This window comes from Pseudomonas sp. GL_139_B, from assembly GCF_057834475.1.
Genome location: NZ_CM174403.1, coordinates 3,170,079 through 3,285,421, shown reverse-complemented (window position 1 = coordinate 3,285,421; position 115,343 = coordinate 3,170,079). Strand labels below are relative to the sequence as shown.

The following is a 115,343-nucleotide window of genomic DNA, read 5'->3' as shown; positions in this document are numbered from 1 at the left end:
CTCGACGCCCAAGGCAGTCAGGCCGCGTTGATGGCGCGGATGCTTGAACTGGGCCACAACACCCCATTGCAACCCAATGCCAAATTGCCACAAGACATCGTGCTGGGACTGAATCGGGAAAACATGTGCGCCACGCCGGCGCAATTCGACGGTTACGCCAGTGCGCATCCCAAAGAGGGCATGCCGCTGGCAGTGACTGGCCTGACCGATCAGCAATACCAGACGCTGCAACGCTGGCTGGCGTCGGGTGCGCCGATTGATGAGCAGGGGCTGGTGCCGAGCGCGAAAGAAGCGTTGCAAGTGGTGCAGTGGGAAAACCTGCTTAACGCGCCCGGCTCCCGGCACAGCCTGGTGGCGCGCTGGCTGTTCGAGCACTGGTTTCTTGCACATATCTACTTCAAGGACGGCGAGCCAGGGCACTTCTTCCAGTGGGTGCGCTCACGTACGCCAACCGGCCAGCCTATTGATCTGATCAGTACACGCCGTCCGAATGACGATCCCGGCACTCAGGTGTATTACCGCCTGTGGCCGGTGCAGGGCGTGATTGTGCAGAAGACCCACATCACCTATCCGCTGAGTGCGGCGAAGATGGCGCGGGTGAATAGCCTGTTCTATACCGGCAACTGGCAGGTCAACGCCTTGCCCGGTTACGGGCCGGAGCGGCGGGCCAATCCGTTTGCGACGTTTGAAGCAATCCCGGCGCAGGCGCGCTACCAGTTCATGCTCGACAACGCCGAGTACTTCGTGCGCACCTTCATTCGCGGCCCGGTGTGCCGTGGCCAGATTGCCACGGACGTGATCCGCGATAACTTCTGGGCGATGTTCCAGGCCCCGGAACATGACCTCTATATCATCGACCCGAACTACCGCGGCCAGGCGACGCCGTTGCTGGCCATGCCGGGGCAGAACGATGACGTCGGCAGCGTCTTGAGCCTGTGGCATGACTATCGCGACAAACGTAACGAGTACGAAGCGCTGCGCCGGGACAGCTACGCTGAAGCACCGGCGCCCAGTTGGTCGACCTTGTGGGCGGGGAATGACAACGCACTGTTGAGCATTTTTCGGCACTTCGACAGTGCCTCGGTGAACAAGGGCCTGATCGGCGATGTGCCGCAAACGATGTGGCTGTTCGACTTTCCGCTGCTGGAGCGCACCTACTATCAACTGGCGGTGAACTTCGACGTGTTCGGCAACGTTTCCCATCAGGCCCAGACCCGTCTGTACTTCGACCTGATCCGTAACGGCGCCGAGCAGAACTTCCTGCGCCTGATGCCGGCCAATTCGCGGGACGGCTATCTCGACGATTGGTACCAGAACAGTGGCAGGCTCAAGATGTGGCTGGACTACGAGGCCATCGATGACGACAAGCCGACCGCGCTGAAACTCGACGAGAAAGACCCCAAGCGCGACTTCGCCATGCAGTTACTGGCCCGTTACGGCGATCTCAATGCCAAACCCGATCCGATCAATCGATGCGAAGGCGCGTATTGCTCGCGGCCGAATATCGACCCGGCGTTGCAGAGCGCCGAACAGGCCTTGAGTCGCCTCACTTCGCGTCCGGCGGCTGGATTGAAGGTCATCGACCAGTTGCCGGAAGCGACGATGTTGCGCATCGAAACCGCAAGCGGCAAACGCGAGGTCTACAGCTTGCTGCGCAACCGTGCCCACAGCAACGTCGCGTTCCTGCTCGGTGAGTCGTTGCGCTATCAGCCGGGGCTCGACACGCTGACCATTTTCCCGGGTGTACTCAGCAGCTACCCGAACTTCATGTTCAACATTCCGGCCGACCAGGTGCCGGCCTTCGTCGATGCAATGGAACGCGCCAACGATACCGACAGCTTCGAGAAAATCGTCGAACGTTGGGGAGTCCGCCGCAGTCATCCACAATTCTGGTTCTATTTCCACGACCTCAGCCGGTACGTCCACGAAACCGACCCGGTGGAAGAGGGCGTGCTGGACATGAATCGCTACGAAAACCTCTGATCCACCGAAATCCCCTGTAGGAGCTGGCAAGCCAGCTCCTACAGGGGGGAATCAATGTTTCTTTCCCGACAAAAATACTAGGACTTTGTGCGGAGCGTTGATTGGCGTAAACTGCGCCCAAGCCTGCGAGGAGTTTCCATGACCGCTATAACCATTACCGACGCCGCCCACGATTATCTGGCTGACCTGCTCTCCAAGCAGAACACCCCGGGTATCGGCATCCGCGTCTTTATCACCCAGCCTGGCACCCAGTACGCCGAAACCTGCATTGCCTACTGCAAGCCGGGCGAAGAAAAACCTGAAGACACGGCGCTGGGGCTGAAAAGCTTCACCGCTTATATCGATCACTTCAGCGAAGCCTTCCTGGACGACGCGGTGGTCGATTACGCCACCGACCGCATGGGCGGCCAACTGACCATCAAGGCGCCAAACGCCAAAGTGCCGATGGTCAACGCCGACAGCCCGGTCAACGAGCGCATCAATTATTACCTGCAAACCGAGATCAACCCGGGGTTGGCGAGCCACGGCGGTCAGGTCAGCCTGATCGATGTGGTCGAAGACGGCATCGCCGTTCTTAAATTCGGCGGTGGTTGCCAAGGCTGCGGCCAGGCGGACGTGACCCTGAAGGAAGGCATCGAGCGCACCCTGCTTGAGCGTATTCCTGAGCTCAAGGGCGTACGTGACGTGACGGACCACACGCAGAAAGAAAACGCCTACTACTAAGGTGTTCGCTGCGAAAATAAAAAACGGCGCCCCGTGAGCGCCGTTTTTTATTGGTGAAGTCCACTGACCCCATCGCGAGCAGGCTCGCTCCCACAGGTGAATGCGATCAACTGTGGGAGTGAGCCTGCTCGCGATGGGGCCTTATTGGCGATAGAGATGCGCATGCCCGGCGCGATACAGCGACGACTCGCTGAACTGGTCACTCCCTAACACCCGTCCCACCAGAATCAACGCCGTCCGCCGAAACCCCTTGGCTTCAACCTTCCCGGCAATATCCTCAAGCGTCCCCACCACCCAATCCTGATCCGGCCACGTCGCGCGGTGAATCACCGCAATCGGACAGTCCGCGCCGTAATGCGGCAGCAGTTCAACAAGAATTTTCTCCAGGTGATTCACGCCCAAATGTATGGCCATGGTCGCCCCGTGTTGCGCCAGACTGCCCAGTTCTTCGCCCGCCGGCATGGCGGTCTTGTCGGCGTAGCGGGTCAGAATCACGCTCTGCGAAATGTCCGGGAGAGTCAGCTCCGCCCCTAAAAGCGCTGCACACGCCGCCGTCGCCGTGACACCTGGAACGATTTCAAAAGGAATATTGAGCTCGCGCAGATAGCGAATCTGCTCGCCAATCGCGCCATACAGACTCGGATCGCCGGAATGAACCCGCGCGACGTCCTGGCCGTTAGCGTGGGCGGTTTTGATTAGTTCGATAATCTGTTCCAAGTGTAATTCCGCGCTGTTGACCACCTGTTCGGCGCGATGGCCTTCCAGCACGGCGGCAGGCACCAGGGAGCCGGCGTAGATGATCACCGGGCAGGTGCGAATCAGCCGTTGGCCTTTGACCGTGATCAGTTCTGGGTCGCCGGGACCTGCGCCAATGAAGTAGACGGTCATCGTCAGTTCCTGTGAAAAGAAGAGGCTGGGCAAGGCTTCAGATGAAGATTGCTCATGATCGAAAGCGTGATTATCGGGGATTTTACGCAGCACCCGCTAATGCCAGCGTCGCTTGGGCAAGTATTTGTCGAGTAATCAGCAGTTTTGCCGGCGCCTGAGTCAGCTGTTCGGCCAATGCCAGGGCGGCACTTTCGGCTACGCCGTAGCAGCCGCTATGTTCGAACGCGATGTTCGAATGATGGCTGAGTTGCGGGTGATAACCGGCCAATTGATCACTGTTGAAATACATCAGCGGCAGCGCGAGTTGTTCCGCGAGCTCAATCAGGCCAGGTTCATCACGCTTCAAGTCGATGCTGGCCAGGGCCGTGATCTCATGAAGTCTGATGTGATGTGTCTGTAATGCCTGATCGAGCAAAGCACGTAGCGTGCTGGCGGGGCAACCACGCTGGCAGCCCAGGCCGACTACGAGCGTCGGCACTGTGCCAGCCTTTGTCATGCGTGGTATTGGCTATCGCTTTTGCGGCGGAACAACCAGGCACTGATCAGGCCCAGGGCCAGCCAGAACGCCACGTTGGTCAACTGCGAAGCGATTTTGAATTGAGCTTCCAGGGCTTCCGGCGCGAGCATCGAATGCACTTCAGGTTGTGGCGCGCCAATCACGTGCGGAACGGCCAGAATCGCCACGCCCAGCACTTTCATCAGCCAGTGACGGCTGAACACGATCAACGCGATCCCGACAGCGGTGGAGGCAGCGGTGCCGATCCACCAGATCTGCCGTTGCGCCAGATCCGCCGCAGCGGTGCCCGGCAATTCAGGCGGCAGGCCCAGGGTCGGTGCGAGGACAAACGTCGCATAACCGGCCAGACCCCACAGCAGACCTTGAGCGGTGCTGTTGGGGGCGCGCAGGGTGTAGAGACCGGCGAGCATCAGGGCGAAACCAACGGCCACCACCAGATTGCCGCCAGTGGTCGACAGCACGCGCTGCCAGCCGTCTTCTGGCTCCCAGGCTTCGGCGTCGTGGGTGTGTGCGGCCATGGCGCCTTCGGCGTGTTCATGGGATTGAACCACCGCCGGCTCGGCTTTCTCATAGGTTTCCGCTTGAAGAATCAGCGGCGCAACCCAGAAGCTTTGCAGCAAGGTCAGCAACAGGGCAGCCAGCAGCCCGGTGAACCCTGCGGTTTGCGCAATACGCTTGATCATGTCGTCAGCTCTCAATGGCACGGGAATGCAGAGCTGTGACGGGTATCGTGCGCGGCGTTGTGCACCGCTTCGATGTGCGAGAAACCGGCGAAGTACACAAGGCTAGCGCCCAGGATTGACGCGCAGACGGCGGCAGTCAGGCGTTGGGTCAGGGTAGAAGTGGTGCTGGCGGTTGTGTGGCCGGTGCTGCTGATAATCGACATGGCGCATCCCTCTGGTCTGTCAGCGGGTGAATAGAGCGCATGGAAAACCCCTGCGAGCGGGCACGCAGACGTTCAAACAGCGCCCGCCCACCGCGGGTTTGTTGTTCAGTGTCCGTAACGGTCACTTTGTGTTGCGGGCCGGTCTCCGGGCTCACGAGGGGCGCAGGCTTTCGCCTTGACCTGCAAGCATCACCTTCCCATGCCGAACTGCTGGCACAGTGGATTTGACGCTTCGCTCGCTTACCGTTGCGGGGGCAGCACCGGACTGACATGGCTTTGAGTAAAGCACATGATTCACCGGTTTCCCGTTTCACCCTGTGAAGGGCACCCGTAACAAAGTGCGTAGGAGAGCATGACGGGGCATTCGCGTCAATTGCCAAAGGTTCTCAACTCGAAATCGAGGTGCCTGCATCGCGGGCAAGCCCGCTCCCACAAGGATTGCGGCGCTCAACGCCTTAACTGATCGGGATTAGGGCTTGCCCGCGATGGCGTCATTCCATCCACCACAGAACGCGGCATGAACATTGACCCGCCCCAGCGGGATGCGTAGCCTTGCGCTTTCGAGGTTCTTCGGCGTTTGCCGAAGCTAAGAAGGGAACGCGGTCAATGCCGCGGCTGCCCCCGCAACTGTGAACGGTTCAGTTTCTGCCATGCCACTGCATGCGCCAGCCATGGCGCGAGCGGGAAGGCGCAGCAACCGCCAGTCAATCGACTGGCCAGCCGTCAGCCAGGAGACCTGCCTCGACACAGATTCTCACTTTCAACCGGGCGGGGTGATCCGGTGGCGAACTCTTCAGGCACGCGCATCCGCGTTGCCGGTCGTCGTCCCGTATGCCCGCCACCTTGCTAAAGGGCATCCGATGAAAACACTGGCCAAACTTCCCGTCACCATCGTTACTGGCTTCCTCGGTTCGGGCAAAACCACGTTGCTGCGCCACATGCTCGACAACGCTCAGGGTCGTCGTATTGCGGTGATCGTCAATGAGTTTGGCGAGCTGGGCATCGATGGCGAAATCCTCAAGCAGTGCTCCATCGGCTGCACCGAAGAAGAAGCCAACGGTCGCGTCTACGAACTGGCAAACGGCTGCCTGTGCTGCACCGTTCAGGAAGAGTTCTTCCCGGTGATGCGCGAACTGGTAGCCCGTCGCGGTGACCTCGACCATATTCTCATCGAAACTTCGGGCCTGGCCCTGCCCAAACCGCTGGTTCAAGCTTTCCAGTGGCCGGAAATCCGCAGCGCCTGCACCGTCGACGCAGTCATCACCGTCGTCGACAGCCCGGCCGTGGCCGCCGGCACCTTCGCCGCGTTCCCTGATCAGGTCGATGCCCAGCGCAAACTCGACCCGAACCTGGACCATGAGTCGCCGCTGCACGAGTTGTTCGCCGATCAGCTGGCCAGTGCCGACCTGGTGATCCTCAACAAGGCCGACCTGATCAGCCCTGAAGACTTGGCCCGCGTGCGCCTTGAAGTCGCCGAAGAATTGCCGCCTGCGGTAAAAGTCATCGAAGCCAGCAGCGGCCGTCTGCCACTGGACGTGTTGATCGGCTTAGGTGCCGGTTCCGAAGAACACATCGACAGGCGTCACAGCCACCACGATCATCACCACGAAGGTGAAGACGATCACGATCACGACGCTTTCGATTCCATTTCCATCGAATTGCCGCAAGCCGACGAAAGCCTGCTGATGGACGCGCTGACGCAATTGGTGGTCAAGCACGGCATCCTGCGCGTCAAAGGTTTCGCCGCGATCCCGAACAAGCCGATGCGATTGCTGATTCAGGGCGTGGGCACACGTTTCGACAAGCATTTCGACCGTCAGTGGGGGGCCGAGGAAGCGCGCACCACGCGCCTGGTGCTGATCGGCCAGGAACTGGACGCCGAACTGCTTGAAGCGCAATTGCGCGCCGCTCTCAGCGTTTAAGCCATGCACCTGCTCAGGACCCAGCCCGGCGGTTTCGTGTCGGATGACAACATCGCCGACCTTGGGCAAACCCCCGCCGAGCTGGTGATCCTGTGCAGCGGCGATTCCAGCCTGGCGCTGCTTGCTGAAGCCGCGCAGCAACTGCCCGACGACTACCCCAGCGTACGCCTGGCCAATCCGATGCAGGTGCAGAATCACGCTTCGGTGGATCTGTACGTCGACGAAGTGTTGCGCCACGCCAAGGTGATTCTGATCTCGCTGCACGGCGGCATCGCCTATTGGCGGTATGGCGTCGAGCGGCTGGTGCAGTTGTCCGAACGGGGCGTGCAACTGATTCTGGTGCCGGGCGATGATCGTCCGGACCCGGAGCTCAGCGACCTGAGCACTGTCGCTGCCGAAGACCGTGACCGGCTCTGGCAGTTTTTGCGTCAGGGCGGCATGGGCAATGCCCTGGACTTTTTCCGCTGCCTGGCCACTCGCTGGCTGGGCCGCGATTACACTTGGGCCGAGCCGCAAGTTCTGCCGCGCACAGCGATTTACCACCCACAAAAAAGTCCCGCTGAACTGAGCGATTGGCAAGCCGACTGGCAAGCCGATCAACCGGTGGCGGCGCTGCTGTTTTACCGCTCGCATTTGCAAGCGGCCAATACCGCTTTCATTGATGTTTTTTGCCAACGTTTGCAAGCGGCCGGGTTAAACCCTTTGCCGATTGCCGTGGCCAGTTTGAAAGAGCCTGGCTGCCTGACGGTGGTTGAGGGTTGGCTGGATGAAGTCGAGGCGGGGGTGATTCTGAACACCACCGGTTTCGCCCAGTCCAGCCCCGAAGCCCCGCACCTGCGACCGTTTCGCCGCGACATCCCGGTGATCCAGGCGATTTGCGCCCAGGACAACGAACCCGGTTGGCGTGCCAGCGAGCAGGGCCTCGGCCCGCGCGACCTGGCGATGCACATCGCGTTGCCGGAGCTGGACGGTCGGATCATCAGCCGCCCCATTAGCTTTAAGGATCTGGCGTGGCGCAGTGAGCGCAGTCAGTCGGATGTGGTGTGTTATCGAGCGCAGCCGGAACGCATGGATTTCGTCGCCGAACTGGCGCGGCGCTGGATCGATCTGGCGCGGGTGCCGAACAGCGAAAAACGCATCGCCCTGATCCTGGCCAATTACCCGACCCGTGATGGGCGCATCGGCAATGGCGTCGGCCTCGACACCCCGGCCGCATCACTGAACATCCTGCGTGCGTTGCGCAGCGAGGGCTATCCATTGCCGGCCGAATTGCCGGACAGCGGCACCGCACTGATTCACCAATTGCTCGGCGGCGTCAGCAACGACCTCGACACCTTGGACCAGCGTCCGTGTCATCAAAGCCTCGCGCTGGACGAATACGAACGGATGTTCGAGGCCTTGCCCGAAGCCAATCGCCAGGCCGTGCTGGAACGCTGGGGCACACCCGACAGTGACCCGATGTACCGTGGCGGGCGAATGATGATCGCCGGCCTGCGCTTGGGCCTGACCTTCGTCGGCATTCAACCGGCGCGCGGCTATCAGGTGGACCCGAGCGCGGTCTATCACGACCCGGACCTGGTGCCGCCCCACGGCTATCTGGCGTTTTACTTCTGGCTACGCAACACCTACGGTGCCCACGGCGTGATCCACGTTGGCAAGCACGGCAACCTCGAATGGCTGCCGGGCAAAGGCGTCGGGTTGTCGGAAAGCTGCTGGCCGGACGCACTGCTCGGGCCGCTGCCAAACATTTATCCGTTTATCGTCAACGATCCGGGCGAGGGCGCGCAGGCCAAGCGCCGCACGCAAGCAGTGATCATCGACCACCTGATGCCGCCGCTGACCCGCGCTGAAACCTACGGGCCATTGCGCAACCTTGAGTTGCTGGCCGACGAATATTACGAAGCGCAACTGCTCGATCCGCGTCGCGCCCGGGAATTGCAACGCGACATCCTGCAACTGGTGCGCGACACGCACATTGATCGCGAACTGCAACTGGACGAAAAACTCGACAGCGATGCCGATGCGGCGATCTGGTTGCCACGCCTGGACACGTACTTGTGCGATTTGAAGGAGTCGCAAATTCGCGATGGCCTGCACATCTTCGGCGAGTCACCGACCGGGCGGTTGCGCATCGATACCTTGCTGGCGTTGCTGCGGATTCCTCGTGGCGATGGGCGTGGCGCGCAATCGAGTTTGCTGCGCGCGTTGGCGAAGGCGTTCGAACTGCGTTTCGATCCGCTGGATTGTGCGTTGGCCAAGCCTTGGATGGGACCGCGTCCAGCTGAGCTGCAATCGCTCAGCGGTGAAGCCTGGCGCACGGCAGGGGACACCCGTGAACGTCTTGAATTGTTCGCCGCTCAACTCATTTCGCAAAACTTGATGACTGAACCCGGACCCTGTAGGAGTGAGCCTGCTCGCGATGCGATTCATCATTCAACATTGATGTTGATTGACCCATCGCTATCGCGAGCAGGCTCACTCCTACAGGAGGCACGCTGGTCCGAGGTGCACGCCATCCTCGACAGCCTGCGCGAAGTCGTGGCACCACGCCTTGACGCCTGCGGCCCAGCCGAAATGCGTGGTCTGCTCGACGCCTTGAACGGTCGCTTCGTCCCCGCCGGCCCCAGCGGCGCACCCAGTCGCGGTCGCCTGGACGTGCTGCCGACCGGGCGCAATTTCTATTCGGTGGACGTTCGCAACCTGCCGACCACCACCGCGTGGCGCATCGGCTTCCAGTCAGCCAACCTGATCCTCGAACGCCATATGCAAGACCATGGCGATCACCTGCGCCAGCTCGGCCTGTCGGTCTGGGGCACCGCAACCATGCGCACCGGCGGCGACGACATCGCCCAAGCCATGGCGCTGATGGGCGTGCGCCCGGTCTGGGCGACGGGCAGTCAGCGAGTCGACGATTTCGAAATTCTGCCGCTGAGCTTGCTCGACCGCCCGCGCGTGGACGTGACTTTGCGCGTCTCCGGGTTCTTCCGTGATGCGTTTGCCAACCTGATCCGCCTGTTCGATGCGGCGGTGCAAGCGGTCGCCGCGCTGGATGAGCCGGATGACCTCAATCCGCTGGCTGCGAAAGTGCGAGCCGAGCGTGAAGCGCTGATGCAATCGGGCCTCGATGAAGAAGCCGCGAATCGTCAGGCCGGTTGGCGAATCTTCGGTGCCAAACCCGGTGCCTATGGCGCCGGGGTGCAGGGCGCTATCGACGGTCGTCTGTGGCAAAACCGTGAAGACCTGGCCGAGGTTTACCTGAATTGGGGCGGCTATGCTTATGGCGGTTCCGACGAAGGCACCGCTGCCCGCGAACAATTCGCCCAACGCCTGAGCCAGGTGCAAGCGGTGCTGCAAAATCAGGACAACCGCGAACACGATTTGCTCGATTCCAACGACTATTACCAGTTCCAGGGCGGCATGCTCGCCGCTGTGGAAAGCCTCAGCGGTGAAGCTGCGGCGAGTTACCACGGCGATCACAGCCAGCCGGATTTGCCGAAGATCCGCACTTTGAAAGAAGAGCTGAATCGGGTGATCCGCTCCCGGGCGGCCAATCCAAAGTGGATCGAGGGGGTTAAGCGTCACGGCTACAAAGGCGCGTTCGAACTGGCGGCGACGGTTGATAATCTGTTTGCGTTCGACGCCACCACGCAGCTGATTGACGATCACCAGTACGCGTTGCTGGCCGACGCTTATTTGCTCGACCCGGCGACGCGCGAGTTTGTTCGCGAGCACAACCCGCACGCCTTGCGCGACATGACCGAACGGATGCTGGAAGCGCAGCAGCGGGGGATGTGGAAGGAGCCGGGTGAGTATCGCGAGGCGCTGGAAAACTTGTTGCTGGATATAGAAGAAGACAGCTAGCGCACTTACACCTGTGGAAGCGAGCCTGCTCGCGATGACATTCCTTCAGCCAACAAAGACGTTGGCTGAAACACCGCTATCGCGAGCAGGCTCACTCCCACAGGTACAAGGTTTACCTGCCACCGACCATGACCGAGTATTGAAGATGACCGACACCCCGCATTTCCCCTTATCCGCCGTGGTCGGCGCCGACGACTTGAAGCTCGCCCTGTGCCTGACCGCCATCGACCCGAAAATCGGCGGCGTGCTGATCGAAGGTCCGCGCGGCATGGCTAAATCCACCTTGGCCCGGGGGCTCGCGGACCTGTTGGCCAGTGGTCAATTCGTCACCTTGCCATTGGGCGCCACCGAAGAGCGCCTGGTCGGCACCCTCGACCTCGACGCCGCCCTGAGTGACGGGCGTGCGCAATTTTCCCCCGGTGTTCTGGCCAAGGCCGACGGCGGCGTGCTCTACGTCGACGAAGTCAACCTGCTGCCGGATCATCTCGTGGACTTGTTGCTCGACGTCGCCGCCAGCGGCACCAACCTGATCGAGCGCGACGGCATTTCCCATCGGCATTCAGCGAAGTTTGTGCTGATCGGCACCATGAACCCGGAAGAGGGCGAACTGCGTCCGCAACTGCTTGACCGCTTTGGGCTGAACGTCGCGCTCAGCGGTCACACTGCACCTACCGAACGTGGCCAGATCATCCGTCGACGTCTGGATTACGACAACGATCCACAACGCTTCTGCGCGCAGTGGGAGCATCAGCAGCAGTCGTTGCGCGAACGGTGCGAGAAGGCGCGCAGCGTCCTGGCGAGTATTCCGCTCGGTGATGAAGCGTTGGCGCACATTACCGAGCGCTGCTTTGCCGCCGGTGTCGATGGTTTGCGCGCTGACCTGGTGTGGCTGCGCGCCGCTCGCGCCCATGCCGCATGGCGCGGTGCAAACGCGATCGGTGAGGCCGATATCGACGCGGTCGCCGAGTTCGCCTTGCGCCATCGCCGCCGTGAGCAATCAACGCCGGCACCGCAACAGCATCAGCCGCCATCTGCGCAAAACTCCGCCCCGAGCGAAGGTCAGGGCCAATGGGGGGAAATGCCCGCCCAGGCGCTGCCGGTCGGCGCACGCCGTGAAGTGCCGAGCTGGCCAAAAAAGCCCTAGGCATTCGCCCTCGATCTGATGCGGGGGCGAATGCCAGGCCCCGCGCAGGACGGCTGGACAACGGCAAACAGGGCAAACGCCATGCCGCACGCAGCGGCTCGATCAACTGGCCCGGCACCTTGCTCAATGGCCGGCCGCGTCAGCGCAGCGATGTGCTGTTTCATCTGCGCACCCGAAGCGCCCATGAATTGTGGCTGGTGATTGTCGATGCCTCGGCCTCGACGCGGCGTCATCAGGCGTTGAGCGATGCCAAAGGCCTGCTGGCGCAAGTGTTCGACGATGCCTACCGCCAGCGTGCGCGGTTGGCGTTGTTGACGGCAAGCGGTCTGGCGCCGAACTGGCAGGTCAAAGGGTTGAAAGCCTCCAGCGGATTGCGCAGCTGGCTTGAGGGCCTGGGCGCGGGCGGCGGCACGCCGTTGCTGGCGGCGCTGGGCGATGCAGGTCGCTGGCTGGCGGCTCGGCAAAAGCGCTTTCCGGCGGAACAGCGGCGGGTGTTACTGGTGACGGATGGGCGATTGAAGGAGTGGTCGAACTTGCCGGTGCTGGACTGTCCGGGGCTGCTGATTGATATCGAGCGCGGGCCGATACGGTTGGGGCGGGCGAAGCAGATGGCGGCGGAGCTGCAAGCGGATTATCGGCATATTGATGAGCTGATTCCCGGCTGAGTTTTCTGCAGTCTCTTCCGGCCCCATCGCGAGCAAGCTCGCTCCCACAGTGGATTTTCAGTGTTAATAAAACCTGTGGGAGCGAGCTTGCTCGCGATGGGGGCGACTCGGTCTGAATCTATTTACTCATCGACTGACGGTACTGCCGAGTCCGTCGTCCGATGTACAACTGGTCGAGTATCAACGCCCACAACGCCGACACCTGTGGCCGGGGCTTGAGTCCGCGACTGAGACGCTTGAGCTGAAACTTCACCACCGCCATGCTCGCCAGTGCGGCCAGCGGTTTGCGTTTCCACAGGATCGGCGGCAGTTGCGGATGGCTATTGCGACCTTCGCGCCAGTGTTTGACCAACTGCGGTTCAACCGCCAGCGCCGTGCCAATACCGGCCATGGCAATGCCGCTCTCGAGCACCTGCTCCACGATAGCCAGGCGTCGAATGCCGCCGGTCACCATCACCGGCATGCTCGCCACGCTGGCCAATTCACCGGCCATTTCCAGGAAGTAGGCTTCGCGGGCCAATGTCCGGCCGTCGCGCGCTTCGCCTTGCATGGCTGGGGCTTCGTAGCTGCCGCCGGAGAGTTCCAGCAAATCGATGTGTTGCTCGTTGAGCCACAGAATTACCTGGCGGGCATCGTCGGCGTCAAAACCACCGCGTTGGAAGTCGGCGGAGTTGAGTTTCACCGCCACGCAAAATTGCGGCGAGACGGCGTTGCGAACGGCGCTGACCACTTCCAGCAGCAAGCGCGCGCGGTTCTCCAGCGATCCACCCCAGCGGTCGGTGCGGTGATTGGTCAATGGTGAGAGGAACTGGCTGATGAGGTACCCGTGCGCAGCATGAATCTGCACGCCGGTGAAGCCAGCCTTTTCGGCGAGGGCTGCGCTGGTGGCGAAGCGCGCGATTATCTCGGCGATATCGCCTTCGGACATCGGTTTGGGCTCGGCAAACATCTTTGAAAACGCTCCCATCTCCAGTGCCACGGCCGATGGCGCAAAGGCTTGCTGGCCGAGGTTGGCCATGGTCTGGCGGCCGGGATGATTGAGCTGCATCCAGAATTGCGCGCCACCGGATCGGCCGATGGTTGCCCACTGACGAAAAAGTTCGAGGTCGCGTTCGTTTTCCAGCACGACGCCCCCTGGGCCGGTCATGGCACGGCGGTCGATCATCACATTGCCGGTCAGCAGCAGGCCCGCTTCGCCTTCGGCCCAGGCCTGATACAGCTGAAACAGCGCGCCTGACGGTGCTTGCCCGGTGTCGGCGAGATTTTCTTCCATGGCGGCTTTGGCAATACGATTGCCGACGGTCTGGCCGTTGGGCAGATTCAACGCTTGGAAGGGCGACATGCTTGACTCCTCATCAGTAAAGAGCAGAGGCTAAGCTTAAAGTTAACTTTAATGTCAAGCAGGTAAATGAGGCCGAGATGAAGATTGGTGAATTGGCGCAGTTGAGCGGGTTGAATGCATCGCGCATTCGGTTTTACGAGTCTCAGGGGTTGATTCGTCAGGTAGAGCGTTCGGCCAACGGCTATCGGCGCTATCCCGCACAAGTCCTGCAAACGCTGATGATCATTCAGTGCGCGCAACAGGCCGGGTTCAGCCTCGAAGAGCTGAAGCAACTGCTACCGGACACTGTGACGGGCGAGTTCAAGCGTGAAGAGCTTGTGGCGGGGTTGGAGCGAAAGATCGGGCAGATCGAAGAAATGCAACTTCACCTGGCCCAGAGCAAGGCGAAGTTGCTGGTGGTTGTCGAAAGCATCCAGGCGCGGCCAGAAGGGATTGCCTGTGAGGCGAATGCCGAGCGGGTGATGGCGTCGCTCAAGCATCAGTTCTGATCGATGCACGAGTCACCGAACGCCTGGTAGCGCAGGACGTGGGTGGTACCCATTGTGTCGACGTAGGTCATCTCCCGTGGGCCGATGCCGCAATAATCACCGTTGGTAATGTTGATGACCCTGGCAATGTTCAGCGGTTTCGAATAGCTGTAGTCCTCGACGCTCGAGGTGCTGGCGGTGGCGGCAGACGCGGCGGCTGCGGTGCCGCTCAGGGCAATCAGAAACAGCGCGGACAGGAGACTTTTCATGGAGGGGCTCTCGTGATGGCTACTGAACGATTTCAGTGGCAGTACGACGAGCCCCGTCAGGGTTTATTCCAGGCCCAGGGAAAAGTTTTTTAGCGCCGGGACCGGATGGCGCATCAGCGTACCCACCACCAGCGCCCCCAGCAAGGCCAGCAAACCTGCGACGCAGAGCAACAGACTGAAACCGCCGACAAAGGCCTGGCGCGCCAATGGCTCGATCAACGGCCATGCGGTTTCCGGGAGCAGGTTCAGCGCCGCTGCCATGTCGCCCGCCACCACCCGCGAAGCGATGTCTTGTGTCTGGCTGAGCCATGCCACGCCCTGTGTCGATAGAGCGCTACGCAACACCAGTTCGGTATGGCTGGAGAGCAACGCACCATAGACCCCGATGGCCAACACGATGGCGCTGAAACGCATGGTGGTGCTCATGCCCGAAGCCATGCCGGTGCGCTCGCGGGGCACGCAGGCCATGATGTTCTTTTGCGTGTCGCCATTGAGCAGTCCGGCACCGGCGCCCGTCACGGCAATCGCCAGGGCGAAGGGCAGGTAACCACCACTGCTGACGGCCCAGGCACTGAGCAAGTTGCCGCTGCCAACGAGGGCCAATCCGCCCGCCATCAGCGCGGCAGGCGAAAATCGGCTGGCGAGTCGCGCACCGATGCGTGGGCAAATCAGCATGGTCAACGCAAACGGCAACATCCCGAGCCCTGACGCGATGGCCGAAAAGCCGAGGCCGTTTTGCAGATAAAACGGCAGCAAAGTCATCATCACTTGGGCGCAACCAGCGTAGGCAAACATGCCGAGCAGCGCGCCAATAAAGCGCGGATGTTTGAACAATTGCAGGTCGACCATCGGCCGCTGCTGCATCCGCTCAATCACCACGAACAACCCCAACAGCGCCGCGCCGCCAACGAGGCGGGCGTAGGTGACCGGGTTGCTCCAGCCAATGCGGTTAGCCTCGATCAGGCCCCAGATCAGGCACAGCAAACTCGCACTGAATGCCAGGCTGCCCCAGGGGTCGAGGCGCGCTGACTGGGCGTCCCGGGATTCCGGCACGGCGCGCCAGACCATGACCATCAACAACAATCCCACCGGCAGGTTGAGGTAAAAAATCCAGCGCCAGCCGATGTACTCGGTGATCAACCCACCGACTGTCGGCGCGCCGATCATCGCCACGCCCATGCACGCGCCCCAGAACGCCCAGGCCTTGGCCCGTTCGACTTCATCGTGAAAGGTGTGGCCGATGGAGGCCAGGGCCGAGGTCAGCAATAACGCCGCTCCCACGCCTTTGATCGCTCGCGCAATGTCGAGGAACAATGCGTTGGGCGCCGCACCGCAACCGAGGGAGGCGAGGATGAATATGCCCAGGCCCCAGAGCAGGGTTTTCTGCCGGCCAAAGCGGTCGGCAATGCTTCCCGCCGGCAGTAGCAGGGCGGCGAACGCCAGCATATAGGCGCTGACCACCCACTCGATGTCGGCAAAGTTGGCGCCCAGGTCCCGTGCGATGGTCGGGAGGGTGACCGCGACGATGTTGGTGTCGAGCACGATCAGCGAGCAGACGCCTGAGGCTGTGAGTAACGTAAGGCGCGGGCTCACCTTGGGTTCGGCGGTCATGACGGCAACTCTTTACGGTGAAGGTCCGTGAAGCTTATCTTCGGGCGGCGCCTGTTTTATTAGGTGCGAGTCGTCATTTCATTACCTTTGAGCTAACGCATAAATGGATATTCGCCATTTCCGCTATTTTCTGGCCGTTGCCCGGCAGCGCAATTTCACCCGGGCCGCCGAGCAACTGGGCATTGCGCCGCCGACCCTGAGCCGGCAGATCCAGGACATGGAAAGTGAACTGGGTACTCGATTGTTCCTGCGCCAACAACGTGATGTGAGCCTGACCGAAGCAGGGGCGGCGCTGCAGATCGAGGCCGAGGCGACTGTGCGCCAATTCGAGTTTGCTCAGCGCAATGCGCAACGGGCGGGGCGTGGCGATATTGGCCATATCGAGTTGGGGTATGTGGCTTCGGCGGTGTTCTGCGGGTTGCTGCAGAAACAGGTGCAAGCCTTCAGCCGCGCATGCCCTGACGTGAGCCTGAATGTGCGGGAAAGTCCCATGGACACCTTGCCGGCCATGGTGCTCGATGGTCGATTCGACCTGGGTTACGTCCGTTCACCGATGACGCTGCCGGAGGGGCTGGACGCCATCCGCCTCGACGCAGAAGGTTTCGTGCTGGCGCTCTCGGCCGAGTCCTGGTTGTGCCGGTTGCCGGACATTGGGCCGCAGCATTTGCAAGACGAGACCTTCATCCTGCCGGAGCAAATCAGCGGCACGTTGCAAGTGGCCGCCGAGGGCGGATTCTCGCCGACGCTGGGGGCACAACCGGGCGGGTTGGTGGCGGTAATTGCCTTGGTGTCGTTGGGGCAGGGCGTGGCAGTCGTGCCGGAATCGGTGGTCGGCCACGTCGGTTTGCCCGGTGTGCTGTATCGCACCATCAAGGGCTGTGCGGCAACGTCGTGGCTGTCACTGATTTATCGCCGCTTCGAAAAGTCGGCGGCGGTGGCGCGGTACATCGAGCAGATCAAAAAAACCTGAGGCCACCACGTTGGATCTTCAGTGCTCAGACGCCTCCTGTGGGAGTGAGCCTGCTCGCGATAGCGTCCTGCCAGAAACCATCACTGCCATGCCCTAACACCCGCTACGACAATTCAACCGCTCAAATGCCCGCGGCACTGTACACAACCCGCGCAACGTCTGGCGCAACCACGCCAGATCGTGACTCGGTTTATGCGCCCTATGTTGCGGCCTGAGCCTGCCAACGTGGCTGGCGAAATCCTGTTCCAGCGTCTCTCGGGTGCCAATGCCCTTGAGCTTCTTCAGCAGTCTCCCGTCCTTGAAGAACAGTACGGTCGGCGTGCCGGTAACGTTCGGGTGTCGGGGCGATTCACCGGTGTTCAACACATAAATATTCGCGTGATGACGATAGCGCTGGGCAACTTCGCGAAAGACCGGTTCTGCCCACTCACAGGCCGGACAATGTTCATTGCCGAAATACAGGATCACCGGACGCCAGGTTTTCAGTGCTTTGCGATAGACCGGGGCGAGCGATGCCAGGTGGTTTGTCGAGCTCATTGAAAATCTCCTTTTCACAACGACCATCGAGGTTTGTCGACGTTAAAGGAGGGAGCGGGGGCGGGTCTACTGTCAGAAATTACAGGTCACCTTCTCCTACGCTGTAAACGATGCGGCCTACTGAATCGCAAGATTGAACTGACAGGAAGTACGGAAATCCTGAAGCGAATTGCGTGTTACTTTTTTATTAATCCGTCAATGTCGACGGTATGGGGCTGAAAAGGGATGGGCTGAAGTCGATGTGCGAAAACCTGGAGCACACAACCAGTGCGAAAAATCATAGGCAGCACGCAGCTCAGGATGAACATGGCCTGTATGCCGAAAGGATTGAGGCGGATACGCTTTGGAGTGCTATTTTTGGCACTTCTAAAAGCACTCTGAGGAACGAGTTCATGACACATATCGTGCTTTCGCAGGTGGTAGCCAGCATCTCTGAGCTGAAGAAAAACCCAATGGGGACTGTCGCTGCCGGCGGAGGCCTGCCCGTGGCAATCCTGAACCGTAACGAGCCGGCCTTCTATTGCGTCCCCGCCAAAGAATATGAAGCGCTGATGAATCGTTTGGATGACCTGGAATTGATTGCCCTTTGTAAAGAGCGGGAAAACGACCCGACGGTAAAGGTTTCGATTGATGACCTATGAGTTGGAGTTCTCCGAAAAAGCCTGGAAGGAATGGAAGAAACTTGGAGCAAGCCTGAGGGATCAGTTCAAAAAGAAACTTCAGGAGCGGCTTTCAAACCCGCACGTCCCCGCAGACAGGCTGAACGGGCTTGGAAATGCTTACAAAATCAAGCTGCAGAGTGCCGGATATCGAATGGTCTATCGCGTGATTGATGAAGTACTGGTAGTAACAGTAATAGCCGTGGGGAAGAGAGAACGCGGTGATGTTTACAGGGACGCCGCCGCACGCTGATGTGATGGGTTTAAGTCAATTCGCCACTATTTCCCCATTGGCGCTCTCGCGCCGATTTAATTCGTTAAATACACCACTGTGAACCACATACCCGCACGCTGTAGCCAACGGTAGCGCTTCCCCTCACGTGCGTTGGGTAACAGATTCACCTGCGTTTTCCCCATCCCGTTGATTCAATTCGATTTTCAATCTCACCCACATTCCCTCCGCAACCAGTGGCATACTTTCTGCTGTCTATTCCGTTGTTACACACCAACGTCCGGTATAGCGGAATAAACATCACCCTGGAGTGCTTGCCATGCATCGCCGACCTTCCTTGTTAAAAGCGTGTGTTTTTGTTCTCGCAGCTACAGCCGCTGCCATGGGCGTGGCCCAGGCGGCGGACAGTAAGCTCGATAGCGTGCTGGCCCGCGGGAAATTGATTGTGGGCACGGGCAGTACCAATGCGCCATGGCACTTCCAGGGAGCGGATGGCAAGTTGCAGGGGTTCGATATCGATATCGGGCGAATGATCGCCAAGGGCTTGTTTAACGATCCGACCAAAGTCGAGTTTGTGGTGCAGTCGTCTGATGCGCGGATTCCCAACTTGCTGACGGATAAGGTCGACATCAGTTGCCAGTTCATTACCGTGACCGCCAGTCGTGCGCAGCAAGTGGCATTCACCCTGCCTTACTACCGCGAAGGCGTCGGCCTGCTGTTGCCGGCCAATAGCAAATACAAGGAAATCGAAGACCTCAAGGCTGCCAACGACAGCGTGACCGTGGCGGTCTTGCAGAACGTTTACGCCGAAGAATTGGTACATCAGGCGCTGCCCAAGGCCAAGGTCGATCAGTACGACAGCGTGGACCTGATGTACCAGGCGGTGAACTCCGGTCGTGCCGACGCCGCGGCCACCGATCAGTCGTCGGTCAAATACCTGATGGTGCAGAACCCTGGCCGTTACCGCAGCCCGACTTACGCCTGGAGCCCACAGACCTACGCTTGCGCAGTTAAACGCGGCGATCAGGACTGGCTGAATTTCGTCAACACCACCCTGCATGAAGCCATGACCGGCGTTGAGTTCCCGACCTACGCGGCCTCCTTCAAGCAGTGGTTCGGTGTCGATCTGCCTACCCCAGCCATCGGTTTTCCCGTCGAATTCAAATGATCCCGTGAGAGCGGGGCGCCTGTAGCGCGCCCCGCTCAAGGTACTGCTGACCATGAACTATCAGTTGAACTTTGCCGCCGTGTGGCGCGATTTCGACACCTTGCTGGCGGGGCTCGGTCTGGGTCTTGAACTGGCGCTGGTGTCGATCGCCATCGGTTGCGTGATCGGCCTGATGATGGCGTTTGCTTTGCTCTCGAAGCATCGTGCATTGCGGGTGCTGGCGTCGGTGTATGTGACGGTGATCCGTAATACGCCGATTCTGGTGTTGATTCTGTTGATCTACTTTGCCTTGCCGAGCCTTGGTATCCGTCTGGACAAGATCCCGTCGTTCATCATCACCCTGTCGCTTTACGCCGGGGCGTATCTGACCGAAGTGTTCCGGGGTGGCTTGTTGAGCATTCCCAAGGGCCAGCGAGAAGCAGGGTTGGCCATCGGTTTGGGCGAGTGGCAGGTCAAGGCGTACGTCACCGTGCCGGTGATGTTGCGCAATGTGTTACCGGCCTTGTCGAACAACTTCATTTCGCTGTTCAAGGACACTTCCCTGGCCGCTGCGATTGCGGTGCCGGAGCTGACCTATTACGCACGCAAGATCAATGTCGAGAGCTACCGGGTGATTGAAACCTGGATGGTGACCACCGCGCTCTATGTGGCGGCCTGTTACCTCATTGCCATGATGCTGCGTTACCTCGAGCAGCGTCTGGCGATCCGCCGATAGGAGCCCCCATGTACGAATCCCCTAGTTGGTTGCATGAGTTATGGGTTGCCCGCGAAGTGTTGTGGCAAGGCTTTTTGACCAGTGTGCAAGTGTCCGCGCTGGCGATTTTGCTGGGCACAATGGTTGGCATTGTCGCCGGTCTGGTGCTGACCTACGGCAAGTTCTGGATGCGCGCGCCGTTTCGCTTCTACGTCGACCTGATTCGCGGCACGCCGGTGTTTGTGTTGGTGCTGGCCTGCTTCTATATGGCGCCGGCATTGGGTTGGCAGATCAGTGCGTTTCAGGCCGGTGCCTTGGGACTGACGCTGTTTTGCGGCTCCCACGTTGCCGAGATCGTGCGCGGTGCGTTGCAAGCATTGCCCAGTGGCCAGATGGAAGCGAGCAAGGCGATTGGCCTGACGTTTTTCCAATCCCTCGGTTACGTACTGTTGCCTCAGGCGCTACGGCAGATTTTGCCGACCTGGGTCAACTCGTCGACCGAGATCGTCAAGGCCTCGACGCTGTTGTCGGTGATCGGCGTGGCGGAGTTGCTGCTCAGTACGCAGCAGATCATCGCCCGGACCTTCATGACCCTGGAGTTTTACCTGTTCGCCGGATTTCTGTTTTTCGTCATCAACTACGGCATCGAGTTACTCGGCCGGCACATTGAAAAGCGGGTGGCCTTGCCATGACACAACTTTCCAACACGCAAAACGGTCAGGCCCTGCTGGACATTCGCGGCTTGCACAAACAATACGGCAAGCTCGAAGTGCTCAAGGGCGTCGACCTGACCATGCAGCGCGGCAACGTCGTCACACTGATCGGTTCCAGCGGCTCGGGTAAGACCACCCTGCTGCGCTGCGTGAACATGCTCGAGGAGTTCCAGGGCGGGCAGATCATGCTCGACGGCGAGTCGATCGGCTATGACGAGGTCAACGGTAAACGCGTGCGCCATGCGGAAAAAGTCATCGCCCGGCATCGTGCAATGACCGGCATGGCGTTCCAGCAGTTCAACCTGTTCCCGCACCTCACGGCGTTGCAGAACGTCACTCTGGGTCTGCTCAAGGTAAAAAAACTGCACAAGGACCAGGCTGTTGCTCTAGCGGAGAAGTGGCTGGAGCGCGTCGGCTTGCTGGAACGCCGTGATCACTATCCCGGTCAGTTGTCCGGCGGTCAGCAACAGCGCGTGGCGATTGCCCGGGCGATTGCGATGAACCCGAGCCTGATGTTGTTCGACGAAGTCACCTCGGCCCTCGATCCGGAACTGGTCGGCGAAGTGCTGAACGTGATCAAGGGCCTCGCCGACGAAGGCATGACCATGTTGCTGGTCACCCATGAAATGCGTTTTGCATTCGAGGTGTCGGACAAGATCGTTTTCATGAATCAGGGGCGCATTGAAGAGCAAGGGCCACCCAAGGAGCTGTTCGAGCGCCCGCAATCACCGCGTCTGGCTGAATTTCTGAAGAACACGCGGTTCTGACTTTTACAAAAGAATACTCACTTTCAATCAGGAGAAACACTCATGAGCATTACTCGTTACGGCACCGGCAGCACCGCCGCTGGCGGTCAGCCTCGCCCTTTCGCCCGCGCCGTTGAGGCCGATGGCTGGCTGCACGTTTCCGGGCAGGTGCCGGCGGTGGATGGCGAGATCATTACAGGCGGTATCGTCGAACAGACCCACCAGACCATGAAGAATCTGATCGCGATTCTGCAAGAGGCCGGTTATGGCCTGGAAGACGTGGTGCGTGCTGGCGTTTGGTTGGAGGATCCGCGGGACTTCACCAGTTTCAACAAGGTCTTCTCCGAGTACTTCAAGCCCGAACACGCTCCGGCCCGTGCCTGCGTGCAGGCGAACATGATGGTCGACTGCAAGGTCGAGATCGACTGCATCGCGTACAAGAAAAAGGCCTGAGCATTGCGATGGCGGCCTAACGGTCAACACAGCACTCTAGGTAAACTCCCGGCACTTTGTTTGGGAACCACAGACATGACCGAAGACACCATCAAGCGCCGGGCTCGCGGTCTGGACCGGGCGTTCGATATCCTCGATTTCCTCAAGGAAGTCGGCAAACCGCTGCGCCCGAACGAAATCGCCAGCGGCATCGGCAGTCCGAAATCCACGGTCTACGAATTGGTCGCATCCCTGCTGGAACGACGGATTCTCGAACCCGTAGGCAAGGAGGGTCACGTCTATCTGGGCCGTCAGTTGTACTTCCTCGGGCAGGCGCATTTGCGTCATTTCGACCTGACCCGCGAGGCCGATCACGCGCTGCAGGAAATCGTCAGCCAGACCCACGAAACCGCCCAGATGTGCCTGCTCAACGGGCGCAAATACACCGTGGCGCTGATGAAGGAGGGCGAGCGACATTTCCGCATTTCCTCGGACATCGGCGAAAACGCGCCGATTCCCTGGACGGCTTCCGGGCGCTTGCTGCTGGGGCACTTGAGTGACCAGGAAATCATCGACCTGATCGACAACGACGACTTCATCCTGCCCAACGGCGAACGTCTGCCGCTGGAACAGTTTCTGGCTGAAATCCGTCAGGCCGGGATTGATGGGTTTTTCTCCTTCGATAGCGTCGCGGACACCTTTACCCATTGCTTCGCCGCCCCGGTCAAAGACCCCAGCGGCGTGGCCATTGCGACCCTGTGCATCGTGGCCCCACGGGCTGATGCCAAGACTCATTACAACGACTATCGTCGGGTGCTGATCGACAATGCCAACCACCTGGCCCGGCGTATCAACGAATAAATGCGGCTGCCTGCGGCCGCGAATGTGAGGAGTTCGACCATGTCTACTGCCAAAAATACTGCTGCCGTGGAAAAGGGCTTTGCCCATATTGGCGCCAACCTGGTCCGTGATGTCAGCCTGCCGGCGCTGGTGCTGCACAGCGAAGCGCTCGAACACAACATTCGCTGGATGCAGGACTTTGTCAGCAACAGCGGCGCCGAGCTGGCGCCTCACGGCAAAACCAGCATGACCCCGGCCCTGTTTCGCCGCCAACTGGACGCCGGCGCCTGGGGCATCACCCTGGCCAGCGCCACGCAAACCCGTGCGGCGTATGCCCATGGCGTACGTCGGGTGCTGATGGCCAACCAATTGGTCGGCACGCCGAACATGGCGCTGATTGCCATTCTGCTGGCAGACCCGACTTTCGATTTTCATTGCATGGTCGATCACCCGGACAATGTCGCTGACCTCGGCGCCTACTTTGCCTCACGCGGCGTGCGGCTGAACGTGATGATCGAGTACGGCGTGGTGGGCGGTCGTTGTGGTTGCCGCACTGAAGACGAAGTCATCGCACTGGCCAAGGCCATCAACGCGCAACCGGCGCTGGCCCTGACCGGTATCGAAGGCTACGAAGGCGTGATCCATGGTGATCATGCGGTCACCGGCATCCGCGTATTCGCCGGGTCATTGGTGCGATTGGCGGTGCAGTTGCAGGACAGCGGCGCGTTTGCGATTGCCAAGCCGATCATCACCGCATCGGGGTCGGCCTGGTATGACTTGATTGCCGAGGAGTTCGAAGCTCAAAACGCGGGCGGGCGTTTCCTCAGTGTATTGCGTCCGGGCAGCTATGTGGCCCACGACCATGGCATCTACAAGGAAGCGCAATGCTGCGTGCTCGACCGCCGCAGCGATCTGAATGAAGGCCTGCGCCCTGCGCTGGAGGTCTGGGCACACGTGCAGTCGATGCCGGAGCCGGGTTTTGCGGTGATTGCCCTGGGCAAGCGTGACGTGGCCTACGATGCGGGTTTGCCGGTGCCTTTGCTGCGTTACAAGGCCGGTGTGGTGCCAGCGAAAGGCGATGACGTCAGCGCCTGCAAGGTGACGGCGGTGATGGATCAGCACGCGTTCATGACCGTGGCGCCGGGGGTTGAATTGCGAGTGGGTGACATCATTTCGTTCGGCACTTCGCACCCGTGCCTGACGTTCGACAAGTGGCGCACGGGGTGTCTGGTGGATGAGCAACTGAACGTCATCGAAACCATGGAGACCTGTTTCTAAGGCTTCAGACCGAGGCGCGGGCATCGCGAGCAGGCTCCCACATTGGATTTTCAGTGTTCACACAATCCCTGTGGGAGCGAGCCTGCTCGCGAAGAGGCCCGCCCAGACAACAAAGAAACACTAGAGATCCCACACAATGAACACCATCAGCCCCCTCGGCCCCAATACCCCGCGCATCGCCCTGATCGGCGAATGCATGATCGAACTGCAACAACGCGCCGACGGCAGCCTGCAACAAAGCTTCGGCGGCGACACGTTGAACACCGCCGTTTATCTGTCCCGTGAATTGGGTACGAGCGGCATCGTCGATTACGTCACAGCCCTGGGCGACGACAGTTTCAGCGACGCCATGTGTCAGAACTGGGCCGGCGAAAACATTGGCTTGGGTATGGTTCAGCGCCTACCGGGACGTTTGCCCGGTTTGTATTGCATCCAGACCGACGCGATGGGCGAGCGCCGGTTCCTCTATTGGCGCAACGAAGCAGCCGTGCGCGATTGCTTTACCACCCCGGCCGCTGCACCGATTCTGGCAGCGCTACCGGATTACGACGTGCTGTATTTCAGCGGCATCACCTTGGCGGTACTGGGTGTGCGAGGTCGGGAGAAGTTATCGGAAACCTTGATCGAAGCTCGTCAGCGAGATGCACGGATCGTCTTCGACAACAATTACCGGCCGCGGTTGTGGGCGTCAGTTGAAGAAGCCCGCGCGGCGTATCGCAGTGTATTGCCCTATGTGGATCTGGCGTTGCTGACGGTTGAAGACGAGCAGGCACTGTTTCATTTTTCCGATTGCGGTGCTGTGTTTGCCGCGTACGAACAGATCGGCACGCCGGAAGTGGTGCTCAAGCGCGGTTCACAGGCGTGCCTGATTCGCTGTGACGGCGAGTCGTTTGAAGTGCCGGCGCAGAAGGTCGAGCGCGTGGTGGACACTACGGCGGCGGGGGATTCGTTCAGTGCGGCGTACCTGGCCAGTCGGCTCAAGGGTGGGAGCGTGATTGAAGCCGCTGAGGCGGGGCATCGGTTGGCGAGTCGGGTGATTCAGGTGCCGGGGGCGCTGATCCCGAGATAAGGGATGAATGGCAGTTTGCTGTGCAATCGGATCGCGAGCAGGATCGCTCCCACAGGGGAGCGCATTCCAATGTGGGAGCGAGCCTGCTCGCGATGAGGCCCTAAAGCCAACCGCTCAATCCCGGTAAAACACCTGCACCAGGTGATACCCGAACTTGCTCTTGATCGGCCCATGCACTACCCGTAGCGGTTTCTTGAAAATCACCGCATCAATGACCCCCACCATCTGTCCCGGCCGCACTTCGCCCAAATCGCCACCGCGTTTGCCGGACGGGCAGGTGGAGTATTTTTTGGCCAGCACATCGAAGGCTTCGCCCTTGGCGATGCGTTGTTTGAGTTGCTCGGCTTCTTCCGAGGTTTTCACCAGAATATGGCGGGCTTGAGCTTTCATTTGCATACCTTGCAACGATGGTGGCTATGTTGGTGCCAGCGGGGGCGGGCGATTATGCCTCAACTCACTCCGGTTGGCCGATCATCGTGCGAATCTTGTTGGCCAGCAGGTCGATGGAAAAGGGTTTGGTGACCATGTCCATGCCTTCCTCCAGAAAGCCCTGGCGTTCAGCGGCCGTTTCCGCGTAACCGGTCATGAACAACACTTTGAGGTCCGGGCGATGCTGACGGGCGATCTCCGCCAGTTGCCGGCCGTTCATGCCCGGCAACCCGACATCGGTCACCAGCAAATCGACGCGAAGATCAGATTCCAGCAAGGGCAGGGCCGTCGTCGCATCTTCGGCTTCGTGAGCGTGATAACCCAACTCTTTGAGCAAGTCGAGCACCAGCATGCGCACCGCCGGATCGTCTTCCACCAACACCACGGTTTCACCGGCAATCGCTGGCGGCGCCTCGCCCGCCAGCGGCATCAGCACGTCTTGCGGTTCCATGGCGTGCAGGCGTGGCAAGTACAAGCGCACGCTGGTGCCCTTGCCCGGCAAACTGAACAGGCTGACATGCCCACCCGATTGCTGGGCGAAGCCGTAAATCATCGACAACCCCAGGCCGGTACCCTGGCCGATGGGTTTTGTGGTGAAGAACGGGTCAAATGCCTTGGACAGCACCGATGGCGTCATGCCAGTGCCGTTGTCGCTGACGGCGATCATCACGTAGTCCCCGGCCTTGACCGGTTCCACTGTGGTGATGTCGCTTCCGTCGAGGTAAACATTGGCCGTTTCAATCAGCAGTTCGCCGCCATCGGGCATCGCGTCGCGGGCGTTGATCACCAGGTTGAGCAGGGCGTTTTCCAGTTGGCTGACGTCGGTGCTGATCGGCCAGACTTCATCGGCCAGTTGCAGGTTGAGCTCGATGTGGTCGCCCTTGGTACGGCTGAGCAAATCTTCCAGCGAGCGCACCAGTTCATTGGCATTCAGCGGTTTGCGATCCAGCGACTGGCGCCGGGAGAACGCCAGCAGACGATGGGTCAATGCGGCGGCACGGTTGGCCGAGGACACGGCGGCTTCAGTAAAACGGCCAATCTCGTCGGTGCGTCCGTCGGCGATGTAGCGTTGCATCAAGTCAAGACTGCCGATGATCCCGGTGAGCATGTTGTTGAAGTCATGGGCGATGCCGCCGGTGAGCTGGCCGACCGCTTCCATTTTCTGCGCATGACGCAAAGCGTCTTCGGCGCGCTCACGTTCGAACATCTCGTTTTGCAGACGCTGGTTGGCTTCGGCCAGCTGCTGCGTGCGGGCGGCGACGCGCTCTTCCAGGGTTTCGTTGAGATTGCGCAACGCTTCTTCGGTTTGTTTGCGTTCGGTTTCGTCGATCACAAAAATGTAGAACCCGTTCACCGCGCCATCCGAACCGTGGCGCGGCAGGTAATTCATCAGTGCCTGGCGCAGGCTGCCGTCACGGTGCGGCGTGCTGATGCTGAAACTGCAGGGCTTGCCGTTCAACGCTTCGGCGATGTACTCGGCGCGCAAGGCGTAGGCCTCGTCGCCCAGCACTTCACGAATGGTTTTGCCGTAGAGTTCCTGCGGCGTCAGCCCATACCAGTCCAGGTACGCGGAGTTGTTCAGGCGGAAACGCTCTCCACTGTCGACGTAGCTGATCAGGACCGGCATGGCGTTGATGATCAGTTGCAGCTCGGTCTGGCTCTGGCGCAACGCCTGTTCAGTGTGTTTGCGTTCCGTCAGGTCCAGCGCCGCACCGAGAAAACGCATCGGCCGACCGTGATGATCCTTGTAGCAACGCCCCCGGGCAAACACCCAGCGCAACTGCCCGTCGGGTTGCAGCAGGCGATATTCCTCGGCGTACTCGGTGCCATGGGTGATGCAGTGCTTGATGCTGCGCGCAATCATCGCCCGGTCCTCCGGATGCACGCCGTGCAGGTATTCGCTGATCGGCAATTGCCCGGCCATGCCCGGATCGATGCCGTGCAGTTGCGCAAAATGAGCGTCGGCGAGAAAACGGTCTTCGCCGATGTCCCAGTCCCAGGTGCCGACCGCGTCGGTGGCGGCCAGGGCCAGTTGCAGACGTTGCTCGGTATCGCGCTGAGCCTTGAGGCTGGCGGCCGAGCGCTGTTCCAGCTCCAGTGCGATGCGGCGGCGTTCGTTGGTTTCGATGGCCGTGACCAGAATCCCGGCTACCTCGGCGCTTTCATCGCGGATCGGGCTGTAGGTCAAATCCAGCCAGAAGTCGGAATCCTTACCGTCACGTTGCAAGGTAAAGCGTTGTTCGCTGTAGGTGCGCACCTGACCCTGTAGGACGGCGCTGTAAATCGGGTCGGTAAAGTCCTGGAGTTCTGGCCAGATCTGGTGCGTCGGCTGTCCGAAAGCGTGTGGATGTTTGCTGCCGGCGAGGAGGGCGAAGCCGTCGTTGTAGATCTGCGTGAATTGCGGTCCCCATAGCAACAGCATCGGCATCGGTGAGTGAATCACGATGTCCACGGCGGTGCGCAGGCTTTGCGGCCAGGTGCCGGCAGCACCCAATGGGGTGCGTGTCCAGTCCAGTCTGGCAATCAAGGCCAGGGCATCGCTGCCGGTGGGTGATGCGTTCATCAAGTGGTCCTGCGATTAAGTCGGTGTGGCGGCGTCTTCTATCTCGTAGGGCGGTAGACGCTGGATGACCCGTATTGGGTCATTATTTTTTCATTGAATGCTTCGCGGGTGTTTTTTGCCATGGAAAATGATGCACGAGTTAACACGTCGGGCCAACCGCAATGGCGCGGACCTGTACCTGTTCACGGGGGCTCCGCCCGGCGCGGGGTTCGATGGGGTACTTGAACCACTGAGTGATCAACCCTTCAAACCCGGTGAAGTGGAGGCGATTGCCGCGTCGTTCATGGACACCGAACAACTTCTGGCGTTCGACATGAACAGGAAATAAACCTGGCCATTTCGCTGCCGGGTATCGGGCGCTTTCGGGTCAACCTGTTCAAGCAACGTAACGACGTGTCCATTGTGATACGCAACATCAAACTCGACATTCCGCGCTTTGAAGACCTCAACTTGCATTCTAAGTTGCGCTTGAAGCTGTGCGGCAATTGAGATCCAGCAGTTGATCCGTCAAAAGGTGGTTGGGTGGGGTAGGCATTATGTAAGTAGGGTGATGGCTTAATTGGGTTGGTGGACATTTTATCTCACGTGTTTTTGCTGGTTAGTTCTGCGCAAAGAAGTAATTATTTTGCTGGTTGGAACTATCGGTAATTTAAAAGCATGAGGTTGTCATATGAAGTCTAAACTAAAATACAAAGCCTGTCCGATGTCGGACGGGGTTGCTGTGGAGCAGCATCAGCAGTTAAAGGCAGATGCCGTGGAGCGTGATTTGGTATTTAGCTTGTTAAAAGATGTCTTCGAGGAACAAGCGGACGAAGGGGCTTACAATTTGCAAGGATATGAGCTTGGTTTGGAGGTGGGGTCTTCGCTTTATCAAATGCACATGCCGGGTCGAGTGTCGTGGAATAAATTAGCCGACAATGCCATCGTGATGAACGAACTCCGCCATCACCGTGTAGAGAATATGGCGTCAACGCGTATTAACGCCTCTGGCAGGCTGGAAATATTCAGAACAGATACCACGGAATGGGAAGTGGTGAATATAAACCTCATTCATGAGTCCATTAACTATCAGGAGCTCTTGATAATAGGGGATATTGCCAGTCTGGCCGGAGGTTACGTATATGCGGAGGATCTCGTCGACGTTGGTCAATGGCTAGCGTTTCATGGTCTGAATGTTCCGACTGATGCGACGGAAAACAAAAATTTGATGGCGTTTTTAGAGTTTGATCCTGGCGTGGACGAACTGGGGAACTATTGGGGGCAGCTTGTTGCGGATGATCCGTCGTTAGCCGTATTGACCACTGAACAATTTACACGTGTGCGTCAGATCACGGCCAAGGTTGTAGCGTCGGACAAAAAGCTGTTGGACAAACTGTACCGTGAAACGGGTCGCGTTTTTACAACGTACGATAATGCCGCTGAACGAATCGTTCAAATGGTCAACCATCCGGTTGCTCAGGCTTGTGCCAGAAAATACGTATCGGAGTTGGAGTGGTTTGGCGCGCAATCCGGGCAGAACGTGTTGGCAGAGGACCTGGCGCAACTGTTGATAACGGCGATTTTGCTGGACCTGAATCCGTTCATTGGCAACGCTCAAGGTCGAAAGAGTATTGACGGGTTCGATTTGTATGCACCGGAAAATGTCGAGCGATCTTCGTCGGTCGTGCGCGATGATCTGCAAGCCTTTCTTTATACCAAGGGCTGGGTTGATCCTGCCGTGGCCCCGTTGGCGTCCCACTTGCTGCTGGCGGAAATTGCCCCAGAATTTCTGGTCAAGGGCGTTCCGCCATCGCTGATGATGGGTTCGGTTGGCTGGGTGTCCTTCTGCCACGGAGTAGCGCTGGCCGAAGCGGTCAGCAAAGGGGCTTGTCGTGTTATGACGTATGCGCAAATCATGGCGTATGCCGACCTGGAGCCTGTCAGTGACCCGTTGACCCGCCTGCGGGATCTGGCAATGATTGATCCAATCGTTGACTGGGCGCTGATAAATGGCGTGGTGACGACGAATGAACTTACTCAAGCGGAAAAGGACACCACGGAGCGGGCGCTTTCTGCTTTCCAGGAGTACGCGGATAACTTCACGCACCTCGCTCGCGCCTATTCCAGTCCCCTGCCGAGCAGAGAAGATATCGCTAGGGCGGCGTTGCAGTCGGCCGCGCCAACGTGTGATTTTCTTGACGATAAAGTTCTCAATCAGCGTCCCGGCCTATATGCATCTCCTACCGCCATGTCCATGGTCGATTTGCATATGTCGGGTGACCTGGTAGGCGGTCAGTGGGATTTTCGCGCTGTTTTTCCCGATGAGCATATTTCCACAACGCCCGATTTGTTGGCCGGTATCACCAATTACAAAAGGCCCTCCCTGTACGATGCTTCCGTCGTCAGCGTTTATAGCCGCTATCCGAAGTTGCGGAATATGGTGCCCAACAATAATGAGTTTAATCGCCAACTGCGGGGTTATTACAATAATTTGAACAATGCACTGATGACCAATGTGAAGTTGGCCTTTGCACACATGCTTCCTTATGATCTTGAAGCCTTTCTAAAAGGTAGGATCACCTTCTTTACCTTTCGCGCTTTGGCGGTTGAGACAACGACCTACTATACGTTTGGGCCGGTGCCTGTCACAAAATACTATGAAACCCAACAAGGTAAAGATGCTGCCACAGGGCGATTTGGTAGTGCGATGTGCGTTTTCCACGCAGGCACTGTTATTTGTTATGAGTTGTTTACCTTGCAGGGTGAACTGCGGAAAAATAACGCTCTCGGGGCGCTGATAGCGCGCTCAGGAAAACTAAAGTCCGCCGCTAGAATGGATTTTAAAGGGGACTTGACAGCAGAATTACCAGTACCGTCTCTCGAGGCTTTGCCTGTCAGTCTCAAAGAGTACACAGACGGTACAGTAGATCATGACTCAGGGGACGGCAGCAGGGCGATTATTGAAAAGTTGGGCGAGCTTCCTGCCCCGACCGTTATAACGGCGCGGGAGCAAAGTGTTTATAAAAATTTTGGCAACCCGCAGATCCAGCGGATTGCCGAGTTTATTGTGAAGAGTCATCCGTTTCGAACGTTTGATGAAATTGAAACTATGGCCGTCGTGCCGACAGCGCTTGAAAGCGAACGTACACAGGGCGAAGCAACTGCGACGTATTTTGTGAATCTGGTGGTTCCCTTCAAGAAGTGTATTGAGGATATTTCTTCCGGAGAGAGAAACCGAGTCGTAGACGGGGTCTATGGTTGCGTCATGGATGCCATCGCGTTGGTAGGGGCGTTTGTGGGGGCGAGTGCCACTGCGCTGAGCATCTCGGCGAAAGCGATATCTTCGACGTCCAAGGCTGCCCGCCTGACCAAGCTCGCGTTCGTGACGTCCGTTTCCCTCTTCAACCCAGTGGATGATGTGCCAACGGTGTTTTTCGGTGCCGGAAAGCTCGTCCACAAGGGAGCTCTACGCTTCAACAGACAGGCACAAGAGCTTCTTGGGCTGGCGAAATCCCAGTTGGGCAAACTCCATGGTCGTGATAAAACTTACGACCTGGTTGGAGCAGCCAATACCGCCTATACCGGCCAAGGCACCTGGCGGCCCCGCGGTGCAACCGGTGACACGTTTAACGTAGTAGCAGTGCGGAACAACTTTCAATGGTATGCCCTCAATCGATCGGGAAAACCCTGGGGGCCGAAGCTGAGTCAATTCACCTTTGTGGCGCCTGTCCGGTTGCCGCGCTCCCAAAAGACATTGCCCCTCAGCTATACCCGGCAGCTCATTGAGCGGAGCTTGCCACGGGCAATTACAAAAATCGACAATGCGATCAATGCCCTGACCCTTCGTGACTTTACAGCGGAGCGCGATTTGGTCATCAAATTCCTGATGGGTAGCAATCCGAGCGATGCATTGAATCGCTTGTTGAACAGTTTGAGAGCGGTCAGGGCTGACTTTGGGGGCGTTTCCATCAGTAACTTTTTACTCGACCCCCTCAAAGACACTGACAACATTGCGGCTTTTGACTCGATTGCTTACCAACAATGGAAAGGTGCAAACGGGCAATCCGACACGAAGTTCATCGAAATCTACACCCCCCATCTCAACAGGCATTTCATCAGTCTGGGTTTTAACCATAACGTCGTGGCAGACGACCTGATTCATGAAATGTTCCATGGGGCAGCGCAAACCGGTGATGTCGGCTATGCCCGCGATGCAGGCCGTGACGTAGGCAATGGCCAGTTGTTGGACGTGGCTGCGCTTTTGAATCTTGCGTCCGGACGTCTCCCAGTCACAGATGAGGGCAGTGCCTGTCACGCCAGTTCCAAGACCTTTGAAAATGCTGACTCATTGGCTGTGGCCACTTCGCTGCTAAGCCAGTTGTACACGGACAAGGGTCGATATGATCGCAACATGGCCATCGTGCAGGGCGCGCTTGAAGCGAGCGCCGATAGGGCGATTGCAGGGCCGGTTCTGATCACTCTGAACAACACTGTCGTGTCTGCGCCGGCAGCTGCCTATGGAAAACGCCCACTGGGTGCTTACTTTGATTGACGCACCCGCATGATCGCTTAAGTTCCGAGTTCTGGCCGGTCCCGAAATTGCTCTAGCGCTTCGGGGTTGGCCAAGGCATCGGTGTTTTTCACCTTCTCACCCTGCACCACATTGCGTACCGCCAGCTCCACGATTTTGCCGCTGATGGTCCGTGGGATGTCGGTCACGGCGACAATCTTTGCCGGCACATGCCGCGGCGTGGTGTTGGCGCGGATGACCTGGCGGATCTGTTGCTGCAAGGCTTCGTCCAGTTCGACGTCATCCTGCAACCGCACAAACAGTACCACCCGCACGTCACCCTGCCATTGCTGGCCGATGGCCACGCTGTCCAGCACTTGCGGGACTTTTTCCACTTGGCGATAGATTTCCGCCGTGCCGATGCGCACGCCGCCAGGGTTGAGTACCGCGTCCGAGCGGCCGTGAATCATCATCGCGCCGTGGGGCAGTTGCTCGGCGTAATCGCCTTGGGCCCAGACACCGGGGAACTGGCTGAAATACGAGGCGTGAAGATTTTCCTGCTGCGGGTCATTCCAAAAACCGATGGGCATCGCCGGAAAGTGCCGGGTGCACACCATTTCACCTTTTTCGCCGATCACCGGCGTCCCTTCGTCGTTCCACACTTCGACGGCCATGCCCAGGCTCTTGCCCTGCATCTCGCCCCGGCGTACCGGTTGAAACGGGTTGCCGTTCACAAAGCACGAAACGATGTCAGTGCCACCGGACATCGAAGCCAGACACAGGTCGGTTTTCAGGTCGCGGTAGACGTAGTCATAACTCTGGGGCGACAGTGCGGAACCGGTGCAGAGCAGGGTTTTCAGGCTGCTCAAGTCATGGCTTTCCCGTGGTTTCACGCCGTTGCTTTCCAGCGTGGCGAGATATTTGGGACTGGTGCCGAAGACGCTGATGTGCTCATCGTTGATCAGGTCGATCAAACGTTGCGGATCAGGATGGAACGGAGAGCCGTCGTATAGCACCACGGCGCTGCCCACAGCGAGGGCCGAGACCAGCCAGTTCCACATCATCCAGCCGCAGGTGGTGTAGTAGAACAAGCGGTCGCCAGCGCCAAGATCGCAATGCAGCCCATGTTCCTTGACGTGCTGCAGTAAAACGCCGCCGGTACTGTGGATGATGCATTTCGGCACGCCGGTGGTGCCGCTGGAATAGAGGACGTACAGCGGATGCGCGAAAGGCACGGGGACGAAATCCGGCTCGCCGCCAACGTCGTAGAAATCCTCCCACAACGTCACGTTGGCACGGGTATGGAAGTCCACGATGTGAGCCTGCGGCCTTGCATATGGCACAACGATCAACTGTTGCAACGAGGGCAGGCGTTCAAGGATTTCGTTGATTTTGCCGGTTTGGTCGACGTCCTTGCCGGCGTAGCGGTAACCGGCGCAGGTGATCAGGACTTTCGGCTCAATCTGGCCGAAGCGGTCGATCACACCTTGAGTGCCAAAATCCGGCGACGAGCAGGACCAGACCGCCCCCAGGCTGGTTGTGCCGAGCATGGCCACCAGGGTTTGCCAGGTGTTGGGCATGCACGCCGCCACACGGTCGCCAACGCCGATACCCGCGGCAATCAAACTGTGTTGGAACCCGGCCACATGCTCCGCCAACTCAGCCCAGGTCAAGTGTTCGCGCTGGCCGCTCTCGCCAATGGAAATCACTGCGATGGCATCGTCGCGACGGCGCAGCAGGTGTTCGGCAAAATTCAGCGTGGCGCCGGGGAACCACTGGGCGCTTGGCATTTGCGCGCCCTCGATCAGTACCGCATCCGGTTGATCGTGGAAACGGATGTCGAAGAAATCGACGATGGCCTGCCAGAAGTCTTCGCGCTGATCGATGGACCATTGGTGCAGGGCCGGGTAGTCATCAACGTGGAGGTGGTGTCGCTGACTGATGGAGCGCCGAAAGGCCTCCATGCGCGACTTGCCGATGCGCTCGGCGCCGGGTTGCCAGAGGATGTCGGACATGGCTTGGCCTCTTTTTCTAGCTTCAGATCCAATCGCGGGCAAGCCACGCTCCCACAGGTGAACGCGATCTGATGTGGGAGCGTGGCTTGCCCGCGAAGAACGATAACGCGGTCTAGCGCAGGATTACTGCGCCAACCACCCACCATCAATATTCCACGCCGCGCCACGCACCTGGCTACCGGCCTCGCTGCACAAGAACAGTACCAGTTCACCCAACTGCGGCGGGGTAACGAACTCCAGCGACGGCTGCTTCTCTGCAAGCAAATCATGCTGTGCCTGCTGCGGATCGATCCCGGTCGCGGCGCGGTCATCGATCTGCTTCTGCACCAGTGGCGTCAGCACCCAGCCCGGGCAGATCGCGTTGCAAGTCACCTGTGTGGTTGCGGTCTCCAGGCCCACCACTTTGGTCAAGCCAATCACCCCATGCTTGGCCGCCACGTACGCGGCCTTGCCTACCGAACCCACCTGACCATGCACCGAGGCGATGTTGATGATCCGCCCCCAATTCTTGGCCCGCATGCGCGGCAGGCACAGGCGGGTGCCGTGAAACACCGACGACAGGTTGATCGCGATAATCGAGTCCCAGCGTTCAATGGGAAAATCTTCCACCGACGCCACGTGCTGGATGCCAGCATTATTGACCAGAATGTCGATGCCGCCGAACTCACGCTCGGCGTAGTCGATCATCTCGGCGATCTGCGCCGGGTCGCTGACGTCGGCCGGGTGATGACCGACCTTGCCGCCGAACCGCCGGACCTCGGCAATCACTTTGGAGGCATCACCGAAACCATTGAGCACCACGTTGGCGCCGGCCTTGGCCAGGCTGAGCGCGATGCCCAGGCCAATGCCGCTGGTGGAACCGGTGACCAGTGCGGTCTTACCTGTAAGAGTCGTCATGAATACCTCACACAATGCCAGTGGCGTAGAAAGTGCCAATCACTACGAAGACCGCCAGGGTCTTGATCAGCGTAATACAGAAAATGTCTTTATAGGCTTCACGGTGCGTCAGGCCTGTGACCGCCAGTAAGGTAATCACCGCGCCATTATGCGGCAGGGTGTCCATGCCGCCACTGGCCATCGCGGCTACACGGTGCAGCACTTCCAGCGGAATGTTGGCCGCATGGGCCGCCGCAATGAAGTCATTGGCCATGGCTGCCAGGGCGATGCTCATCCCGCCCGACGCAGAACCGGTGATGCCCGCGAGCAACGTTACGGTAATGGCTTCGTTGACCAGCGGGTTCGGAATGCTCTTGAGCCAGTCAGCCAGCACCAGGAAACCTGGCAACGAGGCGATCACCGCCCCAAAGCCGTATTCCGAGGCTGTGTTCATCGCCGCGAGCAACGATCCGCTGACTGCACTTCGACTGCCTTCAGCCAATTTGCCGCGAATCGCCTGGAAGCCGAATACCAGCACCATGATGATGCCGACCAGCAAGGCTGCCTGAACCGCCCAGATCGCGGTGAGCTTGGCGATGTCGGTGGTGACCGGCGTGGCCATGCCCGGTAGCGCGAGGCTGTGGGTCTTGCCATACCACTGCGGGATCCACTGGGTAAACAGCAGGTTCATGATGCCGACCGCCAGTAGCGGCGACAGGGCGATCCAAGGGTTCGGCAGCTTGATGTCGGCCGCGGTTTCCGGCTCGTTGCGCAGTTCGGTGCCGTAACCTTCACCGGCAAGCTGAGCCTTGTTGCGCTGGCGCTGGAGAAACAGCATGCCGGCGCAGAACACGAAGATCGCGCCAATCACACCTAGCCATGGCGCCGCCCACGCGGTGGTGTTGAAGAAGGTGCTGGGAATGATGTTCTGGATTTGCGGGGTGCCGGGCAGGGCGTCCATGGTGAACGAAAACGCACCGAGGGCGATGGTCGCCGGGATCAGACGCTTGGGGATGTTGCTCTGGCGGAACATTTCAGCGGCAAACGGATAGACCGCAAACACCACCACAAACAGCGACACGCCGCCGTAGGTGAGCAGTGCGCAAACCAGCACAATCACCAGCATCGCCTGGCGCGTGCCGAGCAGACGGATGGCGGCGGCGACGATTGAACGTGAAAAGCCGGACAACTCGATCAGTTTGCCGAACACGGCACCGAGCAGGAACACCGGGAAATACAGTTTGATGAATCCGACCATTTTCTCCATGAACACCCCGGTAAAGGCTGGGGCGACGGCGGAGGGATCCGTGAGCAGGACGGCGCCGAGGGCGGCAATCGGGGCAAAAAGGATAACGCTGTAGCCACGGTAAGCAGCCAACATCAGCAGCGCGAGGGCTGCCAAGGCAATGATCACACTCATGGTGTGTCTCCTGGATTGTTATTTTTGTAGGGTAGGTCTTTTGTGGGAGAGGGCTTTAGCGAGATTCGTGCCATGCACCTAACTTGTTGAAATATAAGGATATATATAGGAGGTGTGATGGGGTTTTGAAATGGTCGTCTCTGAATTGAGACTTTTTTCGACTGCTCTGGCCTCTTCGCGGGCAAGCCCGCTCCTAGAGTTGACCGCATTTTTCTGGCTGATTCGCTAAACCTGTGGGAGCGGGCTTGCTCGCGATGGTCTGTCTAATAACGGAGATTAGTGTCTCTTTATGGAGACTCAGCAATCCCCAGCGCCACCATCTTCTTGTACAACGTCGACCGCCCCAGACCCAGCCGAGCCGCTGCTTCAATTACCTTGCCCCCGCATTGCGTGAGGGCAGATTCAATCAATTGCCGGTCAAACCGCTCTCGAGCCTCGCTAAACGTCTCATGCGCAACCGGCTCAATCATCAGCGGTGTCGAGCGCTCCACCGGCGTGAAGGCGCCAATCGCTGCACGTATCTCCGCTGCATCCAGTACCAGATCATCACTGAGCAACGCCGCCCGCTCCAGGACGTTACGCAGTTCGCGAATGTTCCCCGGCCACGCGTGCTGCCCCAACAACTCCAGCGCCTCGGGGTTCAGTTCATGCCGACTGCGCAATTCCTCAAGAATCGCTTCGCTGAGCGCCGGGATATCGTCGAGACGGTCGCGCAGGGGCGGCACGTGGATCGGCAGCACATTGAGGCGGTAATACAAATCCGCTCGAAACTCGCCGCGTTTGATCGCAGCCTCTAGATCGGTGGACGTTGCGGCAATCACCCGTACATCGCTCTGGATCACTTCGTTGGAGCCAACCGGCTCGAACTCCTTTTCCTGCAAAACCCGTAGCAATTTGCTTTGCAGCGGCAACGGCATGTCGCCGATTTCATCCAGAAACAATGTGCCGCCCTGGGCGATCTGCAGTTTGCCGACGCGGCCCTTGCGGTCGGCGCCGGTAAACGCGCCGGGGGCGGTGCCAAAGAATTCCGCTTCCAGCAACGACTCGGGGATTGCCGCGCTGTTGATGCTGACGAAGGCTTTGTGCGCACGTGGCGATGCGCTATGGATCGCCTGGGCGAGCAACTCCTTGCCGGTGCCGGTTTCGCCGAGCAACAACACGGGTGACTCGGCACTGGCGCTGCGCCGGGCACGACGTTTGACTTCAAGGCTGGCCGCGCTGGTGCCGATGAAGTGGGCGAAATTATATTTGGTCTGCCGCGCCCGCAACAGCGAGCGGGTCGACGCCAGTTCTTCCTGCATGCTCATATAGCGCTTGAGCATCGGCGACAGGCTGCGCAATTCGTCGAACAACGCAAAACCAATCGCGCCGATCACCACCCCCACATCGTCGTGAATTGGCAGGCGCATGACCACCAGCGGCTCTTTGGGTGTGTCCTGCATGTCCAGCAAAATCGGGCGCCCGGTGCGCACCACCTCGCGCAACAGACTGCCTGGGATCACGCTTTCGCAGGCCTTGCCGATGGCGCCTTCTGCCGATTCCAGACCGAAACGCCGGGCGTAGCGCTCGTTCATCCACACAATGTTGGCATCGCGGTCGACAATCACCGTGCCTTCGCTGGACTGCTCGATGATCTCGAACAGCGAACGGATCGCCAGCAGGCGGACCCGTTGGTAATCCTTTAGGCTTTCGGTGGTGTTCATGGGGGTCCTGTCCAAAATATTAGGTGCTTTTGCTGGCCTCATCGCGAGCAGGCTCACTCCCACAGGGGACTGCATTCCAAATGTGGGAGCGAGCCTGCTCGCGATTGAGGCGACGCGGTCTTATGCCTGCCGCGGATGCGCCGCCGCCAACAGCTCTTTGGTGTACGGATGCTGCGGCGAATCAAACACGTCATGGCTGGCTCCGCTTTCCACCACTTTGCCATCCTTGATCACGATCATGTCGTGGGCCAGGGCACGTACCACCGCCAGATCATGGCTGATGAACAAATACGTCAGGCCGTGTTTTTCCTGAAGCTGGCGGAGCAGGGCGACCACTTGTTTTTGTACCGTGCGGTCCAGCGCCGAGGTCGGTTCGTCCAGCAGGATCAGCGCCGGTTTCAGCACCAACGCGCGAGCAATGGCGATGCGTTGACGTTGGCCACCGGAAAACTCGTGCGGGTAGCGGTGACGGCTTTGCGGGTCGAGGCCGACTTCTTCCAGTGCCCGAATGACTTCGGCCTTGCACTGCTCATCGGTCAACTGGCTGTGTACTTCAAGACCTTCACTGATGATCTGCGCCACTGACATCCGCGGGCTGAGGCTGCCATAGGGGTCCTGGAATACCACCTGCATTTTCTTGCGCCATGGCCGCAGCTGCTTTTGCGTCAGGCCATCCAGCTCCGTGCCCTGAAAGCGAATACTGCCTTGGGAATCGAGCAACCGCAGGATCGCCTGACCCAGTGTCGACTTGCCCGAGCCGGACTCACCGACGATGCCCAGTGTCTTGCCACGCTGAATGTTCAGGCTGATGCCGTCCACGGCGTTGAGGTAGGTCTTGCGCTGAAACAAGCCGCCGCCGAGGGGGAATTGCACACGCAGATTGTCCACCTCCAGTACGTTCTCGCGCTCGTCGCGGGGCAGGGCTTCACCTTCCGGCTCGGCATTCAACAGCAAGCGGCTATAAGGGTGCTTCGGCTCGGTGAAGATCGTTTCGCAAGTGGCTTGCTCGACGATTTCCCCGCCCTTCATCACACAGACCCGCTGGGCAATGCTGCGCACCAGGTTGAGGTCATGGCTGATCAGCAGCAGCGACATGCCGAGCCGTTGTTGCAGCGATTTGAGCAGGATCAGAATTTTGCGCTGCACCGTCACGTCCAGCGCGGTGGTCGGTTCATCGGCGATCAACAACTCCGGCTCGCAGGCCAGGGCCATCGCGATCATCACGCGCTGACGTTGGCCACCCGAGAGTTGATGGGGGTAGGCCTTGAGTCGCTCTTTGGGCTTTTGGATACCGACCAGGTGCAACAACTCAAGAATCCGTGCTTGCGCCACTTTTCCGGTCAAGCCTTTGTGCAGCAGCAGGGTTTCGCCGATCTGCTTTTCGATGCTGTGCAGTGGATTGAGCGAGGTCATCGGCTCCTGAAAAATCATCGCGATCCGGTTGCCGCGCAACTCACGCAGCACGTTGGCTGGGGCGCCGAGCAGTTCCTTGCCGCGATAACGGATGCTGCCGGTGGATTCGGTACCGGTTTCGGGCAGCAATTGCAGGATTGAATGCGCCGTCACCGATTTACCGGACCCGGACTCGCCGACCAGCGCCAGGCATTCGCCGGGGCGGATGTCCAGGCACAGGTTGCGCACCACGGTTTCACCGCTGAAGGCGACGCTGAGGTCACGGATTTCGATCAGGGGGGTACTCATATCAACCGTCCGCGTCAGGATCTCGGATCGAAAGCATCACGTAATGCCTCGCCGATAAACACCAGTAAAGAAAGAATCAGTGCCAGGGTGAAAAATGCCGTCAGTCCCAGCCACGGCGCCTGCAGGTTCTGCTTGCCCTGACCGATCAGTTCGCCGAGCGATGCGCTGCCGGCCGGCATGCCGAAACCGAGGAAGTCCAGCGCCGTCAGGGTGGTAATCGCCCCGGTCAGAATGAACGGCAGGTAACTCAGGGTCGCGTTCATCGCGTTGGGCAAGATGTGCCGCACGATCACTTTGCGATCCGACAGGCCCAGCGCACGGGCGGCTTTGACGTATTCCAGGTTGCGCCCGCGCAGGAATTCGGCGCGCACCACGTCGACCAGCGCCAGCCAGGTAAACAGTGCCATGATCCCCAGCAACCACCAGAAATTCGGTTCGACGAACCCGGACAGAATGATCAGCAGGTACAGCACCGGCATGCCGGACCAGACTTCCAGCAAGCGCTGGCCGATCAGGTCGACCCAGCCGCCGTAATAGCCTTGAAGGGCGCCGGCGGCAATGCCGATCAGGGCGCTGACAAAGGTCAGCATCAACGCAAACAGGATCGACACCCGTGCACCAAAAATCACCCGGGCCAATACGTCGCGGGCCTGATCGTCGGTGCCCAGCCAGTTCACATTCGAGGGCGGGCTCGGTGCGGGTTTGTTGAGGTCGTAATTGGGCGTGTCGTCACTAAAGGGGATCGGCGGGAACAGCATCCAGCCGCCGTCCTTTTTTATCAGCTTCTGCACATAGTCGCTGCGGTAATCCGCCTGGAACGGCAGTTGTCCACCGAAAGCCTGTTCGGTGTGGCGCTTGAACACCGGGAAATACAATTCGCCCTGATAGCTGACCACTAGCGGCTTGTCATTGGCGATCAACTCGCCACCCAAGGTCAGCACAAACAGGCCAATGAATAACCACAGCGACCACCAGCCCCGGCGGTTTTTCTTGAATCGTTCAAAGCGACGACGGCCCAGCGGCGAGAGCTTGAACATCAGGCATTCCTCGCGGCGAAGTCGATACGCGGGTCGACCAGGGTGTAACAGAGGTCGCCGACCAGTTTTATCAGCAGGCCAAACAGCGTGAAAATAAACAGTGAGCCAAACACCACTGGATAATCACGCGAGACGGCCGCTTCATAACTCATACGGCCCAAGCCATCGAGGGAGAAAATCACTTCGATCAGTAAGGAACCGGCGAAAAACACGCTGATGAACGCCTGCGGAATGCCCGACACCACCAGCAACATCGCGTTGCGGAACACGTGCCCGTACAGCACCCGGCGTTCGCTCATGCCTTTGGCGCGCGCGGTGATCACGTATTGGCGGGTGATTTCATTGAGGAACGAGTTTTTGGTGAGGATGGTCAGGGTGGCGAAACCGCCGATCACCAGCGACGTCACCGGCAGCACCAGGTGCCAGAAATAATCGGCGACTTTGCCCACGGTGGAGAGCGACTCGAAGTCGTCCGAGACCAGCCCGCGCACCGGGAACCAGTTCAATGAGGTGCCACCGGCAAACACCACGATCAGGAACATGGCGAACAGAAACGCCGGCATGGCATAGCCGATGATGATTGCGGTGCTGGTCCAGATATCGAAATGGCTGCCGTGGTGCACGGCCTTGCGGATACCCAAGGGGATCGACACCAGGTAGGTGATCAACGTTGCCCACAGCCCGAGGGAAATCGTCACCGGCATTTTGTCCAGGATCAGGTCGGTGACCGTCGCGCCACGGAAGAAACTCTTGCCGAAGTCCAGCCGGGCGTAACTGGTGAGCATCAGCCATAGGCGTTCATGCGCGGGTTTGTCGAAACCGTATTGTTTTTCGATGTCCTTGATCAGCTGCGGGTCGAGTCCACGGCTGGCGCGCGAGGTGCTGTGCATGGTTTCGCCAGACCCGCCACCGATCGCCGCGCCGCCGATGCCTTGCAGGTGCGCAATAGCTTGTTCCACCGGGCCGCCCGGTGCCGCCTGGACGATGACGAAGTTGACCAACAGAATGATCACCAGCGTCGGGATGATCAGCAGCAGACGCCGCAGTATGTAAGCCCACATCAGTGTGGCCCTCCGGGTTTGCCACGGCTGATTTGCTCGGCGGTCATTTGTTGATTGGTCAGTGGCGTGGTGCTTATTTCCCACCAACTCTCGATGGCCTCGTCATTGCTGGCCTGCTCGTTGGGCCGGCCGAACCGGTTCCACCAGACGGTCGAAGTGCCCGGCGGGTAATAGTTGGGAATCCAGTAGTAGTTCCATTGCAGCACTCGGTCGAGCGCGTGGGCGTAACGCAACATCTCGGGCTGGGTGGTGGCGTGAACCAGCCCTGTGATCAGGGTGTCGACTGCCGGATTCTTCAGCACCATATAGTTATTGGCGCCGGGGTCGGTGGTGGAGATCGAGCCGAAGTAATTGAACAGTTCGCCCCCGGGTGAGGTGGTGACCGGGTAGCCGGTGACGATCATGTCGTAATCGCGGCTCATCAGCCGATTCACGTACTGGGACGAGTCGATACGGCGGATGTTCATGTCAATGCCGATCTGTTTCAAGGTGCGCTTATAAGGCAACAGCAATCGGTCCATGCCGTTTTGGCTGACCAGAAAGCTAAAGCTCAGGGGCTCGCCCTCGGCGTTGACCAATTGGTCGCCATCGGGTTTCCAGCCGGCCTGTTCGAGCAGGTCCAGCGCTTGCAATTGCTTATCGCGAATCACACCGCTGCCATCGGTTTTCGTTGCTTCGAAGACCTGGGTGAACACTTCGTCGGGGATCTGCCCGCGCAACGGTTCCAGAACGGCCAGTTCTGCCGTATCGGGCAGTTGGCGCGCAGCCAGGTCAGTGTTGGAGAAGTAGCTCTGCTGGCGGATGTACATGTCGCGCATCATCTGCCGGTTGCTCCACTCGAAATCCCAGAGCATTGCCAAGGCCTGGCGCACTCGGCGATCCTGGAAAATCGGGTTCTGCAGGTTGAAGACAAACCCTTGGGACGGTTGTGGTGCTTCTTGTGCCAGATGCGCCTTTTGCAGGCGACCGTCGCTCAGGGCCGGGCTGTCATAGCCGATGGAAAAGCCGGTGGCGGAGAATTCGCGATTGTAGTCATAGGCCCCGCCCCGTAACACCTGGCGCGCGACGTCGGTGTCACCGAAGTATTCGATGCTGAAGCGATCGAAGTTATAGAGGCCGCGGCTGACGGGTAGATCCTTGCCCCACCAATCGGCGTCGCGCTCGAACGTGATGCTGCGCCCGGAATCAACTTTACCTACCTTATAAGGGCCGCTGCCCAAAGGCGCCTCGTACCCGCCGCCGTCGGCGAAGTCGCGGGTCTTCCACCAATGCTCGGGAAACACCGGTAGCGTCGCGATGTCGAGGGGCAGGGTGCGGTTTTCGTTGCTTTTGAAATCGAACCGGACGACAAGAGGCGATTCAACTTCCACGCCTTTGACGTCAGCGAATTGGGTGCGATAGCGCAGGCTGCCCTGGGTCATCAGCAGGTTGTAGGTGTAGCGCACGTCTTCAGCCGTGATCGGCGTGCCGTCGGCAAAGCGTGCCTTGGGGTTGAGATAGAACCGCAGGAACAGACCGTCGTCCGGGCGCTCCATCTTTTGTGCGACGAGGCCGTACACGGTGTAAGGCTCATCCAGCGAACGCTGGGCCAGCGGCGAATAGAGCAAACCGTCGATTTGCGTCACGCCAATGCCCTTGTCGATATACGGCAGGATATGGTCGAAATGGCCGATTTCAATCGCCGAGCGACGCATCGTGCCGCCCTTGGGGGCCTGCGGATTGGTGTAGGCAAAATGGCTGAAACCGGCGGGATACTTCGCGGGTTCGCCGTACACGGTCAACGCATGTTGCGGTGCTGCATCCACACCGGCGGCGCCCAATAGCAGCACCACGGCAGTGAACAACAAAGTGGGGAAAGCCAGTCGCATTGTCAGCCTTAGAGCCGGAGGATCGAAAAGCACAATTTGTACGCTAGCGGCGCGTCCCTCGCCAGCCTAAAAACGTATCTGAAACACAACGGCCCACCAAAAGGCGGGCCGTTATACGTAAAGCCTGGCGGATCGATCAGTCCTGACGACTGGTCACTTCCAGCAAGTGATAACCGAACTGGGTTTTCACCGGGCCTTGTACGACGTTGATTGGAGCGCTGAATACCACGGCGTCGAATTCCTTGACCATCTGGCCAGGACCGAACGAACCCAGGTCGCCGCCCTGACGGCTGGACGGGCAGGTAGAGTTCTTTTTAGCGATTTCGGCGAAATCAGCGCCGCCTTCGATCTCGGCTTTCAGTTCGTTGCACTTGGCTTCCGAGGCAACCAGGATGTGACGGGCAGTGGCTTTAGCCATGGGAAATACTCCTTTCAATATTCAGTAAAGTGCGGAGCCTACCGGATTCAGTGGCCTATTTCTCGTCAAAGTTCCGGACAGATTATAGGCCGGCGTTTTTCAGGCGCTCGGCATGCTGCACGTACAGCGCTGTGGGATCGATGGCCTTGTGGCTAAGGCCGGCAGAATGGCCAAGGCTGCTCAGATGATCCAGCGGGTAGTCGGAGCGGATGACTTTGCCCAAGTGTGAGCTGTAACGGCCGACCATGCCGTCATTTTGCTCCGCTTCCGTGGTGAAGTAATGGGAAAAAGCGCGAAGGAACCCATGCAGTGGGTCGAGCGCATTGAGCCCTTCATCTAGACGGGGTTCCTGTAACGTGCCGCTCCAGGAGTAATAACGCACGCCGTTGACCCGTTCGCGTCCCTTGCCACCCCAGGTCTTGGGCAACCCTTGAGGGTACTTGTCGTTGAAGGCACCCACACCTTCGGTGGTCAGCGCATTGAGCGCGGCAACTGCGTTCTGCGGCAGGTGCGGGTTGCCGCTGAGCAACGACACAAAATCGGCGAATAGCGTAGCAATCGTGGCGGCGACATGTTCCGGAAGTCGTCCGGGCGTCAGTGCTTTGCGCAGGAAATCGGCCAGTTCCGAACCGTGGTTCGGGCCACTGACGGAGGTCACAGACGCAATGGCATGGGGGGCCAGTGCCGCTGCGTAACGTGCAGCCAATGCACCCTGGCTATGGCCGATCAGGTTGACCTTGCTGGCGCCGGTTCCTTCCAGCACCCGGTCGATCTGCGCCAGCAGTTGGTCACCACGTGCTTCGTTGCTATGGGTAGCCGACAGATGCGGGATGAACACCCTGGCTCCCGCACTTCGCAGGGACTGCTTGACGTTGTGGAAGAATTCGGCTGTGCCGATGCGATCGAAGCCAAAGAGCCCATGGATCAGTAGGATAGGGTGTTGTGTGGTTGCATTCCGTAGCATGTTCATTCCTTTTTCGCGGTCGTTCAGAGGTGTGCAGGTGGGCTCACTCTAAAGCACCCCAGCGCTTCGGCGGTGTATGAGGAATCCGCTGTAAGCTGCTGAAAAAGGTATAGAAAACGTAGGAAGTTTCGAATGTGGTTGAGGTCTTGTTCGGAATGTTGCGACATCTTTTGATCTGTAACTGCGCGTTTTCCTGCGATGGCCTACTCAGGAAACGCCTTTGCCTGTCAGCAATGTCCTGTTTAAGCCATAACGCAATCCGTAGCAGCTGGCGAAGCCTGCGTCCGGCTGCGCCAACTGCTACAGAAATTGCATTAGCCGTTTATTGATTCCCGCGCTGCGCTCGAAGCCGGTCGGTAGCCTGGCGCAACAGCTGCTCTGTGCCGTCCCAGCCAAGACAGCCATCGGTGACCGAGACGCCATATCGCAGAGATGGACTCATGGGCTGGCAACCTTCGAACAAATGACTTTCGATCATCATGCCGATCAGCGAACGGTCACCTTGCAGGCGTTGTTCGAGCACGTCGTTGAATACCGCGGGTTGTCGTGCCGGGTCTTTGCCGCTGTTGGCGTGACTGCAGTCGACCATGATTCGCGTCGGGATCTTCAGTCGGGTCAAATCCTGGTTTACCTGGGCGACGCTGTCGCGGTCGTAGTTCGGTCCACGGTGTCCGCCGCGCAACACCAGGTGCGTGTCGGGATTGCCAGGCGTCTGGATGATTGCCGGATGTCCCTGGCTATCGACGCCGAAATGCCGATGCGGATGGGCGGCCGATCGCATGGCGTCGCTGGCAATGGCTACGCTGCCATCGGTGCCGTTCTTGAATCCGACCGGCATGCCCAGGCCGCTGGCCATTTCGCGGTGAATCTGTGATTCGGTGGTACGGGCACCAATCGCTACCCAGCTCAGCAGGTCATCAAAGTAACCCGCGGCCATGGGTTGCAGCAGTTCGGTGGCAATCGGTAAGCCGAGGCGGAGCATTTCGCGCATCAGCTCACGCGCGAGCGTCAAACCGTCGGCCATGTCATCGCTGCCATCCAGATGCGGGTCGTAGGCCAGGCCTTTCCAGCCGACCGTGGTGCGCGGTTTTTCGACGTAGGCACGCATCACCAGCAGCATTTCATCGCTGACGTCGGCGGCGAGTCGGGCAAGGTTGGCTGCGTATTCAAGGGCGGACTGCGGGTCATGAATCGAGCAAGGGCCGACGATTACCAACAAACGGGCGTCTTCACCGTTGAGGATCGCTCGGACGGCGTCGCGGTGAGCGGCGACTTGCCGGGTCAGTGCGTTGCTGAGGGGCAATTGCTGTTTGAGTTGCAATGAGCTGGGCAGGCGCAGGGTCAGCGCTTCATTGGCAGGGCTCAGGGTGGACAGCGGCAGAGCAGAGGCGGACGAGTTCATATCAAGGCTTCCTGGGCTGGCGGCGGGTTTGTTCCCGCGCACTCGGCCCTACTGGGGTGTTCGACAATTGGCCGGATTGGCTGCGTGTGTGTGCTTGCCACCTGTGGGTGACCGATCGGAGGCGGCAGGCTGTCCCGAGCGGAGGCTGGTAAATCGCCAGGTGGTAAAACTGTCGTAACGGTAATAAGTGGCGTAGTTCATGTGGTGAATCCTCAAAGTGTCTGGTGTGTTGCAAAAATGTGCGGGGCTGAAAAAACAAAACCCCCGGTCGGGAGGCCGACCGGGGGTTTGGAAAACTCTGGCGGCGACCCGTTTAAAGTGGGCGCCGTGTGGGTATCAGGCGCGCCAGTGGCTAAACCAATACCCAAAATAAAAGCTGACCGGAGCGCACACTTCATTCGCCCACGCAGCCGCCACCGAGCGCAGGGCGCTGGTTGTTGGAAGCTGTGAGGGGGTGTTGAACATGGTTTGTCTCCGATGGATGCGCCGAGCTTACTCGACGCCGGTGCGAGGTTTCAATCAGAAAATGCTATCGATGGCCGACAGCGTTTTCTATCGCTTGAGTGCGGGCTGCTTTCTGACACACTTGGGGTTTTTCCGGCCCTCTAACGTCACAAGGAAGAAGCATGACGCGATTGACCATAGCCGCCGCTCAATCGATCTCCGTCGCCGGTGATCTCGCCGCCAACATTGTCCGGCATCAACGTTTTATGCAGGTTGCCGCGGAGCACGGCGTTCAGTTGTTGGTCTTTCCGGAATTGTCGCTGACCGGGTATGAGCGGGGATTGGCAGGCGAGTTGGCAATCGCCCCGGATGCCGAGGTGTTGCAGCCGTTGCGGGATTTCGCCCGGGAAGTCGGTGTGACAAGCGTCGTCGGAATGCCGATTCGGCTGTCGGACGATTCTCCGGTATTGATTGGCGCATTGGTGTTCGGCGCTGATGGTTCGCTTGGGATTTACAGCAAGCAGCATTTGCACCCCGGCGAAGAAGTGGCGTTTGCCCCTGGCGCAGGTGGTTCGATGTTGATGATCGGTGCCGATGTGGTAGCACTGGCGGTTTGTGTTGATTTTTCTCACGCCAGTCACGCTGCCGCTGCCGCGGAGCAGGGCGCTGACCTGTATGCCGCCGGTGTGCTGATCACGGCAAACGGCTATGCCCCGGACACGGCGCTGCTGCAAGGCTACGCCAGCACTCATTCAATGACGGTGCTGATGGCCAACCACGGCGGTGCAACCGGAGGCTGGGAGTCTGCAGGGCGCAGCGCAATCTGGGCGTCGGACGGTTCGCTCATTGCCGCAGCGCACGGTACGGGGAATGTGATGGTAGTGGCGCGCCGCGAGGCGGGTGACTGGCGCGGGCATATCGTCGACGTTGTGGTGGCTTGAATGGGGTTCGAATGGCGTCCGGCGACAGCCCAGGATCTCGACTTCGCCCGAAAGCTGACTTGCGGCAACATGCTGCGCTATTACATTCAGCACGACCTGCTATGGCTGGATGAGGCGTTTGAAGTCGCGTGGGCGGGGCGGGAGAACCGAATGATTGTGCGCGACGATGCGCTGCTGGGCTTTGTCAGCGTGAGTCGCGATGCAAGCGCCTTGTACATCCGCGAGCTGCACATTGTCGAGGCGTTCCAGGGGCAGGGCGCGGGCTCCTGGGCGATCGATCAGGTATTCGCACTCGCGTGCAAGGAACGACGCCCGGCGTTACGCCTGACTGTTTTTGAAAACAATCCGGCAAAAAATCTTTACGAGAGAAAAGGGCTGGTTGTGGTCGGCAAAGACGAGTGTTTCCTGAGAATGCAGCGTGATGCCGTTGGGGGACATCGCTGAAACACGCTGGAAACAAGCCTTCCAAGACGAATTGATACTTTTTATATGACGCTTGCCGCTAGGTCTGCCAGTTGCTTTTTGCTAAGGTGTCCGGCAACCCAATTAGACCAAATCGCGAGGTGTCTGCTTGATTAGGGTGCTAGTAGTCGATGACCATGATCTCGTTCGTACAGGCATTACACGAATGCTGGCTGACATCGATGGCCTACAAGTAGTCGGCCAGGCTGAGTCAGGGGAAGAATCCCTGCTGAAAGCGCGTGAGCTGAAACCCGATGTGGTGCTGATGGACGTCAAGATGCCCGGTATCGGCGGTCTTGAAGCCACGCGCAAACTGTTGCGCAGTCACCCGGATATCAAAGTCGTCGCGGTTACCGTGTGTGAGGAGGATCCGTTTCCGACGCGGTTGTTGCAGGCCGGTGCTGCAGGTTACCTGACCAAGGGCGCCGGGCTGCCGGAAATGGTTCAGGCCATTCGCCTGGTGTTTGCCGGGCAACGCTACATCAGTCCGCAGATTGCCCAGCAACTGGCGATCAAATCCTTCCAGCCGACCAACGACTCGCCTTTCGATGCGTTGTCCGAGCGCGAGATCCAGATCGCGCTGATGATTGTCGGTTGTCAGAAAGTACAGATTATTTCCGACAAACTTTGCCTGTCGCCTAAAACGGTCAACACTTACCGTTACCGCATTTTCGAGAAGCTTTCGATCAGCAGTGATGTCGAGCTGACGCTGTTGGCGGTTCGTCACGGCATGGTCGATGCCAGCCTCTGACAATGACTGAAGTCTTCGATCCCAGCGCTTTTCTGTCGACGGTCAGTGGGCGTCCCGGTGTGTATCGCATGTTCGACAGCGATGCGCGCCTGTTGTATGTCGGCAAAGCCAAGAACCTGAAAAACCGTCTGTCGAGCTACTTCCGCAAATCCGGCCTGTCGCCCAAGACGGCGGCGCTGGTGGCGCGTATCGCTCAAGTCGAAACCACCATCACCGCCAACGAAACCGAAGCCCTGCTGCTTGAGCAGACGCTGATCAAGGAATGGCGCCCGCCCTATAACATTCTGCTGCGCGATGACAAATCGTACCCCTACGTTTTTCTCTCGGATGGCCAGTTCCCTCGCTTGAGCATCCATCGCGGGGCGAAGAAGGCCAAGGGCAAGTATTTTGGTCCGTACCCGAGCGCCGGCGCGATTCGCGAAAGCCTGAGCCTTTTGCAAAAGACCTTTTTTGTCCGTCAGTGCGAAGACAGCTATTACAAGAACCGCACGCGACCCTGCCTGCAATACCAGATAAAACGTTGCAAGGCGCCGTGTGTGGGGTTGGTCGAGCCTGAAGTGTATGCCGAAGACGTGCGCCACTCGGTGATGTTCCTTGAGGGCCGCAGCAATGCGCTGACGGACGAGTTGTCCGCGGGCATGGAGGAGGCGGCGATCAACCTCGAGTTCGAGCGCGCCGCCGAGTTGCGCGACCAGATTTCTTTGTTGCGCCGAGTCCAGGACCAGCAAAGCATGGAAGGCGGAACCGGCGATATCGATGTGATCGCCGCCTTCGTCAATCCGGGCGGTGCTTGCGTTCACTTGATCAGTGTGCGCGGTGGTCGGGTGCTGGGTAGCAAAAACTTCTTCCCGCAGACCGGTATCGACGAAGACGTTTCCGAAGTCATGGCGGCCTTTCTCGGGCAATACTTCATCACCAGTCCCGAGCGCGACTTGCCGAGTGAGCTGATCGTCAACGTGGTTCATGAAGACTTCCCGACACTGATCGAGGCCATCGAAGCCCTGCGTGGTCGCGAACTGACGATCAGTCATCGGGTGCGCGGTACGCGAGCGCGCTGGCAGCAATTGGCGGTCACCAACGCCGAGCAGGCCTTGGGCGCGCGTCTGGCGAACCGTCAGCATGTCGCGGCACGTTTCGATGCGTTGGCAGAAGTATTGAGCCTGGACGAGCCGCCGCAGCGTCTGGAGTGCTACGACATCAGCCATTCCAGCGGCGAAGCCACCGTGGCGTCTTGCGTGGTGTTTGGCCCGGAAGGCCCGATCAAATCCGATTATCGCCGCTACAACATCGAAGGCGTGACGGCGGGGGATGACTACGCAGCGATGCATCAAGCCCTGACCCGCCGCTTCAGCAAGCTGAAGGAGGGTGAGGGCAAACTGCCGGATATTCTGCTGGTGGACGGTGGCAAGGGTCAGCTGTCCATGGCGCGGGATGTACTTAATGAGCTGGCGGTGCCTGACTTGATTCTGTTGGGCGTGGCCAAAGGGGCTACGCGCAAGGCCGGTTTCGAAACCTTGTATCTCAATGATGCGGCCCACGAGTTCACCTTGCGCGGCGATTCCCCTGCGCTACATTTGATTCAGCAAATACGCGACGAAGCTCACCGATTTGCGATTACCGGGCACCGCGCACGCCGTGGGAAAACTCGCCGCACGTCCACGCTTGAGGGCGTAGCCGGTGTTGGGCCGACACGGCGTCGCGATTTATTAAAACATTTTGGTGGATTGCAGGAGCTGTCTCGTGCCAGCATCGAGGAGATCGCCAAAGCACCCGGGATCAGTAAAAAGCTCGCAGAGTTGATTTATGCAAATCTGCACAGCGAGTAGAATGCCCAACTCACCTCGTAGCCAGTTGTGCCGATGAATATCCCTAATCTGATTACCGTTCTACGCGTCCTGCTCATCCCGATCTTCATTTTACTGTTCTACCTGCCTTACCACTGGAGCTATCTGGCGTCTGCGTCGGTCTTCGCATTTGCCGCCGCCACAGACTGGCTGGACGGTTATCTGGCCCGACGCCTGGAGCAAAGTACCCCGTTCGGCGCTTTCCTCGATCCCGTGGCGGACAAGCTGATGGTCGCCGTCGCGCTGGTCTTGCTGGTGCAAGAACACGGCAACCTGTGGCTCACGCTGCCGGCCGCCGTCATCATCGGTCGCGAAATTGTCGTTTCGGCATTGCGCGAATGGATGGCCGAACTCGGCGCTCGTGCTCACGTGGCGGTGTCGAACCTGGGCAAATGGAAAACCGCCGCGCAAATGCTCGCGCTGGTCATCCTGCTGGCCAATCCGTCAGACTTTTCCTTCTGGGTCTTGATCGGTTATGCCTTGCTGCTGGTGTCTGCGGGCCTGACATTGTGGTCCATGGTCCAGTACTTACGGGCTGCCTGGCCGCATCTGAAGACCGACGTTGAAAAGAAATAAAACTTTTTTGAATCAAGGGGTTGACGGGGCTTCTGGATTCTATAGAATGCGCCACACCAAGACGCGGGAATAGCTCAGTTGGTAGAGCACGACCTTGCCAAGGTCGGGGTCGCGAGTTCGAGTCTCGTTTCCCGCTCCAAGTTTGTACGCATTTGTTGTTGTGCTACTGACAGCAAATGTTTGAGGCCGAGTAGCAAAATGGTTATGCAGTGGATTGCAAATCCACCTACGCCGGTTCGATTCCGACCTCGGCCTCCACTATAAACAAGCTCCGTAGATCTATGATTTACGGAGCTTTTTTATTTCCGCAGTCCTGCAAGATTTTGTCTTGAAAAGGTCATCTGCGAACTTGCTTCACCGGGGCGGGGTGTATATATTTCCCCCTCTGTTGCACAAGCATCATAACTGCCAGGTTGTCATCTGTCAGTTTTGAGATTGCTTCACCGCGCTACCGCCCGAATGGCGAAACTGGTAGACGCATGGGACTTAAAATCCCCCGCTCGTAAGGGCGTGCCGGTTCGATTCCGGCTTCGGGCACCATTTAAAATCAAGGGTTTGCGGGCGAAAGCTGATGCAAGCCCTTGTTCGTTTCTGGGTCGCAAATTCCATGGGTGTAGGCCCCGACATTCCACATACCGATGTCATCCCCCCAAATAACCACGATGTTCGGCTTTCGCTGCTCCGGGGGATCAGCCGCCAGTGAAAGCGAAACCATCCCCAGCCAAGTGGAACTCAACAAGAGTACGACAACGCGAACTTGGGTATTTGCGGTTTGAATGTATTCATCATTGCCCACATCCTTCGTGACGTCTGACGAATTTTGAGTAATCTTCTACCTGTTCAATCTAGTAAATGACGAACTGTTGGCAAGGCACGAGGCAAGCAGATAAAGCTGCGCTTTAGACGGGCGGGTGACGCTACTGGATGACTAATACATCAACATAACCAACAACTAAGTTGTACTGACAGTGAGCAAATAAAGCGTGATGCACTGGATATTTTCAGACCAGCGGCACTGTCGTTTATCTCGATTTCTAACGCTATCCAAAACCATGCATGGACGAGAGGTAACGAGCACCCCGATTGCACACCCGCAACCAAAGTCCGCCAGCAAACGTCGACAATGCAAACAGATTAGGACTGAGTCAGGCAGTCACCGTCGGTGTTGCACGATTTAACTTGTGCGTCAGAAGCCGCTTTCGCGCATGAGCACGGCCATCAAATGCGTCGCTCCATCGACTAAAACACTTCGCCGTTCCCCTTCGATTTTCAGATGACCTCGGGTTTCACGCAGACTTGCCAGCGGCTCATCCAGTTGAACCAACACCTGGAACAGCGCAGCGCTCGGCACCAGGGGATGTTCCTCAGAGACGGCTGGTACCGGGCCGCCGAAGCGCGATGACAACATGCGGTGCGACAACTGGCTGGCGCGTGTACTGCCGATAACCAGTACCCGCCCGCTCAATGGCGTGGTCTGGCCGTCTGGGTAAAAACGTACGTGATCGCCAGCGATCAGGTGGTGTACCTGATCCTGGGCGACATAGGCGTCCACTTGCCAACTGCGCGGGTCGATCAGCACACCCAATGACTCCTGACGACCGATCCATTGGCCGGGCTTCCAGTCCGGATTTACGTCCAGCCACACTCCGGAGAACGGGGTGGTCAGATTGAGTCGGGCAATCTCGGATCGGGCCGCCCGGGCTTCTTCGAATTGCACATTCAGACGCTGGCGAGTCACGGCGTCTTCGGCCAGGCCACCGGGGTCGGCCAGTAGTCCCGACAGTCGCGCTTCATAGCTACGGGCAGTGGCTTCGCTGCTGGTGACACGCGAGGCGATGTCCGGTTCATCGAGTACTACCAGAATCTCCCCGGCTTTGACCGGGCCCTCGCGGTGAATCGACTGCAACCGCGCCGGGTAGGGTGAGTAAACCCGCAATTGCTGTTCGGCGCGGGCGACCCCAATCGCATCGATTTGTGTGCGCCAAGGGATGGCCAGCCCAGCCAGAACCAGTGTCAGTACTGCGTAAAACATCAGTTTGCGTAGCCGTGGAATGCCCGCGCGACGGGTCCACCAGTGGTTCAGCTCGCGCACCACGGGCATGGCGATAAACCACGACAGTTCGACCATGAACAGAATGATCCCCAACAGTTTGAAAAAGAATAGGTAAACCGCCAGGGCGATCCCCAGAAACAACACCAGCCGATAAACCCAGGTGGTGATCGCGAACGTCACCAGCAGCCGTCGTTGACTAGTTGGAAATGATTCCGGCCAGTCTTCCTGCAAACCCAATAGATTGCGCCGCAGCGTGACCCGCGCCAGTGCCGAGGCGCGTTCGTGCAAGTTGGGGAAGTCGAGCAGATCCGAGAGGATGAAGTAGCCATCGAAACGCATGAACGGGCTGGCATTGAGCGCCAGTGACAGCAGCCAGCTGGTGGTCGCCAGATACAGCAGCGCATTGCGCAACGCGCCCGGATCACACAAGGCCCAACCCAGTGTTGAAAGCCCGGCAAGGGATAATTCCGTAACGATGCCGGCCGAGGCGATGGCCAGTCGTTGGCGTGAGCGGCTGAGCTTCCAGCTTTCGCCAGTGTCGGTATAGAGCATCGGCCACATCACCACGAACGCGATGCCCATGTGCCCGACCCGCAAACCCAGGCGCGTCGCCACTAAGGCGTGCCCCAGTTCGTGCAGGGTCTTGGCGACGATCAGCGCCAGGGCAAAGCTGAACAGGCCTTCGGTGGAAAATGACTCGACCACGGCGTTGGTAAAAGTGTCCCACTGTTGCAAGACCAAAATCACTCCGAGCAGGCTCAGGCAAAACACCAGCAGCGCGGTGAGCGGGTGAAATAGCCAGCCCAACGCCCGGGCCAGATACTGCAACGGTTGTTGCGGACGCAGCAGCGGGATGCGGAAAAACAGGTAATGGTGCAACCACCAGCGCCAACTCAGCCAACTGCCTTCCTCACTCTTGGACTGAAGTCGCGCGAGTGACGCGGGGCCGGCGCGCAACAGCTGGTGCTGATCAAGAAACTGCCGAAAGTCGAGGATTTGCTCCACCTCAGGCTTGAGCGAAGTGCCCTCGGCAATTTGTTCGCTGATCTGCCGTGGCGACTGCCCCCAGCGCAACAAGCATTCGAATTCCAGCCAGCCGATACGGTAGAAGCGATTGATCACCGTGTCCTGGATGACCCAGGCCGGTTCACCGTTGCTGCCGTGGGCGGCTTCGCTCAGACGTAAATCCTCGCGCAGCGGTGGTAGGGGCAAGTCAGCAGGATCGAGCATTACCAGCCACTCCATGCCCGCAGCGTTGCCAATGGCCGGCGTAGCAAGTAATAACCGAGCATCACTCGGCCGCCGTAGAGTTTGGCGGTGCCGTGCAGACCGAGGCGCGCATGCTCCGGTGCGCCGTCAATGCTCGCCAGCAAACGATAAGCGACCACACCTTCATCGCTGGGTCGCGCCTGGTAGCTGGTTTCGAGGATCTTGCCCTTTAGCGGTGCCAGCGGGTACGCGGTCAGGAACAGCGTCACCTCGGCGCCGGGTTCCAGGGCAATCGCATCGGCCACCGCGAGTTGAATCAGCATCGCCGGTTGACTCGGGTCCGCCACTTGCATGATCCGTTCACCGGTGACCACCGGTTTGCCCAGCCAGTCGTTCGGGTCGCTGAACACCGCAACGCCGGCCCGAGGTGAAAGCACTTGCGTACGTTTGAGCTGGGCCTGAACCGCAGCGAGTTCTGCCCGACGCTGTTGCGCCCGGCCATTGAGCAGGGTCAATTCGCCTTTGCTTTGCGGATTGTCGAAAGCCCGTTGGCTGGCGGCCTGTAATTCGGCGTCGGCCACTGCGACTTCCTTGGCGAGCACTTCTGCGCGGCTGCGCAGGGTGGTTTCGTCGAGGGAGAACAGCGGCGTGCCTTGGTCCACCGGTTGATTGGGCCGGACCTGAATTTTCTCGATCACGCCGTCGATGGGCGAGCTGATGATCTGCGCATTGCGCGAGACAATTTCCGTGGGGGCCAACGCGGTTTGCCGTACCGGCAGCAGCAAGAGCGCACCCAGTACGATCAGCCCCAGTAGCCACTGTTTGCGATTCGGTCGCCAGCGGCTGAAACGCCGATGACGCGTCAGTGCAGCCCAGCAATAACCCCATGTGTGGATTAGCCCTGAGAGATGTTGGCGCAGTAAGGCGGGCGGTTCCTGTTCAAGCAGTAACATCAACAGGCCGAGGCGTTGCTGGTCGCGATCCTGTAGGGGCACACACCATACGCCGGCTGGCCACCATTCGCTCCAGCCTTCGGCGATGTCCGGTGGCGGTGAGGTAGAGTCCTGAGTCAGCCACACCGGTTCGTCGTCAAGCAACTGAGTGGCGATCCAGCGACTGGCCCGGCGCAACCACACCAAGTACGGCGAATCCTCGCTGGGGCGTGACAGCCCCGACACGCTCAACAACTCAAGGCCCGATTCACGTCGGGCAAACACCAGCGCCTGATGAAACGCCAGCAACGGGTACAGGTCGTTGGCCATGCTGAATGCCAGAGCGTTCAGCGAGTCGGCCGCCATTGCCTTGTCCCGCAGGGCGTCGAGTTCCAGCAGCAAGTGCGGATGGGGCAGCGGCTCATTCATTGTCATGGTTAAACCGCGCAGTGCCACTCATGCCAGCCATCAGGTCAGGGAATTTTCCATCGAGCCGGGCTTCCAGTTCGACCGTCTGCGCCACCGCATCGACCCGCGAGTTGATGACGCTGACATGCGCGGGGTAGGTTCTGTCGGTCTCATGAATGCTCACTTGCAGTGGCATACCCGGTTTAAGCGATTGCAGCAGGTTGGAGGGCACGTTGAGCCGCACTTTCAGAGCGCCGTCGCTGACCAAGTCGAAGAGCGGCGTGCCAGCGGTGACGGTTTGGTACGGTTTGACGTAAACCTTGGCAACATGCCCGGAAAAAGGTGCCAGCACCTGACAATAACCACTTTGAGCCACGCCCATCGCACGGGCGCCATCGGCTTTTTGCACTTCGGTACTGGCCATGGACACTTCGATATCGCCGACCGCATTGAGCTGGCGCAGTTGCTTTTTCGCCTCCAGGTTTTGTTTAGCCATTGCGAGTTCGGCCACCGCCACTTTGCTGCGCGCTTCTGCCTCATTGCAGTTGAAGCGCGCCAGCAGTGCCGATTTGGCGACGTGTTCGCCGAAGCTGGCATTCAACTCACCCAATGTCCCGTTCATCTGGCTGGAGAGGGTGGTTTCCAGTTCTGCCGCCAGCAACACCCTGATCGAGGTCGCGCTTTCCATCGGCGGGTCCTCAGCTCGAACACCGGGGATGGCAGCCACCAGCACTAACAACAAGCATCGCGGATCAAGGCTGGGTCTGGACATTCGGCGTTCCTTGCTGAGTGATGAGTAGGCGTTGCTGCTCTTGGTCATTCAAGGTGTGCTGGATTTCCCGGGCCAGGGTTTTGATGTCGTGTTTTTCGATCTCGTTGGGCAGCACATCCAGTCCCACGGAGTTGTACAGTCGCCCCCACGCCGCCTGCGCACTGGAAAATGCCGCTTCACGCTGGTAGCGCGACAACAGATAACGACCTTCGGAGCGGATCACTTCGAGCTCGGAACCCAGCGCTCCGGTTTTGGCGGCCACGGCATAATCGAGCAGGCTGCGGTCGACCCGCAGGCTTTCTTCGGTGAACTCCACTTCCTGCCGCGCCAACTGATAGCGCAAGGTGCCGACTCGCACCTGGGTCAGAATCGCCATGGACAGCGCCACGCGCCGAGCATCGTCGGTTTCGCTTTGAGATTTTTCTGCCGCGTTGAGCGACGGCAATTGCAGCAGGCGCAGCAGGTTCATCGACACTGAAATCCCAGTGCCCATCCAATCGTTGTTGTAGAGGAATTTGTTGGAGTCGTACCGGTAGCCGTAATCCACGCTGACGTTCGGCCACAACTGCGCCTTGGCGATGTCCAGGTCTTTCTGGTTAACGCGTTTGCGGTACCACTCTTCCATGATTTCCGGACGATGCTCCAGGGACAGCTGTTCCAGCTGCGCCATGCTTTGACGCACCTCCGGTAGCACCGGATCGGGCGTGTCGGCCAGGACCATTTTCGAGCCCGAGGGCAACGACATCAGCGCGGCGAGTTCGGCCTGGGCAAACTCCAGGTCCTGGCGGCGGACGGTCAGCAGGTAGATCGAGTCAAGCAGGGCACGCTGGTAAGCAAGGATTTCCTGACGGGGCAACAACCCTCGTTGCTCGGCTTCTTGGGCGGCGGTCAGCGCGGTGTGGGTGCGCATCAGGAGCTTGTCGACCTCAGGCATCAAGCGTTGTGCGCCCAAGGCTCGCCAGTACGCATTGCGCACGTCCTGCAAGACGTTTTGTGCGACTTTGCGCCGGCGTTCCTCGGCCATCAGGATCTGATCGGACTTTTGCTGGGTCCGGTAATAGGCCACACCGAAATCCAGCAGGCTCCAACTCAAGCCCAGGCCGTATAGTTCGCGATAGCGTTCCTCGGAGGTCGATGCACGCAAGCTGACCTGGTGATCTTGAATGCCTACGGAAGTACCGCCGGAGTCATTGTTGCGCCCGGCATACCCGGCCGATGCGACCAAGCGTGGCAGCATCTCATGGCTGGATACGTCGCGCAGGTCGGAAGCCAGCGCGCTTTCCATGAGTTTTAGACGGTAGTCGAGGTTGTATTTCAGCGCCCGGGCGGCGGCTTCGTAAAAGGTGATGGGCGCGGTGACAGGTTCCTGGCCGGAATACATGCGCGACTGGTCATTGATAATGCGCTGGCGGTTTTCTTCCTCGGTGGCAGGCTTTGGCTCTAGCGACGAGCAGGCACTGAGCAGCAGCACAGAAGCAATGGCTGTATTGAGCAACCAAGTCGCGTTTTTACGCATATTCAATCCCTTGTAGACATTGGAGTTTTTATAGTCGTACGCATCAATTACCCCGGCTGGTCGGGTGCAAGCGCTGGCCGGCATTGCGCAACTGGGCACTGAAGCCCCGAGCCGGGCGAGGCTGCGCAGTGGTTTGCGACTGTGCCGGACCGTGGGTCAAGTCGGCGGAGTCGATGGCGAACAACGACGGGTCGCTCAATAGGCCATCGGCAGTCAGACCGACCCGGCCGTGACGACCAAGAAACCAGGCCTGTTCCAGTTCACTTTCGCGTCGGCTTTCGCCCACGGCTTGGGCGACGTATTGTCCTGGTACCAACCCCAGGCCGTTGCCCAGCGAATCGCTGGTGAACTCGCCGGAGGAGCCCAGGCGCAAGTTGCTGCCATCGGTGTTCCAGGTCGAGACTGCCAACGCCTCGGCGGCGCGTTCGACCACGGGCGTTACGAAGACCGCCGGCACCGGATCGGGCAACAACAGGTCGCGGTGCTGGCGGTTCAGATCGAGGTCGAAAAAGTTGCTTTGCGGCGCTTGAATGAACGGCGTGGTGATGTCCAGAAGAATCGCCAGCTCGGCCTGGTCACTGACCCCGTTGCGGTCATTAATGGTGTAGGTGAATACGTCGCGCAGCACTTGACCCAGTCCTGCCGCGGCGAGCACTTGCGGGTTGTTCTGGTCGATGGTGTAGGTGTAGCTGCCATCGGCGTTGAGCACCAGCGTGCCGTAGAGACCACGAATCGGCTGACCGATCACGCCCTCCGTGCCTGAGCCTGCTTCGGTGCCGGTGCGCACAGCCACCACATGCAACTGGTCGTTGCCATCCACGTCGCTGTCATTGGGCAGAACATTGCCGGTCACTTGCGGCGCAAGGGTTTGATCGGTCGCAATAGCACTGTCATTGCGCGCCACCGGGGCATCGTTGGCGCCTTGAATCACCACCGTCAGACGCGCATCAGACGTCGCACCGGCAGTGTCGGTCATGCGATAAGTGAAGGTTTCGCTGAGGGTTTCGCCCGCCGTGCGCAAGGCCTGAACCGTAGGGTTGCTGTTGTCGATCAGGTAGGTGTAACTGCCATCGGCATTGAGTAGCAGTTGCCCGTAACGCCCGATCAATACTTGCCCCGCACCACTGGTTTGGCCGTTTTCACCCGTGACACTCAGCACCTGCTTGCTTTCGCCATTGGCCACGCTGTCGACATCGGTGTCGTTGACCAGCACATTGCCCGTGGCGTTACTGCCGGGCGTACCATTGGCCACGCCACCGGCTTCGACGGCGGTGGAGGTATCGTCCTGAGCGACCGGTGTGTCGTTGCGGCCATAGACCGTGATGCGCAACTCGGCCTGACTGCTGGCGCGAAAAATGTCGGACAAGGTGTAGCTAAAGACGTCGGTCAGTGTCTGGCCGCTTTGGCGCAGCGCTTGCACCACCGCCAGATTGTTATCGACCGTGTAACTCCAGCTGCCGTCGGCATTGATCACCAGGTCACCATACAGACCTCGCAGCACGGTCCCGAGCACACCACCGGTGCCAGGAGTGCCAAGCGCACCAGTACGAATGGCCGTGACCGTGAGGGCATTGTCTTCGATGTCGGTGTCGTTGCTGATCACGTTGCCAGTGGGGTTGATACCACTCTGGCTGTTGTTGATGCCGCCGGCTTCGACGGCGGTCGCCGTATCCGAATTGGCAACCGGAGGCGAATTACGCCCGCGAACGATGATGTGAATTTCCGCCAGATCGCTTTCGCCGCCCAGGTCGGTCACTTGATAGGTGAAATGTTCATCGAGAAATTGTAATGGACCCAGCGCCAGCACGGTGGGGTTGCTGGAATTGACGTTGTAGGTGTAGCTGCCGTCGGCGCCGATGATCAATTGCCCATACAGTCCGTTGATCAACGTGCCGTTGGTGTTGTCGGTCCCGGAGTTGACGGCGATCAGGGTGCCGCCCGCTGCTTCGGTGCCGAAGCGAATGGCGCTGACGTGCAAGGCGTCGCCCTGGTCGACGTCGGTGTCGTTGGGCAACACATTAGCGGACGGGTTGACGCTGTTGCCAGCGCCATCGTCCGCCACCGCCAAGGCCGTGTCGTTATTCGCCACCGGCGCATCCCAGGCACCCGTAATGAGAATGGTCAGTTGAGCAATGTCCGTGGCGCCTTCGGTGTCGCGCATCCGGTAGGTGAAGGTTTCCACCAGCGTGTCGCCCACCTTGAGCGCCTGCACGGCAGCCAGATTGTTGTCGATCACATAGCGATAGATACCGTCGGCGGCCATGGTCAAGGTGCCGTACAGCCCATTGATGACTTGCAGGGTACCGACCGTGACGAAGGTGCCGCCATTGGCTTCGCCGCCGCCACGGATGCCGGTCACCGTCTTGTTGTCGCTGGCGTCGACATCGGTATCGTTGGCCAGGACGTTGCCATTGGGGCTCACACCCGGCGTGCCATTGGCCGTGCCACCGGCTTCGACGGCGATGGTGAAGACGTTATCCGCTCTAGGGTCGTCGTCGGTGCCGCGTATTGTGATGGTCAGCGTGGCTGTACTGGTCGCGCCCGCGAGGTCACGAATCTGATAAGTGAAGGTTTCCGTCAACGTATCAAACAGCGTGCGCAGGGATTCGACCTGTGGGTTGTTGTTATCGACGATGTAGGTGTAGCTGCCGTCGGCGTTCAGGGTCAAGGTGCCAAAAGCCCCGGCCAGACCGGTGCCGATGGTACCGACGCTGGTGCCCTGACGGACGTCGATCACACTCAGCGATTGGGCATTGTCATCAACGTCGCTGTCATTGGCCAGCACGTTGCCACTGGGGTTGATGCCGGGTCTGATGTTGTTCAAACCGCCGGCTTCGATGGCGGTGTTGGCGTCGTTCTGCGCGACCGGCGTGTCATTGCGGCCCTGGATGGTGATGGTCAGGGTGGCACGGTCCTCAGTGCCAATGGCGTCGATGACGGTGTAGCTGAACGCGTCGGCCAGGGTGTCGCCGGCCCGTAGTGCCTGGACTTCGGCCATGCTGTTGTCCAGACGGTAGCTGTAGCTGCCGTCGGTGTTTAGCGTCAGCCAGCCGTAAGTGCCGCGTAATTCTGTGCCAAGGGTGCCTGCGGTTCCGCTGCCGGCTAACTCAGTGCCGGTACGTACCGAGGACACTGCACGGGTTTCCCCATAGTCATGGGCGGGCAGGTCGGTAGGGGTTTCGCCACCGTCCACATCCGTGTCGTTGGTCAGCACATTACCGGTGGGGTCAATACCAGGCAGATTGTTGTTCAGGCCGCCAGCCTCGACGGCGATGGCGCTGTCATCATTGGCCACTGGGTTGTCGTTGGCGCCACGAATCAGCACGATGATTTCCGCGTTGTCGATTTCCGGCGTCGGGTTTACGCCGTCACTGATGGTGTACGTAAAGCGTTCGAGCAGCAGGTTGCTGCCCAGGCGCAGGGCTTGCACGTCCGGATTGGTATTGTCGACCGCGTAGCTGTAGCTGCCGTCGGGGTGAATGGTCAACGTGCCGTACAAGCCGTTGATCACCGTGCCCCCGGTCACCACGGCAACGGGCGTGCCGCCGGCACTTTCGGCGCCGGACCGAATAAACGTGACGGTCAGTGGATCGCCATCCGGATCGAACGCAGATGCGGTCACATCACCCGTCGGGTCTACACCAGCCGTGGCGTTATTGATGCCGCCCTGTTCGGTGGCGACGGCCACGACGTTCTGCGCCACGGGAGGGTCGTTGACCCCGTGTACCGTAATGACCAGCTGCGCGGTGTCGGTCAAACCGGTGGTGTCGGTGATACGGTAAGTGAAGAACTCGGTCAGGGTTTGCCCTGGTGCCAACGCCTGAACGGTAGCGTTGGTGCTGTCGACATCGTAGAGGTACGAGCCATCGGCGCCGATGTGCAAGGTGCCAAACAGGCCCACCACCACAGTGCCGTTGGCCGAGGTGGTGCCCGTCGCGACGCCGCTCAACACATCGATCGCCGGGTTATAAGTGGCTTCGCTCTTATTGATCACGCCATTGACCAGCAACTGACTGCTGGGGCGGTCGGCCGCGTCGACGTCCTGATCGACACCATTGCCGCCCGGCTGGTCGATGGTGCCCGGCCGGCTAGGAAACTGGACAACGTTACCGGTCGGGTTGCTTTCAGCGGCGTCGCCATTGGTGGACGCCGCTTGCGCCTGGGCCTGATCGTCGCTGGCCACCGGGTTGTCATTGGCTCCCTGGACCACGATGCGCAGCTGCGCCACATCACTGAGCCCGCCGGTGTCGGTGACGCGGTAGCTGAAGAACTCGACCAACTGTTCTCCAGCGCTGAGTCGCTGGACCGTGAGGTTGTTGTTATCAACCACATACTGGTAACTGCCATCGGGGTTGATGGTCAGCGTGCCGTAAAGACCCGTAATAGCGGTGCCGACGGTGACGGGGGTAAAGTCGGCGGTTCCTGCCTCTGCCACTGGACGAATCGCCGTCACGGTTTTGGTTTCGCCGTTGGCCGTGCTGTCCACGTCGGCGTCATTGGTCAAAACATTGCCGATGGGATTAATGCCAGGTGTGCCGTTAAACACGCCGCCAGCCTCGACAGCAATGTCCGGGTCATCCACGCCCACCGGCGTGTCGTTGGCGCCCTGAATAGTCACGGTCAGGGTAGCGGTCGCCGTGGCACCCGCAATGTCACTGACCACGTAGTTGAAACTATCGATCAAGGTCTGCCCGGACAGACGCAGCGCCTGCACCGTCGGGTTGTTGTTATCGACCACGTATTGATACGCGCCATTGCTGCCTACGATCAACTGCCCGAACTGGCCGACGATGACCACCACCCCGTTGATCGGCGTCTGGATACCGGCGCCCGGACCGACCGACACTACGTGCAACTGGTCGGCATTGGTGGCGATGTCGACATCGGTGTCGTTGGTCACCAGGTTGCCAACAGGATCGATACCGATGACCGCGTTGTTGGTACCTCCGGCTTCTACGGCGATGGCGCTGTCATTGACAGCGACCGGCGTATCGTTGACCGGGGCGAGGATGATTTGCAGGCTGTCGGTGTCGGTCAGTGCATCACCTGCGCCGCCAGGCAGGCCGTCGTTATTGGCATCGCCGTAGTTACCTTGGTCGTTGCTGACTACGGTCAACGTATCGGTGCCATTGAAGTTCGGATTGCCCAGGTAGCGCAGGTTGGCCAGCGCCGTATTAAGATTGGCCAAGGTCCCGCTCAGGGTCAGGGTGGCGGTGTTGGCGCCGTTGACCGTCACGCCGGGCACGGTTGCACCCAGGAACAACGTACCGTTTACCACACTCAAGGTCACGGTCAGGTTCCGGTCGGCGACATTCGGATCACGATCGGCATCCACATCGGCGATGCTGATTGCACCGATATTGAGCACCACATCTTCCTGGCCTTGCTGGGTGCCGGGGAGGGCGTTGACCGGTGCGTCGTTCTGTTCGACGTACCCGGCATTGGCGCTCTGGGTGGCCGCGTCGCCCAGGGTGATGGTGATTTGCCCGAGCGTGCTGGCATCGCTGTCCACCCGCACCCGCAGGTCACCCAAGGGTTGCGGGTAGCTGATCAGCCCGGCGGGCACGTCGATGCGGAACACACCCAACGGCAAGACGCCAAAGTGGTACTGGCCGTTACTGTCGGTGATGGTGGTGAATTGCAGATTATCGGCCGTGGTGTCCAGTCTTCCATCGGCACCAGCCCAGGTCAGGGTCACGGTTTGTCCGGCAAGGCCCGCACCGTCAGGCGTGCTGCTGGCGGTCGGGGTGGCGGTGTCGTCCCATAAAGTGCCGCTGATAACACCGAGCCCGGCGTTGTCGCGCAGAATGTACTGGTTCGGGCCCACAGTGCTGCCGGTGCGTTCACCGTTGACCGTGCCGTCGATGCCGACGAAGTTACCGCCCCAACTGGTGAAGTCTTCGGGCAAGCTGCTCCACGTCAGCGTCGCATTGCTGCTGGCGACAATGACTGAATTGGGCAGGGTGACTTGATACCGGACCTGAATCTGAGCGCCGACGTCCAGTTGATCGAAATTGACGCTGACACCGCCCGTGGTACTAAACGTGACGCCGCTGGGCAGGTTGCCCGGACCGAAACTGACGCCATTGATGGTGACACTGAGCAGTGTGTAGTTGCTGCCACCGGCAAAGCTGTCACTGACTTGCGCGTCGAAGGCCGGCAGGCCGCCATTCTGGGTGAAACTGAGTTGCACCGTGGCGCTGCCGGTGGTGCCACTCGGGTTGGGGTCGAAGGCGACGATTTGTTTGTCCAGGCCGCTGAAGCTCGGTTCGACGATTTTTTCAAACACCGTATTGCTGTTGGCGCGGCCGAGGCCGTTGACGATTTCGTGGGCGCTGGCGCCCAGCTGCGCGCCGGCAATATTGCTGGCCAGATTGGTGACTCGCACGTTGAACTCGATGACGATGCCTTCCAGGTCTGCGTCCGGTACACCACCGTTCACCACATTACCGAGGTTAAAGGTGATCACTTGACTGCCATCGGGGTTAGTGACAATGGTCACGCGGCTCGGGTCGAACACGCCGTTGGGGCCAAGGCCGAGCAAGTCGGCAGTAATCGGCAACGCCTCGGGGCTGTTTTCGTTGCCATTGATGTTTAACGTGCCGCCGACGATCAGGTTGGCATCGCTGGTCAACCCGCCACCGGAAATGAAACCGATGCGCAAGGCATTTACCAACGCATCCGGTGAGATGAATTGCAGCCCGTTTGCCAGGGTGATCTGTACCTGATAATTGGGGTTGTTGCCTTCAGGTACCAATACCACCACCCGATAACGGATCACTTCGCCGATGGCCACTGCTTCCTGGGGCGCGGTGGTAGGAGCCGGGGCAGGGCTGTCGGGCAAACCACCGACCCGCGAGATCTGCATGGCTTGCGCGACGGGTACGATCAGTGTCGAAGCATTGCGGTAATCATTGAGCGTGCCGCCGTTGAGCGAACCATCGACCCCGGTACGCTCGCCGCTTTGCGTGCCATCGAGGCTGGTCCATTGCACGGTCGCCACGTTGGCGAAGTTGGACTGGGAGGCCGCCGTGGCGTTGACCACGCCGGACAGGCTCAAGACGATGCTGCCACCCTTGCTGATGTCGATATTGGCGCCACTGACCGTGCGCAACTGGCCGTTGACCAACTCAAAGTCGACGCCGCCATTATTGGTTGCACCGTTTTGATAGAACACGCCGACGAGGGTGATGTTGCTTAATTGCGTCGGCAGATTGTCTAGAAAACTGATGTCGAAGGCATTGAAGTCATTGCTACCGGCACCGTTGCTCAAGGTGATGGTGAACGTGACTGTGTCGCCCTGATCGTAACCACCCAGGCCCGAAGTCGAGGTCAGGTTTTGCGTGACGACCAGCGTCGGCTCGCGCACGGTCACCGTAGGTTGGCCACCGCTGAGTGCAACATTGCGATCCACCGCCACGGTGCCGTTGGGTGTGTCGCTGTCCGGGTCGCTATAAGTCAATTGCGCGTTGTTTTGCAGGGAAAAGTTCGCCTGGTTGGCGATGACGTTATTGGCCACCAGCTGCAGGCGAATCACGAAGGTATTGTTGCCGGTCTGATTGTCGGCCGACACGCTCGACACGCTGAATGTCCACAGCCCATCGACGCCATCGCCGCCCAATGTACCGCCTTGACCGACGAACCCGCTGATGACCACGCTGCCGGCAAAATCGGCGCCAAGCGCACCACTGCCAGCGCGAGTGGTGATGATCTGGTAACCCAGGCCACCATTGAAACTGGTGTCCAGGCGCATGCCTGGTGGAATCAAATCCTGGATACGCAGGTTTTGCGTACTGCCTTCGGGCAGGGTGATGACGATGTCGTAGCGCATGCTTTCGCCGATCACCAGATCAGCACCGGTGGTGTGACTGGCGCTGGAGTCGCCATTGTCCAGCGTGCCGCCGGCGAAGACTTTGGTAATGACCGGGGCGGCGACCTCCTGGTTGGCGAGGTCAGTGAGGTCGGCCGGGGTGAAGTCAGTGCCGCCGTTGACGCTGGCGTAATTGCTCAGTGTCGCGTTCGATTGCAGCGTGCGACTGGCTTCGATGGTCGCGCTGACCACCACGTCGTAACTGATGACCACCAGATTGGCGCCGCTGGTGTCGGCGGTGGTGCCGCTGCGCCCGGCGAGGAGGGTGGCCAGGCCGCCGGCATCAAGGAAGGTGATTTGATTGCCGTTCACGCTGTAATCAGTGCCGAGCACCAGCAAGGTGCCATCACCCCGGTAAATTTGCAGGTTGGCTGCTGCGAGACTGCCACCGACAAAGCTCAGCCCGGTGGGCAGGGTGATGTTGGTGCTGACGTCGAAGGCGCCACCGCCGCCGGTGTTTTCAATCGCTGTGACCAGGCGCAGGCGGTCGCCGCCGTCGATGTTAATAATGTTGCCATCCACGGCTGCCAGGTCGGTAATGCTGCCATTGAACGGTACGCCGGTGCTGCCCGGCGGATTTCAGCTGCCCGTGGTGTTGCTCACCGTGCCGTTGGTGCCTGACACCACGCCATGCTTGATCGCCAGCACTGGTTCGGCCACGGAAACGATGGCAACCACGTCGGAGGAAATCAGCGTGCGATCGGTGAGGGTGGTTTGCTGACTCGACTGCGCCAGCACATCCAGAGAGCGCTGATCGCCGAACGGCTGATCGCCGACTCTCAAGGTAAACCGGATGACGATGCGGGTGCCGGTAGTCGTGGCGGTGGCAAAGCTGCCGAAATCGAACACCACCGAGTTGCCGTCACTGCTGGTGACGGTGATGACGCCACCGGCGTTGGTGTTGCCTGGGCCCAGTTGCCACTGCCCGGCATCAGAACCGGAACCCCAGACTACGCCCGCAACATTGAACAATGGCAGCGGCAGGTAAGCGGTGAGTTTGAACTGCTCGTAATCACCGGTGACCAGGTCGTAGCTGAGTTCGAAGGTCACTTCATCGCCGGGCCGCAGTTCGCCGTTGCTTGGCGGGGCGCCGTCGTTAACGGCTACCAATTGAATGTCGACGTTGCTGGTGGGAATCACGCTGGTGGTCGCGGACGTGTCGGCTTCACTCTGCCCCGTAAGGTTGAATGGGTCTTGCAGCAACGTCCCGTCAACCACGGCGCTGTTGCTCAGTTCGTCGCCTTCGTTGATTTCCGGTTGCGGGTTGCCCGACGGCGGTTTGTAGGTCTGGCCGACAATGGCCGAATAGCTGAGCACCGCCAGCATCGCGCCTTGGAGGCTATCATCGAAGGCCAGGTCGCCGTTGAGCCAGCCGCGGAGGTTGGAAAACGCATTGCGCAACGACTGGGCGATGTCGAATGCCAGCGACGTGCTGCCGTCGGTATTGGTGACGAAGGTGGAGACCAAGGTAATGGTTTGCGTGACACCGTTGATGGTCACCGTCAGCGTTGGCGTGCCTGTCAGCGTCTGGCCGTCACTGAGCTGGTCGCGAATGACCAATTGACCTTCGTTGAAAAAGTCTTTACCGAAGGCGAAGTAGTCGGAAACCGCCAGGTTCAGGGTGTACTGCAGTGTATCGCCGGGGGTGATGCCGGTATGACCGATGTCGGTCTGCAACGTCGCTGTCTTCAGTAGTGTGATCGACTTGGCGACGAAGTCGGTGGGGCGTCCGGTGCCGCTGAAATCGATGGTCGTGGCAGGGGCCGTGACGTCCCGTGGGTCCAGCGGCACCCATTGGCCGGTCGCACTGGGCGCGCCCAGGGTAATGGTGACGGCATCGCCGCTGACCGGGTTGATGATCGGCTGGCCATTGGCGTCGACTTGCGGTACATAAAACGCCACGACCGTATCGGTCTTGGCACTGAGGCTGTCGTATACGACGGTGAACGAATTGATGAACACGTCATTGGCGGCTATCAGCGCAGCGATTTGCACCGGATTGGTGACCACGGTGCCATCGTGCAGGGTGATCGACGTCAGCCGGCCGCCGGCACCTGGGGTGATGGCGGTGACCTGAACATTATCCGGCAAGGGTTGCGTAACGCTGACGTTGGACAGGGTTTGGCCCGGTGCCGGAGTGACCGAGAGGGTCAATGTCCGGCCGTAGTTCGGGCCGGTGGCGGTTTCACCCTCGGGGGTATTCAGGGTCTCGTCAAAGGTCAAGACCGTTGGATGCACCACAAACGCCGCCGTGCCGGCCTGGATCAGGCTCGGGTCATTGAGCGGGTTGTCCTGGGCGTCGTTGCCGAACTCAAAACCACCGCTGGCTCGGAGGGTCAGGTCCGGGGTGCCATTGGAGAAGCTGGTGTCGGCCAGATTGCTGAGGCTGGCGGTGACTTGTACCGGGATCACCGGTTGCAGGTTGGTGACACTGGCAAACGGCAGTTCGATGACCACCAATTTGTCGCCGGCGCGCATGCCGTAAGTCGCCGCGTTGATGATCAGGAAGTTGCCATTGGCATCTTTGGCCAGCGGGTGCGTAGCGTTGCCGGCGGCATCGAATGTCACCACATGGCTGATCAGGTTTTGCCCCAGATAGGTGGCAGAAATGAAATTGACCCCGTCATCGCCATCCCTGCCGGTGGCCGGCAGTGCCAGGTTGATAAAAGGCGCAAACCCCGCCTGAGCCGAGGTGTTGCTGAAGTTCACGGTGAAACTGAAGCGATCCCCCAGCAACACGTCGCTGCCGGCGGTGGGCAGGGTGGCTGTGGGCGCGGCATCCGCCAGCAACCCGTTGAAGCTCGCCATGGCCGCGCTGCTGATGGCGATGCTCTTGTCGATATCGCCGACCCTGGTTTCCAGCGTCCAATCTCCACCGGCCTTGGTGCTGCCGGTGTCGTTGCTAGAGGCCGCAACATCGGCCCCGGTCCAGCGCGCCAGTTCGGTGACCAGGGTTTTACCCGCCGGCCCGGCACCGATGTCGCAACCATAAAGCTGGATATCGGCGCCCTGGGTCAGGTTGTTGCGCCATTGTCCGAGGGTCTGGCTGAGCTGGTCGACGTTGTCCGAGGTGATGGTGCGGTTGCCCAAGGTAAATTGCCCGGCCGCGCCGTGGGACATGACTTGAATCGAATCCACTTTGCCCAGTTGCGCCAGTGCTGCCGAAATCGCTGCAACGCCATCTTCACCGACGTTGACCACGAGGGCCGTGACGTTGCCAGGCAATTGGGCGAGCAGTTGATCGCGATTTTCGATGCGGCTGTCGAGCACCAACAGCGTACGGACAGCCGACGGGGCTGGCTGCTCAGGGGCGGGCCGTCCTTCTATGGGCGTAGCCGAGTGAGTGACTGCGGCATCGGCGGGCGCAGCGGGATCGCTGTGATGTTGATCGGCCGCTGCCGAGGCTGCGGCCCCATCGAACAAAATTCGCGGCTCCAATGCCAGCGATTGTCGCTGTGGGCGCAAATGCAATCCGGAAAATCGACGAGGTACGACTTGCATAGTGGCAGTCCTCAAACCGTGCGTTGAATCATTCCTTTGTACAAAAAGCCCACTATTGGACAAGTGTAGCGTAGGCCGATATTTAGAACTTTCCAGGCTGAAAGCTGCTGTCTAAAGGGATGGGAGACATACGGTGCCGCAGCCATTTGCCATTACGGAACGGTTTTGCCAGCGTTTGATACTGATTTTTCTTCTACAAGCTTGTACGCCACGTAGTACTTGTAGATGTTGCCGACGTAATCCACTGTTTCCCGGCCGACCACTTGCGCCGCCGCCTGCTCGACATTGCCGAACCAGATGTTCTTATCCAGCCCGGACTTTTCCGCCAACGCCCGGAATTTGCGCAGGTTGCCCGGCCCGGCGTTATAGGCGGCAAAGGTCATCAGGGTTTTATTCATCTGCGTCAATTGCGGGTCGCTCAAGTACTTGTCCGCGAGCAGTCGCATGTATTTGCTGCCGGCTTCGATGTTTTTATCGGCACTTTTGTCGATACCACCGATTGCTACGGTAGGGTCCAAAGCAGTTTTGGGCAGCAGTTGCATCACCCCGACCGCACCTCTGGGGCTACGGGCCTTCTGATCGAGTTGCGACTCCTGAAAGCCTTGGGCCATGAGCATCAGGTGATCGAACCCGTAGGTGCTGGCGTGATGGCTGAAGATCTCCACCATCTCCTGGAATTTTCTCAACTCGGCTTCGGAGGTGGCGTTGAGCACCCGTTTGCTGCTGTTAGTGACGTATTTGGTCCTCAGGCTGTTGCCGAACGCGGTGCCGACCTTGTGGGTTTTGACGAGCTCTGCCAGCTGGCTTTTCAGCTGCGGACTGTCTTTGCGAATCGCCCAGGCAAACTCGGAGTTGTCATGCAGAACAATCTCTTCGTGAATCTTCATGTCGGTGTACAGCGGCGCCCAGATTTTCGCGATATAGCGATCAACCACGGTGGCCTTGAGCAACCCGGCATTGACCATTTGCAGCAGGTCTTCGGACTCCAGGTTTTCGTCGGCCGCTTTCAGGTCGATGGGGGCCAGGCCTTGCTGTTTGAAGGAGGCATTCAACGCCTGCAAATGCTCGTAGTAGCTGCTGGACGCCCGAACAGTGATTTCCTGACCGGACAGGTCTTCGAGTTTCTCAAGCGGTTTGCTGCCGGGGGCGGTGACCAGAATTTCCGGAATATTCACCGCGAACGGGTCGGCGAAATCCACCTCTTTGAGCCGTTCTTCGGTCACTGTGAGCCCGCCGGCAGCGATATCACCCACGCCTTTCCTCAGCTCAGGCATCAGTTCGTTTCGGGCGGTGGGGATGAACATGACGCGCCATTGCATGGATTTTTTGCCGTAGGGCTGAGTCTTGTTCAACCAGGCTTCGAGCCCCTTGCCCAATTCATAGCTCAAGCCTCGCTGGCGCCCACGATCAAGCTCGAAAAACGTCTTGCTGTAAGGCACCAGCACCCGGATCAGCCGGCGCTCGCGCATACCCTCGAAATCTCCAACCCAGTCAGGCAGAACCGGCAATACCAGTTTTTGCACTTCGGCTTCTTCGGCGGGTGTCAGTTCGACGGCAGGCAGTTCAGGCTGGGTCTGTGCCAGGGCCGTGTTGAGCCAACACAGCGTTAGCAGCAGCGCTAACTTGGGACTGCTACTCCATACTTTGCTCATGTTCGCTTACCGACGGGGCAGGGAGATCGGATTAGAGTTCAGTATGGTCAATGCTTGGCCTTTTACCGTATCAAAGAGCGGTCAATCGAAATGCTTACGTCTGAGCGTTGCAAGCTGGAACAGGGGTGATGAGGTTTGTCGACTCTGCATCGGTGCTCGCGGTTTGATGACGGCACTGTCAGCCAAAAAAGGCTGATTCTGGCCCATCCCTGAGGCTGTAAAAACGGCGTTGACACCTTCCAGGTCGCGACTGATGCGATTCGCGGTTCGCTCAGTCAACGAACGTCGATGATCGAAAACGATGAGGTCATGAGCGTTTATACCCACTCTGGGCCAGAAGCAGCCGGTCGCCGATGCGATGACAAATGTTTAGCTATGCTTGATTTGCAGCTGGAGCTGTTCGAGCAGACTGAAACTTCCGCCATCGTGTGTAACCCCCTACAGGGGCAATGGTAGTGTCACCACGCCAGGCTTGTTTGGCAGGGGAGGACGAGAGAGCGAGTAACATTATCCACCTTGCCAGAGAAGACGCCCCCAATCTGGCCCCGAATCAGAGTTGAGCCAAGGGAGTATTTTATGGCGGACGAACCGAAGTCGAGTAATTGGTGGAAAACTTTGCCGGGTGTACTTACTGCCATAACGGGTTTCATCACGGCCGTCGCGAGCTTACTTGCGGTACTTCACACTATTGGCCTGCTCGATCCCAGCGAGTGGAAGTCTAAAATCATCACTCCTCCTACCATAGCAACGGAAGAAACAGGTGCGAAACCAGATCAGAACGCTACGAAAACGACAGAGCACCAAGTACTGTCATCGTCACAACTAGTGAATCTACTTGCCCCGGATAATGGCGGCCACGCAGTTTTGGTGTCCGGCGACCAATGGCTCGGCACAATCGACGGGAAAGAAGACTTTAATCAAATTGACTACGGGCTCGGGGCACAAAATCAGGCAGTCTTTGCGTTCAAAGATGAAAAAACTGCAACCATAGAAATGTTCAAGGTTTTGATTGGAGGAACAAGTGACAATAACATCAAGGAGTTTGAGTTATTTGCCGGGAGGACATCTCCAACAGGACCATTCGAACTCATCGATAAATTCGAGACCAAAAATTTTAAAATAATTAAGTCCCCCTACCAGGAATTCAGGTTCTCACCCGTTACGGCAAAGTATCTAAAAATTAAATTGCTATCCACTTACGGGGGGAGTGAGCCAAATGTGGATCATCCGAACTTAGAAGAAATTCAGGTGTTTGGCCGTTTGATTGAGTAAAGGTAATTACTTCTCCTGGGCTGGAAAAGGGGACGGCCGGGCAGGGGGGCAGATTTACTTTTCCCGCCTTTAATGTCATGGATTGATTGCTGCCCGCGGTGATGGGCAGAAATCGGCCAGAAGCAGCCGGTGAACGGAGCGATAGCAAATGAGTGACTATGTTTGGTCTACTGCCGGAACTGACGGGCTGGGTATCTGGTTGGCTGCCCGTCGCCTGCATCAGGGGAAATTCTTCTGGTCTGGCCCTCGACACGGGTCGGAAGTTGAGTTGATCACTGAACAACTACAAGCCCTAGTGCTGGGCTTGCCGTGGCAAAGAATCGGGCCAGACGGAGCAATTACGGTATTGTAAATGCCTGCCACGGCCAGCCTGCCAGCACAATTGTCCTATCAGTCTATCGTCGCTTTTTGTGGGCTCTGGCAAAATCGGCGGCATGACTTCTGCCCACGCTTTCGATCATCTCAATGCCGAACAACTGCTGCTAAGCTTATCCACAATTGCTGGGGCAAAAATCAGCAATCCGTCCTTGGTCAATTTTCAATCGGCAGAGTGGGTCAGTTTTCAATCAGCGCCAACAGTGCGGCTGCTTTGAAATCAGCGGTCGTGCCGGTTTGAACAGCAATCCCCAGTCAGGCTGGTTTACCTGAACTAAGAAGCTCCGAGGATGCTCCGCGGAGCTCGGAAGCATTGATGCGCAACCCGCTCGGTATGCGAGCAGTGGTACCGGTGCTGCTCGATGGAGGAGAACCGAAGACACCAATCTGCCGTGTTGTACGGAGATCGTAGCTATTGCACATACATCGGCAGGGAATACTCGGAGCCAGACGATGCCATTGAGAAAAGCAAGTCCCCTCTTATCCGCCTTTTTTGTATTCACGACAACGGGCTGCCAACCCTCCAACGTTCAGACGTTATCAATCACTGGGGATGCCTTAGCACGGTCTCAATCGGCGTGTCAAAAGGAGGATTTCATCTGGAATAACAAGATTGTGCCTTCGTTCTACGGTTCTGAACTCCCAGCGCTGACTGCGCCAAGCATCGGCGATACCTTAACCTTGGCAATGCCGAGTTTTACGGTTAAGTCGCTGACTGCGCAAGGAGATGAGCTGGAGCAAGGGCGGCGCAAATTGGTGCATGCATTTGGTGCAGAGGCGCGCTTCCGGTTTGTGGCTAACCGTGCAGTGGCGAGTCCCTATACTGGCATCTTCCAAAGCGGCAGCGACTGCGTGATTGGTCGTCTTTCGTTGGCGACTAAGCCGACGGATACCCACTCTGTGCCAGCCTTAGCTTTGAAGTTTTTCATTGATGGTAATCACCCGTCAGTCAACTTACAGGTTATGAATTCCATCGATGGCCAAGAGGGATACAACTTCTTCGAGAAGACTTTCAGCAACATCATTCCTCCCGCAGGCTCTTTTGCGACGCGTTTACTCGCCGGTTTCTTTGAACGGGCAGCCATACGTTTTGGGGCTAGAGATTCAGATCCCGGTCACTTGACTGTTGAGCATCTGGCCGATATTAACGTCGATGGCTCTAAAGTGGCTGCGCCAAGGGTGCCTTACCAACTTCTTTTTAAGCCGCGGCCGGCAGCTGCTGCTCGCTTCAACGGGGTGACAATGCAGGATGACTTTCGAATAAAGTTGACTGACTTCCCTGCCGGAGAGGTGCTGTACGACGTTTACGCCTTGGATAAAGGCGAGACGGTCGAGCAGGCTAAACTTTTAGGCCAACTGGTTCTAAATTCCAAGATCGTGACGTCTCGGTATGGCGACGAAAAGCTCTACTTTCAACACAATAAGCAAAGATAATTCCGCCGTTGGCCAACGGCAGCTATGGGTCGGATAGCGACGGTCTGTCGTAGACCGTCGCTGTGGATGTTTAGACTTCTGTCTGCTCTGCCATTTCCAGGGCATCATCGACCTCGATGCCCAAGTACCTGACGGTGCTTTCAAGCTTCGTATGTCCCAGCAAGAGTTGAACTGCTGATTCGGAGCGGGGCTTTCTGCCCGACAAGCTTTCCCTTGTTCCAAGGCTGATGGTGACGTAAAGCAATAGTGTTCATGGCTTGTCCTCCGGGTTGAGGGAGGACAAGGGCGGATCAGTCACAATGCGTAGTGGTCGCTAATCGACCCATAGCGGGCTGTCAAAGTGACCTGCGTATCAGGTCACTATATTGTTGAAGCGTTACTTCGCCTGAACAATACCCGGTGGTGACCAAGTTCCGGAACCCGCTGGAAGAATTGAAGGTGGCTGCGTCTTCGGCCAGTACAGGCGCATCACCAGATAGATTGGGCCGTTGGGAGCTGGCAACCAGTTCGCTTCTTTTGCCTTACCGGGGGAGTCCTTCTGGATATAGAGGGTTAGCGACCCATCGGCATTCTTTTTCATGTTGGGCAACATAGGCGAATTGATGAGATAGCGATTGATAGGATTTTTGATCAAGAGCTGGCTTTTGCCGTCGTACATCGTCACCGACCAGAAAGCATTGACCGGCGGGAGATACCCGGCTGGAAAGGTCAGCGTGTAGTTGTGTTCACTGCCATCGAGCAGCTCACCCTTTGCGTCATTGCTGGCAATGGGATACACCGCTTCGACAGCATCATTGCCGTAGATACCAGCTTTGGCAGCGGTCGCACGCATCAGCCAGTTACCATTGAAGAAGTTTTCGTCGCCAAAAACAGAACCAACCTTCCAGCCATGGATTTGCTTAAGCCCTGACGTGAGAAACATCTCAATTTTCTTCTCACCATCTTTCATACCAAGCAAAACAGCGGCTTTGTGTTCCAGAGAAAGATCCTCGAACTCGAAGGTCTTACCCGGGCCGATACCAATGCTGGCGAGTCTGGTGCGAAGCTCTTTATCCCGTGGGGTTACTGGCACGAATGTCAGCGCGGCGTCCAGATACTCATAGAAGTTGTCCTTGATTCCCAGGGTCGTGGCCGGCAGAAAATCAGTTTTGGGCGCGGCCGGCGGGATTGGGGTGTTGAGGAATGCCGAAAGCGGCTGCACCTTGTACCCCGCCTGAACCTTGACTACGTTCGGCATGTCCGCTGCGTTGAATAGTTGAGTGCGAAAGACCGTCAGGCCGAAGGGAGTGGTCGAGTGGAAGACTTTTTTGATTCCGACAGGTGTTACCCCCTTCCATTCAGGGCCTACGACTAAATAATCGCCAGGCTCCGTCCCAGTGGCGCGACTGCCGATGTAACCGTAGTTGTAAGTGTTGCCATCGATAAACTGAACTGAGTAGTAACGTTTTTTATCGACTGCGGGTACGGAAATGACGATGGGCTCAGCACGCAGATCCAGCCAGAGCATGGAATATGGTGTATCGCTGTTGGGTGTGACAATGGCGGTGTCTTTATAGGTAAAGACACGCGCTTCGTTGAAAAGCTGGTTGAAAGGGCCTTTGTATTGCCCGGAGTTCTTATTCAGAACGAACTCGTTCATCACGGCATAGTTCATCACCAGCGGCAGGCCGTAGATGAATGCTTCTTCAGCAATGGCTTTGGTCTCGGTGATGCTGGGGGCCGCTATGCCCGCTTTTTTGTCGGCCATGCTGGCAGCGTTGATGGGGTCGTTCTTTCCTGCACAGGCGGTCAGTAATGACACTGAAATGACGCCATACAGCGCGCCAACGAAGAGCATGCGTGTCCCTGATTTCATGTGTTTTACTCGGCCAATAAGCCTACGTATCAGAGTGCCAGGCAGGCTCCCTGATTAGATTTGAGAGCGTAGTTGAGATAAATGACTCCCGAGGCGATACGAAGCGTCTGTTTGCAGCAACTGAACGCAACGATGTTGGGGCGCAGTGCTTCATTTTTCAGACACTACCAAGACGAAAAAGAACGTCGCGCATAGGCACGGCTGCTTCCCTATCAAGCCGTCAGCGATTTACTCAACTCTTCAATCAGAGAAATCGCAGCAGCAGTCGAAAGTGCATTCTTTTCCTAAGGATCAGAAGCACATCGACGATACATTCGTGACTGGCTGCTCTTGGCCGATCTCTGCCCGTCCCCATCGTCAGCTTCACGCCCTGAGGAAGTCAGTCAACCAAATTCTAGGTTCTTGAGAAGCGGTGAACCACGCTTCCTCAAGGCATTCAAATAGGCGGTTTCATCGTAGAGCCTCCTGGCTGGAATCCGGGTCAGATTAATCACAACTTCAGACGTACATCGGCCCCTGGACCCATCGGTGAAGTACCCAATACGCAATTAACCTTTGATCCAGCAATCCGGCAGAGTCCGGATTTCGTGCTGAACTCAATCGCATATTGATCAGGAGGGATCACCATGGCCACCATGAAAGCAGCAATATTCGTCGAAAAAAACCGGATCGTGCTCGACGACAAACCCATTCCCGAAGTCGGGCCCCTCGATGCGCTGATTCGCATAACAACCACCACGATCTGTGGTACCGACGTGCATATCCTGCGTGGCGAATACCCTGTAGCCAAAGGCCTGACAGTCGGTCATGAGCCGGTCGGCATCATCGAGCGGCTCGGTTCGCAGGTACTCGGTTTTGTCGAAGGCCAGCGGGTGATCGCGGGCGCGATTACCCCCAGTGGACAGAGTTATGCTTGCCTGTGCGGCTGTGGTTCACAGGATGGCCCGGATACCCGGCATGGCTTTCGGGCCACCGGTGGCTGGAAGTTCGGCAATATCATTGATGGTTGCCAGGCTGAATATGTATTGGTGCCAGATGCGTTGGCCAATCTATGTCCGATACCGGAAGGTCTCAGCGACGAACAGGTGCTGATGTGCCCGGACATCATGTCCACCGGCTTTTCCGGAGCCGAGCGAGGCGGGGTGGAAATCGGCGATACCGTCGCGGTGTTCGCCCTGGGGCCAATTGGGCTCTGCGCGGTGGCCGGTGCACGGCTTAAAGGCGCGACCACGATTATCGGTGTCGATGCGGTCGCCGAACGTATGAGCGTCGCTAAAAAACTGGGGGCCACGCATGTCGTCAACTTCAAGGACGGTGATGTGGTTGAACAAATCATGGCCCTGACGGATGGGCGTGGAGTCGATGTGTCCATTGAAGCATTGGGTACTCAGGGGACCTTTGAGTCGGCGTTGCGGGTTCTGCGTCCGGGAGGTCGGCTTTCCAGCCTCGGGGTTTACTCCAGTGACCTGAGAATCCCACTTGACGCTTTCGCCGCTGGTCTAGGGGATTACAGCATCATCACCACCCTGTGTCCCGGTGGCAAGGAACGCATGCGACGGTTGATGAGGGTGGTGGAAAGTGGCGGGGTGGACTTATCGCCGCTCGTGACTCATCGCTACAGGCTCGATGACATTGAAGCGGCGTATGACCTGTTTGCGCACCAACGCGATGGGGTGATGAAGGTTGCAATTACCCCGTGAGGATCTATGGGATGCAGGTGGTTTTTACGAGCGTTAGGGATTTCATTCCAGCGCTTAATTGGCACTCGTCCGGCCAAGCCATGTTGCGTAATTGCATGGACTTGACCACCCATTTGCATTGCCTCTGAGCAGTCAATTGCATCCGTGCTGACCCATCGTTTGCATTTGACTTGGCCAGCACACGCCGTACTGACGACCGGCAGAGAACGGCCATAAGCAGACCATGGATACGTTGCTACACTCTCTGATGTAGCCAAAAGCCATGTCATCTGGACATGAGGATGCACGGCCTTTGAGTATGACCCGCGTTTTGAGGTAGTAGACAAGCCGCGCGTGGGGTGCCCAAGACCTTGCCTCAGTCAGATTCACTCGTGCATGACCTGGGTGGGGTAGTAATGCTTTTTTGGGAATCCCGATGAGTATCAACAGAGGTTTTTTCTTCGAGCATATCCGTGAATCCCTATTCAAGGGTTCGCTCCTTCAGAGCCAACTCGATGGGATGACCGCTATCCTTGACAAATGGGAAGCGGAGTCATCGAAAGACGATGATAGATGGCTGGCCTATATGCTTGGTACTACGCACCACGAGACTGGCCGAACCATGCAGCCGGTGCGTGAGACATTCGCGGCAACGGACGACGACGTAATAAAGCGACTTGAAAAAGCTTGGGCTGCCAGCAAACTGCCGTGGGTCAAAACACCCTACTGGCGCCGCGATGCCGACGGCAAGTCATGGTTTGGTCGAGGGTTCGTTCAGCTAACGCACAAGACCAACTACGAAAAGCTTGGTACGGCCATCAATGTCGATCTCATCACCGATCCAGACCGAGCGATGGATCTCGATACGGCTTTGAAAGTGCTGTCCATTGGGATGCGAAACGGGCTCTTCACTTCCGCCAAACTATCTGACTTCTTTAACGTGTCCAATGAGAACTGGGTGCAGGCGCGCAAGATCATCAACGGCCTGGAAAGTGCCGATCTCGTGGCCAGTTACGCGAAGACCTACTACGCCGCTATTAGCTATACGGTCGGCTGATCCTAGCGGCTTCAGCCAGCCCGGCCGCCGCTTCGCGTAGAGCGGCTTACGGCGTGCTTGTTGGTTGAGGGATGAAGTTGAGGAGCGAAGACAGCTCGGAGCCCATTTTCTGTTCAGCAGGTTTATCCACCCTGGAGACTACTTCCTCGCAATGAGCCGGTGATCAGCAATGGATTACTGAATCGTCAACGCCACATGCCCCTTGTTATTCCCATAGCAATTCCACGCGTCGTTGGCATAGGCATAGAAATACCCCGAGCGCTTCGGCGTATACGTGCAGCCGTGGCCGATGAGGAAGGTTTCCGGTTTCAGCAGGATGCCTTTGGCGTCGACACCATCGCTGTTGGCAATTGCGCCGACGAGACTGAACCAAGGGTAATTCTCGTGGCGGCGGGTGAAGTAAAAGTTTGCGCTGTTGTTGTTAAACAGCTTGCCGTACCAGGTTTCCAGTTTGCCCAGCGCAGCGCCCGCCAGGTAAGCCAGTTCGCTGGGTTGAAAATGGTTATTCAATGGCCCTGCCGGGTCGCAAACGATCGAGGCGTCCAGCCACTCACCGCTGGCGCTGAAGGTGTAAGTGGTGCCCGCGTTGAGCCATAGGCCGGTTTCGTTCCACGGCAGGCGCGCGGAGATGTCGAGCACCAGCGGGGTCGGTGGTGCCAGCAAGCGCGCTTTGCGGTAGGGCGATTGGGTAATGGGCGGAGTTTTCTGCCTTGCCAGTGCTGAACTGTGGAATAGCGCCGGTTGTGTGGTCATGTCGGCCACGCTGCGCGGCTGAGTCGCCAGCACGTTGAATACGCCATTACAGGAGTCGTGCATGGTGTCGTAGAGGTCCGGTTTGATCTGCCCGACAATATTCGGGTCGAAATTCAGACCGGCCGCGCCCGCTTCATCAAGCATCCACTTCAGCGCGCCGTTGGCCAGGCCGCAGTTCTGGTAGCCACCGCCGACGTCAGAATGCACACCGGGGAACCAGATTTGTTTGAGTTCGGTGCCCTTCGGCGGCTTGCTCCACAGCGTCGGCTGGAACGAGGCACGGCGTTCGTCCATCGCCAGCGCGTGGCAGGCGTACTTTACCGAGGGGTGCAGCGTGGTGTCGTGGAAGGTGTAGCGTTCGCGATTGTCGAGCAGATTGAGCAGTGCCATGTCGTCGGGGATGCCCAGTGCACCGACTGTGTCCCATACCCCAATGAAATGAATTGGGATCGATGCATTTTCCGTGTTGTGGAACTGCCAGCCTTGAGCGGCCCAGTCTTTGCGCTCCTCGGTTTTACGCCGGTAGCCGCGGATGAGCAGGGTCTGGATGCGCGCCCAGACCTCGGCCGGTGGTAACCCGGCGATCTGCAACAGCCCGCAGCGGCCAATGAACCCGGCGAGGCTGCGCACCGTGTAGGCGCCGCGGCTGAAGCCGAACAGGAAGATGGCATCGCCAGGCTGATAGCAGTAACAGAGCTTCTGGTAGGCGCTCATGATGTTTTCGTCAAGGCCGGCACCGGTGCCACCGCCGACGGCTTTATCCCACCAACTGCCATCGGTGCCGACACCGGGGTGATAGTAGGTAGTTTGCACTGCGCCCTGAGCGTCGAAATCGGCTACAGCGTTGTACAGCCGCACCACGTTGGTGGGGGCGGGAACGCCCTGATCCAGTTGGTCGGGGGTGTTCCAGGTGCCGTCGCAGCAAATCACCAAATTAGGCATGGCAAATCCTTTTTCCCGGTAAGCAAGAGCCGGTTCAAGAAGCCCGACGGCGAGTTTGGCTACATGCTGCGAGTAGTGCCAGGCGCGTCGGTCGGAAAGGGCGCGCTGACCACGGAAACCCATCAGTAATCAAGATTCAAGAATAGCCCCGCGGGGGCGTCAAGCGGCGCCAGCCAAAAATATTAGCGCTCGCCAGCAGCGCTCTGCAGCGCGGCTGAGGCATGTATCCCCCAGGGGGGCTTAAGGCCGGCTCGATGCAAACCTAGAGTAGGTCGTTGCCGACATGGCTACCGCCGCCAGTCATGAGCCGTTGCTTGGCAAGTACCAAAAAGCTGAAGGTAAGCGTCATTGTCCGCGAGAGACCGCTTTTGGCTGTGGATTCAACCGGTCGATGCAACAGATTGGCTAAATCTTTCCGCGGGCGTTTTGTAATTTAGTGTTTTCAAAATCCCTCTGCCTTCGCGCCGGGCTCCTGCGTTACGCCCTCAGGCATCGCCAGTGGGGTCGCGAAACTTAATGCAGCCATGTACACCAAACCTCTGCCAGGCGCGGTCAGCTCGGCGTGTGCACAAATAAAGTCGAACACCGCCTCGGCCTCGGGTTCATCCACCACCACGTTGACCACCCGGGTGAGAACCGCCTCTGGCACTTCGTTGCGGGGGGATTTGGCGGCCTGTAGTACGGCCACGCCGCGGCAGCTAACGCTGTCCGCGCGCGTAATGCCATGCGTCTCTCGCAACAGCATCAGTAGCTTGCGCTCCGTGCCATCGTCGGGCAACACACAGGTAATGAGTTTTGCCGCGCCGCCCGGTATACCCGCAACCGCGACGCTCACAAGGCACTTCCTTGTTCCAGCATTTCGCGCGGGATGTAGGTCGCCACTTTTTCCACCGCTGTCGCATAGATCATGCCGGCTCCGGGAACATCCAGATTGGCCGCGTGATAAATAGCCTCGATTACCGCGTCCTGGTAGTCGGCAGCTACAAACAGGCTGACCACTTCTTTCTCCGCATCGATGGCGATACTAAGCAGGCCAAGCCGCTCACGGGGGCCAAGTCCGTTAGCGTGGTAGACAATGGCGCCTGGCGCACCCATGCCCTGGGCCGCACGGATCACCAGATCTGCGCGCCCGACGGGGACAATGCAGGTGATCAGTGCAACGTCAGTAAGGTAGGTAATTCCTTCAGCTTTCATCCTGCTTCTCCCGTGCCCAATAATTGATTCGCAGGCTGTTTCGTGGCGGCCTTCGTCTGTCTCCACAATTGGAAGCGCGCCCACTGTCCGAGGAGCATGACGCTGATGACCGGGCCGACGGATGCCATACAAAGAATTCCGAAACCCTCGACTGCGTTGGTGGCATTGCCCAGTCCCAGCCCCATGGCCAGAACGAGCGGGACGGTTATTGGGCCCGTGGTGACGCCCGCGCTATCCCAGGCCACATTGACAAACTCTTCGGTCGAAAAAATCGTGAGTACCACCGCGAACAGGTAGGGCGGCACCACCAGCCAGACCAGTGGCAGGCCGAACACCAACTTGGCTACACCCACGGCAATACCGCAGGCGACACCTATCGATACTGCGCGTATAAGGCTGCGTTTGCGGATAAAGCCGTTGGTAAGAGTCTCCGCGGTGACGCCGAGTGCATTCAGGGCAGGTTCGGCGACGGTAGCCCCGTACCCGAGCACCCAGGCGAATGCCAAGGCCAGCACCAACCCCACCTCATACCTATAGAGCGGGGAATCGTCCGAGCCGGGAGTCTGCATGAAGGCTGCTGGAATCAGCGAGCCCGCACTTCCTCCCAGCTTGGACAGACCGTAGGTCAGACCGAGATTGAACACGCACATGCCCACCACGGTGAGGGTGATACCAAGGAAGATCTCGCGGCGCCGCGGCAGGCTTTGGCGCAGCAGCAGTTTCAGCACGATCAGAAGAAATATCACCAATGGCACGATGGCCCGTACCCCCGAAACAATCTCCAGTCCGGGGCTGACCGTGTGCCAGTCTGCGGTCTGTTGACCGGCGTTGATAGCGGCCTGCGCCGCGGCGATGATTTCTGCCGGCGAAGAGATAGCCGCCACATACAGGCCCAGCAGCATCACTCCGATGACGGGAAACAGCGAGGCCAAGGTGACAATACCGAACCCGGACAGTCCGGAACCACCCTTGCCGGCAGCCGCCGCGATGCCGATGCCCAACGCCAGCACCAGCGGAACAGTGACCGGCCCGGTGGTGACCGCGCCAGCATCCCAGGCCAGGCCGATAATCTTTGCAAGCTCAGGATCGCTGCTCATATACACCGTCAGCAGCAGAACGGGCGCCAGCGATAAATAGATCAGCGGCTTCAGGCTCCAGCCGTAGAGGAAACGGAGCGTACCGGTTACAGCGGCCAGACCGACGCTGGCCCCCACAACCAGAACCAGTTCGCTGGTCCACTGGTTGAGTATCGCCCAGAGGTAGGGCGCGTGCTGCGCAGAAACGTTCTGTCCAGCGGCACGTAACGCGCCGATGGCGGGTTCAGCGAAAGTCACCCCGATGCCCAGCAGCAGGGTAACCAGCAACACCACCGGCAGGGATAACTTGCGCGGAAGGTTGCTGCCGATTACTTCGCCGAATGGCATCAGGCCGAGTTTCAGCCCTTCCATGAACAGCATCAGTCCGACGATGACGGCGAACAGGCCTCCCGTGACCAGTAGCGAGTCCTCAACCAGCTGGCGCAGGATGATGATCTGAAACAGCACCAGGTACACGGCCAGTGGCACCACGGCGCGAAGCTGCTCCATCAGCCGGACATTGAGATAGGGCTTGAGGATGGCGGCGATCTCGCCTCCACGCAATTTTGCAGCTTTGTGGGGCGCGGCCTGCCATCGGCCATCGGCATCGCGAACTGGCGCCGAGACTAGTTGACGCATGGGGATTTCGCGGCGACCGGCTCCGATCATATGCAAGTAGTCGGCGTAACGAATGGGGTCTTTCATAGGGTCATCTGTTGAGGTTGATCTACGGGCGTACGACCAACAGGCGGTCTCGTATTGTCACGAGCTTGGCTGAAATTCTGTTTTCTTTTCCTGCTACGCAGAATTTTGCCTGACCTCGGCAGGCAAGGTGTTGACTTGAGTCATGATGTTGAATGATTAATCACGCCTGCTTTCGTAGGCATCTGAGGGGGGGGCTTTTGTCTTTTTCCTAACTATCGGGAAGGGCTGAGACCGGCCGATTGTTGCTTCGGGTCCGGGGCAGCCAGTCTTGATTGATCGCAACCAACCCGCTGTCGCTATCAGAGTGATCGCCGCCTCAATTCTTCTCAGGCATTGCAGAGGAGTGATGACTCGTAATCAACCACTGCTTTCCGTCCCACTTGTAGGTGTATGTGAAGCGAGCTTTGACTTGAGTACCTGTAGTTCTAAAGGTGAACGTATAGAGCCCAACGTCAACCGCAGAGTTGCAATCAATAAATATTGTCCTTGAGTCGATCCTGCCTTCGGGCTTGTTCTCCAGGAAGTGATGGAAGTAGTCCTCCTTCTCGGCCGCCGTTAGTCTCGGTTTGTTCGACACGGTAGGAAGAAGGACCGAACGCTCGGCATAGTTGGCGACAACCTGGTGTGGGTCTCCGGTTTGCAGCGAGCGATTCCATCGGTCAAACAAAGCCGAGATTTCTTGCTCATTGGTTGCCTTGCAAGTTTCCGTGTGCGTTCCCGATGGGGCTGAGGCACAACCTGCAAGAACGACAGCAAGGGCAGTTGACAGGACAGTTAGATTTCTCATCGACGATTCTCCCGGCGGTGGTCGAAAGCGGTGATGGCATGACATTCCTTGTCATTTTGAAAACCATTGATTTGCCTGAGTGTGATCACCGCGAGTACGACGTTGGGCGAGGAGACGCACGCAAAGAATGGCAAAATCGAGCGTCTCGATGAGTATAGGTGGAAAATAAGACTACGCTGCTGAGCCGGTATCTACGCAGGCGTCCAAATACCCGTTTTTGCGGTCCGCCGAGCATAGTCAGTAAAGTCTCGAGCCGGTCGGCCCAGTGCTCGTTGTACTCCATCGGCGCCCGGTGTATTTCGGCCGTCGAGCACGGTGGTGAAAAGATAGTTCACCAGCTCAATCAATTCGGCAGGCAATTGTTCCTGCTCCAGCGCCTCCTGATAGGCCTTCGGCGGGACGGCGAGGAAACGGATATCGCGCCGGGTCTCTCGCGCAATTACAGCAACAGCGTCAGCAAACGTTAGCGCCCGTGGCCCCGTCAGTTCATACAGTTGCCCTGAGTGTCCGGGTTGGGTCAGCGCCTGGACTGCAATCTCGGCAATGTCTTCCACATCGACAAAGGGCTCCGCGATATTGTCGACGGGAAGCGCCAGTTCGCCCTGAAGAATTGGCTCTAGAAAATGCGCCTCACTGAAGTTCTGGAAGAACCAGCTGCAACGAAGAATGGTCCAGTCGATGCCGCTGTGCTGAATAACGCGTTCGGCGTGTTCTGCTTCGGCCTCTCCGCGTCCGGACAGCAGCACCAGTTTGCCGACGCCACTTTTGACGGCCAGGTCGGTAAATGCCTGAACCGTTTCGACGGCATCTGGAACGGCGAGGTCCGGTTGGTAGGAAATGTAAACAGCGCGAACTCCATCTAGCGCTGCATCCCAAGTGGACCGATCCTCCCAATCGAAGGGCGGATTTGCCTGGCGAGATCCGAGGCGCACAGGTAGTTCCGCAGCTTTTAGACGTTGAGTAATCCTGCTCCCTGTTTTACCTGAAGAAAGCCACCACCGGACGCGAAGAGCCCTTTTCTGAGCCGACCCGACGTAACCCCACGCAACAACGCAGTCGCGAGCGACAAGAGCGAATACTGACGGTGGCCACGCAGCTAATCGCGACCAAGGGCAGCGATTCGCTAAAGATGAGTGAAATTGCCGAACGCTCGCAGATTTCGATTGGATCGCTGTATCAGTACTTTCCGGACAAGAGCTCTGTGATTCGTATGCTGGCCGAGCGCTATAACGCCGAGAGTCGCCGGTGTATTGAAGCGGCACTGGTGGCGGTCCAGGACGCACAAGGCTTGCGTGAGGCGTATTCGGACTTGCTTGAGCAGTATTACCACATCGTTCAGGCAGAGCCGGTGATGCGTGATATCTGGTCGGGGATGCAGGCCGACAAGCAATTACTGGCGTTGGAGTTGCAAGAGAGTCGCGTCGCGGGCAAGTTGCTGGCCGATGCGATGCTTCGGGTGTTTCCAGGCTGTGATACACAGCAAGTCGCAGATACCGCTTTTCTGATCTGGCAAATGGGTGAGGCGACTGTGCGATTGGCCTTTACCTGTACACCTGATGAGGGGCGGCGATTGGTTGAAGCGTTCAAACGCATGTCGCTCGCAGAAATCATGCGGCCCGCGAGCCCGCATTTACCCGAGTCTTTGAAAGGCACCGGGCCGAACGAAGTCGACCCAGTTATCGAGTGAGCCTCCTAAACAAAAGGCTGGCCGGTAAAACCACGAGGCAGTCTTTGCAGCCCGGCCATGGCAGTAAGCCGCTCGGTCCAGGCTGAGCGCCAGTCAGTGGCGGTGTGAGTGGCTTTGGCCTTGCGTGCAGCACGGCGTGCCGCATTGCGCTGGTCCTTACGGGCTTCCTTGTACGCATCGGTGTTTCGGCAACTTCTGCATTTCACACGGTTCAGTTCTTGGGTGGATGTGAGGTTGCTGCCTTTGTGACCGCAGGCCAAGTGCCCGCTGACTTTGAAGTGGGTGACCATGGAACGCCTCCTTCGCGACGTGTAATCGGTTGACACCCCGCAAACGCAAGCGTTCGCTGGCTTCCTCGCGAACAGCTCGGTTTCGACAATACATCGGCGTAGTCCGATAGATGTTCAGAGGCAAAAAAAAGGCCTGCATGCGGGCAGACCAAGATAATTCTTCAAAGGAGTGATTCACTGTAGGGCTTGAGTTGTCAATGCGACGTGAAAGATGTGTCGAAAAAAAAGCCCGGCGACAGGCCGGGTTGAGGGTGCAACAGCAGATGGACAGACATGCGCAACCCCGGTGACGATGAGGTCACCGTTCACGGGGCGTGAAACAGCCCTGTTCTTGCGTCGCGTGTCCGGATTGAATCATCTGAACCGTGGGAGGGGCCGGTCGACAGGTTGTAAAGACGACAGCGTGTTTCGAATCAGGGGCGTGTCCTTTTCGATGTCGTTCAGCCGATCACGAATTCTCAGGGCTGTCGGGTGCCCTCCTTGATGATCGACCCAGTCGGCAATTTCCTTGCACGCGGCGGCAAGTCGAGCCTGCCGGGAGTCGAGCAGGGTGAGGAGGGTGGTGATGGACTCTTTTTCGGACATGGCAAACACCTCCATAGAAGAAACCTGGCAAATGGCAACAAAAAGCCCGCGTGTGGCGAGCTTTCTGCTGTTGGGGTTGCTGTTCCTTCAGTTGTTTTCAGTATAGACCCGTGGCTGTCAGGTGAATATTTATCAACTTTGCCGGGCCATCACTTGCGACGTTGAATTCAGCCGTTGGCATTCGTGTGTGGCATCTGTTTCAGCATCAAACCCGTCCCCGATAAACCCCTGCGTGCGAGTATCGGCAATGCGATACCAGACTGCAGCGTCGGGTGATGGGTGAGCGGTTTCTCCGGCTCGGCGGCCATGAATGATGATCCTGTTGCATCGCTTCACAACGAATATGTCTTCCATGGCGTCACCGCAGCTGATCCTATTCAGATCAACTATAGAAGTTGTTTGTAATCGTGCAAAAAATAGGCAGGTCAGTTCGTCGCCTCAGTACTGGCGAGCATTCGCTCAAGGAACATCGCCAGCCCGACTTCCTCTGACTTTAGTCCTTTGCGCACTCTTGGCCGGGGCAGTTCAGCCAGCCCACCGAGCATAAAAGCGTCGAGCACCGCCGGGTGGATGTAGCATTTTCGGCACACCGCCGGCGTATTGCCCAATTGTCTGGCGACGTTCTTCACCATCTCTACGACCTGCCGCTTCGCATCCGGCTCAGGTTCCCACTGCACATCGCGCAGCACGGACAACGCCAGAACACTGCCCGCCCAGGTGCGGTAATCCTTTGCCGTGAAATTGGCGCCGGTGAGGGTTTGCAGGTAGGCATTGACGTCGGCGGAACTGACGGTATGTCGCTCGCCGTTTTCATCCAGATACTGAAACAGGTTTTGTCCGGGGATTTCCTGGCAGCGCTTGATGATCCGGGCCAGGCGCCGGTCTTTCACGGTGATCTGGTGCTCGACGCCACTCTTGCCGCGGAACTGGAAGCGGATCGCACTGCCGTTGACTTCAACGTGGCGGCTGCGCAGGGTGGTCAATCCGTAGGACCGATTATCCCGGGCGTATTGAGTGTTTCCGACCCGGATCAGTGTCGCATCGAGCAAGGTAATGACGGTGGCCATGACTTTGTCTCGACTGAAACCAGGCGCGGACAGCAGTGTTTCAAGCTGTTTGCGCAGTTTCGGCAGTGCCAGGCCGAAATCCCGCAGGCGCGAATATTTGTCGGCATCACGCACCTCGCGCCAGCGCGGGTGGTAGCGGTATTGCTTGCGACCGCGAGCGTCGAGGCCGGTGGCTTGCAGATGACCGCACGGATCGGAGCAAATCCAAACATTCGTATAGGCCGGTGGCACGGCGAGGGCGTTGAGGCGTTTGATTTCGTCCGGGTCGGTAATGCGCTGGCCTTCAGGATCGAAGTAACAAAATTTTCCACGCAGCAGTTTGCGCGTGATTCCGGGCTGCGTGTCATCGACATAGTGCAGGTCGGGTGGCAATACCTCGGGCAGAGCAATATCGGACATGGCGAGTCAACCTCGTCAACAAATCAGGGGCCAGTACAGCCATTGACCGCACTCCTTTGTCGTTGGTGCCAAAAGACTTAGGCCAGGACTGCCACTGCTTTGATTTGTGCCCAGAGTTGCTGGCCTGGATGCACGCCCAATTGGTCTCGGGAATAGCGTGTGATACGCGATAGCAAGGGTGTGCCGGCGGCGTTCAGGCGGATCAACACGTGGGCGGCGTTGTCGGCGCCGATTTCACTGATCACCGTCACCGGCAAGCGATTGAGGATGCTGCTTTGCTCGACGCTGCGCAGGCTCAGGCTGACATCGCGCGCGTGAACCTTACAACGCAGTGCCTGGCCCAGGGGCATGGGCGCGTGGGCTACGCGAATGCCCAGATCGGTATCGGGTAACTGCAAGGTCAGCAACTGGTAGTGGGCGTCATACGCGCTGACATGTCCTTCGATCACCACCCCCGCGTCGTCGCCCAGCGCCAGCGGCAGGTCGAGGCGAGCGAGGGTTTCGCCGATGGGGCCGCTGGCCAGTGCCTTGCCTTCGCTCAGCAAGACGATGTGATCGGCCAGCCGCGCGACCTCATCCTGTGAGTGACTGACGTACAACACCGGGATGTCCAGTTCATCGTGCAGGCGTTGCAGGTATGGCAGGATTTCGTTTTTGCGCTGACTGTCCAGCGCTGCCAACGGTTCGTCCATCAACAAAAGTTTCGGGCTGGTGAGCAGTGCGCGGGCGATCCCGACCCGTTGCCGTTCGCCGCCGGAAAGGTGCTGCGGGTGACGCTCCAACAGGTGCCCAATCCCCAGCAGTTCCGTGGCATGGCCCATGTCCACCCGGCGTTGCTGTTTCGGGATGCGTTTGAGGCCAAACTGCAGATTCGCCAGCACCGACAGATGCGGAAACAGGCTGGCTTCCTGAAAAACATAACCCAGCGCTCGTTTATGTGGCGGTACGAAAATCTTCTTCTCGCTGTCCTGCCAGACCTCATCGTTGACCTGGATAAAACCCTGTTGCGCCCGTTCCAGACCGGCGATGCAGCGCAGGCAGGTGGTCTTCCCCGAGCCCGAGTGTCCGTAAAGCGCCGTTACGCCACGGCCAGGCAATTGCAGGTCCACGTCCAGGGCGAACCCCGAATAGTTCAGTTTCAGACGCATATCGATCATCGATCAGCTCCAGCCCGCTTTGGTTTTACGGCTGGAGTACAGCGCCAACAACACCGCAAAGGAGAACACCAGCATCACTCCCGCGAGCCAATGGGCCTGAGCGTATTCCATGGCTTCGACATGATCGTAGATCTGCACCGACACCACGCGAGTCTTGTCCGGGATGTTGCCGCCGATCATCAATACCACGCCGAACTCGCCGACGGTGTGGGCGAAGCCGAGGATCGCAGCAGTGATAAAGCCGGGTCGTGCGAGCGGCAGGATTACACTGAAGAAGGTATCCCACGGATTGGCGCGTAAGGTCGCGGCAACTTCCAAGGGGCGAGTGCCAATGGCGGAAAAGGCGTTTTGCAGCGGTTGAATCACGAATGGCATCGAGTACAGCACTGAGCCGACGACCAACCCCGCAAAACTGAATGTCAGGGTGCCAAACCCCAGCGATTGGGTGAACTGACCGACAAAGCCGTGAGGCCCCAGCGCCAGCAACAGATAAAAGCCAATCACTGTGGGCGGCAGGACCAGGGGCAGGGCGACAATCGCCCCGACCGGGCCGCGCAACCAGGAGCGGGTGCGCGACAGCCATAATGCAATCGGAGTGCCGATGACCAACAGGATGGCAGTCGTCAGAGACGCCAGTTTGAGGGTCAGCCAGATGGCGGAAAAGTCGGCACTCGTCAGTGTCATTTAGAGTTGGTAACCGTAGGATTTGATGATTGCGGCGGCTTTCGGACCTTTCAGGTAGTCAACCAGTGCCTTGGCGGCCGGGTTGTCCTTGCCTTTGTTGAGGATCACCGCATCTTGTTTGATCGGCTCGTGCATGTCGGCTGGAACGATCCATGCCGAACCGCCGGTGACTTTGCCGTCTTTGTAGATCTGCGACAAGGCAACAAAGCCAAGTTCGGCATTGCCGGTGGAGACGAATTGATAGGCCTGGGTGATGTTCTGGCCCTCAACGATCTTATCCTTGACCTTGTCGGTCAGCCCCAGCTTGGCCAGTACCTGAGTTGCGGCCAGGCCGTAAGGTGCGGCTTTGGGGTTGGCGATAGACAGATGCTGATACTGGTTGTCACTCAGCACTTTGCCCTTGGCATCGACGTAGCCGTCTTTGGCCGACCACAAGGCCAGAGTGCCGATGGCGTAGGTGAAGCGCGATCCCTTGACCGTGTCGCCTTCGGCTTCAAGTTTTTGCGGCGTGGTGTCGTCTGCCGAGAGGAACACTTCGAACGGCGCGCCATTCTTGATCTGGGTGTAGAACTGCCCGGTTGCACCATAAGCCGCGACCAGTTTGTGCCCGGTGTCTTTTTCGAAATCAGCAGCGATGGCTTGAATAGGGGCGGTGAAATTGGCTGCGACGGCGACCTGTACTTCGTCCGCGTGTGCGGAGCCGAAAGCGAATACTGCGATCAGGCTGGCAAGGCAAGTAGGGGCAAAACGTGAGGCACGAATAGTCATGAAACGGCTCCGTGATAGGCGAGTGCAGCAAGGGGGTGAAACGCTATATAGCTGAATATATAGCGAAATGCCTGCTAACGGAACGTGTTGGTTGAAGCTGTCACATGAAGCTGTAGCCGCTGACGCAGCCTTCGGCAGCTGGGCTTATCGACCGAGCAGCTTGGCCAGTCCTGTGTCCGCCAAGTGTCGGGTCAATTGTGCAGCCGTCATTTCAACGCCTAGCCTGAATGCCTGCCCAGCCCACAAATTGCTGAAATCCGCTTCGTCCTTGGCTCGCAACGGCATCAGCGCACCACCGGCAAGTGGGAAGGTCGGCGCTTTATCGCAGATCGGCCCGATCTCGCGCATCACCCGATTGAGAATGCCGCGTGCCGGGCGACCCGTGAAAATGTTGGTGACAGCGGTCTCGCTTTCTTTGGCGGTGTGCAGCGCTTTGTTGTGTGACCGGCTGACCTTGGCTTCTGGCGTGAACAAGTAAGCCGTGCCCACCTGCACCGCCGAAGCGCCCAACACAAAGGCTGCCGCAACTCCTCGCGCATCACTGATTCCACCCGCTGCAATCACCGGCACTTTCACGGCATCGACAATCTGAGGCACCAAAGCAAAGGTCCCGACCTGGCTGCTCAGATCGTCACTGAGAAACATCCCGCGATGACCGCCGGCCTCGTAACCCATGGCGATGATTGCGTCACAGCCCTGCTGTTCCAGCCAGACGGCTTCTTCGACCGTGGTGGCCGAGGACAGAATTTTCGCGCCGGTGGCTTTTACTCGATCCAGCAAAGACTTCTCTGGCAGGCCGAAGTGAAAACTGACCACTTCAGGGCGAAACTCTTCGACGACCTCACAGGCCGCGGCATCGAAAGGTGCTCGATTAGATACCGGTGTCGGCGCATCGAAATCGACGCCCAGTTCACGGTAGTAAGGTTCCAGCAAGTTCTTCCAGTCCCGGGCACGTTGCTCATCCGGAGCCGGAGGTTGATGGCAGAAATAGTTGATGTTGAATGGGCGCTGGCTGTGTTGGCGAATCGTCTTCAGCTCCTCGCGCAGTTGCTCGATGCTCAGCATCGCCGCCGGCATCGAGCCCAGACCGCCGGCGTTACTCACAGCGATAACCATGGCCGATCCATTGGCGCCGGCCATGGGGGCCTGGATGATCGGCAGTTCGATACCGAGCAGGTCGAGAATGCGAGTGTCTGGCCATTGGCTCATGTGAATGATGCTCCGACGTCAAAACAGGGCTGGGACGGTAGAACCGGTTTTTTACCAGCTATCGCGGGTGAAGGGCCAGTCGACTTTTGGCTGGTCAGCGGTTTGGCTTAAAGTCGTGTACGGCCAAACGTTTCTTTGTGGTATTTCAAGGGTCCCACATTCTGATTGATTCCATTGAGAGGCAACGATGTTCAACGGTATTTTGATCGACAAAGACGACAGCGGTTACCGGGCCACACTGCAAGAGATCAATGACGATCAACTGCCCGAGGGTGACGTGACGGTACGCGTGGCGTACAGCACCCTGAACTTCAAGGATGGATTGGCAATCACCGGCAGCAGCCCGGTGGTGCGCAAATTCCCGATGGTGCCGGGGATCGATCTGGCCGGCACTGTCGAAGTCAGTGAGCACCCGGACTACAAGGTCGGTGATCACGTCGTGCTCAATGGATGGGGAGTGGGCGAGGGGCATTGGGGTGGATTGGCGCAGAAGGCACGCCTGAACGGTGACTGGCTAATCCCGTTGCCAAAGGCATTTACCACCGCTCAAGCCATGGCCATCGGTACTGCCGGCTACACGGCCATGCTGAGCATCCTGGCGCTGGAACATAACGGTGTGACGCCGGAGCAAGGCGAAGTGTTGGTGACTGGTGCCAATGGCGGTGTAGGCAGTTTCGCCATCGCGCTGCTGAGCAAGCTGGGTTATCGCGTCGTGGCATCCACCGGGCGCACGTCTGAACACGAGTATCTGAAACGACTGGGCGCCAGTGAAATCATTGACCGCGCCACGCTGTCCGACCCCGGCAAACCGCTGGCGAAGGAACGTTGGGCAGCGGTCATTGACTCGGTCGGCAGTCACACGCTGGCCAATGCCTGCGCCAGCACCAAGGCCAACGGCACGGTCGCGGCGTGTGGTCTGGCGCAAGGCATGGACTTTCCGGGTTCGGTCGCACCGTTCATTTTACGCGGCGTGACATTGGCCGGGATCAACAGCGTGACCCAGCCCAAGGCCAAACGAGTGCTGGCGTGGAATCGGCTGGCCAAGGATCTGGATTTCGCACTGTTACCGCTCATCAGTCATGAAATCGGTTTGAGCGAAGTCATCGATGCCGCACCGCGCTTGCTCGCCGGACAGTTGCGCGGGCGGGTGGTGGTCGATGTGAATCGCTGATCAGCGCGTCTCGCGCTCCAGCAACTGGCGCTTGCGCTCAACCCCCCAGCGGTAACCTGACAGGTTACCGTCGCTACGTACCACGCGGTGGCAAGGGATCGCCACCGCCAGACTGTTCGCGCCGCAAGCCTGGGCCACGGCGCGCACGGCTTTTGGCGACCCGATGCGTTGGGCGATCTCGGCATAACTGGCGGTGCTGCCGAGGGGAATCTCGCGCAAGGCTTGCCAGACGCGCTCTTGAAACGCCGTGCCGCGCACGTCCAGCGGCAAGTCCAGGCCAAGGGCCGGAGCTTCGATAAATCCTACAACCTGAGCGATCAGTTGCTCGAATTCGTGATCGGCACCAATCAGATGGGCGCGGCGAAACTTGTCCTGCAGATCGCAGACCAGTTGATGTGGATCGTCGCCCAGCAGAATCGCGCAAACGCCACGTTCACTTTGGGCCACTAGAATGGCCCCCAGGGAACATTGACCGACGGCAAAACGGATGTCGGTATTTTGCCCCGCGGCGCGGTAGTCACCTGGCTTCATGCCCAATAGATGATCTGCGGCTTCATAAAAACGACTGTTGGAGTTGAAGCCGGCTTCATACAGGGCATCGGTGACTGTGCCGCCGTACTCTAGACGCTCACGAACCTTGCGCGAGCGATGGGCCGTGGCGTAACCCTTGGGTGTCAGCCCGGTTACGGCTTTGAACACTCGATGGAAGTGGAAACTGCTGAGGCCCGCGGCGTCCGCCAGTTCATTGAGCGCCGGCAGATTTTCGGCAGATTCGATGTGTCGGCAAGCGGCCGCCACGGTGGCAGCATGTTGTGCTGCGACGTCACTTTGATCTTTTACGGCGCGTTTGCTTGGACGATAACCCGCTGCCAGAGCTTGCTCCGGGGTGTCGAAAAACTCGACATTTTGCGGCTTCGGTAAACGTGCCAGGCTGCTGGGGCGGCAGTAGACGCCGGTGGTTTTTACCGCATAGACAAACTGCCCGTCTGCGGCCGGATCGCGCGCGACGACCGCGGCCCAGCGAGGATCGATCTCAGTTGCTGTTTTAGTCGAATGCGTTGTCATGTCTGTATGTCCATTGACCCGTTTCATTCAGATTAATCAGGCAGAAGGGGCGTCGCACTCCGGGTCTTGCGGTCAAATTCGAGCGCTTCATCCGGCTATTCGAAACGTGAAATTGATCCTTTTTTCGCCCAGTCTCGAATGATGACCTTCCTTGATCGGCAGGACGCCGTGATAACGCAAACGGTCCACGCCGCCCCAAACCACGATGTCGCCATGCAGCAACGGCACGCGCAGGCTTTTATCGCTTCGTTCAAAACCGCCAAACAGGAACATTGCAGGCAACCCCAGCGACACGGACACGATAGGGGCTGCGTAGGACCTTTCGTCTTTATCCTGGTGCAATGACATCTTTGCCCCAGGGACATAACGATTGATCAAGCAGGAGTCGGGAACAAAATCCGCGAATCCCGCTTCACGCGCCGCTGCTTGTGCCAGTTCGAAAAATACCAGGGGCATCTCTGGCCAGGGTTGCCCGGTCTGTGGGTCATTGCGCGTGTATTTGTAGCCGCTTCGATCAGTGGTCCAGCCCAAGGCACCGCAACTGCTTAACGCAACCGACATGGTAAAGCCACCGGGCGTGACCATCTGTCGAAACGGGGCGGCCGTCAAAATCGTGTCCAGCGCGATCAGTAACGGATCCATCCAGGGCAGGGCAAAGCCGCGCAAGACGCAGGCTTGTTCGCCGATCTGGTCGCGCCTGGGCGGCTGTTCGGGTTCTACGTTGGCAAACAAATCCAGAGTGGCGGGGCTCATGAGTCATAACGCATCGTGAAAGATGATTCCAAGGGTATGCCGTTTTCCGCTGTGCACGCGACTCACGCCGTGACGCATGTTCACGCGGTAATACCCGCGAACACCTTTGACCGGCCGCTGGCTGACGGCAAAGATCAAGGCATCGCCTTTCTTCAGGTCAATAACCTGAGGGCGTGACTGCATTCGCGGGCGCTGTTCGGTCAGGACGAATTCGCCGCCGGTAAAATTTTCGTTGGGTGCCGACAGAAGAATCGCCACTTGCAACGGGAAGACGTGTTCGCCGTACAGATCCTGATGCAGGCAGTTGTAGTCCTGCGGGCCATATTGCAGCAATAAGGGCGTCGGCCGTTCCTGACCGGCGGCATGGCAGCGTTGCAGAAACGCTTCGTGCGTGGCGGGAAAGCGCGTCGGCAGGTCCATGCATTCGTACCAGCGATTCGCGATCGGTACCAGTCCGGGGTAGAGCTCGCTGCGCAAACGGGCAATGGGTTCCGGCAGGGGATACTTGAAGTATTTGTACTCGCCACGGCCAAAACCGTGACGAGCCATGATCACCTGTGAACGAAAAAGCTCAGGCTGCCCGTAGAAGGCGCTGATTTCGTCGCAGTCCTCGGCACTCAGGAGTGATCGGATAATGGCGCAGCCATCCTGATCGAGTTGTTGCTCCAGCATGTTCTGACGCCTTCACCAAAGGTTTAGGTGGTCAGTCTAGGCCGTGGTGGCGGGGCGAACACCCCGGTGCTTGCGGTCAAACTTCAGAAGCGGGAGCAGACATCCATGCTGTCGCTCCGTGGGCTATTACAGCGCTTTGCTGACGCTGATCTCGCTGATGACGTCGTCGCTCTGGCCGTGAATGGCCTCAAGCGCCGCCTTGGCTTCTTCTGCGGTGCCGTTTACAAGCTGGGCAAACTCGAAGCGGCGTTCACCGTTGAGTTTGTATTTAATGACGTACTTGGTCGTTTGGGCCACGGTGATACCTGCTTTACTTCATGTTCGGACGTTTATCAGCTCAGTTTTGTGCTGGAACGACGGATGATCTTGATCGAATGCGTCAGGGTTGGTTTGCGGGTCACGCTGATCGGCCGGCGGTTGACCGTGTCGATGGTGATGTTCCAGAAACCGGTACTCGGCGCGGTAATCCGGGCCGGGAAGGTGTCGAATGCACCGCCGTGGTAAGTGTGACGACCGCCATTCTTGAAGCTGCGGAAGTTGGCGTCGTTCATCAAGCGGATGTTGCACATTTGGGAGCACTGGATGACGACAATGTCGTCTTCATTGAGGTGCTCGCGCTGGTGGATAAATTTCATGAGGCGCCTCCAGAAGGGCTTTTTCTACAAAATCAAAACGATAGCATGGGCGATTGGCGCAGTTTATCAGCCCGAACAGGTTATTATCGGTTCGTCGCACTCCGCTTTTGCAATTAAAACCGGTTATTCGGCCATCCATGAGCGAAAAATGAGGCATGCCTCGGAGAAAATCAGCCTTTGTGCTGTCCGAGGGTCTTTATCGGAGGTTTTGTATGAAGTGGGGTCTGTTAGTCCTGCCGTTGGCGTTGGTTGTGAGTGGCTGCGCAAGTGTTTCGGAAATCGATGAGACGCTGCCTACGATGAACGTGATCTCAGGCAAGAAGCCCCATGAGTACGCGCAGTGCCTGGTGGTACAGCTGGCCGAAAGCCGTGGCGCTCTGCAAGTTGAGCCGCATAAAGACGGTGTGCGCGTAATCGTTCCGGCGAAGTTCTCGTCGGGTCCCGCAGCGGTCTTTGACATTGAAAACCGCTCCGGTGGCAGCAGCATCAAGCTGCATGAGCGCATGTCCAATGTGCCGGTGCGTCCCAAGGACGTGCAGAAAGCCGCCAATACCTGTATTTCCGGCTGATAGACTAGCGACAATTTACATCGATGCCGTCAAGGCTGCGCTTTGACGGCATTGTCTTTTCTGGAGTCAGGCATGAAGCGAGAGCAGGTTAGGGAGCGCCATGCAGAGGGCCACATCTCTGCCACCCATGTGATTCAGAATCCGGCGAATTCAGGGGAATGGATCGTGTTTTTCAAGAAAAGCGCCGGGCGCAGTTATTTTCTGGTGGACGATAACGATGAAGTCGAGTCCTTCAGTCGTCTCGACGATTTGATCGAGGCCGTGCGCGGCCTTGGGATCAAATTCGCTGAAATTCATATGTAACGTCGATGCCTTACTTGCAGACCACGACAACGCTGCGGTTCTTGAAATTGCCGACGTCGACACCCAGAGTCTTGTCGCTTTCCTTGGTTGACGGCGTGCCGTCAGTCCCGACAATCCGGTAGCCGGTGCCAGCGCAAGAGGTCTCGGCTTTTTTGTAGCACGTGGCCCAGGAGTTGGCTTCGCCGGAGCAGTCGATGGTCAGCCCCTGCTCACCATTGTTCAGATAAGCCGTTTCCGAGGTGGCGCAGCCGCTCAGGGTCAATATTGCAATCAGTGGCAAAAATTTAGTCATGTCGTTGTCGTCGTCAGGAGGATGGGGCTAAGCCTGTGACAGCGCTGGCATCAAAAGGTTATAGCGAAGGGCCACTTCTATTGCAGGCAATCACAAAAAAGCCCTGCGCAGGGCAGGGCTTTGTCAAAAGCGGTTTCAGATCAAGTCTTGTCTTTACCGCGGCGTTTGACGGGCGGGTGTTCAAGTTGCAATACGGATGCCACTTCAATCGCCGACGCTTCGGTAGGGAATGGCCCAGTGATAATCTCGCCGCCGCCAAAGTTGTGTATCCACCACTGGCCGTCTTTCGCCTGATTGATCAGGAACCCGTTGACGCTTTTTGCTTCCGACATCTATCTGCCTCGTTGGCTGGTTCAATTGCGCCATGATAGCGCCAAATGCACCCGGAGAGTGCTGATGGGCGTATGGTGGTGCGATTGCTTGTCTGGTTGAATCGCCAAGTTATCTGCTATCTATTAGACGCTGCCGAACGATCTGCGGAACTATCCGCAGGAATATTTCTCTATGTTGGCATCGGTTAGCCAGTGCGGGGCATTGTAAGGTGCGCGCCGCCTGATTAGACTGCGCCGAAACTCGTACACACAGCCCTTTCAAGGACTTTTATGATCAAGAAATGCTTGTTCCCAGCAGCCGGTTACGGTACTCGCTTCCTGCCAGCGACTAAAGCCATGCCCAAAGAAATGCTGCCGGTGGTGAACAAGCCACTGATCCAGTACGGCGTCGAAGAAGCTCTGGACGCTGGCCTGAACGAAATTTCCATCGTCACCGGTCGCGGCAAGCGCGCCCTGGAAGACCACTTCGACATCAGCTATGAGCTGGAAAACCAGATCAAGGGCACCGACAAGGAAAAATACCTGGTCGGCATCCGCAAGCTGCTGGACGAGTGCTCGTTCTCCTACACCCGTCAGACCGAAATGAAAGGCCTTGGCCACGCGATCCTGACTGGTCGCCCGTTGATCGGTGACGAACCGTTCGCCGTGGTCCTGGCGGATGACTTGTGCGTCAACCTCGAAGGCGACGGCGTACTGACCCAAATGGTCAAGCTGTACGAGCAGTACCGCTGCACCATCGTCGCGATTCAGGAAGTGGATCCGCAGGAAACCAACAAGTACGGCGTAATCGCTGGCGAGTTGATCGCTGATGACCTGTACCGTGTACGCAACATGGTCGAGAAGCCGGCCCCGGAAGATGCTCCGTCGAACCTGGCTATCATCGGTCGTTACATCTTGACTCCGGACATCTTCGAGCTGATCAAGCAAACCGAGCCTGGCAAAGGTGGCGAAATTCAGATCACCGATGCGTTGATGAAACAGGCGAAAAACGGTTGCGTGATTGCCTACAAATTCAAGGGCAAGCGTTTTGACTGCGGTGGCGCTGAAGGCTACATCGAGGCGACCAACTTCTGCTTCGAGAACTTCTACAAGACTGGCAAGGCTTACTGATAGCTGCTGACCTGCTTGTATTGAAAAGCCACCTCCGGGTGGCTTTTTCATTTTCTGGCCCCATATCGTTTGCAGTGCTTGCCCGGCGAACGTCTGCGGGTATGCTTGTGGACTGCCGAGGAGATTGAAAATGGCCTTTGATTTTGATTTGTATGTGGTTGGCGCAGGTTCCGGCGGTGTGCGGGCTGCGCGCTTTGCCGCCGGATTTGGCGCGAAAGTAGCCGTGGCCGAGAGCCGCTATCTGGGTGGCACCTGTGTGAACGTCGGCTGCGTACCGAAAAAATTGTTGGTTTACGGCGCGCACTTCGCGGAAGACTTTGAGCAGTCGTCCGGTTTTGGCTGGACATTGGGTGAGGCCCAGTTTGACTGGGCCACTCTGATCGCCAATAAAGACCGCGAGATCAATCGCCTGAATGGCATTTACCGCAACTTGCTGGTCAACAGCGGTGTTACCTTGCATGAAGGTCACGCCAAAATCGTCGACCCGAACACGGTCGAGTTCAATGGCGAGCGCCACACCGCTAAAAATATCCTGATTGCGACCGGTGGGTGGCCGCAGATCCCGGAAATTCCGGGGCATGAACATGCAATCAGTTCCAACCAGGCCTTCTTCCTCAAGGAATTGCCGAAGCGCGTACTGGTAGTGGGCGGCGGTTATATCGCCGTTGAGTTCGCGGGCATCTTTCACGGGCTGGGCGCCCAGACTACGTTGCTGTATCGCGGTGAGCTGTTTCTGCGCGGTTTTGATGGGGCGGTGCGTAAGCATTTGCAGGAAGAGCTGACCAAGCGCGGCATGGACCTGCAGTTCAATAGCGACATCGAACGTATCGACAAGCAATCTGATGGCAGCCTGAAGGTGACGCTCAAGGATGGTCGCGAGCTGGAGGCGGATTGCGTGTTCTACGCGACCGGTCGGCGCCCGATGCTCGATAATCTCGGCCTGGAAAACACCGGCGTCAAACTCGACAAGAAAGGCTTTATCGAGGTCGACGAGCAGTATCAGACGGCCGAGCCGTCGATACTGGCGCTCGGCGATGTGATCGGTCGAGTTCAGCTGACGCCGGTCGCCTTGGCCGAAGGCATGGCCGTGGCGCGACGCTTGTTCAAGCCCGAGCAATATCGCCCGGTGGATTACAAGATGATCCCGACCGCCGTGTTCAGCCTGCCGAACATCGGCACCGTTGGCTTGAGCGAGGAAGACGCCCGCGAAGCCGGTCACGAGGTGGTGATCTTCGAAAGCCGTTTCCGCCCGATGAAGCTGACCCTGACTGAATGCCAGGAGCGAACGTTGATGAAGCTGGTGGTAGATGCCAAGACCGACAAAGTTCTCGGCTGTCACATGGTCGGGCCGGATGCCGGCGAGATCGTGCAGGGGCTGGCCATCGCCTTGAAGGCAGGGGCGACCAAGCGTGACTTCGATGAAACCATCGGCGTGCACCCGACGGCCGCCGAAGAGTTCGTCACCATGCGCTCGCCCGTAGCAGGTTAATCGTCCTTGGCTGCGTCTGGCGCTGTCGCTCTGACCGCCGCCAGGTGCACGCTTTCATCCAGACTCGCCTGAGTCTTGAACAGCTCGATTTCCAGCACTTTGTTTATCTGCGACTGCTCGTCGACGCTCTGCTTCAGCGACTGACTTTCCAGCAGTGCGACGCGCAAGCGTTCCTGGAAGAGGGTGCGCTCGCTGTCGATGCGATGGACCTGTTCCAGTAATTGGTCCTGTCGGCTATTGGTTTGTTTGAGTTGATCCTGCAACAGGCTCAGCTCTCTTTGTGCGCCCCGGTTTTCGGTGAACAAACGCTCATTGTCGCGGTGCAGTTGAGTGATCTCATCCTGGCGCACCATTGCGCTTTGCTGCGCCTGACGCAACTCCATCTGAATCTGCTGCACCTGGCTCTCGTGGCGGCTTTGTTCCTGCTCGCGCTGTTCCTTGACGGCATTACGGTAGTGCTCCAAGGCCTCGCGCGCGTGCAGGTGCTTTTCTTCCAGCGAGCGGATCTGCTCGTCCTTGTCTTGCAGGCGAAATTCGAAGCCGGTCAACGCCTGACTCAGCCCGGCATTGCGGGTTTGCTCGGTCTGCAACATCGAGCGGGTTTCTTGAAGTGACTCTGATTCCTGTGTCAGCGCCAGGCTTTGCATCTCGTACTGCTGATGCAATTCGGTGTTGGTTTTCTGTGCGTCTGTCAGTTGGCTTTCCAGCGCTTTGCGCTGCTGATCGAACTGCTCGCGAGCCTGGTCGATGGGCTCCTGGGCCTTTTCCTTGAGGCGTTGAGCCAAGCGCGAAACCAGGCCTGCCAGCTCGTCATCGATAGGTTCTGGCGCAGGCTCGGCGCGTTCTCTGCCGTCGTCCAGCTCCTTGAGATAGCGATGGATCGTGGTTTTCGAGCCGGTGTTGCCCATTTCGATCCGTACTGCATCGATGCTTGGATTTTCGCCGCGGGCGAGGATCGCCAACCGTGCTGCTTGCACCACTGCTTTGTTTACGCCGCCACGAGCCATGAGTTCTCCTACGATTTTGTACTGTGGTACATGCCACTAATTTACGCAGTGTACCATCAGAAAAATAAAGTTAAATGATGTCAATTAATCATGCGGGATATACTGGTATTACCCCGTGTGATGAGCTACACGGCGCGATTGCACCCGCCAACGCGGTACGTTTTAGAGAGTTGAGCCGATGACTGAGCTGGATCGATACCTACAGGCCGCCACGCGCGACAACACCCGCCGCAGCTACCGGGCCGCCATTGAGCATTTTGAAGTCAGTTGGGGCGGGTTTCTGCCTGCCACCGCCGACAGCGTTGCGCGCTATCTGGTGGCGTATGCGGGGGAGTTATCGATCAACACGCTGAAGTTGCGTTTGTCGGCGCTGGCACAGTGGCACAACAGCCAGGGTTTTCCCGACCCGACCAAGGCGCCGGTGGTGCGCAAAGTCTTCAAAGGCATTCGCGCGTTGCACCCGGCCCAGGAGAAACAGGCCGAACCGTTGCAACTTCAGCATCTGGAGCAGGTGGTGGCCTGGTTAGAGAAGGAAGCGACAGAGGCCAAGGCGCGGCAAGATCAACCCGCACTCCTGCGAGCCCGACGCGACATGGCGCTGATCCTCCTGGGATTCTGGCGCGGGTTTCGCAGTGATGAGTTGTGCCGCGTTCAAATCGAACACGTTAAGGCGATAGCCAGCTCAGGCATTACGCTCTATTTGTCGCGAACCAAGAGCGACCGCGAGAACCATGGCAAGACTTACCAGACCCCTGCCTTGCAGCGCCTTTGCCCGGTGAACGCCTACATACAATGGATCACCGAAGCCGCACTGGTTCGCGGGCCGGTTTTTCGAGGCATCGACCGCTGGGGCCACTTGAGCGAGGAGGGCTTGCACGCCAACAGCGTCATCCCGTTACTGCGCCAAGCTCTGGAGCGCGCCGGCATTCCCGCCGAGCACTACACCAGCCACTCCTTGCGACGCGGCTTTGCCAGTTGGGCGCATCAAAGCGGTTGGGACTTGAAGTCGTTGATGAGTTACGTGGGCTGGAAGGATATGAAGTCCGCCATGCGCTATGTTGAAGCCAGCCCGTTTCTCGGCATGGCCCGCCTCGCCGAAAAGCCATTGGCGCTGTAGATCACTTTTTCGTCTATTAATACCGTCGGCTAATAGCGAAAACAAATCAGCAGCATGAGGTTTGCCAATGAGCCATCCGGGGGCCGAGTGGGTAGGATTCACTTCATCAACTTTTCAACCCTGACGGAGAGTCATCGATGCCTATCATCAACAGCCAAGTTAAACCGTTCAAAGCTGACGCCTTCAAAAATGGCGACTTCGTAAAAGTCTCGGACGCTGACCTGAAAGGCAAGTGGTCTGTCGTTTTCTTCTATCCGGCTGACTTCACCTTCGTTTGCCCGACCGAACTGGAAGACCTGGCTGACAACTACGACGCGTTCCAAAAACTGGGCGTCGAGATCTACAGCGTTTCCACCGATACCCACTTTGCCCACGCTGCCTGGCACAACACTTCGCCAGCCATCGGCAAGATCCAGTACACCATGATCGGCGACCCGACTCACGCCATCTCCCGCAACTTCGACGTGCTGATCGAAGAAGCAGGTCTGGCTGACCGTGGCACCTTCGTCATCAACCCTGAAGGCCAGATCAAAATCGTTGAACTGAACGATGGCGGCGTTGGCCGTGACGCTTCCGAGCTGCTGCGCAAAATCAAGGCTGCCCAGTACGTCGCTGCTCACCCGGGCCAGGTTTGCCCAGCCAAGTGGAAAGAAGGCGAGGCCACTCTGGCTCCGTCCCTGGACCTGGTCGGCAAGATCTAAGTCTGTGAGCGCTTCATCAGGGCGGTACGCCGCACCTACTCAGTAAGCTGCACCGCCCTCAAAAACGCCCGGGCGAGATTCGCTCGGGCGTTTTTTTATGCCTGCTTTTTATGAAACAGAAAAAGGAAATCGCCCGTATGTTGGACGCCAATCTTAAAGCCCAGTTGAAGTCGTACCTGGAACGGGTCACCCAGCCGATCGAGATCGTTGCCTCCCTCGACGACGGTGCGAAATCCCAGGAAATGCTCAAACTGTTGAAAGACGTTGCCAGTCTTTCCACCCAAATTACCTTGCTCGATAGCGGTGATGATGTACGCAAGCCATCGTTCTCGATCAATCGCCCGGGAGCCGACATCAGCTTGCGTTTCGCCGGCATCCCGATGGGCCACGAATTCACTTCGTTAGTGTTGGCCCTGTTGCAAGTAGGCGGCCATCCTTCGAAGGCCAGTGCTGAAGTGATCGAACAAATCCGCTCGCTCAAAGGCGAGTTCAGTTTCGAGACTTATTTCTCGCTGTCCTGCCAAAACTGCCCTGACGTTGTTCAGGCACTGAATCTGATGGCGGTGTTGAACCCGAACATCCGCCATGTCGCAATCGACGGTGCGTTGTTTCAGGCTGAAGTCGATGAACGCCAGGTCATGGCTGTGCCAAGCATTTACCTGAACGGTGTGAATTTCGGTCAGGGTCGCATGGGCCTCGAAGAAATCCTCGCCAAGCTCGACACCAGCGGCATCGAGCGTCAAGCCGAGAAGCTCAGCGCCAAAGAAGCCTTTGACGTGTTGGTCGTCGGTGGCGGTCCGGCCGGTGCTTCGGCGGCCATTTACGCGGCGCGTAAGGGCATTCGCACGGGCGTGGCAGCGGAACGTTTTGGTGGGCAGGTGCTCGACACCATGGCCATCGAAAACTTCATCTCCGTACAGGAAACCGAAGGGCCGAAACTGGCCAGTGCCCTCGAAGAACACGTCAAACAGTACGACGTCGATATCATGAACCTGCAACGGGCCACGGCGTTGATCCCAGCGAAGAATCCGGGCGAGTTGCATGAGGTTCGGTTCGAAAGCGGCGCCACGCTGAAAACCAAGGCGCTGATTCTTGCCACTGGCGCGCGCTGGCGTGAAATGGGGGTGCCGGGCGAACAGCAATACAAGGCCAAGGGCGTATGTTTCTGCCCGCACTGCGACGGCCCGCTGTTCAAGGGCAAACGTGTGGCGGTGATCGGCGGCGGTAACTCCGGCGTTGAAGCGGCGATCGATCTGGCCGGCATTGTGTCTCACGTGACCTTGCTGGAATTCGACGTACAGTTGCGCGCCGACGCGGTCTTGCAGCGCAAGTTGCACAGTCTGCCCAACGTCACCGTAATCACCGATGCGCAAACCACTGAAGTGTTGGGCGACGGTCAGAAGGTCAACGGTTTGCGCTACAAGGATCGTCAGTCGGACGAGTTGCGCACTGTCGAACTGGAAGGCATCTTCGTGCAGATCGGTTTACTGCCCAACACCGATTGGCTCAAAGGCACCATCGAGCTGTCGCCTCGCGGCGAGATCATCGTTGATGCTCGCGGTGAAACTTCGATGCCAGGCGTGTTTGCTGCCGGTGACGTTACTACCGTGCCATACAAGCAGATCGTGATCGCAGTGGGCGAGGGCGCCAAGGCTTCGTTGAGCGCATTCGATCACCTGATCCGGACCTCGGCCCCGGCATAATCGCCGACGCTGAAAACACAAAACCCCATGAGTGATCATGGGGTTTTTTCTGCCTCACACATTACAAATTGTAGGAGTGAGCCTGCTCGCGATGGAGGCTTGTCAGTCACATTAATATTGAATGACACACCGCTATCGTCGGAACGCCGCCCGGAGCCGGCTCACGCCTACAGGGGATATGCCGTGTGTATTACAGCGGAGCAGGCTGGATAATCTCAACCCAGTACGCATCCGGATCCTTGATGAAGGCCAGGCTCTTCATGCGCCCGTCATTCAAGCGCTTCTGGAAATCACAGCCCAGCGCTTCAAAACGCTCGCACGCCGCGTGAATGTCCGGCACGGAAATGCAGATATGACCGAAACCACGTGGGTCAGTGTTGCCGTTGTGGTAGGTGAAGTCCGGGTCGTTCTCGGTCCCGTGATTGTGGGTCAGTTCGAGAATGCCAGGAATCGACTTCATCCACTCGGTACGAGCAGCGGTATCGGCCGGGATCTGGTTTTTGTCGACGAGGGCCAGGAAATACAGGCTGAATTCCGCTTCCGGGAAATCGCGTTTTTCCACCAGAGTGAAACCGAGGATGCGCGTGTAGAAGTCCAGGGACTTGGTGATGTCCTTGACCCGAAGCATGGTGTGGTTGAAGACGAACTTCTGGGTCGCGGTATCAGGCTGGGCGGTGACGCCCGGGAAAGTGTTCAATTCGTGCAGGCTCATGGGCCCTCCGGAAAATAAGTGGGGCTAACGAATGGCGACAATGATACGCAAGGCCTCAGACATCACCAAACCTAAACCGCCAGCTATTGCCGGACAGGCGGGCGAGGCTCAGACTTTATGGTTCATTCCGTGAGTGCTATTGCAATGGTTCGATTCTGTAAATCGATGTTCGTCGTGCTCGGCATCTTGTCATCGGTTGCCAGCGCTCATGCAGAAGCGCCACAGGTGACATGGCCAATTGGCTGGGAAGTTGAAGCGCTCGCGCAGCAAGATGCCGGCTCTAAAGTGTCCCGTCAACGCGCGGTCAAAAGCGATCAAAGCGGTACGCCGGTGATGGTCATGGAATTGACCATGACTCAGGTGGAGAGCGGTCATCAGGTGAATGTGCAGGGCGTGCTGCTGGAAATGCGTAAAGCGGTGCAAAAGGACTTCTATCGAAGCGGCTATCAAAGTGTCTGTAACAAAATTCATCCAGCGACACTGAGCCGTCTGTCGGCCCTGGAAACTACCTGCACCATTACTCAGAATGGACGACATGTGCTGTCGCAAACATTGGTAGGGGCGGTGGACGCCGACAACGCCTATGTTCTTTCGTACGCGGGGCAGGCCGACGCTTATAAGGAAAGTCAGGAAGAAATTGAAGCGCTCCGCAACAGCTTGAAACTTTAGTGCTGGGGTTTTACGTGGCGGCGGATTTTTTGGTGGGGCGACATTTTTAGATACCCAACGGCACTAAACACTAAGTTAATCGGCAAGTTGCGAGTTGATCCTCCTCCAATCGTTGCATTTAGAGGGTATCCATAAAAAAAAGCCCTGCATTGGCAGGGCTTTTTTATAACCACAAGCTGTTAGCTGCGCAGCCAGGAATCAACAGTGGATGCACCATATTGTTCCTTCCAGGCTTTCAGGCCACGGTGGTTGCCACCCTTGGTTTCAATCAGTTCACCGGTGTGCGGATTCTGATAGACCTTGACCACGCGAGCACGGCGGGTTTTAGGCGTTTTTGCTTGTTGCAGACCGGATTTTGCCGGGTTCGGATCGAGAATGGCGATGATGTCACGCAGGCTCTTGCCGTAGGTTTTCATCAGCCCCTGGAGCTTTTCTTCGAATTCGATTTCTTTCTTGAGCCCGGCATCATTCTTCAGCGATTCCAACTGCTTGAGCTGTTCCTGAAGGGCCTTTTCAGCTGCACGAAATTCAGCGAGTCTGGACAATATCTTTACTCCAATAGTGTGTTTGGCTGATACCAACCGCAAACAAAGCTATAAGCCAAGAGCCTTGAAGCGACTCGGTGATAGTGGCTCACCTGCCAATTTTGCACAGGCATGAAAAATTGTAGTAGTTAATTGGCCAAGAGTAAATCCTGACTTTTTCTCCATGTAACAACAGTAGTCTTTTGATTCAATTGGGTGCGGGTTGTCGATGTCCCGTCGCTTAAAGTCACAAGTTAATGGTGGGTTAATGCGTTAATGAATTCTGCGCCGGTCATCGGTCGACCGTACAGATATCCTTGCAGGAAGTTCACGCCGTGGGCGCTCAGATAGTCACTTTGTTCTTGGGTTTCCACACCTTCGGCGACGATCCCCAGATCGAGCTTGGCGGAGAGTTCGATGATCGTGTCCAGAATGTGCCGCGAAAGGGCATCAATGCCGATCATGGCAACGAAGCTCTTGTCGATTTTCAGGAAGTCCACATTGAACTGACGCAGATACCCCAGGCTGGAGTGCCCGGTGCCAAAGTCGTCAATCGCGATCATCACCCCCAGCGCATGAAGCTGTTCGAACAACTGAAGCGTAACGTCGCTCGGCGTGATCAGTTCGCGCTCGGTCAGCTCCAGCACCAGGTTGATGGAGCCGGGTGCGAAGGCGCTGAGAAACTCACGACAGTCTTGGACCAGTTTCAGGTCGTTACAGTGACTGGCGGTGATATTGATGGCGATGTGAAAGGGTTCATTAAACGAGGCAGACACAGGGCCCAGCCATTTGGCAGCCTGTCGCATTAGTGAGCGGGTCATAGGCACGATCAACCCGGAATCTTCGGCAAACGGGATGAACATTTCAGGGCGTACCAAGCCTTCCTTCGGGTGTTTCCAGCGCATCAGTACTTCTGTGCCAGACCACTTCCTGGTATCGCCATGCACCACCGGCTGAAAATACGGGACAAACTCCTGTGCGGCCAAAGCACGTTGCATTTCATGAGTTGGCGACCATGAACGCTTTTGCAAGTAATGCCCGGTGGCGCCCGACACCACCCCAAAAAAAATCAGCAGGCTGAACAACGGCGGGTATTCGCTGGCCATGTATCTCCAGGTTTCGCCCTCGGGGAAGCCGGCGGCGACTGTAAAGGCATATTGCGAGGAAGAACGTTGCCTTTCGGCCACGGGCAACTCGGGCGGGGCGCCTCCATTGACCTTGCCGTCTGCGGACAACCAGTTCGGGCCAACTTCCAGCAGCAGCAATGTGTTGCGACCAATCAGGCGCAGCACGGTACTTAGGTGGTAGCCGTCCAAGGTCGTCAGTGCTCCCTGTTTGCCCTCACTCAGGCGGTACACCAGCACCGCCGTATTGGGAGTAACCGGGTTGCCACTCAGGAGCAGTAGCCTGCCTTGCGCATAGTCGCCAGCAGTGATCTTCTCCTGGACCTCTCCGAACAAAGAGTTGCAATAAATGGTGTCGTCCCATACCAGGCTGGCGGAGCGCACAAACGGACGACGCGTGACCTGTTCGCGCAGGGCCAACTTGACGTCGTCGCAATTTTGACCGGCCAACGGCAGTAATTCGCGTGCGGACTGGGCCGTATTGTCGAGCATCAGTTCGAATTGGCGCAGGGCTTCGTCGGCGGTCAGGGTGCTGCTTTGCTTGAGAGCCCGTCCAGCCTGCATATAGAGAATGACGCAGCCCAACATCACCGGGAGCAACCCACACAGAAGGGTCACCATAATGCGGGTGCGCAACGGGCGACGGCTTTTGGCAGTCAATGGCATTCGCGAAACCTCGCAAGAAAAAACAGGGCCCTCAAATGCTGGCAGGACAACAACACGCCTCCCAAAAAAAGAGTACAGGTAGTGGCCATGATAGTCGTCCCTCGACGGTTATGCCGCTTATCGGGTGTTCAGGCTGATGGCCAGTTTGATAAAAGCCAGTGTGGCGGGTGAGGACTGGCGCTGGTCAAGCACCGCCAGCCCGAATTGGCGGGTGACGGGGGGCGACAGAGGTTTTTTCACATATCGGCGGTTGTCATCGTCGGGCAGTGAGCTTTCTGCGACGATAGTCAGCGGATCACCGCGGCCTATCGTGTCCAGCGTGCTGATCAATTGTGAGCAGCGGTAGCGGATGTTCGGTGTCAGTCGAGCGGCGGGATACGTCATCTTTCCTCACCCGGTTTTGCCCCCTTTGACGATCTTTTTCCAACCAGCAACACCAGATAACCCGGTGTATCTGAAACTCGCCGCCTTCACCATGATCTGGGGCGGGAGGTTCGTGGCCGGGCGATTTCTGGCTGACAGTCTCAGCCCGGCTGCATTACATCAATGCCTCCCGAGCCTCGTTGATTGTTGCGCTGAACCCGGCCGTGATCGGCCTTGTCTCGTGGTGGCTGTTCAAAGAGCGCTTGAACCGGGCGACAGTCTTTGGTATTGCGATCTGTATTGCCGGGGCGAGTGTGGTGATTGCCAGTCGTAATCCGCAGGTGTTGGTCGGCGATGCCGACGCCTGGATCGGTGACCTGCTGATTTTCGGCTACGTGATTGGCTGGGGCATTTATTCGCTGTTTTCCAAAGCGCTGAATCAGTCCTTGGGGTCTGTGCAGACGGTGACGTATTCGATCCTGCTGGGCACCGCGATGCTCTGGGCGATCAGTGCCGTGCGCGGTGAACTGAATGTCAGCGCGCTCTTGAACCTTGGTCCGCAACAATGGTTGAGCCTGTTGTACCTCGGCGTTTTGGGTTCGGCGCTGGCCTACATCGGTTATTACGACGGCATCCGCCAGATCGGCGCGACACGCTCGGGCGTGTTCATTGTCTTGAACCCGCTGACCGCGGTCATCCTCGGCGCGCTGCTGCTCGGCGAGCCACTGACCCTGACGATGTGTATTGGCGGTGCGTTGATTCTGGCGGGGATTTTCCTCTGTAATAAACCCCTTGCGCGAGTAGGGGCAAAGGGGATTTGATACAGAAGGCGGACAAACCTATTTACGCTGTGTAGAATCTGGTTACGCATACAATAATAATCGTCTTCTGGCAGCAGAAGCCTCGCCCGCAAGAGCCTTGGGTCGACAATGAAAAGTTTTGGGTTTCAATTGATCTACGGTGACTTCCTCGCCCGCAGCGTGCGGGGCATCTCCTGTGCCCCACCCGCCGGTCTCAGCATTGCTAGCAACTAACATTTGTTAATTTCTAAAAGCATGATGAGGCGCCAAAATGGCAGATTTATACGAAAACCCAATGGGCCTGATGGGCTTTGAATTCATCGAATTCGCATCGCCAACCCCGAACACCCTGGAGCCGATCTTCGAGATCATGGGCTTCACCAAGGTGGCGAGCCACCGTTCCAAAGACGTGCACCTGTATCGCCAGGGCGCGATCAACCTGATCCTCAACAACGAACCGCACAGCGTCGCTTCGTACTTCGCGGCCGAGCACGGCCCGTCGGTGTGCGGCATGGCGTTCCGCGTCAAGGATTCGCAACTCGCCTACAAGCGCGCACTGGAAATCGGCGCCCAGCCGATCCACATCGAAACCGGCCCCATGGAGCTGAACCTGCCGGCGATCAAAGGCATTGGCGGCGCGCCGCTGTACCTGATCGACCGTTTCGGTGAAGGCAGCTCGATCTATGACATCGACTTCGTGTTCATCGAAGGTGTGGATCGCAACCCGGTTGGTGCCGGTCTGAAAATCATCGACCACCTGACCCACAACGTGTATCGCGGTCGCATGGCCTACTGGGCCAACTTCTACGAGAAGCTGTTCAACTTCCGCGAAATTCGCTACTTCGACATCAAGGGCGAATACACCGGCCTGACCTCGAAGGCCATGACCGCACCAGACGGCATGATTCGCATCCCGCTGAACGAAGAATCGTCCAAGGGCGCCGGGCAGATCGAAGAGTTCCTGATGCAGTTCAACGGTGAAGGCATCCAGCACGTTGCTTTCCTGTCCGATGACCTGATCAAGACTTGGGATCATCTGAAAAGTATCGGGATGCGCTTCATGACCGCTCCACCAGAAACTTATTACGAAATGCTCGAAGGACGTTTGCCGAACCACGGCGAGCCGGTTGATCAACTGCAAGCGCGCGGGATTTTGCTGGACGGTTCGTCCGAATCGGGTGACAAGCGTCTGCTGCTGCAGATCTTCTCGGAAACCCTGATGGGGCCGGTGTTCTTCGAATTCATCCAGCGTAAAGGCGACGATGGCTTCGGCGAAGGCAACTTCAAGGCGCTGTTCGAATCGATCGAGCGTGACCAGGTTCGTCGTGGCGTGCTCGCCACCGAGTAACCCGCCACACCGCTAAACCTGTGTAGGAGCTGGCTTGCCAGCGAAGGCGTCGTCAAATTCAACATCAATGTTGACTGACTGACAGATAGCTATCGCGAGCAGGCTCACTCCTACATTTGTTTTGTGTGTAGCTTAAGGGCGGCGATGTCGCATCAGGTGTTTGAAGCCTTCGAACACCAGCACCACCACTGCGAGCCAGATCGGGATGTAAGTCAACCATTCCCCATGCTTGATGCTTTCCCCGAGCAGCAATGCCACGCCCAGCAACAACACCGGCTCGACATAACTCAACAACCCGAAAAGACTGAACGGCAACAACCGGCTGGCGATGATGTAAACCACCAATGCCGAAGCGCTGATCACCCCGAGAATCGGGATCAACAGCGACAGCCACGGGTGTTGGTCGAACACGCCGAAACCCTGCACACCACTCTGCACAAACCAGAAGGCCAGCGGCAGCGTCAATGCCATGTCCAGCCATAGGCCGCCAAGGTTGTCCGTGGCAAGCCGTTTGCGCAGCACGAAATAGGTGGGATAGCCGATGCACACGAGTAAGGTCGCCCAGGAAAAGCCACCGACCTGGTACACCTCATTGGCCACGCCGAGGCAGGCGAAAAACACCGCGATCTTTTGCAGGTAGGACAGACGTTCGCCGTAGGCGATTCGCCCGGTCAGCACCATTGTCAGCGGCAGCAGGAAATACCCGAGCGATACGTCCAGGCTGTAGCCGTTGAGCGGCGCCCACATGAACAGCCAGAGTTGCACACCGAGCAGGGCCGAAGAGGCGATCAGGGCGGCGATCAGTTTCGGGTGCGCCGTGGCGCGCCGAACAATGTCGATGACGCGCGTCCATTCCCCGGACACCACCATGAACACGGTCATGCAGGGCACGGTCAGCAGCATGCGCCAGCCGAAAATTTCCACGCCGCTCAATGGGGCGAGCAGTGACGTGTAGTAATACATGACGGCAAACAGCACCGAGGCCGAAACCGATAAAGCGATACCTTTAGACAAACTGCCCTCGCGAGGTTGAACATGAAACGGGGCGCAGAGGATACGTCGTTTTCGTATCAAATATTGTCTGATCGATCAACACATTCCACCTGTGGGAGCGTGGCTTGCCCGCGATAGCATCTATTCGGTCTATCTGATGCACCGGGGTGTCTGCATCGCGGGCAAGCCACGCTCCCACAGTGGATTGTGTTTCTTCAGGTATTGCGGGGTTTACGGCCCGACACAAAATGGCTCACATCATTAAACCCCGGCGTCGATGAATGCCCCGGCACCACCAGCGAATCAATAAACGCTTCATCCTCGGCGGAAATCTTCACCGCTAGCGCCTTGGTGTACGCGTCCCACTGTTCCTCGGTGCGCGGTCCGACAATCGCTGAAGTGACGGCGTTATTGTTCAACACCCAGGCAATCGCAAACTCGACAATCCCCACGCCCCGTTCCTGCGTGTATTGCTGAATCTGCTGGGCAATACGCAACGACTCAACTCGCCATTCGGTTTCCAGAATGCGTTTGTCTGCCCGCCCTGCGCGGCTGTTGGCGTCCGGCTTTACATCCGGCGCATATTTACCGCTGAGCACACCACGCGCCAACGGGCTGTAAGGCACCACGCCGAGGCCATAATTGTGCGCGGCGGTGATTTGTTCAGTCTCGGCCTGACGGTTGACGATGTTGTACAACGGCTGGCTGATCACCGGCCGGTCGACGCCCAGTTGATCGGCCACACGGATCACCTCGGCAATGCGCCAGCCACGGTAGTTGGACAAACCCCAGTAGCGAACCTTGCCCTGTCGAATCAGGTCGCCCATCGCCGACACGGTCACTTCCAGCGGCGTGTTGTGGTCTTCGCGGTGCAAGTAATAGATGTCGAGGTAGTCGGTGCCCAGGCGGGTCAGGCTGGCATCGATGCCGTTGAACAGGTGTTTGCGGCTCAAACCGCTGCGGTTCGGTACACCGTCGACCGGGCCGAAACCGACCTTGGTCGCCAGCACCCATTCGTGACGGTTGCCGGCAATCGCTTCGCCGACGATCTCTTCGGAACGACCGCCGGTGTAAACGTCGGCGGTGTCGATGAAATTGATGCCCTGGTCCCAGGCCTTGTCGATGATCCTCAGGGAATCTTCGGTGCTGGTCTGTTCGCCAAACATCATGGTGCCCAGCGTCAGGGTCGAGACCTGTAAACCCGAATGACCCAGCGTGCGATAGCTCATGAGGAAATCCTTTTACCGGTGGGGGAAAGGCCTCAATCAAATACCAGAACCTGCGTCGGGAGCAATCGGAATATCAGCTCAATGGAGAACACTGTGGGAGCGAGCTTGCTCGCGATGGCGGTTGATCATTCAGCATGGATGTCGACTGACCCGGCCTCATCGCGAGCAAGCTCGCTCCCACAGGGAATTGGTGGCAATAAACAGTAATGTTTAAACGGTCGGGAATGGTGGGGCAGGAGGCTACATAACCTTGCGCCGTTGCCTACGACTGCGCCAGAATCCGCCGGCTTGTGCGCCTTGGAGCTGGGCTCTATCGTTTGCTCGTCGCTGAAAAACAGCGATCGGGTTTGGTAGCCCGGGATTTACGTAAGGTTCGCAGCATCACTATTTCGTGGCGTTTTTTCGTCTCGACTTTATGGTGGTTATGCACAGGGCGTCTTCGGGCGCGCCGGTCTCCTTGCGTCCCGGTCTACCAACCTGCGTATGGCCACCACCTCTTCGTTTGGTAGCGAAAGTGATGGCTCCTTT

At 58.3% G+C, this 115,343-nt stretch carries 94 protein-coding genes, 3 tRNA genes, 4 pseudogenes and 2 riboswitches (1 of these 103 only partly in view); of the genes and pseudogenes, 45 read left to right on the top strand and 56 right to left on the bottom strand.

What is annotated here, in order from left to right; translation table 11 throughout:
* On the top strand, window positions 1-1,983 hold the 3' portion of the coding sequence (locus AC3ISI_RS14940) for a fatty acid cis/trans isomerase (protein ID WP_489332615.1). The gene continues 315 nt to the left of window position 1, outside the view; only the last 1,983 of its 2,298 coding nucleotides appear in the window; the start codon falls outside the window, past its left edge; the stop codon is at window positions 1,981-1,983.
* A gap of 138 nt (window positions 1,984-2,121) precedes the next feature.
* Window positions 2,122-2,706: a Fe-S biogenesis protein NfuA gene (nfuA, locus tag AC3ISI_RS14935; RefSeq protein WP_007941757.1), complete on the top strand. Its 585-nt coding sequence runs from the start codon at window positions 2,122-2,124 to the stop codon at window positions 2,704-2,706.
* A gap of 141 nt (window positions 2,707-2,847) precedes the next feature.
* Here nfuA and cobM read toward each other — a convergent pair whose 3' ends face one another.
* The 4 genes from cobM to AC3ISI_RS14915 form a co-directional block, all read right to left on the bottom strand.
* The gene (cobM, locus tag AC3ISI_RS14930) at window positions 2,848-3,594 is read right to left on the bottom strand and encodes a precorrin-4 C(11)-methyltransferase (RefSeq protein ID WP_489332614.1); all 747 of its coding nucleotides are present in this window, start codon (window positions 3,592-3,594) and stop codon (window positions 2,848-2,850) included.
* 82 nt (window positions 3,595-3,676) lie between these two features.
* Window positions 3,677-4,090, bottom strand: coding sequence for a cobalamin biosynthesis protein (locus tag AC3ISI_RS14925; RefSeq protein ID WP_489332613.1), 414 nt, complete (start codon window positions 4,088-4,090; stop codon window positions 3,677-3,679).
* Window positions 4,087-4,794, bottom strand: a complete 708-nt coding sequence (locus AC3ISI_RS14920; RefSeq protein ID WP_489332612.1) for a CbtA family protein — start codon at window positions 4,792-4,794, stop codon at window positions 4,087-4,089. Before AC3ISI_RS14920 ends, AC3ISI_RS14925 begins: the two co-directional genes overlap by 4 nt.
* Window positions 4,795-4,805: 11 nt before the next feature.
* Window positions 4,806-4,997 (bottom strand): CbtB domain-containing protein, encoded by a 192-nt coding sequence (locus tag AC3ISI_RS14915; RefSeq protein WP_217838207.1) that lies wholly within the window; start codon window positions 4,995-4,997, stop codon window positions 4,806-4,808.
* Window positions 4,998-5,116: 119 nt separating this feature from the next.
* Window positions 5,117-5,344: riboswitch (cobalamin riboswitch) on the bottom strand.
* Window positions 5,345-5,543: 199 nt separating this feature from the next.
* A riboswitch (cobalamin riboswitch) is annotated at window positions 5,544-5,755 on the top strand.
* Window positions 5,756-5,857: 102 nt separating this feature from the next.
* Between AC3ISI_RS14915 and cobW the strand changes: the two genes are divergently transcribed.
* From cobW to AC3ISI_RS14895, 4 genes are all read left to right on the top strand, one after another.
* Window positions 5,858-6,919 (top strand): cobalamin biosynthesis protein CobW, encoded by a 1,062-nt coding sequence (gene cobW, locus AC3ISI_RS14910; protein WP_489332611.1) that lies wholly within the window; start codon window positions 5,858-5,860, stop codon window positions 6,917-6,919.
* Between the two features lie 3 nt (window positions 6,920-6,922).
* Entirely contained in the window at window positions 6,923-10,780 is a 3,858-nt protein-coding gene (gene cobN, locus AC3ISI_RS14905) for a cobaltochelatase subunit CobN (protein WP_489332610.1), read from the top strand.
* A 145-nt stretch (window positions 10,781-10,925) separates the two neighbouring features.
* Window positions 10,926-11,924, top strand: coding sequence for a magnesium chelatase ATPase subunit I (locus AC3ISI_RS14900; RefSeq protein WP_489332609.1), 999 nt, complete (start codon window positions 10,926-10,928; stop codon window positions 11,922-11,924).
* Window positions 11,925-12,043: 119 nt separating this feature from the next.
* A complete protein-coding gene (locus tag AC3ISI_RS14895; RefSeq protein WP_489332608.1) occupies window positions 12,044-12,589 on the top strand; it encodes a vWA domain-containing protein in 546 nt (181 codons plus the stop codon).
* 118 nt (window positions 12,590-12,707) lie between these two features.
* Here AC3ISI_RS14895 and AC3ISI_RS14890 read toward each other — a convergent pair whose 3' ends face one another.
* Window positions 12,708-13,931 (bottom strand): NADH:flavin oxidoreductase/NADH oxidase family protein, encoded by a 1,224-nt coding sequence (locus AC3ISI_RS14890; RefSeq protein ID WP_489332607.1) that lies wholly within the window; start codon window positions 13,929-13,931, stop codon window positions 12,708-12,710.
* A gap of 77 nt (window positions 13,932-14,008) precedes the next feature.
* Here AC3ISI_RS14890 and AC3ISI_RS14885 point away from each other — a divergent pair, with 77 nt between their 5' ends.
* Window positions 14,009-14,419, top strand: a complete 411-nt coding sequence (locus tag AC3ISI_RS14885) for a MerR family transcriptional regulator (protein WP_489332606.1) — start codon at window positions 14,009-14,011, stop codon at window positions 14,417-14,419.
* On the opposite strand, the gene AC3ISI_RS14880 is transcribed toward AC3ISI_RS14885, so the two are convergent.
* On the bottom strand, window positions 14,410-14,667 hold the full coding sequence (locus tag AC3ISI_RS14880; protein ID WP_489332605.1) for a DUF2790 domain-containing protein: 258 nt from the start codon (window positions 14,665-14,667) through the stop codon (window positions 14,410-14,412). The genes AC3ISI_RS14885 and AC3ISI_RS14880 overlap by 10 nt on opposite strands.
* 63 nt (window positions 14,668-14,730) lie before the next feature.
* On the bottom strand, window positions 14,731-16,278 hold the full coding sequence (locus tag AC3ISI_RS14875; protein ID WP_489332604.1) for an MFS transporter: 1,548 nt from the start codon (window positions 16,276-16,278) through the stop codon (window positions 14,731-14,733).
* 103 nt (window positions 16,279-16,381) lie between these two features.
* Between AC3ISI_RS14875 and AC3ISI_RS14870 the strand changes: the two genes are divergently transcribed.
* On the top strand, window positions 16,382-17,248 hold the full coding sequence (locus tag AC3ISI_RS14870) for a LysR family transcriptional regulator (RefSeq protein WP_489332603.1): 867 nt from the start codon (window positions 16,382-16,384) through the stop codon (window positions 17,246-17,248).
* Between the two features lie 93 nt (window positions 17,249-17,341).
* On the opposite strand, the gene AC3ISI_RS14865 is transcribed toward AC3ISI_RS14870, so the two are convergent.
* Window positions 17,342-17,785, bottom strand: a complete 444-nt coding sequence (locus AC3ISI_RS14865; protein ID WP_489332602.1) for a thioredoxin family protein — start codon at window positions 17,783-17,785, stop codon at window positions 17,342-17,344.
* 392 nt (window positions 17,786-18,177) lie between these two features.
* Between AC3ISI_RS14865 and AC3ISI_RS14860 the strand changes: the two genes are divergently transcribed.
* The 10 genes from AC3ISI_RS14860 (at window position 18,178) to AC3ISI_RS14815 (ending at window position 25,616) form a co-directional block, all read left to right on the top strand.
* Complete coding sequence (locus AC3ISI_RS14860) at window positions 18,178-18,426, top strand: type II toxin-antitoxin system Phd/YefM family antitoxin (RefSeq protein WP_489332601.1); 249 nt, start codon at window positions 18,178-18,180, stop codon at window positions 18,424-18,426.
* The gene (locus AC3ISI_RS14855) at window positions 18,416-18,697 is read left to right on the top strand and encodes a type II toxin-antitoxin system RelE family toxin (protein WP_489332600.1); all 282 of its coding nucleotides are present in this window, start codon (window positions 18,416-18,418) and stop codon (window positions 18,695-18,697) included. The genes AC3ISI_RS14860 and AC3ISI_RS14855 overlap by 11 nt, the downstream gene beginning before the upstream one ends.
* Window positions 18,698-18,995: 298 nt before the next feature.
* Window positions 18,996-19,844, top strand: coding sequence for a transporter substrate-binding protein (locus tag AC3ISI_RS14850; RefSeq protein ID WP_027923780.1), 849 nt, complete (start codon window positions 18,996-18,998; stop codon window positions 19,842-19,844).
* Window positions 19,845-19,896: 52 nt separating this feature from the next.
* Window positions 19,897-20,559 (top strand): amino acid ABC transporter permease, encoded by a 663-nt coding sequence (locus tag AC3ISI_RS14845; protein ID WP_109636084.1) that lies wholly within the window; start codon window positions 19,897-19,899, stop codon window positions 20,557-20,559.
* Window positions 20,560-20,567: 8 nt separating this feature from the next.
* Window positions 20,568-21,230, top strand: a complete 663-nt coding sequence (locus AC3ISI_RS14840; RefSeq protein WP_489332599.1) for an amino acid ABC transporter permease — start codon at window positions 20,568-20,570, stop codon at window positions 21,228-21,230.
* Window positions 21,227-22,018 carry an amino acid ABC transporter ATP-binding protein gene (locus tag AC3ISI_RS14835; protein WP_489332598.1) on the top strand — a complete coding sequence of 264 codons (792 nt, stop codon included), beginning with the start codon at window positions 21,227-21,229 and terminating at the stop codon, window positions 22,016-22,018. Before AC3ISI_RS14840 ends, AC3ISI_RS14835 begins: the two co-directional genes overlap by 4 nt.
* 42 nt (window positions 22,019-22,060) lie before the next feature.
* Window positions 22,061-22,450 carry a RidA family protein gene (locus AC3ISI_RS14830; protein ID WP_047529738.1) on the top strand — a complete coding sequence of 130 codons (390 nt, stop codon included), beginning with the start codon at window positions 22,061-22,063 and terminating at the stop codon, window positions 22,448-22,450.
* A gap of 75 nt (window positions 22,451-22,525) precedes the next feature.
* The gene (locus AC3ISI_RS14825) at window positions 22,526-23,290 is read left to right on the top strand and encodes an IclR family transcriptional regulator (protein WP_489332597.1); all 765 of its coding nucleotides are present in this window, start codon (window positions 22,526-22,528) and stop codon (window positions 23,288-23,290) included.
* A gap of 39 nt (window positions 23,291-23,329) precedes the next feature.
* Window positions 23,330-24,547 carry an amino acid deaminase gene (locus tag AC3ISI_RS14820; protein ID WP_489332596.1) on the top strand — a complete coding sequence of 406 codons (1,218 nt, stop codon included), beginning with the start codon at window positions 23,330-23,332 and terminating at the stop codon, window positions 24,545-24,547.
* A gap of 136 nt (window positions 24,548-24,683) precedes the next feature.
* Window positions 24,684-25,616 (top strand): sugar kinase, encoded by a 933-nt coding sequence (locus tag AC3ISI_RS14815; RefSeq protein ID WP_489332595.1) that lies wholly within the window; start codon window positions 24,684-24,686, stop codon window positions 25,614-25,616.
* A 114-nt stretch (window positions 25,617-25,730) separates the two neighbouring features.
* On the opposite strand, the gene AC3ISI_RS14810 is transcribed toward AC3ISI_RS14815, so the two are convergent.
* Window positions 25,731-26,006, bottom strand: coding sequence for a peptidylprolyl isomerase (locus AC3ISI_RS14810; protein ID WP_007898282.1), 276 nt, complete (start codon window positions 26,004-26,006; stop codon window positions 25,731-25,733).
* Between the two features lie 64 nt (window positions 26,007-26,070).
* A complete protein-coding gene (locus tag AC3ISI_RS14805) occupies window positions 26,071-28,608 on the bottom strand; it encodes a hybrid sensor histidine kinase/response regulator (protein WP_489332594.1) in 2,538 nt (845 codons plus the stop codon).
* A gap of 127 nt (window positions 28,609-28,735) precedes the next feature.
* On the opposite strand from AC3ISI_RS14805, the pseudogene AC3ISI_RS14800 reads away from it, so the two are divergent.
* Window positions 28,736-29,061: pseudogene (locus tag AC3ISI_RS14800) on the top strand (type IV pili twitching motility protein PilT); the annotation flags it as partial.
* Window positions 29,062-29,278: 217 nt separating this feature from the next.
* Window positions 29,279-33,139 (top strand): hypothetical protein, encoded by a 3,861-nt coding sequence (locus tag AC3ISI_RS14795; RefSeq protein WP_489332593.1) that lies wholly within the window; start codon window positions 29,279-29,281, stop codon window positions 33,137-33,139.
* A 17-nt stretch (window positions 33,140-33,156) separates the two neighbouring features.
* Here AC3ISI_RS14795 and AC3ISI_RS14790 read toward each other — a convergent pair whose 3' ends face one another.
* The 11 genes from AC3ISI_RS14790 to AC3ISI_RS14740 form a co-directional block, all read right to left on the bottom strand.
* Window positions 33,157-35,112, bottom strand: a complete 1,956-nt coding sequence (locus AC3ISI_RS14790; protein WP_489332592.1) for an acetoacetate--CoA ligase — start codon at window positions 35,110-35,112, stop codon at window positions 33,157-33,159.
* A gap of 123 nt (window positions 35,113-35,235) precedes the next feature.
* Window positions 35,236-36,009 carry a 3-hydroxybutyrate dehydrogenase gene (hbdH, locus tag AC3ISI_RS14785; RefSeq protein WP_489332591.1) on the bottom strand — a complete coding sequence of 258 codons (774 nt, stop codon included), beginning with the start codon at window positions 36,007-36,009 and terminating at the stop codon, window positions 35,236-35,238.
* Window positions 36,010-36,016: 7 nt separating this feature from the next.
* Window positions 36,017-37,408, bottom strand: a complete 1,392-nt coding sequence (locus AC3ISI_RS14780; RefSeq protein WP_489332590.1) for a GntP family permease — start codon at window positions 37,406-37,408, stop codon at window positions 36,017-36,019.
* A 287-nt stretch (window positions 37,409-37,695) separates the two neighbouring features.
* The gene (locus tag AC3ISI_RS14775; RefSeq protein WP_489332589.1) at window positions 37,696-39,111 is read right to left on the bottom strand and encodes a sigma-54 interaction domain-containing protein; all 1,416 of its coding nucleotides are present in this window, start codon (window positions 39,109-39,111) and stop codon (window positions 37,696-37,698) included.
* 120 nt (window positions 39,112-39,231) lie between these two features.
* Window positions 39,232-40,812: an ABC transporter ATP-binding protein gene (locus AC3ISI_RS14770; RefSeq protein WP_489332588.1), complete on the bottom strand. Its 1,581-nt coding sequence runs from the start codon at window positions 40,810-40,812 to the stop codon at window positions 39,232-39,234.
* Window positions 40,813-40,826: 14 nt separating this feature from the next.
* Window positions 40,827-41,849, bottom strand: coding sequence for an ABC transporter permease (locus AC3ISI_RS14765; RefSeq protein WP_489332587.1), 1,023 nt, complete (start codon window positions 41,847-41,849; stop codon window positions 40,827-40,829).
* Window positions 41,849-42,910 carry a microcin C ABC transporter permease YejB gene (locus tag AC3ISI_RS14760; protein WP_489332586.1) on the bottom strand — a complete coding sequence of 354 codons (1,062 nt, stop codon included), beginning with the start codon at window positions 42,908-42,910 and terminating at the stop codon, window positions 41,849-41,851. Before AC3ISI_RS14760 ends, AC3ISI_RS14765 begins: the two co-directional genes overlap by 1 nt.
* Window positions 42,910-44,778 (bottom strand): extracellular solute-binding protein, encoded by a 1,869-nt coding sequence (locus tag AC3ISI_RS14755; protein ID WP_489332585.1) that lies wholly within the window; start codon window positions 44,776-44,778, stop codon window positions 42,910-42,912. Before AC3ISI_RS14755 ends, AC3ISI_RS14760 begins: the two co-directional genes overlap by 1 nt.
* Before the next feature lie 136 nt (window positions 44,779-44,914).
* Window positions 44,915-45,196 (bottom strand): peptidylprolyl isomerase, encoded by a 282-nt coding sequence (locus AC3ISI_RS14750; protein WP_489332584.1) that lies wholly within the window; start codon window positions 45,194-45,196, stop codon window positions 44,915-44,917.
* An 82-nt stretch (window positions 45,197-45,278) separates the two neighbouring features.
* Window positions 45,279-46,160: a lipase family alpha/beta hydrolase gene (locus AC3ISI_RS14745; RefSeq protein WP_489332583.1), complete on the bottom strand. Its 882-nt coding sequence runs from the start codon at window positions 46,158-46,160 to the stop codon at window positions 45,279-45,281.
* A gap of 322 nt (window positions 46,161-46,482) precedes the next feature.
* Window positions 46,483-47,562 (bottom strand): 3-deoxy-7-phosphoheptulonate synthase, encoded by a 1,080-nt coding sequence (locus tag AC3ISI_RS14740; protein WP_489332582.1) that lies wholly within the window; start codon window positions 47,560-47,562, stop codon window positions 46,483-46,485.
* Window positions 47,563-48,188: 626 nt separating this feature from the next.
* On the opposite strand from AC3ISI_RS14740, the gene AC3ISI_RS14735 reads away from it, so the two are divergent.
* From AC3ISI_RS14735 to AC3ISI_RS14700, 8 genes are all read left to right on the top strand, one after another.
* Window positions 48,189-48,947: a carbon-nitrogen hydrolase family protein gene (locus tag AC3ISI_RS14735; RefSeq protein ID WP_489332581.1), complete on the top strand. Its 759-nt coding sequence runs from the start codon at window positions 48,189-48,191 to the stop codon at window positions 48,945-48,947.
* Window positions 48,948-49,391 carry a GNAT family N-acetyltransferase gene (locus AC3ISI_RS14730; RefSeq protein WP_489332580.1) on the top strand — a complete coding sequence of 148 codons (444 nt, stop codon included), beginning with the start codon at window positions 48,948-48,950 and terminating at the stop codon, window positions 49,389-49,391.
* Between the two features lie 127 nt (window positions 49,392-49,518).
* Complete coding sequence (gacA, locus tag AC3ISI_RS14725) at window positions 49,519-50,160, top strand: response regulator transcription factor GacA (protein WP_008015884.1); 642 nt, start codon at window positions 49,519-49,521, stop codon at window positions 50,158-50,160.
* Window positions 50,161-50,162: 2 nt separating this feature from the next.
* Window positions 50,163-51,986 carry an excinuclease ABC subunit UvrC gene (gene uvrC / locus AC3ISI_RS14720; protein ID WP_489332579.1) on the top strand — a complete coding sequence of 608 codons (1,824 nt, stop codon included), beginning with the start codon at window positions 50,163-50,165 and terminating at the stop codon, window positions 51,984-51,986.
* Between the two features lie 33 nt (window positions 51,987-52,019).
* Entirely contained in the window at window positions 52,020-52,580 is a 561-nt protein-coding gene (pgsA, locus tag AC3ISI_RS14715) for a CDP-diacylglycerol--glycerol-3-phosphate 3-phosphatidyltransferase (protein WP_223513238.1), read from the top strand.
* 63 nt (window positions 52,581-52,643) lie between these two features.
* Window positions 52,644-52,719, top strand: a tRNA-Gly gene (locus tag AC3ISI_RS14710).
* 45 nt (window positions 52,720-52,764) lie between these two features.
* Window positions 52,765-52,838 (top strand) — tRNA-Cys (locus AC3ISI_RS14705).
* 195 nt (window positions 52,839-53,033) lie between these two features.
* Window positions 53,034-53,120, top strand: a tRNA-Leu gene (locus AC3ISI_RS14700).
* Window positions 53,121-53,766: 646 nt separating this feature from the next.
* Here the strand turns inward: AC3ISI_RS14700 and AC3ISI_RS14695 are convergent.
* The 6 genes and pseudogenes from AC3ISI_RS14695 to AC3ISI_RS14670 form a co-directional block, all read right to left on the bottom strand.
* Complete coding sequence (locus AC3ISI_RS14695) at window positions 53,767-55,863, bottom strand: site-2 protease family protein (protein WP_489332578.1); 2,097 nt, start codon at window positions 55,861-55,863, stop codon at window positions 53,767-53,769.
* Entirely contained in the window at window positions 55,863-57,209 is a 1,347-nt protein-coding gene (locus tag AC3ISI_RS14690; protein ID WP_489332577.1) for an efflux RND transporter periplasmic adaptor subunit, read from the bottom strand. Before AC3ISI_RS14690 ends, AC3ISI_RS14695 begins: the two co-directional genes overlap by 1 nt.
* Window positions 57,196-57,954 carry an efflux RND transporter periplasmic adaptor subunit gene (locus tag AC3ISI_RS14685; RefSeq protein WP_489332576.1) on the bottom strand — a complete coding sequence of 253 codons (759 nt, stop codon included), beginning with the start codon at window positions 57,952-57,954 and terminating at the stop codon, window positions 57,196-57,198. Before AC3ISI_RS14685 ends, AC3ISI_RS14690 begins: the two co-directional genes overlap by 14 nt.
* Entirely contained in the window at window positions 57,935-59,470 is a 1,536-nt protein-coding gene (locus tag AC3ISI_RS14680) for a TolC family protein (RefSeq protein WP_489332575.1), read from the bottom strand. The genes AC3ISI_RS14685 and AC3ISI_RS14680 overlap by 20 nt, the downstream gene beginning before the upstream one ends.
* Before the next feature lie 43 nt (window positions 59,471-59,513).
* Window positions 59,514-70,841 (bottom strand): annotated as a pseudogene (locus tag AC3ISI_RS14675) (cadherin-like domain-containing protein).
* A gap of 152 nt (window positions 70,842-70,993) precedes the next feature.
* Entirely contained in the window at window positions 70,994-72,493 is a 1,500-nt protein-coding gene (locus AC3ISI_RS14670) for an MltF family protein (protein ID WP_489332574.1), read from the bottom strand.
* A 576-nt stretch (window positions 72,494-73,069) separates the two neighbouring features.
* Here AC3ISI_RS14670 and AC3ISI_RS14665 point away from each other — a divergent pair.
* From AC3ISI_RS14665 to AC3ISI_RS14655, 3 genes are all read left to right on the top strand, one after another.
* Complete coding sequence (locus tag AC3ISI_RS14665; protein ID WP_489332573.1) at window positions 73,070-73,765, top strand: discoidin/SUN/FTP domain-containing protein; 696 nt, start codon at window positions 73,070-73,072, stop codon at window positions 73,763-73,765.
* Window positions 73,766-73,913: 148 nt separating this feature from the next.
* Window positions 73,914-74,117 carry an IS66 family insertion sequence element accessory protein TnpB gene (tnpB, locus tag AC3ISI_RS14660; RefSeq protein ID WP_489332572.1) on the top strand — a complete coding sequence of 68 codons (204 nt, stop codon included), beginning with the start codon at window positions 73,914-73,916 and terminating at the stop codon, window positions 74,115-74,117.
* Window positions 74,118-74,593: 476 nt separating this feature from the next.
* The gene (locus tag AC3ISI_RS14655) at window positions 74,594-75,574 is read left to right on the top strand and encodes a hypothetical protein (RefSeq protein WP_489332571.1); all 981 of its coding nucleotides are present in this window, start codon (window positions 74,594-74,596) and stop codon (window positions 75,572-75,574) included.
* A gap of 376 nt (window positions 75,575-75,950) precedes the next feature.
* On the opposite strand, the gene AC3ISI_RS14650 is transcribed toward AC3ISI_RS14655, so the two are convergent.
* The gene (locus AC3ISI_RS14650; RefSeq protein WP_489332570.1) at window positions 75,951-77,411 is read right to left on the bottom strand and encodes a DUF1254 domain-containing protein; all 1,461 of its coding nucleotides are present in this window, start codon (window positions 77,409-77,411) and stop codon (window positions 75,951-75,953) included.
* Window positions 77,412-78,055: 644 nt separating this feature from the next.
* Here AC3ISI_RS14650 and AC3ISI_RS14645 point away from each other — a divergent pair.
* Both AC3ISI_RS14645 and AC3ISI_RS14640 read left to right on the top strand, forming a co-directional pair.
* A complete protein-coding gene (locus AC3ISI_RS14645) occupies window positions 78,056-79,129 on the top strand; it encodes an NAD(P)-dependent alcohol dehydrogenase (RefSeq protein WP_489332569.1) in 1,074 nt (357 codons plus the stop codon).
* A 415-nt stretch (window positions 79,130-79,544) separates the two neighbouring features.
* Window positions 79,545-80,165, top strand: a complete 621-nt coding sequence (locus tag AC3ISI_RS14640; RefSeq protein ID WP_489332568.1) for a glycoside hydrolase family 19 protein — start codon at window positions 79,545-79,547, stop codon at window positions 80,163-80,165.
* Between the two features lie 174 nt (window positions 80,166-80,339).
* Here AC3ISI_RS14640 and AC3ISI_RS14635 read toward each other — a convergent pair whose 3' ends face one another.
* From AC3ISI_RS14635 to AC3ISI_RS14610, 6 genes are all read right to left on the bottom strand, one after another.
* Complete coding sequence (locus AC3ISI_RS14635; protein WP_489332567.1) at window positions 80,340-81,860, bottom strand: T6SS phospholipase effector Tle1-like catalytic domain-containing protein; 1,521 nt, start codon at window positions 81,858-81,860, stop codon at window positions 80,340-80,342.
* A 442-nt stretch (window positions 81,861-82,302) separates the two neighbouring features.
* Complete coding sequence (locus AC3ISI_RS14630; protein ID WP_489332566.1) at window positions 82,303-82,695, bottom strand: hypothetical protein; 393 nt, start codon at window positions 82,693-82,695, stop codon at window positions 82,303-82,305.
* A complete protein-coding gene (locus tag AC3ISI_RS14625; RefSeq protein WP_489332565.1) occupies window positions 82,692-83,054 on the bottom strand; it encodes a P-II family nitrogen regulator in 363 nt (120 codons plus the stop codon). Before AC3ISI_RS14625 ends, AC3ISI_RS14630 begins: the two co-directional genes overlap by 4 nt.
* On the bottom strand, window positions 83,051-84,835 hold the full coding sequence (locus AC3ISI_RS14620; protein ID WP_489332564.1) for a DUF1538 domain-containing protein: 1,785 nt from the start codon (window positions 84,833-84,835) through the stop codon (window positions 83,051-83,053). Before AC3ISI_RS14620 ends, AC3ISI_RS14625 begins: the two co-directional genes overlap by 4 nt.
* Window positions 84,836-85,151: 316 nt before the next feature.
* Entirely contained in the window at window positions 85,152-85,622 is a 471-nt protein-coding gene (locus AC3ISI_RS14615) for an SgcJ/EcaC family oxidoreductase (RefSeq protein ID WP_489332563.1), read from the bottom strand.
* Window positions 85,623-85,813: 191 nt separating this feature from the next.
* The gene (locus AC3ISI_RS14610) at window positions 85,814-86,554 is read right to left on the bottom strand and encodes an NmrA family NAD(P)-binding protein (protein WP_489332562.1); all 741 of its coding nucleotides are present in this window, start codon (window positions 86,552-86,554) and stop codon (window positions 85,814-85,816) included.
* Window positions 86,555-86,604: 50 nt separating this feature from the next.
* Here AC3ISI_RS14610 and AC3ISI_RS14605 point away from each other — a divergent pair, with 50 nt between their 5' ends.
* Window positions 86,605-87,309 (top strand): TetR/AcrR family transcriptional regulator, encoded by a 705-nt coding sequence (locus tag AC3ISI_RS14605; RefSeq protein ID WP_489337719.1) that lies wholly within the window; start codon window positions 86,605-86,607, stop codon window positions 87,307-87,309.
* A gap of 5 nt (window positions 87,310-87,314) precedes the next feature.
* Here the strand turns inward: AC3ISI_RS14605 and AC3ISI_RS14600 are convergent, their stop codons facing one another.
* The 8 genes from AC3ISI_RS14600 to AC3ISI_RS14565 all read right to left on the bottom strand — a co-directional run bounded on the left by AC3ISI_RS14600 (window position 87,315) and on the right by AC3ISI_RS14565 (window position 93,468).
* Complete coding sequence (locus AC3ISI_RS14600; protein WP_489332561.1) at window positions 87,315-87,599, bottom strand: hypothetical protein; 285 nt, start codon at window positions 87,597-87,599, stop codon at window positions 87,315-87,317.
* Window positions 87,600-87,953: 354 nt separating this feature from the next.
* Complete coding sequence (locus AC3ISI_RS14595; protein WP_046038414.1) at window positions 87,954-88,184, bottom strand: hypothetical protein; 231 nt, start codon at window positions 88,182-88,184, stop codon at window positions 87,954-87,956.
* Window positions 88,185-88,316: 132 nt separating this feature from the next.
* Window positions 88,317-88,538 carry a hypothetical protein gene (locus AC3ISI_RS14590; RefSeq protein WP_489332560.1) on the bottom strand — a complete coding sequence of 74 codons (222 nt, stop codon included), beginning with the start codon at window positions 88,536-88,538 and terminating at the stop codon, window positions 88,317-88,319.
* Between the two features lie 71 nt (window positions 88,539-88,609).
* Window positions 88,610-89,650 carry a DNA topoisomerase IB gene (locus AC3ISI_RS14585; protein ID WP_489332559.1) on the bottom strand — a complete coding sequence of 347 codons (1,041 nt, stop codon included), beginning with the start codon at window positions 89,648-89,650 and terminating at the stop codon, window positions 88,610-88,612.
* A gap of 77 nt (window positions 89,651-89,727) precedes the next feature.
* On the bottom strand, window positions 89,728-90,807 hold the full coding sequence (modC, locus tag AC3ISI_RS14580; RefSeq protein ID WP_489332558.1) for a molybdenum ABC transporter ATP-binding protein: 1,080 nt from the start codon (window positions 90,805-90,807) through the stop codon (window positions 89,728-89,730).
* Between the two features lie 3 nt (window positions 90,808-90,810).
* Window positions 90,811-91,491, bottom strand: a complete 681-nt coding sequence (gene modB, locus AC3ISI_RS14575; protein ID WP_489332557.1) for a molybdate ABC transporter permease subunit — start codon at window positions 91,489-91,491, stop codon at window positions 90,811-90,813.
* Window positions 91,492-92,259 carry a molybdate ABC transporter substrate-binding protein gene (gene modA, locus AC3ISI_RS14570; RefSeq protein WP_489332556.1) on the bottom strand — a complete coding sequence of 256 codons (768 nt, stop codon included), beginning with the start codon at window positions 92,257-92,259 and terminating at the stop codon, window positions 91,492-91,494.
* A gap of 144 nt (window positions 92,260-92,403) precedes the next feature.
* A complete protein-coding gene (locus AC3ISI_RS14565) occupies window positions 92,404-93,468 on the bottom strand; it encodes an NAD(P)H-dependent flavin oxidoreductase (RefSeq protein WP_489332555.1) in 1,065 nt (354 codons plus the stop codon).
* Between the two features lie 187 nt (window positions 93,469-93,655).
* On the opposite strand from AC3ISI_RS14565, the gene acuI reads away from it, so the two are divergent.
* Complete coding sequence (acuI, locus tag AC3ISI_RS14560; protein ID WP_489332554.1) at window positions 93,656-94,639, top strand: acrylyl-CoA reductase (NADPH); 984 nt, start codon at window positions 93,656-93,658, stop codon at window positions 94,637-94,639.
* Here acuI and ada read toward each other — a convergent pair whose 3' ends face one another.
* The 5 genes from ada to AC3ISI_RS14535 form a co-directional block, all read right to left on the bottom strand.
* Window positions 94,640-95,704 (bottom strand): bifunctional DNA-binding transcriptional regulator/O6-methylguanine-DNA methyltransferase Ada, encoded by a 1,065-nt coding sequence (gene ada, locus AC3ISI_RS14555; protein WP_489332553.1) that lies wholly within the window; start codon window positions 95,702-95,704, stop codon window positions 94,640-94,642.
* Between the two features lie 87 nt (window positions 95,705-95,791).
* The gene (alkB, locus tag AC3ISI_RS14550) at window positions 95,792-96,457 is read right to left on the bottom strand and encodes a DNA oxidative demethylase AlkB (protein WP_489332552.1); all 666 of its coding nucleotides are present in this window, start codon (window positions 96,455-96,457) and stop codon (window positions 95,792-95,794) included.
* Window positions 96,458-96,460: 3 nt separating this feature from the next.
* A complete protein-coding gene (locus AC3ISI_RS14545) occupies window positions 96,461-97,129 on the bottom strand; it encodes a 2OG-Fe(II) oxygenase (RefSeq protein ID WP_489332551.1) in 669 nt (222 codons plus the stop codon).
* Window positions 97,130-97,255: 126 nt separating this feature from the next.
* Complete coding sequence (locus AC3ISI_RS14540; RefSeq protein WP_489332550.1) at window positions 97,256-97,426, bottom strand: hypothetical protein; 171 nt, start codon at window positions 97,424-97,426, stop codon at window positions 97,256-97,258.
* A 35-nt stretch (window positions 97,427-97,461) separates the two neighbouring features.
* Entirely contained in the window at window positions 97,462-97,764 is a 303-nt protein-coding gene (locus AC3ISI_RS14535) for a DUF1883 domain-containing protein (protein ID WP_016984992.1), read from the bottom strand.
* A gap of 212 nt (window positions 97,765-97,976) precedes the next feature.
* On the opposite strand from AC3ISI_RS14535, the gene AC3ISI_RS14530 reads away from it, so the two are divergent.
* Both AC3ISI_RS14530 and AC3ISI_RS14525 read left to right on the top strand, forming a co-directional pair.
* Complete coding sequence (locus AC3ISI_RS14530) at window positions 97,977-98,333, top strand: hypothetical protein (RefSeq protein WP_489332549.1); 357 nt, start codon at window positions 97,977-97,979, stop codon at window positions 98,331-98,333.
* Between the two features lie 72 nt (window positions 98,334-98,405).
* Complete coding sequence (locus tag AC3ISI_RS14525; protein WP_054614586.1) at window positions 98,406-98,636, top strand: hypothetical protein; 231 nt, start codon at window positions 98,406-98,408, stop codon at window positions 98,634-98,636.
* A gap of 10 nt (window positions 98,637-98,646) precedes the next feature.
* On the opposite strand, the gene AC3ISI_RS14520 is transcribed toward AC3ISI_RS14525, so the two are convergent.
* Window positions 98,647-98,928: a hypothetical protein gene (locus tag AC3ISI_RS14520; RefSeq protein WP_489332548.1), complete on the bottom strand. Its 282-nt coding sequence runs from the start codon at window positions 98,926-98,928 to the stop codon at window positions 98,647-98,649.
* A gap of 140 nt (window positions 98,929-99,068) precedes the next feature.
* A complete protein-coding gene (locus AC3ISI_RS14515) occupies window positions 99,069-99,260 on the bottom strand; it encodes a hypothetical protein (RefSeq protein WP_489332547.1) in 192 nt (63 codons plus the stop codon).
* 270 nt (window positions 99,261-99,530) lie between these two features.
* Here AC3ISI_RS14515 and galU point away from each other — a divergent pair, with 270 nt between their 5' ends.
* Both galU and gorA read left to right on the top strand, forming a co-directional pair.
* Window positions 99,531-100,370 (top strand): UTP--glucose-1-phosphate uridylyltransferase GalU, encoded by an 840-nt coding sequence (galU, locus tag AC3ISI_RS14510; RefSeq protein ID WP_007946194.1) that lies wholly within the window; start codon window positions 99,531-99,533, stop codon window positions 100,368-100,370.
* A gap of 130 nt (window positions 100,371-100,500) precedes the next feature.
* Window positions 100,501-101,859: a glutathione-disulfide reductase gene (gorA, locus tag AC3ISI_RS14505; RefSeq protein ID WP_489337602.1), complete on the top strand. Its 1,359-nt coding sequence runs from the start codon at window positions 100,501-100,503 to the stop codon at window positions 101,857-101,859.
* Here the strand turns inward: gorA and AC3ISI_RS14500 are convergent.
* On the bottom strand, window positions 101,856-102,866 hold the full coding sequence (locus AC3ISI_RS14500; RefSeq protein ID WP_489337601.1) for a DNA-binding protein: 1,011 nt from the start codon (window positions 102,864-102,866) through the stop codon (window positions 101,856-101,858). The two genes, gorA and AC3ISI_RS14500, sit on opposite strands and share 4 nt — an antisense overlap.
* A 178-nt stretch (window positions 102,867-103,044) precedes the next feature.
* On the opposite strand from AC3ISI_RS14500, the gene AC3ISI_RS14495 reads away from it, so the two are divergent.
* From AC3ISI_RS14495 to ahpF, 3 genes are all read left to right on the top strand, one after another.
* The gene (locus tag AC3ISI_RS14495; RefSeq protein ID WP_489337600.1) at window positions 103,045-103,983 is read left to right on the top strand and encodes a site-specific integrase; all 939 of its coding nucleotides are present in this window, start codon (window positions 103,045-103,047) and stop codon (window positions 103,981-103,983) included.
* Between the two features lie 137 nt (window positions 103,984-104,120).
* Window positions 104,121-104,684 (top strand): alkyl hydroperoxide reductase subunit C, encoded by a 564-nt coding sequence (gene ahpC / locus AC3ISI_RS14490; protein WP_007975937.1) that lies wholly within the window; start codon window positions 104,121-104,123, stop codon window positions 104,682-104,684.
* A gap of 137 nt (window positions 104,685-104,821) precedes the next feature.
* Window positions 104,822-106,387, top strand: a complete 1,566-nt coding sequence (ahpF, locus tag AC3ISI_RS14485; protein WP_489337599.1) for an alkyl hydroperoxide reductase subunit F — start codon at window positions 104,822-104,824, stop codon at window positions 106,385-106,387.
* Between the two features lie 190 nt (window positions 106,388-106,577).
* Here the strand turns inward: ahpF and gloA are convergent, their stop codons facing one another.
* Window positions 106,578-107,099 (bottom strand): lactoylglutathione lyase, encoded by a 522-nt coding sequence (gene gloA, locus AC3ISI_RS14480; RefSeq protein WP_489337598.1) that lies wholly within the window; start codon window positions 107,097-107,099, stop codon window positions 106,578-106,580.
* A 144-nt stretch (window positions 107,100-107,243) separates the two neighbouring features.
* Between gloA and AC3ISI_RS14475 the strand changes: the two genes are divergently transcribed.
* Window positions 107,244-107,768 (top strand): DUF4946 domain-containing protein, encoded by a 525-nt coding sequence (locus AC3ISI_RS14475; protein WP_489337717.1) that lies wholly within the window; start codon window positions 107,244-107,246, stop codon window positions 107,766-107,768.
* Between the two features lie 179 nt (window positions 107,769-107,947).
* Here the strand turns inward: AC3ISI_RS14475 and AC3ISI_RS14470 are convergent, their stop codons facing one another.
* The 3 genes and pseudogenes from AC3ISI_RS14470 to AC3ISI_RS14460 form a co-directional block, all read right to left on the bottom strand.
* A complete protein-coding gene (locus AC3ISI_RS14470; protein ID WP_223513479.1) occupies window positions 107,948-108,313 on the bottom strand; it encodes a histone-like nucleoid-structuring protein, MvaT/MvaU family in 366 nt (121 codons plus the stop codon).
* A 233-nt stretch (window positions 108,314-108,546) separates the two neighbouring features.
* Entirely contained in the window at window positions 108,547-110,082 is a 1,536-nt protein-coding gene (locus AC3ISI_RS14465; RefSeq protein WP_489337596.1) for an EAL domain-containing protein, read from the bottom strand.
* A 117-nt stretch (window positions 110,083-110,199) separates the two neighbouring features.
* Window positions 110,200-110,460 (bottom strand): annotated as a pseudogene (locus AC3ISI_RS14460) (LysR family transcriptional regulator substrate-binding protein); the annotation flags it as partial.
* Window positions 110,461-110,491: 31 nt separating this feature from the next.
* On the opposite strand from AC3ISI_RS14460, the pseudogene AC3ISI_RS14455 reads away from it, so the two are divergent.
* Both AC3ISI_RS14455 and hppD read left to right on the top strand, forming a co-directional pair.
* A pseudogene (locus AC3ISI_RS14455) lies at window positions 110,492-111,266 on the top strand (DMT family transporter).
* Between the two features lie 250 nt (window positions 111,267-111,516).
* Window positions 111,517-112,593 (top strand): 4-hydroxyphenylpyruvate dioxygenase, encoded by a 1,077-nt coding sequence (gene hppD, locus AC3ISI_RS14450; protein ID WP_489337595.1) that lies wholly within the window; start codon window positions 111,517-111,519, stop codon window positions 112,591-112,593.
* 132 nt (window positions 112,594-112,725) lie between these two features.
* Here the strand turns inward: hppD and rarD are convergent, their stop codons facing one another.
* Together rarD and AC3ISI_RS14440 are read right to left on the bottom strand one after the other, a co-directional pair.
* Window positions 112,726-113,607, bottom strand: a complete 882-nt coding sequence (gene rarD / locus AC3ISI_RS14445) for an EamA family transporter RarD (protein WP_489337594.1) — start codon at window positions 113,605-113,607, stop codon at window positions 112,726-112,728.
* Window positions 113,608-113,801: 194 nt separating this feature from the next.
* Window positions 113,802-114,815, bottom strand: a complete 1,014-nt coding sequence (locus tag AC3ISI_RS14440) for an aldo/keto reductase (protein ID WP_489337593.1) — start codon at window positions 114,813-114,815, stop codon at window positions 113,802-113,804.
* Window positions 114,816-115,343: the final 528 nt, after the last annotated feature.

Bases quoted from the DNA above. Each gene is read 5' to 3' on its own strand.
- alkB (WP_489332552.1), bottom strand. From the start codon at position 96,457: ATGAGCCCCGCCACTCTGGATTTGTTTGCCAACGTAGAACCCGAACAG.
- AC3ISI_RS14780 (WP_489332590.1), bottom strand. From the start codon at position 37,408: ATGAGTGTGATCATTGCCTTGGCAGCCCTCGCGCTGCTGATGTTGGCT.
- galU (WP_007946194.1), top strand. From the start codon at position 99,531: ATGATCAAGAAATGCTTGTTCCCAGCAGCCGGTTACGGTACTCGCTTC.
- AC3ISI_RS14515 (WP_489332547.1), bottom strand. From the start codon at position 99,260: ATGTCGGAAGCAAAAAGCGTCAACGGGTTCCTGATCAATCAGGCGAAA.
- AC3ISI_RS14900 (WP_489332609.1), top strand. From the start codon at position 10,926: ATGACCGACACCCCGCATTTCCCCTTATCCGCCGTGGTCGGCGCCGAC.
- AC3ISI_RS14640 (WP_489332568.1), top strand. From the start codon at position 79,545: ATGAGTATCAACAGAGGTTTTTTCTTCGAGCATATCCGTGAATCCCTA.
- AC3ISI_RS14810 (WP_007898282.1), bottom strand. From the start codon at position 26,006: ATGAAAGCTCAAGCCCGCCATATTCTGGTGAAAACCTCGGAAGAAGCC.
- AC3ISI_RS14795 (WP_489332593.1), top strand. From the start codon at position 29,279: ATGAAGTCTAAACTAAAATACAAAGCCTGTCCGATGTCGGACGGGGTT.
- AC3ISI_RS14680 (WP_489332575.1), bottom strand. From the start codon at position 59,470: ATGCGTAAAAACGCGACTTGGTTGCTCAATACAGCCATTGCTTCTGTG.
- modA (WP_489332556.1), bottom strand. From the start codon at position 92,259: ATGACTATTCGTGCCTCACGTTTTGCCCCTACTTGCCTTGCCAGCCTG.
- AC3ISI_RS14830 (WP_047529738.1), top strand. From the start codon at position 22,061: ATGAGCATTACTCGTTACGGCACCGGCAGCACCGCCGCTGGCGGTCAG.
- AC3ISI_RS14765 (WP_489332587.1), bottom strand. From the start codon at position 41,849: ATGTTCAAGCTCTCGCCGCTGGGCCGTCGTCGCTTTGAACGATTCAAG.
- AC3ISI_RS14595 (WP_046038414.1), bottom strand. From the start codon at position 88,184: ATGTCCGAAAAAGAGTCCATCACCACCCTCCTCACCCTGCTCGACTCC.
- AC3ISI_RS14750 (WP_489332584.1), bottom strand. From the start codon at position 45,196: ATGGCTAAAGCCACTGCCCGTCACATCCTGGTTGCCTCGGAAGCCAAG.
- cobW (WP_489332611.1), top strand. From the start codon at position 5,858: ATGAAAACACTGGCCAAACTTCCCGTCACCATCGTTACTGGCTTCCTC.
- AC3ISI_RS14535 (WP_016984992.1), bottom strand. From the start codon at position 97,764: ATGAAATTTATCCACCAGCGCGAGCACCTCAATGAAGACGACATTGTC.
- AC3ISI_RS14755 (WP_489332585.1), bottom strand. From the start codon at position 44,778: ATGCGACTGGCTTTCCCCACTTTGTTGTTCACTGCCGTGGTGCTGCTA.
- AC3ISI_RS14670 (WP_489332574.1), bottom strand. From the start codon at position 72,493: ATGAGCAAAGTATGGAGTAGCAGTCCCAAGTTAGCGCTGCTGCTAACG.
- acuI (WP_489332554.1), top strand. From the start codon at position 93,656: ATGTTCAACGGTATTTTGATCGACAAAGACGACAGCGGTTACCGGGCC.
- AC3ISI_RS14885 (WP_489332606.1), top strand. From the start codon at position 14,009: ATGAAGATTGGTGAATTGGCGCAGTTGAGCGGGTTGAATGCATCGCGC.
- hbdH (WP_489332591.1), bottom strand. From the start codon at position 36,009: ATGACGACTCTTACAGGTAAGACCGCACTGGTCACCGGTTCCACCAGC.
- AC3ISI_RS14635 (WP_489332567.1), bottom strand. From the start codon at position 81,860: ATGCCTAATTTGGTGATTTGCTGCGACGGCACCTGGAACACCCCCGAC.
- AC3ISI_RS14875 (WP_489332604.1), bottom strand. From the start codon at position 16,278: ATGACCGCCGAACCCAAGGTGAGCCCGCGCCTTACGTTACTCACAGCC.
- AC3ISI_RS14775 (WP_489332589.1), bottom strand. From the start codon at position 39,111: ATGAACACCACCGAAAGCCTAAAGGATTACCAACGGGTCCGCCTGCTG.
- AC3ISI_RS14820 (WP_489332596.1), top strand. From the start codon at position 23,330: ATGTCTACTGCCAAAAATACTGCTGCCGTGGAAAAGGGCTTTGCCCAT.
- AC3ISI_RS14520 (WP_489332548.1), bottom strand. From the start codon at position 98,928: ATGACTAAATTTTTGCCACTGATTGCAATATTGACCCTGAGCGGCTGC.
- AC3ISI_RS14495 (WP_489337600.1), top strand. From the start codon at position 103,045: ATGACTGAGCTGGATCGATACCTACAGGCCGCCACGCGCGACAACACC.
- AC3ISI_RS14860 (WP_489332601.1), top strand. From the start codon at position 18,178: ATGACACATATCGTGCTTTCGCAGGTGGTAGCCAGCATCTCTGAGCTG.
- AC3ISI_RS14440 (WP_489337593.1), bottom strand. From the start codon at position 114,815: ATGAGCTATCGCACGCTGGGTCATTCGGGTTTACAGGTCTCGACCCTG.
- AC3ISI_RS14590 (WP_489332560.1), bottom strand. From the start codon at position 88,538: ATGGAAGACATATTCGTTGTGAAGCGATGCAACAGGATCATCATTCAT.
- cobM (WP_489332614.1), bottom strand. From the start codon at position 3,594: ATGACCGTCTACTTCATTGGCGCAGGTCCCGGCGACCCAGAACTGATC.
- AC3ISI_RS14475 (WP_489337717.1), top strand. From the start codon at position 107,244: ATGGTTCGATTCTGTAAATCGATGTTCGTCGTGCTCGGCATCTTGTCA.
- AC3ISI_RS14855 (WP_489332600.1), top strand. From the start codon at position 18,416: ATGACCTATGAGTTGGAGTTCTCCGAAAAAGCCTGGAAGGAATGGAAG.
- AC3ISI_RS14745 (WP_489332583.1), bottom strand. From the start codon at position 46,160: ATGCTACGGAATGCAACCACACAACACCCTATCCTACTGATCCATGGG.
- AC3ISI_RS14645 (WP_489332569.1), top strand. From the start codon at position 78,056: ATGGCCACCATGAAAGCAGCAATATTCGTCGAAAAAAACCGGATCGTG.
- AC3ISI_RS14500 (WP_489337601.1), bottom strand. From the start codon at position 102,866: ATGGCTCGTGGCGGCGTAAACAAAGCAGTGGTGCAAGCAGCACGGTTG.
- AC3ISI_RS14685 (WP_489332576.1), bottom strand. From the start codon at position 57,954: ATGTCCAGACCCAGCCTTGATCCGCGATGCTTGTTGTTAGTGCTGGTG.
- AC3ISI_RS14815 (WP_489332595.1), top strand. From the start codon at position 24,684: ATGAACACCATCAGCCCCCTCGGCCCCAATACCCCGCGCATCGCCCTG.
- AC3ISI_RS14850 (WP_027923780.1), top strand. From the start codon at position 18,996: ATGCATCGCCGACCTTCCTTGTTAAAAGCGTGTGTTTTTGTTCTCGCA.
- AC3ISI_RS14650 (WP_489332570.1), bottom strand. From the start codon at position 77,411: ATGCTCTTCGTTGGCGCGCTGTATGGCGTCATTTCAGTGTCATTACTG.
- AC3ISI_RS14465 (WP_489337596.1), bottom strand. From the start codon at position 110,082: ATGCCATTGACTGCCAAAAGCCGTCGCCCGTTGCGCACCCGCATTATG.
- gloA (WP_489337598.1), bottom strand. From the start codon at position 107,099: ATGAGCCTGCACGAATTGAACACTTTCCCGGGCGTCACCGCCCAGCCT.
- hppD (WP_489337595.1), top strand. From the start codon at position 111,517: ATGGCAGATTTATACGAAAACCCAATGGGCCTGATGGGCTTTGAATTC.
- AC3ISI_RS14615 (WP_489332563.1), bottom strand. From the start codon at position 85,622: ATGAGAAATCTAACTGTCCTGTCAACTGCCCTTGCTGTCGTTCTTGCA.
- AC3ISI_RS14730 (WP_489332580.1), top strand. From the start codon at position 48,948: ATGGGGTTCGAATGGCGTCCGGCGACAGCCCAGGATCTCGACTTCGCC.
- AC3ISI_RS14805 (WP_489332594.1), bottom strand. From the start codon at position 28,608: ATGAACGCATCACCCACCGGCAGCGATGCCCTGGCCTTGATTGCCAGA.
- tnpB (WP_489332572.1), top strand. From the start codon at position 73,914: ATGAGTGACTATGTTTGGTCTACTGCCGGAACTGACGGGCTGGGTATC.
- AC3ISI_RS14770 (WP_489332588.1), bottom strand. From the start codon at position 40,812: ATGAGTACCCCCCTGATCGAAATCCGTGACCTCAGCGTCGCCTTCAGC.
- AC3ISI_RS14545 (WP_489332551.1), bottom strand. From the start codon at position 97,129: ATGCTGGAGCAACAACTCGATCAGGATGGCTGCGCCATTATCCGATCA.
- nfuA (WP_007941757.1), top strand. From the start codon at position 2,122: ATGACCGCTATAACCATTACCGACGCCGCCCACGATTATCTGGCTGAC.
- uvrC (WP_489332579.1), top strand. From the start codon at position 50,163: ATGACTGAAGTCTTCGATCCCAGCGCTTTTCTGTCGACGGTCAGTGGG.
- AC3ISI_RS14840 (WP_489332599.1), top strand. From the start codon at position 20,568: ATGTACGAATCCCCTAGTTGGTTGCATGAGTTATGGGTTGCCCGCGAA.
- AC3ISI_RS14695 (WP_489332578.1), bottom strand. From the start codon at position 55,863: ATGCTCGATCCTGCTGACTTGCCCCTACCACCGCTGCGCGAGGATTTA.
- AC3ISI_RS14790 (WP_489332592.1), bottom strand. From the start codon at position 35,112: ATGTCCGACATCCTCTGGCAACCCGGCGCCGAGCGCATCGGCAAGTCG.
- AC3ISI_RS14920 (WP_489332612.1), bottom strand. From the start codon at position 4,794: ATGATCAAGCGTATTGCGCAAACCGCAGGGTTCACCGGGCTGCTGGCT.
- ada (WP_489332553.1), bottom strand. From the start codon at position 95,704: ATGACAACGCATTCGACTAAAACAGCAACTGAGATCGATCCTCGCTGG.
- AC3ISI_RS14880 (WP_489332605.1), bottom strand. From the start codon at position 14,667: ATGAAAAGTCTCCTGTCCGCGCTGTTTCTGATTGCCCTGAGCGGCACC.
- AC3ISI_RS14890 (WP_489332607.1), bottom strand. From the start codon at position 13,931: ATGTCGCCCTTCCAAGCGTTGAATCTGCCCAACGGCCAGACCGTCGGC.
- AC3ISI_RS14525 (WP_054614586.1), top strand. From the start codon at position 98,406: ATGAAGCGAGAGCAGGTTAGGGAGCGCCATGCAGAGGGCCACATCTCT.
- AC3ISI_RS14845 (WP_109636084.1), top strand. From the start codon at position 19,897: ATGAACTATCAGTTGAACTTTGCCGCCGTGTGGCGCGATTTCGACACC.
- AC3ISI_RS14870 (WP_489332603.1), top strand. From the start codon at position 16,382: ATGGATATTCGCCATTTCCGCTATTTTCTGGCCGTTGCCCGGCAGCGC.
- AC3ISI_RS14740 (WP_489332582.1), bottom strand. From the start codon at position 47,562: ATGAACTCGTCCGCCTCTGCTCTGCCGCTGTCCACCCTGAGCCCTGCC.
- AC3ISI_RS14585 (WP_489332559.1), bottom strand. From the start codon at position 89,650: ATGTCCGATATTGCTCTGCCCGAGGTATTGCCACCCGACCTGCACTAT.
- modB (WP_489332557.1), bottom strand. From the start codon at position 91,491: ATGACACTGACGAGTGCCGACTTTTCCGCCATCTGGCTGACCCTCAAA.
- pgsA (WP_223513238.1), top strand. From the start codon at position 52,020: ATGAATATCCCTAATCTGATTACCGTTCTACGCGTCCTGCTCATCCCG.
- ahpC (WP_007975937.1), top strand. From the start codon at position 104,121: ATGCCTATCATCAACAGCCAAGTTAAACCGTTCAAAGCTGACGCCTTC.
- AC3ISI_RS14655 (WP_489332571.1), top strand. From the start codon at position 74,594: ATGCCATTGAGAAAAGCAAGTCCCCTCTTATCCGCCTTTTTTGTATTC.
- ahpF (WP_489337599.1), top strand. From the start codon at position 104,822: ATGTTGGACGCCAATCTTAAAGCCCAGTTGAAGTCGTACCTGGAACGG.
- AC3ISI_RS14625 (WP_489332565.1), bottom strand. From the start codon at position 83,054: ATGAAAGCTGAAGGAATTACCTACCTTACTGACGTTGCACTGATCACC.
- AC3ISI_RS14620 (WP_489332564.1), bottom strand. From the start codon at position 84,835: ATGAAAGACCCCATTCGTTACGCCGACTACTTGCATATGATCGGAGCC.
- gorA (WP_489337602.1), top strand. From the start codon at position 100,501: ATGGCCTTTGATTTTGATTTGTATGTGGTTGGCGCAGGTTCCGGCGGT.
- AC3ISI_RS14925 (WP_489332613.1), bottom strand. From the start codon at position 4,090: ATGACAAAGGCTGGCACAGTGCCGACGCTCGTAGTCGGCCTGGGCTGC.
- AC3ISI_RS14565 (WP_489332555.1), bottom strand. From the start codon at position 93,468: ATGAGCCAATGGCCAGACACTCGCATTCTCGACCTGCTCGGTATCGAA.
- AC3ISI_RS14665 (WP_489332573.1), top strand. From the start codon at position 73,070: ATGGCGGACGAACCGAAGTCGAGTAATTGGTGGAAAACTTTGCCGGGT.
- AC3ISI_RS14690 (WP_489332577.1), bottom strand. From the start codon at position 57,209: ATGACAATGAATGAGCCGCTGCCCCATCCGCACTTGCTGCTGGAACTC.
- AC3ISI_RS14835 (WP_489332598.1), top strand. From the start codon at position 21,227: ATGACACAACTTTCCAACACGCAAAACGGTCAGGCCCTGCTGGACATT.
- AC3ISI_RS14530 (WP_489332549.1), top strand. From the start codon at position 97,977: ATGAAGTGGGGTCTGTTAGTCCTGCCGTTGGCGTTGGTTGTGAGTGGC.
- AC3ISI_RS14760 (WP_489332586.1), bottom strand. From the start codon at position 42,910: ATGTGGGCTTACATACTGCGGCGTCTGCTGCTGATCATCCCGACGCTG.
- modC (WP_489332558.1), bottom strand. From the start codon at position 90,807: ATGATCGATATGCGTCTGAAACTGAACTATTCGGGGTTCGCCCTGGAC.
- AC3ISI_RS14735 (WP_489332581.1), top strand. From the start codon at position 48,189: ATGACGCGATTGACCATAGCCGCCGCTCAATCGATCTCCGTCGCCGGT.
- AC3ISI_RS14600 (WP_489332561.1), bottom strand. From the start codon at position 87,599: ATGGTCACCCACTTCAAAGTCAGCGGGCACTTGGCCTGCGGTCACAAA.
- AC3ISI_RS14915 (WP_217838207.1), bottom strand. From the start codon at position 4,997: ATGTCGATTATCAGCAGCACCGGCCACACAACCGCCAGCACCACTTCT.
- AC3ISI_RS14825 (WP_489332597.1), top strand. From the start codon at position 22,526: ATGACCGAAGACACCATCAAGCGCCGGGCTCGCGGTCTGGACCGGGCG.
- AC3ISI_RS14865 (WP_489332602.1), bottom strand. From the start codon at position 17,785: ATGAGCTCGACAAACCACCTGGCATCGCTCGCCCCGGTCTATCGCAAA.
- cobN (WP_489332610.1), top strand. From the start codon at position 6,923: ATGCACCTGCTCAGGACCCAGCCCGGCGGTTTCGTGTCGGATGACAAC.